This is a genomic window from Actinomadura chibensis NBRC 106107 (assembly GCF_001552135.1).
GTDB lineage: Bacteria > Actinomycetota > Actinomycetes > Streptosporangiales > Streptosporangiaceae > Spirillospora > Spirillospora chibensis.
The window spans coordinates 1-115,343 of record NZ_BCQP01000044.1; the positions used below are offsets into that span (position 1 = coordinate 1).

The window sequence follows — 115,343 nt, forward strand, 5'->3', positions numbered from 1 at the left end:
CGGCGCGCCGCGCCGCGACCGGCCGTGCGCGGCGGCCCCGCCGCCGCGCGGCCTGGCCGCGAGGACGGGCGCGTCCTCCGGCGACTGGCCCTCGCCCGTCCCGGTGACCGCGGCCCGCCGGTCGGTCGCGACCGCGGCGGCGGGCGAGGTGTCGCGCTGCGCGCCGGGCGCGACGGCCTCGGACGCCGCCTCCCGCTTCGCCCAGCGGACGAGCCCCGCCCCGGGCACCGCGGCGGCGACGCCCATCGTGCTCCGGCGCGTCTCGGTCACGGACCGGTTGAGCTGCGCCTCGCTCTTCTCCCGCGCGCCGATCGCGGAGTACCCGACGGCGGAGAACAGGTGCTGGAACGGCTTGCGGTAGATGAACGCCGCGAACGTCACCAGCGCGATGAGCAGGATCTGCAGCCCCCACGGCAGCGTCTCGCTGAGGATCAGCCCGTACGCCCACAGCAGCAGCGACAGCACGCCGATCAGCGCGGCCTGCTTGAGCAGCATCGACAGCAGCAGCTCCAGCCAGCGGACGGCGATCACCCGGCCGATGCCGGGATGGATGCCGATGCCGAGGAAGATCGGCCCCGCCACGAGCAGCAGCAGGAACGCGATCTTCACCACGATCAGCGCGATCGCGATGACCATGATCAGCAGGCCCGCGACCAGCGCGGCGAGCAGCCCGCCGAACGCGACGGCCAGCCGGTTCTCCCAGTTCTTGCCCTGGTAGAGCGGATACGTCCCGGGATGTTCTTCCTTGATGTTCTTGGAGACGTCCTTGTACGCGTCGGCCTTCTTGCCGAGGTCGGCCCGGTTCGCGCCGTAGGTCTCCGGCAGGTCGACGGCCTGCGCCCACAGCAGCTTGTCGGCGTTGTCCTTGACGACCTTGGCGTTCGGGTCGGTCGTCCCGAACTCGCCCTGCAGCCACGGCTTGCACACCAGCGCGACCCACAGCCGGTTCGCGTTGCGGGACGTCGCGTCCAGGTCCTGCGACGCCGCCGGATCGGGTCTGCCGCCGGGCGCCGGTATGCACACCCCGCCCGTGGTGTTGCTCTGCGGCAGGGCGGCGTTGAAGGCGGCGCTCGTCGCCTCCGACGTCTTCGTCCCGAGCGTGGTGAAGTCGGACGGGCGCGCGATCAGCCACACCAGCGCGACCATCGCGACGACCATCCAGATGACGCCCTCGGTGACCTTGCTCGCCCGCTTGCGGACGAGCCCCCACCACGCCAGCCACATCGCGCCGAGGATGACCACCCACGACCAGTAGCGGGCGTTGAACGTCTTGCCCATGTCGGTGATGACGCCGTCGACGGTGTCCTTCAGCCAGCCGAGCAGCGAGTCCGACGCGGCCGCCTGGTACACGCTGATCGTCGTCCGGTCGATGGCCCGGACGGCGGTGAACACCGTGTTGGCGAGGCCGTTGCCCATCAGCGCCATGGCGTCCGAGCAGCCCATGTCGACCGCGTACCAGGTCTGCCCGGCCGTCCCGTACCGGTCGTAGTAGGTGAGCCGCTCGACCGGCGTCCCGCGCAGTTCCCGGTTCGGGTAGTCGGGCGGCTTGATCAGGCCGTCCGTGCCCGACCCGTACTGCTCGGGGGCCGGGTTGTCGGCCGGTTTGCAGACGTCGGGGACCAGCGGGTTCGCGCTGGCCATCGGCGACAGCCCGACCATCAGCACGAGCGCCGCCAGCATCACCAGCACCGGCCGCCGCGCGCGGCGCAGCCTCCGCCGCCGCGGCGAGGCGAGCACGAAACGGTCGAGACCTTGGCCGGGCGAGCGCTGCAGGCGCGCCATCCGGTCGCGGGTTCTCATCTGCCGACCTCCTCGACCTCTGCCCCCGCGACGGTCAGTTCGGACGAGCCCGGTCTCGACCGGGTCGGGTTGGTGTCCAGCCAACGCTGCAGTTCCTCGGAGATCAGGTCGACGCCGATGCGCCCCGCTCGGCCGTCGAGGTCACGGAAGATGCACTCGCCGTTGCCGAGGTTGCGCAGCACGGCCTTGTGCTCGTCGGACGCCTCCACCCCGAGCAGCGACATCACGTTGCCGACCTCGACCCGCTCGGTGGAGCGGAAGGAGAACACCGACGACAGGCAGTTGGTGACCTGCTCGTTCAGCAGGTCACCGGCGTTCTGGGAGACGAGGATCAGCGCGGTGTTGCGGGACCGTCCCATCCGCGACACCTCGGGGATCAGCTTCGCGCCCTCCGGGGTGGAGGTGATGGCCCACGCCTCGTCCAGGAAGATGGCCTTCGGGAGCCGCCGGTCGAGCCCGTGCATGAGCCGCCGCGCGAACTGCGACACCAGGTACATCAGCGCGACCGACAGCCGCTGCTCGTAGGAGTAGTCCTCGCGGGAGATCGCGACGTCCGGGAGGGTGAGGCCGCCGAGGGTGAACACGGTCGTCCAGCCCGCGGTGTCGATGCGCTCACCGCCGGACGGGTCGAAGCACAGCCGCGCGAGCCGCATCTCCGACATCGACCGCAGCACCGCGCCGAGGTTCTTGGACGCCGGGTCGTCGGACGCCTCAAGGTGGTCGACGACCCGGCCGAGCGAGGGGCGCTCGGCGTTCGCGACCGCGCCGACCGCCTGGATCATCGCGGACTCGCGCTCCTCCGACATCCGCGGCAGCAGCAGCCGCAGCGTCTCGGTCGCCATCGTCTTCATCGTGGCGAGGTCGTCGCCGAACGAGAACGGGTCGAGCAGGCCGGGCGCCGCGGAGCCGAGCGGCAGGATGCGCGCCCGGCGCCCGCGCGCCTTCAGCAGCTCCACCAGCGACTCGGCGTCGCCCTTCGGGTCGATGGCCGCGACCGTCACGCCGCGCAGCGCCATCTGGTAGATCAGCAGCAGCGCGAGGGTCGTCTTGCCGCCGCCCGGCTCGCCGGTGATCGCGACCGCGGTCGGCCGGTTCCGGGCCGCCGCGACCAGCGGGTCGAAGTGCACGATCGAGCGGGCCCGGCCGAGCGTCTCGCCGACGTACGGGCCGATCCAGCCCTCGTCGTTCTCGTCCGGGCGGTCGCCGAGGTCGACGGTCGCGATCGGCATGCCGCCCGCGATCGTCCGCAGCGGCTGGCGCTGCGCGTAGGCGTTCAGCCTGATCTGGTCGCCCGGCAGCGACTCAAGGAACAGGGAGAACTGGTCGCCGGTCGAGTTGACGACGTCGATGCCGATGTCGCGGTAGTGCTCGACGACCGCGTCCACCCGCTGGGCGAGCAGCTCCTCCGTCGGCGCCGACACGATCAGCCGGTGCCACCCGTAGACGAACGGCAGGCGCTCCTTCGTGATGCCGTGCTCCAGCATCCGCGCCGCGTCGATCTGCTCCGCGAGCGCGATCGGCGCCTCCGCGCCCGCCTCCCGGATGTGCTGGTCCATGTCGCGGGCGTGCGCCAGCTTGCGCGAGACGTCCTTGGACGCCTTCGCGGGCGGGATCAGCTTCATCCGCGCGCTGATCTCCACCGGGAACGGCAGGGCGTCGGCGTAGTGGAACCAGGGCTCGCCGTCCGGGAACGGCATCATGTCGGGGAACCGGGCGAACGACAGGTACGCGACGTAGGACGCGGCGGTCGCGCCGCCGCCCGCGCCGGTGAAGTTCGGCTGCTCGATCCGCAGGTAGGAGCGGCCGTTGTGGATCGCTCCCTCGACCAGCGACTCGATCTCGCCCTTGCCCCACGTCCGGCGCGACACGGCGGACGGCGGCGGGTCGGCGAGCGACCCCGTGACCGCGTGCTGGAACAGCCACGCCACCTCGGTGGACGTCGCGTGCCGCGCGTAGAGGGCGGACCCGCCGAGGGCGCGGCCGATGCGCTCGGCCTGCTCCGTCCAGCGGGCGATCTCCTTCTTGTCGATCGCGTCGTCCTCGACGCCGAGGACCTTCTCGCTCCGCTTGTAGAACCCGAGGAGCTGCGACAGCACCCCGCCGGACAGGTGCGCGCCCATCCCGCGCGGCCCGAGCCGCACCCCGAGGTAGACCTCCTTGGTCCAGAAGTCCTTGGCCCACACGTGGGCGTAGGTCTCCTCCAGGTACTCGCGCCAGCCGGCGCCGCCGTCGGACGTCCGGTCGAGCGCCAGCGCCCAGTCGGCGGCCGGGTACGTCCGGTGCGCGATCCGCAGGTGGACCTCGGCGTCCTGCATCCGGATGCCCGCGAGCGCGATCGTGATGTTGGTGGCGAGCGCCTCGCGCTCCTCGCCCGTCGTGAACTCGTACGACACGGTCGGCAGGCGGAAGTACGCCCAGGCGGCGTTGTCGGTGAGGAGGACGCGGTCGTCGAAGTACCGCACCGCCAACCGGCTCGACTTGCTCACGCGCCCCTCCCAACCCCGGTCCATTGTCCCGACGCGCCGGGAGGCGTGCAGGGCCGCCGGGGAGAGTGTTCGCCGTCCGGACGGTCATCAAGATCAGGCGCGCCCGCCAGTCCGACGACGATGTCCGCTCGATGCCCGCGAGGGGCGCTCATCGGGTGGCCTCCTGCTCCTGCTGGAACTCCTGGTAACGCTCGGGCATGACGGTGAAGCCGCCGGCGACCACGCCGGCGAGGGCAAGATAGGCGCGGCGCGTCGGCGTCCGCAACGACTTCAGCTCGTTGCGCGGCGCGCGGTCCATGCTGAGGTGATCGTCCCACGGGATGCGCACCAGCGCCCGGCATCTGCCGCGCGCCACGGCCTCGGCCTGCTCGACGTCGTCCATGCTGCGGCGGCTCACCCCGTTGATCACCGTGACCGCGCGGGAGCGCAGCTCCTCGTAGCCGTGGCCGTCCAGCCACTCGAACGTCATCGACACCGCGCGCGGCGCGTCGGCGCTCGCCGGGGCGACGAGGACGAGCTGGTCGGCGTAGGGCAGGACGCGCGCGACCACGGCGGCGGCCGCGTCCAGCAGGGTCACCGAGTAGAACCGGTCGAGGGTGCGGATCGCGAGCGCGTAGTCGCGGTCGTCGAGCGCCTGCAGCGGGTTCTTGCCCGCCGCGATGACGTCCAGGCCGGACTTCGCCTGCGAGGTGTAGCGGCGCATCGCGGTGAGGCTGCCGACCTGGTCGGCGCGCGTGATGAGGCCGGTGAGCGTCTCGTTGGTGTCGCTGCGCGTCCGCCGGGCGAGCGCGCCGGGGCCGGGGTTCACGTCCACCGCGACGATCGGCTCGCCGTTGTGCTGGGCGAACGTGTGGCCGAGCATCAGCCCGGTCACCGTCTGCCCGGCGCCGCCGGTGCAGCCGAGGACGACGATGTGCCGCGTCCCGTGGAACGGCTGCTGGAGCCGCTGCTCGTAGTCGGCGTCGACGTCGCCGTGCCCGCCGCCGACCGCGTGGAACAGCCGCCGGAGCCCGCCCCCGGTGACCTCGTGCTCCGGGTCCGGCGGGGTGATCGCGGGCCCGGACTGCGGCGGCGCCGGGGGCGGCGGCAGCGGCCGCGGCCGGACGGGCGACGCGGGCTGCGACCTGACCTCCCGAGGCGGCGCCTGCTCGCCGACCGCCTCCGCGGCCCGGGGCTGCTCCTGCGGCTCCTGGACGGGCGGCGCGGACGGCGCGGGCGGGGCGGACGGCGGGGGCGCGGCGGGCGGCCACGCGGTGTGCTCGGCCGCCGCGGGACGCTGCGGCTTCGACAGCCCCTGCGACCACGGCCGCGGCTCCATCCGCGGCGGCTCCTGAGGAGTCCGGCCCTGTTGGGGAGTCTGGGGCTGTGGAGGACCCGCCTGTTGAGGAGTCTGCGGCAGTTGAGGGCTCTGCGGTAGCTGAGGAGTCTGCGGCAACTGGGGGCTCTGCGGCAGTTGAGGAGTCTGCGGCAACTGCTGCTCGGGTGGTCGCGCGCCCTCGCCGTTCTGCGGACGCGCCCCGAACGCGCCCGGCACGACGGGGATGTCGGGCCGCGTGGCGGGCGGCGCGGGCGGCGCCGGCCGCTTCGGCGGCGTGCGCTGCCCGGCGACCTTCTTGTCCCCGGCCTCGCCGTTGAACGCGCGCTTGGTGAGGTCCTGCCCGACCGGCCGCTCGCGCGGCTCCCCGGGCTCCTGCCGGACGTCCCGGCGGGTCTCCCCCGCCGACCAGACCTGCGGGCCGCGTCCGCCCACCCGCACGTCCCCCGGCTCTCCGGCCGGGCCCGTCCCACGCTCGCGGACGCGCTCCGGATCCTGGGGTCCGTCCGCCGCCCCGGCAACGCCCCTGACCCGCTCGCGCCCACCCTCCGAAGCCGCCACGTCGTCCTGACGACGCTCAACGTCCGACTCCTCCGGACCGGGAGCACCGGGCTGCCCAACAACGGCACCCCCATCACGCTGCCCCCGAGCACCCGCACCGTCGGGCCACCGCGACCTAGCCCCCTCGGCAGCGCTACCACGCGCACCCGCCGACCCGACGTCTTCCGAGGGCTCCTGCGAAACACCGGACTGCTGACCAGCGGCAGCCCCGTCACCCTCACCCGCCGCACCCGCGCCCTCCGGCTCGGCCCCCTCGACGGGCCGCTGCGGAACGCCAGGCTGCTCAGCACTGGCAGCGCCATCGCGCTCACCCGACGCGCTCGCCACCTCCGGCTCGGCACCCTCGACGGACCGCAGCGAAACGACCGGCTGCTGAACGGCGGCAGCGCCGTCAGGCTCACCCGGCGCATTCGCGCCCTCCGGCGTAGCGCCATCGGCACGCCGCTGCGCAACGACCGGCTGCCAAACGGCGGCGGCGCCGTCACGCTCGCCCGGCGCACCCGCGCCTTCGGGCTTGGCACCCTCGACGGGCCGCCGCGGAACGCCGGGCTGCTGAACAGCGGCAGCGCCATCGTGCTCGCCCGGCGCGCTCGCCACCTCCGGCTTGGCACCCTCGGCGCGCTGCTGCGGAACGTTCGGCTGCTGAACGGCGGTGGCGCCGTCGTGCTCGCTTGGGGCAGTTGCGGTTGTCGACTCTGCGGCTTCGGGCGTCGCGGCTGTGTTTTCGCGGTCGGTTGGCGTGTTCGCGCCTTCCGGGCGGCTTGGGTTGGGGCCTTCGGCGGGGTGCTGGGGGGCGGTCGGCTTCGCCGGGGCGGGGATCGCGGGGGGTGCGGCGGCCTCGTGGGGGGTCGCGTTGGCGATCTCTTCGGCGGCGCGGCGGACGTCGGGGCGCGGGGCGGGGGCCTGGCGCGGGACGTCGGGGGCCGTCGCGGGCGGGACGGCCGCCTGCCAGATCTCGGCCGGGGCGCCGGGGCGGCGGACGCCGGAGGCCAGGGCGCGCTTGCCGGAGCCCGAGGGGGCCTCCAGCTGGGGAGCCGCCTGGGGCTGCTCGTGCTCGGCGGGGGCGAACTGCACGTCGTCCTCGTGCGAGATGTCGCGGGTGGTGCGGCGCCACGGCTTGGGCACGGCGGGGGCCTCGGCCGGAGCGGGGACGTCGTGCTGGGCGGCGTAGTCGCCGAGGGACGGGGGCGCGGCGGCCACGGCGGGGCGCGGCACCAGGGCGGGCTCCGCGGCCGCGACCGGCTGGACGGCGGGGGCGGCGGGCTCGGCGAGCCGGGCGGCGGCCGGTGCGGCGGCGGCCTTGCGGCCCTTGCGGCGGGACTTGATCGCGGCGCGCTCCGCGGCGGCGACCGGGGCCGGGGCGCCCGCGCGGCGCCAGACGCGGGCCACGATGACGACCTCGCGCGGCTCCCGGATCGGGGTGAGGCGGCACCAGGTGCGCGGCTCGGTGAGGTAGCGCCCCTGGGAGAGCAGCAGCTCGGTGAGCCGCTTGCCCTCGATGACGGGACGCGTCGCCAGCCAGGTCAGCACGCCCGGCGGGACGATGTACAGCACGTGCCAGGGGGACTCGAACGGGATGCCGACGACCCGGAGGAACACGATCCAGGGCACGAACACCCCGAGGAACACGCCGATCTGGACGAGCGGCAGCGGCATGGGAAGCCGCAGGTCGTACAGCTTGTACAGCCGCTTCTCGATGCGCCAGATGTTCGTGTACGTGGGTAGATCCACGCCCCTACTCCCCTAACTGCGCGAGCACCGTGCCGTCCGCCGACCTCGCGGTCAGGTGACGTCCACGCCGAGGGCCTTGGCTATCGCCTTGGCCGTGGTCTCGATGATGTTGGGCACGTAGAAGATCACCCCGATCCCGATGGCCAGCACGATGAACTGGACGAAACGCGTGATCTCCCGGGTGAACAGGAAGAAGATCGCCACGATGGAGACGATCACCAGGAACAGCGGACCGAAAATCTGGCGCAGCCAGTCGGCGAGATCGTCTGTTTTCAGTTCGTCGTTCTCGGGCGCCGCCAGAATTTCATGGGGAATCGACGCCATGATGTGGTGCAGCATCGACTGGCTACCTTCCTCGGTCGGCGGATTCAGGGGTCGGCTTCTTCAAATCGCGGCCTTTCATGATGCGTTCGGTTGGGTGGTGCCGCGAATGTCGCGCACGAGCCACGTCGCGCCCTTCTTGACCATGGCGAGCTGGTACGCCTGTTCCAGCTCGCCCCCGCCGCCGCCCGCGGGCTGCCACACGACCGTCGCGGTGACGGTGCGCTCGCCCGCGGATCCCTTCGGCGCGACGACCTCCTTGACCTGCACGAACGCCACGGAGTTGGCGAGCCCCGGAATGGTCGCGCCGTCGGCGGAGAAGCGTGACAGCGCGGCCTGGTTGCCGGTCGCGTACTCCTGGAAGAAGGTGCTGAGGAACGGCTGGAGTTCGCCTTCGAGCGCGGTGTCGCGGTCTTGCACGCCGCCCTGGGGAAGCCTGGCCTTGGTGGGCGGGGGAAGCAGCGCGGGACGGGCCGACACGACCAGCGCGCCGCCGTTGTCGGCGTACACGGGAACGGCGAGCCGGAGCCACTTGTCGGCGGTGCGGGCGAGCAGCGTGACCGTCGCGTTGTTGGCGTCGCGGGCGTCCACTCCGGCGACCTGGACGGACTGCACCTGCATCCGGCCGACACCGTTCCAGCCGAATTGGGCGTCGGCGCCGTCGGGCAGGAACGTGCGCAATTGCGCCTCGCGGGCGGGCGCGCCCTTCTGGTCGTAGTTCAGGTAGACGTTCGCGAACTGGATGGCGAACGCGCCGGCGGCGCTCGTCGGGAACCCGGCGCCGCGGGCGGGCTTCGCGCCGGGCGTCGCCGTCCCGCCGGACCCGCCGGAGGAGTCGTCGGAGGTGAACCGTTCGAGCGGCGCGCGGATGCCGTTGACCAGGATGACGATGATCAGCGCCCAGAGGACGGCCCGGCCGAGCCAGACCCACCAGCGGCCGCCGGACCCGCCCCAGCGCCCGCCGCGCCGCCCGCCGCCGTCCGAGCCGCCGCGGCGCCGGTCGCCGCCCGGCAGGTCCCACGGGTCGGCGGAGGCGAGCGCCCGGCCGGGCGCCGCGGCCTCCTCGACAACGGCGGTGTCACGGCCGCGTCCCGCGGCCGACCTGCGAGCCATCCTGCCTCCGCTCGCGCCTCGCCCCCGGTCGGCGCGGTCCTGTGTGCCTGCTGGTGTATGCCTGGTCGTGTGTGCGTGGTCGTCCTGCCCGGTGGCCTTTCTGAACCCACCTCGGGCCCAGGGTAACCACGAGCGTCAATTGTTCCAGCGCATCGCAGCGAAGCACAGCCCCGGCACGCGGTTGTGGATAATGCAATCCACCTCAGCAGGAACGGGGAAGATTGCCAAACGGTGACGATCCCCTATCCGGGCCTCCGAACAGTGCGCAGGTCAAGGATCCGGACAAGCGGCACGAGTCGGCGGTCAGTTGCTCACCGGGTGTCGCCCCCGACCGCAATCTGTTTCCGACAGAAACCGGCATTATATCGGATTCAGGATGATTTCCGGCAGAAGTCCCAGCTCAGCGGCCCCTTGAGGCGCCACGACACGCCCGGCGCGGTCACCAGGCCCACGGGCACCACGAGAACCATCTGTAGCCAAAATCACAGAGGTCACGCGCCTGCCCAGAAACGGCACGACTCGGACGCGGAAGACCGTCAGACGTTGAACCGGAACTCGACGACGTCGCCGTCCTGCATGACGTAGTCCTTGCCCTCCATGCGGACCCGGCCCGCCGTGCGGGCGGCGGCCATCGACCCGGCCTTGGTGAGGTCGTCGAACGACACGACCTCCGCCTTGATGAAGCCGCGCTGGAAGTCGGTGTGGATGACGCCGGCCGCCTCGGGCGCGGTGGCGCCCTTGCGGATCGTCCAGGCCCGCGCCTCCTTGGGGCCCGCCGTCAGGTACGTCTGGAGGCCGAGCGTGTCGAACCCGATCCGGACGAGCTGCGACAGCCCCGACTCCTCCTGGCCCATGCCCTGCAGCAGTTCGAGGGCCTCGTCGTCCGGCAGCTCGATCAGCTCGGCCTCGATCTTGGCGTCCAGGAAGATGGCCTCGGCCGGGGCGACCAGGTCGCGCAGGCGCGCGCGCAGGGCCTCGTCGGTCAGCTCGCTCTCGTCGAGGTTGAAGACGTAGAGGAACGGCTTCGCCGTGAGCAGGTGCAGCTCGCGCAGCAGCGCCAGGTCGATCCCGGCGGACGCGGCGCCCGCGAACAGGGTGACGCCGTCGTCCAGCAGCTTCTGCGCGGCGGTGACGGCGTCGACGACGGCGAGCTTGTCCTTGTCCTTCTTCGTCCGGGCCTCCTTGTCGAGGCGCGGCAGGGCGCGCTCGATCGTCTGGAGGTCGGCGAGGATCAGCTCGGTGTTGATCGTCTCGATGTCGCGGGACGGGGCGACGTCGCCGTCCACATGGGTGACGTCCGGGTCCTCGAAGGCGCGGATGACCTGGCAGATCGCGTTCGTCTCGCGGATGTTGGCGAGGAACTTGTTGCCGAGCCCCTGCCCCTCGGACGCGCCCTTGACGATGCCCGCGATGTCCACGAACTCCATCGTCGCCGGGATGATCTTCTGCGAGCCGAACAGCTCCGCGAGGACGCCGAGCCGCGGGTCGGGCACCCCGACCACGCCGACGTTGGGCTCGATGGTCGCGAACGGGTAGTTCGCCGCCAGCGCGTCGTTCTTGGTCAGCGCGTTGAACAAGGTGGACTTGCCGACGTTGGGCAGCCCGGCGATTCCGATGGAGAGGCTCACGGCCGCAAGTTTATGGGCGTCGGCGAACCTCTCGGGCTGCCCGGAACCTCCGGCGGCCCGCGGCAGGGTGAAGGTTGGGCCAAATGTCCGGGGACGGGCGGCGACACGGCGCGTCGCGGACGCCGATCGGCGCGGCGCTGCCACGATGAGGCGATGGACGTCGCGCTGTTCGCCGGTCTCCTCATCGGCGCCGTGTTCGGCGTCGTCGCCGGGTACGCGCTCGCGACGAGCCGGCAGGGCGCGCTGATCGCGCGGGCGCGGGCGGCGGAGGAGAAGCTCGCCTACGCCGAGGGGCGGATGGCCGAGCACTTCGAGAACCTGTCCGCGAAGGCCCTGGACGCGAGCAACCAGCGCTTCCTCGAACTGGCCGACGCGCGCCTCAAGGCCGCCGGGGCCGAGGCGGCGGGCGAGCTGCAGCGCCGGCAGCAGGCCGTCGAGCACCTGGTGGCGCCGCTGAAGGAGACCCTCGCGAAGGTGGAGGAGCAGCTCCGCGAGGTCGAGACGGGCCGCCGCGAGTCGCACGCGATGCTGGCGAAGCAGGTCGACTTCGTCCGGCAGAGCTCCGACCAGCTCAGGCGCGAGACGCAGTCGCTGGTCCGGGCGCTGCAGCGGCCGGAGGCGCGCGGCCGGTGGGGCGAGCTCCAGCTCCGCCGCGTCGTCGAGCTGGCCGGGATGACGCACCACTGCGACTTCGACGAGCAGGCCAGCGCTGCGACGGTCGACGGGACCGTCCGTCCGGACATGGTGGTCCGGCTCGTCGGCGGCAAGAACATCGTGGTCGACTCCAAGGTGTCCCTCGCCGCCTACCTCCAGGCCGCCGAGAGCGGCGACCCGGTGCGGCTGGACGCGCACGCCCGCCACCTGCGCGACCACGTCGACCGGCTGGCGGCGAAGTCGTATTGGCAGGCGTTCTCCCCGGCGCCGGAGTTCGTCGTCCTGTTCATCCCCGGCGAGGCGTTCCTCGCGCCCGCGCTCGACCGCGACCCGGCCCTGCTGGAGTACGCGATGCGGCGGCGCGTCCACATCGCGACGCCGACGACGCTCATCACCATGCTCCGCACCGCCTCGTACGCGTGGCAGCAGGCCGCGCTCTCCCGCAACGCCCGCGCGGTCTTCGAGCTCGGCAAGGAGCTGTACGAGCGCCTCGGGACGATGGGCCAGCACGTCGACGACCTGGGCCGCGCCATCACCGGAGCCGTCAAGTCCTACAACCGGACGGTCGGGTCGCTCGAAACCCGCGTCCTGGTCAGTGCGCGCAAACTGAACGAACTGGGCGTCGTGGACGACGGCCTGCACGGCCCGTCCCCCGTCGAGGAGAGCCCCCGCGCGCTCTCGGCCGCCGAACTGACCGCCCCCGACGAGCCGTACACCGATGAGAGGGAGCCCGGCGAGACCCCTGACGAGAGCCGCGCCCAGCCTGCCCCCGCCGCGGAAACGATAGGTTTCGGCGGACGGGCCATCCCCGAGCAGACTGATCGGCGAACGACCCATGAGCGGAGCGAACCTGGGGGCACGCAGAGCCGTCCCCCCACCGGGAAGAGGTGGCCATGAGTTCGACCACGGTACGCGGGGCGCCCGGCGGCGCGTCGCCGGCTCCAGGGGGTTCAGTGGGACGTGAGCGCGGCGCCTCCGGATCGCCGCGGCGGGCCCGCGCCGCGGCGTCCTCGGCGGGCGGGCCGATCGCCCTCACCGGGCGCGGCGGGATCGTCGTCATGTTCGCCGCGGGCGTCCTGTGCGGGCTGCTGTCGCGCTGGCTCGGCGTTCCGCTGCTCGCCGGGGCCGGGTTCGCGATCGGCTGCGCGCTGGCCGCGTTCGCCACCCGTCCGGCCGACCTGCTCACGCTGGTGGTGAGCCCGCCGCTGGTGTTCTTCGGCGCCACGGTCCTCGTCGTCCTCGCCGACACCGTGGGCGACGGGTCGCTGCTGCGCGGCGTCACGGTCGGGGTGCTCACGGCGCTCGCGGCCACCGCGCCGTGGCTGTTCTTCGGGACGGTCCTCGTCGTCGTCATCTGCCTGGCCCGCGGGCTGCGGACGAACATCCGCGACCTGCGGGAGAAGCTCGCCGGGTTCCGCCTCTTCGAGAAGGAGGAGAACGAGAACCCCGTCCGCTGGGACGAGTCCCCCGGCACGGCGCGGGACCGCCGCCGCCTCCACCACGGCGACGTCGACTAGCCCGTCCGAGGTCAGACCGGCGTGATGCGCAGGTCCTTGCGGAGCTCCTTGGGCAGCGAGAAGCGCATGCTCTCCTGGACGGACTCGATCTCCTCCGCCTCGCCGAACCCGCGCTCGGCCAGCCACGCGAGGACGCCCTGGACCAGCTCGTCCGGGACGGACGCGCCGCTCGTGACGCCGACCGTCGTGACGCCGTCCAGCCAGGCCGGGTCGATCTGCTCGGCGTAGTCGACCAGGCGGGCGTCGTCGGCGCCGTGCTCCTTGGCCACCTCGACCAGCCGCACCGAGTTGGACGAGTTCGTCGACCCGACGACGATCACGAGCTGGGACCGCGCCGCCATCTCCTTCACCGCGGTCTGCCGGTTCTGCGTGGCGTAGCAGATGTCGTCGGACGGCGGGTCGGTCAGCTTGGGGAACCGCTCGCGCAGCTTCTCGACGGTGGCGATCGTCTCGTCGACCGACAGGGTGGTCTGCGACAGCCACGCCACCTTCTCGGGGTCGCGGACGTGCACGTTGGCGACGTCGTCCGGGCCGTCCACGAGGTGGATGTGGTCGGGGGCCTCGCCGGTGGTGCCGATGACCTCCTCGTGCCCCTCGTGCCCGATGAGCAGGATGTCGTAGCCCTGGGCGGCGAACCGGACCGCCTCCTTGTGGACCTTCGTCACCAGCGGGCAGGTCGCGTCGATCGTCCGCAGGTTGAGGCCCTGCGCCTCCTCGTGGACGACGGGCGCGACGCCGTGCGCGGAGAACACCACGATGGCGCCCTCGGGGACCTCCTCGGTCTCGTCCACGAAGATCGCGCCGCGCTCCTCCAGCGTCTTGACGACGTGGACGTTGTGCACGATCTGCTTGCGGACGTAGATCGGGGCCCCGTACTTCTCCAGGGCGATCTCGACCGCCTGCACGGCGCGGTCGACGCCCGCGCAGTAACCACGCGGCTTGGCGAGCAGGACACGGCGCTGGCTGTTCGCGGTCATGCCCCCATCGTACGAGTCGCCTCCCGGGCTCCGCGCGGCACGGGACGTAGGGTGGACACGGGCGTCCGGCGCCGTTGCCGCAGTATGGCGGGCGGTTCCAGCGGTTTTGTGGGGACGTGTCCCGGACCGGGGCGCCCGCCGGGCGGCCGGGACGTCCGCCGTGTGACTCACCGCACGCCGCTTTTGGACACAAATCCATTAACCCCGGGGTGACCGCCATCGCACCCATGGGGCAGAGTGAACGTCGACGAGAGATGCCGCGTGACCCGGCGCACGACCCGACCCGGTGCTCAGCACGGCAAGGAAGAGGAAAGACGATGACGAGATCGCCGCGCCGCCTCAAGGAGCAACTCCAGGACACGGTGGGCGAGCAGGTCCGCGACCTCCCGCTGCACGCCGTCCGGCTCGCGATGTTCGGGGTCGGCCGGGCGCTCCTGCTCGGCGACCGGGTCACCCGCGACTACAAGGAGATCACCGAGGGCGGCGGCGTCCGCCCGGTGCTCGGCCGGCTGCGGGACGACGTCCAGGGCACGGCCGAAAAGGTGGTCGGACGCGTGGTGGAGCGCGTCCGCGGCGACGAGCGCGAGCACGAGCCGGAGCCCGCGCCCGCGCCCCGCGCCAAGGTCGCGGAGCCGCCCGCGCGGCCGAAGCCGCGGCCCGCGGCGCGGCCGCCCGCGGACGAGATCTCGGTCGGCAAGCCCGGTACCGGGGCCAAGGCGGGCGAGACGGCCGGATCCGGCGCCACCGGGACGCGGCACACGCCGAAGCACGCCCGTCCCGGCCCGCCGCCGAAGCCCGCCCGGCCCGGCGCGCTGGGCAGGCGCCACGCGAAGCCCGCGCCGTCGCCGGAGCCCGCCGAGCCGAAGCCGGAGCCCGCACCGTCTCCGAAGCCCGCCGACGCCGCGGACAAGCCGAAGGCCGATGACAAGCCCAAGGCCGCCGAGCAGCCCAAGGCCGCCGACAAGGCCAAGGCCACCGAAAAGCCCAAGGCGGACAAGCCGAAGGCCGCGGAGCTGCCGGTGCCCGACTACGACAACGCCACGCTGCCGCAGCTCCGCGCGCGCCTGCGCGGCCTGTCCGCCGACCAGGTGAAGCTGCTGCGCGAGTACGAGCGCGAGCACGCCGCCCGCGAGGACGTCGTCCGCATGTACGAGCGCCGCATCGCGAAGCTGAACGGCCACGGCTGAGCGGCGCCGCCGGCGAGAAGCCCCGGGACGGAGCGTCCCGGGGCTTTCGCATGGGGACGCGGGTCAGGCCGTGGAGGGGGCGTCCTGGAAGGCGTGGTCGATGTCGACCCGCTCCAGGGCGTTCAGGTGGCGGCGGCGCACCGCGAGGATCCCGATCGCGACCGCGCAGCAGGCGGCGCCGACGAAGTACGGGACGTCCGCGTCGGCCTTCTCCGCGAGCTTCGTCGCGAAGTAGGGGGCGAGGGCGCCGCCCATCCAGCGGACGAAGTTGTACCCGGCGGACGCGACCGGCCGCGGGCTGTCGGAGACCTCCATGGCGGCCTCGGTGAACGCCGTGTTGTTCAGCCCGATCGGGATCCCCGACAGGATCGTGCAGACGATGATCCCGTCGTGCCCGAGCAGGGCGAGCCCGAGCTGGAACACGATCAGCAGCCCGAGGGCCAGGTACATGACCCGGACGGTCCCGAACCGCCGCTGCAGGAACGGCGCGCCGAACACCGACGCGAGCGCCACCATCACGCCCCAGCCGAAGAACACCAGCCCGATGCCGTGCGCGCCCATCCCGAGGACGAACGGCGTGAACGCCAGCACCGTGAAGAACGCGTAGTTGTAGAACAGCGCCGTGAACGCCGTCGTGGACAGCCCGCCGTGCGCGAGCGCCCTGATCGGCGCGCTCAGCCGCGTCTTCCGCGCGGGCCTGGGCGTGGGCTTGAGCAGCGTGGCGATCAGCAGGAAGCCGACGGCCATCAGGATCGCGGTGCCGAAGAACGGGAAGCGCCAGTTCATGTCGCCGAGCAGCGCCCCGGCGAGCGGCCCGAGCGAGATGCCGAGCCCGAGCGCCGCCTCGTACAGGATGATCGCCGACTCCGCCCCGCCCGAGGCCGCGCCGACGATGACGGCGAGCGCGGTCGCGACGAACAGGGCGTTGCCGAGGCCCCATCCGGCGCGGAAGCCGACGAGCTGCCCGACCGTGTCGGACGTCCCGGACAGCGTGGCGAACACGACGACGAGCGAGAGCCCGATCAGCAGCGTCCGCTTGCCGCCGATCCGGCTGGCCGCCCAGCCGGTGACCAGCATGGCCACGGCGGTGATCAGGAAGTAGCTGGTGAACAGCAGGGACACCTGGCTCGGCGAGGCGTCCAGGTTCGCGGCGATCGCGGGCAGGATGGGATCGACCAGCCCGATGCCCATGAAGGCGACGACCGCGGCGAACGCGGTCGCCCACACCGACATCGGCTGCCTGAGGATGCCGCCGCCCCTGGCCGTAGCGCTCCCAGCCGTGGCGTTCTCCGCCTTGGCGCTCTCCGCCTTGGCCGCGGGCCTCGCGTGCATGGACACCTCCGTCAAGAAGTTCAGGGTGGGCCGAGGAGCTTGCGCAGGGCGGGCAGCGCTTCGACGACCGCCGCGTGCTCGGCGTCCGTCAGGTTCGCGAACCGGTCCGCGAGGAAGCCGATCCGGCGTTCCCGGCCCTCGGCGAGCCGCTCGCGTCCCGCGCCGGTGAGCCGGACGGTGACGACGCGGGCGTCGGCCCCGTCCCGGCCGCGCGCGATCAGGCCGTCCCGTTCGAGCCGGTTGATCTGCGCGGTCATAGTCGGCAGCCGGACGCCGTGCTCGGCGGCCAGCTCGGTCATCCGGCGCGGTCCGTGCTCCAGGGAGCCGAGTACGGACAGCTGCTGGCTGGTGATCGGCTGGTCCGCGTTGGCCCGCCTGAGCATCAGCACGACGTCCCGGAGCAGCCGGTTGAGCTGTTCGGCGAGGTCGTGTTCGGATGCGGTCACGTGACCCTCTCCTCGAATTACTTAGCTAGTCTAAGTTAGCTTGTCTAAGCTTTGGAAGCCGGAGGCGTGTCTCCTCCGTCACACCGGATCATGGCGCGCCCGGTCACGGCGCGCACCGTAGGCTGCCCGCATGGCGATGGAGACCACGGCCGAATCCCCCGTCCCGGTGCGGACGGTCCTGCAGGCGGTGAGCGGCTGGATCGGCAGGCTCGGCCGCATCTGGGTCGAGGGCCAGATCACCGATCTCAACGCGCGCGGCGGCACGGTCTACGTCACGCTGCGCGACCCGGTGGCGAACATGTCGGTCCGGGTCGTCGGGCCGCGCGCCGTGTTCGAGGCGGCCGGGCCCGCCGTCGCCGACGGCGCCCGCGTGGTCGTGCACGCCAAGCCCGACTTCTGGATCAACAGGGGGACGTTCTCGCTCAGCGTCCTCGAAGTCCGCCCGGTCGGCGTCGGTGAGCTGCTGGCCCGGCTGGAGCGGCTCAAGGGCGTGCTGGCGGCGGAGGGCCTGTTCCGGCCGGAGCGCAAGCGGCCGCTCCCGTTCCTGCCCGGCAAGATCGGGCTGATCTGCGGGCGCGACTCCGACGCCGAGCACGACGTCCTGCAGAACGCGCGGCGGCGGTGGCCCGCCGTCGCGTTCCGGGTGGAGAACACCGCCGTGCAGGGCACCTACGCGGTCGGCGAGGTGATGGAGGCGCTGCGCGCGCTCGACGCCGACCCCGAGGTCGACGTGATCGTCATCGCCCGCGGCGGCGGCGCCATGGAGGACCTGCTGCCCTTCTCCGACGAGGCGCTCGTCCGCGCGGTCGCCGCCGCCCGCACCCCGGTGGTCAGCGCGATCGGCCACGAGCAGGACTCCCCCATCCTCGACCTCGTCGCGGACGTGCGGGCGTCCACCCCGACGGACGCGGCGAAGAAGACCGTCCCGGACGTGCGGGAGCAGCTCCAGCTCGTCCGGCAGCTGCGGGACCGGGGACGGCGCTGCCTGTCCGGGGCCGTCGAGCGGGAGCTGGCCTGGCTCGCGGCGGTCCGCTCGCGGCCCGCGCTGGCCGACCCGGTGCGCGAGGTCGAGCGGCAGTCCGAGCAGGTCGCGGCGCTGCGCGACCGCGCGCGGCGGTGCCTGTCCGGCGCCCTCGACCGGGCCGGGGACGAGCTGTCGCACACCCGCGCCCGGCTGCTCGCCCTGTCCCCCGCCGCGACGCTGGACCGCGGGTACGCGATCGTCCAGCGCGAGGACGCCTCGGTCGTGCGGGAGCCCGCGGAGGTCAAGGACGGCGAGCGGCTGCACGTCCGGCTCGCCGGAGGCCGCCTCGGGGTGACCGTGGCCGAGCGCGGGGAGCCATAGGGTGGGTCGGGTGGCCGAGGACAAGGAGACGGCGGACAAGCCGTCGTACGAGCAGGCGCGGGACGAGCTGGCGGACGTCGTCAGGCGGCTGGAGGCGGGCGGCCTGACGCTGGAGGAGTCCCTCGCGCTGTGGGAGCGGGGCGAGCGGCTCGCGGCCGTCTGCGAGGAGTGGCTGGAGGGCGCGCGGGCACGGCTCGCCGCGGCGCTGGACCGCCCGGAGAACGGCGACGCCCCGGCGCCCTTCTAAGAGCGCGGCGCCCTTCTAAGAGCCCGGTGTCGCGGTCGCCGACGGGGTGAGGCCGCCGCTCTTGGCCTGCGGCTTGAGCGCGGCGGCGAGGATCCCGAGCTCCGCGTAGGACGCGGTGCCGGTGACGACGAGGCTCGTCCCGTCCGGGAGGGTGCGGGCGAGGGTGTTGGCCTTCTTGCCCTTGTTGAGGTACGTCGTCCAGGCGACGCCGTTCACCGTCTGCGTCCCGGTCGGCTTGCTGCTGTTCGCCATGCGCGGGACGAACTCCGACGCCTTCTCGTTGCTCTGCTCCAGCGCCGCGTACTCGTCGCTCGGCGTCACGAACCCGAGGTGCCAGGCGACGGGCTCCTTCCCGCCGGAGCCGAGCCCGGTCAGCCGGGAGCTGGTCGGACGCCACGCCGACGGCAGCCCCTCCGGCGCGTGCACGGTGTAGGGCGCGTCGCTGCGCATCGCCCAGAGCTGCGAGCCGTAGTCGACGGACTGCTCGACCTCGCTCTCGCTGCGCGGCGTGATCAGGTAGATCGCGAGGACGAGCACCAGGCAGGCGCCCATCGCCATCGCGAAGCCGCCGAGCCCGGTGGTCAGCCGCTTGTGCACGGCCGGGCTCACCTCGACCACGGGCCGCCCGCCGGAGGCGCCCTCCGGCGGCGCGTCGCCCGCGCCCGCGGCGGCGTCGGCGGCCTCGGCGGCGGCGGGTTCGGCGTCCGGGACGGAGGACGGGGTCTTGTCGGTCACCCCTCCAGCATCCCGCACGGTCAGCCCCGTCCCGTACGGGGGTTCCTGATCGTGCCGACGATGGCCATGATCTCGCCCGCGAGGCGGCGCGCGGCGTCCTCGTCGTCCATCAGGGAGATCTCCGAGACCGCGCCCGCCATCGCGCCGGTCAGCACCATGACCAGGGCCTCGTCCACGCCGCCGTCGGCGGTGTGGAACAGGGCGGCGTTGCGGCGCGCCCACTTGCCGAGCCGCTGCCGCATGACCCGGTCGAAGCCGGGCGGGCCGTCGCCGGAGATGAACAGCCGGGACACGTGCCGCTGCTCCAGGCACCCGTCGAGGTAGGCGCCCGCGCCCGCGATGAACTGCCGCATCGGGTCGGTCTCGCCCGCCTCCCGGACGGCGTTGATCGCCTTGCGGGTGCGCTCCTGCTGCCCCGCCTGGAACTCCTCGAACAGCGTCAGGTACAGGTCGGCCTTGCCGTTGAAGTGGTGGTACAGGCTGCCGACGCTCGCGCCGGCCCTGGCGACGATGTCGGTCACCGCGGCCTGGGCGAAGCCCGACTCGCAGAAGACGTCCCGGGCCGCGGCCAGCAGGGCGCCGCGCGTGGCCGCCCCGCGATCGGAGGTGCGCGCGGGGGTGTCGGCGGTGGCCGCGTCCCCGTTCCGCGTCACCTCACCGGACGGCACGTCGATGTGGCTGCTCATGATGCCTGAGATTACGCCCTCTCCCAGGGGGAAACGATCCCTTGCCCGGGCGACCGTCAAATCCGTCTCGGGGCCGTACGTGGCCATCCGTGCCGGTACGCACCGCGGTGCGGCTGGTCTGGTCCAATTTGTTGCCGGACGTCCGGCCCACGGAGAATCCGACTGACCACCGACCGAAAGGGCCGCGCCGCCATGCACGATGCCGTGTCCAACCCCGCCTCCGCCGCCGCCTCCGCCGGCGCCGTCTCCGCCCCCGCCGAGGAGACCGGCGTCTCGTCCCCGCTCGCGACCGAGCCCGCGGCGCCGGACCGCAACCTCGCGATGGAGCTCGTCCGCGTCACCGAGGCCGCCGCGATGGCCGCCGCCCGCTGGGTCGGGCGGGGCGACAAGAACGGCGCGGACGGGGCCGCCGTGAACGCCATGCGGCAACTGATCAACACCGTGTCCATGCGGGGCGTGGTGGTGATCGGCGAGGGCGAGAAGGACAACGCGCCCATGCTCTACAACGGCGAGGAGGTCGGGGACGGCTCCGGCGCGGAGTGCGACGTCGCGGTCGACCCGGTCGACGGGACGCGGCTGACCGCGCTCGGCATGAGCAACGCGATCGCGGTGCTGTCGGTGGCGCCGCGCGGGTCGATGTTCGACCCGTCCGCCGTGTTCTACATGGAGAAGCTCGTGACCGGCCCGGAGGCGGCGGACGCCGTCGACATCGAGCGGCCGATCGCGGACAACATCCGCGCGATCGCCCGCGCCAAGGGCTCCTCGCCGAACGACGTGACCGTCTGCATCCTGGACCGCCCCCGGCACGAGGGCATCGTCAAGGAGGTCCGGGAGGCGGGCGCGCGGATCAAGTTCATCCTGGACGGCGACGTCGCCGGCGCGATCATGGCGTCCCGGCCCGGCACCGGCGTGGACCTGCTGCTCGGCATCGGCGGCACCCCGGAGGGCATCATCGCGGCGTGCGCGATCAAGGCGCTGGGCGGGGTGATCCAGGGCCGGTTGTGGCCGCAGGACGACGCCGAGCGGCGCAAGGCGACGGAGGCGGGACACGACCTCGGCCGCGTCCTGACCACCGACGACCTCGTGACCTCCGACGACGTGTTCTTCGCCGCGACCGGCATCACCGACGGGGAGCTGGTCGACGGCGTCCGGTACAGCAAGGGCACGGCCGTCACGCACTCGCTCGTGATGCGCTCCCGCAGCGGGACGATCCGGACGATCTCCAGCGAGCACCAGCTCAGCAAGCTGCGTGCCTACAGCGCGATCAACTTCGACACCGCCGTGTAGGCCCCGGGGCGCGCGGCGGCTAGCGGCCGCGGCCGAGGCGGCCCCGCACGCGCGAGCGCAGCGTCCGCTTCGGCGTCCGCACCCGCACCGACCCGAAGATCAGCGTGCCGCCGACCTCGATCGTCGGCCCCTCGGCCGCCGGGCGGGCGCGCAGGTCGCGGGTGCTGAGGATGGTGCGGCCGGTGACGTCGACGCGGACGCCGTCCGGCACGAGCAGCCTGATCCGCCCGCCGAGCACGAGGGAGTCGACGACGATGTGGCGCCGCTGCAGGACGGCCTCGCGCAGGTCGAGCTCGACCGTCCCGAACATGGCGAGCAGGGGGAGCTTCACGGGGACGACCCAGCGCCCGTCGCGGCGGGTGCGTCCGAAGAAGACCGAGACGGGGCGGTCGTCCACCAGGATGGGCTGGGCCTCCGCCGGGATGAGGTCGGCGGTGAGCCCGGTCAGCTCGCCGAGCGTGCGGGCGGCGAAGGCGCGTCCCGCGCGGTCGGCGTGCTCGTCGGCGGTGAGCCTGCCGTCCGCGAGGGCCTCGCCGAGGACGGCGGCGACCCGCTCGCGGTCGGCGTCGGACGCGCGCAGGTCGCGCACGGGCGTCGCCTTCCCGGCCGCGGGGCGGGGCCGGTCTTCGGGGTGGGGCACACCAGAAGGTTAGCCGCCGCGCCGGGCCGGGGCCCCACCGGAAAACGGTTGGGGTTATGTCAACGAATTTTCCTACTGTAAGGGCATGACCTTGCAACGTGCGCGGATCGCCGCCGCCCAGGCGAGCTCCGGCGCGGCGGCGATCAGCCTCCGCGGCGTGGTGAAACGGTTCGGCGACTTCACCGCCGTGGACGGGCTGGACCTGGAGGTCCCCACCGGCGTCTGCCTCGGCCTGCTCGGCCCGAACGGGGCCGGGAAGTCGACCACGATGAAGATGCTGACCGCGCAGGCGATCGCGGACGAGGGCGAGATCGAGGTGCTGGGGTTCGGCGTCCCGCGCGAGTCGAAGCGGGCGCGGGCGGCGATGGGCGTCGTCCCGCAGCAGGACAACCTGGACGAGGAGCTGACCGCCCGCGAGAACCTGGAGGTGTTCGCGCACCTGTACCGGGTGCCGCGGAAGGCGCGGCGGCAGGCCGTGGACGACGCGCTGGAGATCGCGCACCTGACCGGGCGGCAGTTCACGAAGGTGGACGACCTGTCCGGCGGCATGCGGCGGCGGCTGCTGATCGCGCGGGGGCTCGTGCACCGTCCCGCCCTGGTGCTGCTGGACGAGCCGACCGTCGGCCTCGACCCGCAGGTCAGGGCCGAGCTGTGGGGCCTGATCGACGGGCTGCGGGCGCGCGGGACGACCGTCCTCATGTCCACGCACTACATCGAGGAGGCGGAGCGGCTGGCGGACGAGTGCGCGCTGATGTCGCACGGCCGGGTGATCGCCCGGGGCTCGCCCGCCGACCTCGTCGCCGAGTACGCGGGCGACCGGGTCGTCGAGCACTACGGGCCGCCGGACCGGCTGACGGAGGTGGAGCGGCTGGCGCGGGCGTCCGGGCTGCCGACCCGCCGCACCGGCCCGTCGGTGTCGGTGCTGAAGGCCGAGTCGATCCCGCCGTCCCTGGAGGACGAGCTGGGCCCGGACGGCGTCCGCCGCGCCGCCAACCTGGAGGACGTGTTCGTGGTGCTGACTGGGGAGCGAGTGGAATGAGCGAAGCGAACCGGGGGTGCGGGGGGTCGTCCCCCCGCGGGGAGCGGGAATGAGCGTCCAGACTGAGCGGGCGCCGCGGTTGCGGCGGTTCGAGATGGCGCCGGTGCGGGGCATCTGGCGGCACGAGCTGGCCCTCTACAAGCGGTACTGGAAGTCGCAGTCGTTCGCCTCGATGGTGGAGCCGACGTTCTTCCTGCTCGCGTTCGGCTACGGGTTCGGCTCGATGGTCGCGGTGATCGGGAACTACCGGTACCTGGACTTCGTCGCGACCGGCGTGGTCGGGACGGCCGCGCTGTTCACGTCGGTGTTCCCGGGGATGTTCAACGGCTACATCAGGCGCGTGTTCCAGCACACCTACGACGGGATGCTGGCCGCGCCGGTGGACGTCCACGAGCTGGTCACGGGCGAGGCGCTGTGGATCGCGGCGAAGTCGGCGGTGTACTCGTGCACGCCGATCGTCGTCGGCATGTTCTTCGGCCTCGACCCGGCGCCGGGGATGCTGCTCGTCCCGTTCGTGACGTTCTTCACCGCGCTCGGGTTCGGGCTGTTCGGCATGTGGACGTCGTCGGTCGTCCCGTCGATCAACTCGTTCGACTACGTGATCACCGGGGTCGTGACGCCGCTGTTCCTGATCGCCGGGACGTTCTTCCCGATCGACTCGCTGCCGGAGTGGGCGCAGAAGGTCTCCTACCTCAACCCGCTCTACCACTGCGTGGAGCTGGTCCGGGACGCGGTCTTCGGCCTCGACCCGCTGGCCGACCTCGGGCATCTCGCCGGGCTGATCGCGTTCGCCGCGCTGATGTGGCTGATCGCCGTGCGCGGGATGCGCCGGCGGCTCATCGCCTGACGGTCCGGGACCGGTCCCGGACGGGGCGTTGACCTGTGCCGTAACCTGTCCCTACGCTGACGCGAATCTTATTCACGTTGCGCGGCGGAGAAGGGCGGGGCGGCATGGGCGAGGGCAGCCGCACGGGCCGGGCGGTCACCGGACGGGACCGCCGGGCCCGGTCCGCCGCGTACGCGGCGTTCGCGGTCCAGGGGCTCTGTTTCGCCTCGCTCGTCACGCAGGTCCCGCGGATCCAGGACTCGCACCGGCTCAGCGACGCGACGCTGTCGCTGGTGCTGCTGATGGTGCCGCTGATCGCCGGGGTGGGCAGCGTCGCGTCCGGGGCGCTGTTCGCGCGGTTCGGCAGCGGTCCGGTGCTGCGCGCGTCCCAGCCCGCCGTCGCCGTCACGATCGCGCTGATCGGCCTCACCGGCGACAACGACGCGGCCCTCTACGCGGCGGTCGCGGCGTTCGGGCTGTTCGTCGGGGCCGTGGACGCGTCCATGAACGCGCAGGCCGTCGCGGTCGAACGGCGGTACGGGGTCAGCCTGATCACCGGCTTCTACGCGGTGTGGAGCGTCGCCGGGATCCTCGGCGGGCTGTGGGCGTCCCTCACCAACAAGATCGATCTGCCGCTGTTCGCCGGTTTCGCGATCGCCGCCGGGGTGGGGGCCGTCGCGTCGCTCGCCACCGGGCGCGGGCTCTACCGGCGCGCCGAGGAGGGCGACGGGCCGACCGCCGCCGAGCTGAAGGCCGCCGGACGCCGGGTGCCGTGGCGGCCGATCCTCGTCGTCGGCGCCGCGATGGCCGTCGCCTACCTCGCCGACTCCGCGATCTCCAGCTATGGCGCCAAGTACCTGGACGACGAGCTGTCCGCGAGCGACTGGGTCGCGCCGCTCGGCTACGTCGCCTACCAGGTCACGATGGTGGTGAGCCGGGCGGTCGCGGACCTCGCCGTCCGGCGGTCGGGGGCGGTGCGGGTCGTCCGGCTCGGCGGGGCGGTGGGGCTCGCCGGGATGGCGGGCGTGGTGGCGGCGCCGAACGCCGCCGTCGCGATCGCCGCGTTCGCGGTCGCGGGGCTCGGGCTGAGCGTGATCGCCCCGGTGTCCTTCTCCGCCGCCGGACGCGTCGACCCGACCGGCCTCGGCGTGGCCGTCGCCCGCGTGAACGTCTTCAACTACGTCGGGTTCGTGCTGGGCGCGGCCGTGGTCGGGGCGATCGCGCCGCTCAGCGCCGACCACGGGCTGCGGATCGCGTTCGTCGTCCCGGCGGCGCTGGTCCTGGTCGTGTTCGCGACGGCGCGGGGCTTCGCCCCGGACCCGGTCGAGGGGGCGCGGCCCGACGCACCGGCGATGGAGCGTCCGATGGCGTGACGCGTGCGCGAGGGCCCTCGCCCGCGCCGGAGCGCGGGCGGGGGCCCTCGGGCGTGCGGGTCAGGCGTCTTCGAGGGCTTTGATCGCGCGCTCGCCCTCGGCCTGGGCCTGTTCCGGCGTCAGGTCGGTCAGGGCGCGGCTCAGCGCCACCTCGGCGGCGTCGGCCGCCGCCCGCAGCGTGACGGCGTGCTCCTGCGCCCTTTCGAGGTCGCCCAGGCCGACGCAGTCGAAGGCCACCTGCGCGTCGTGGCCCGCCATCTTGAGCTGCCGCGCGGCCTCTTCCAGACTCATGCATACCTCCTACACCGGGGATGCTGTTCCTACCCCCGAGCACCGCCCGCAACCGCTTGACCCAGCAGTTGCGCGGCCTTGACCAGGCGGCTCTCCGGCAGCCGCGCGTAGCCGAGCACGAGCGCGGGCGCCGCGCCGTCCGCCCGGCCGTGCGACCACGTCGAACGCGCGCCCGCGACCGACACCCCGGCGCGCAGCGCGGCCTCGACGACGGCCTCCTCGTCGCACCCGGCGGGCAGTTCCACGTAGAGGTGGATACCCGCCGACACGCCGCGAACCGCCGCGTCCGGCAGGTGGACGGCGAGCGCGTCCGCCAGCGCGTCCCGCCGCGCCCGGTAGCGGCGCCGCATGGTGCGCAGATGCCGGTCGTAGCCGCCCGACCTGAGGAACTCGGCGAGCGCGTGCTGCTCCAGGACGGGCGCGCCGAGGTCGGTCACGCCGCGGTGGGCGGTGAGCCGCTCGGCCACCCGCGGCGGCGCGACCGCCCAGCCGAGGCGCAGCGCCGGGGCCAGCGACTTGCTCACCGAGCCGAGCAGGACGACCCGGTCCGGGTCGACGCCCTGCAGGCAGCCGACCGGCTCGCGGTCGTAGCGGAACTCGGCGTCGTAGTCGTCTTCCAGGACGAGTCCGTCCACGTCGCGCGCCCAGGCGATGAGCTGCGCCCGCCGGGGCGCCGACAGCACGACCCCGGTCGGGAACTGGTGCGCGGGCGTGACGAGGACGGCCCGCGCCCCGGTCCGGGCGAGCGCGGCGACGTCCAGCCCGTCGCCGTCGACGGGGACGCGGACGATCCGTAGCCCGGACGCCTCCAGCATCGGGAGCTGCCGGTCGCTCGTCGGGTCCTCGACCGCGAGGACCGTGTGCCCGGTGGCGCGCAGCAGCCGCAGCAGCGCGGACAGCCCGTGCGCCACCCCGTTCATGATCACGACGCGGGACGGGTCGGCGTGCGCCGCGCGGACCCGGCCGAGGTACCCGGCGAGCTCGGCGCGCAGGACGCCGACGCCGCCCGGGTCCGGGTAGGCGAGCGCGTCGTGCGGCAGCGTGCGCAGCGCGGCGCGGGCGGCGGCGAGCCAGCGCTCCCGGGGGAACGCCGACAGGTCGGGCTTGCTCGGCCACAGGTCGTACTGGACCACGGGCTCCGGGGTGGCGTCGCACGACGGGTGCCGGACGCGCCGCGGCGCCGGGCCGGGTTCGTCCGGACGGGCCAGCGGCGCGACGCGGGTGCCGTCCCCGCGCCGCGCGACGAGGAACCCCTCGGCGGTGAGCTGCTCGTAGGCGGCGACGACGACGCCGCGCGAGACGTCCAGGTCGCGCGCCAGGTCGCGGCTCGACGGCAGCCGGGTCCCGGCGGTGAGCCGGCCGGACCGGACGGCGGCGCGGAAGCCGGCGGCGATCTGGGCCGCCAGCCGCCCGGCGGTCCGGTCGAGCGGGAGATGAAGGTCGGTCACATGACTCTCAGCGTCAGGACGGAGTGCGCGCGTCACCACACGGCGTTTGGTCCATGTCGGCACGCGCCGATTGGCCCTTCTGCATGGACCAACCGCCTTCTAGCGTTCCATTCCATGAACAGTGCGTACAAACGCGGCCTGGCGGGCGCCGGGACCGCGATGTTCCTCGTCGGGACGCTGACCGCCGTGTCGGCGACCATCTCGGACTACCCGGTCTTCGGCGGGCAGGCGGCCAGGTACGCGGTCGCGGCGCTGATCCTGCTGGCGGTGGCGCGGTTCGCGGGAGGGCGGCCCGAGCGCCCGGCGCTCCGCGACTGGCTGCTGCTCGCCGCGCTCGCCGGGACGGGCCTCGTCGCCTTCAACGTCTGCATCGTCGCCGCCACCAGGGACACGAGCCCGGCCACCATCGGCACCGTGATCGCGGCGGTGCCGATCGTCCTCGCGCTGGCCGGGCCGCTGCAGGAGGGACGGCGGCCGGCGCCCGGGCTCGTCCTGGCGGCGTGCGTGGTGGCGGCCGGGGCCGCGCTCGCCACCGGGTTCGGCGGCGGCAGCGCGCGGGGGCTGCTGCTGTCGCTCGGCGCGCTCGCGGGCGAGGTGTGCTTCTCGCTGCTGGCCGTCCCGCTGCTGCCGCGGCTCGGGCCGCTGCGGGTCTCGGCCTACTCCTCCGCGCTGGCCGCGCCGATGCTGCTCGCGGTCGGCCTCGCCGCGGACGGGACGTCCGCGCTCCGTACCCCGACCGCCGCCGAGCTGGCGGGCTTCGGCTACCTGTCGGTGATCGTCACGACCGTCGCGTTCCTGCTCTGGTACGGCTCGATCGGACGGCTCGGCGCCGACCGCGCCGGGCTGTTCGCGGGCCTGATCCCGGTCAGCGCGGTGGTCACGACGGTCGCGCTCGGGCTGGACCGGCCGGGCCCGGCGGACCTGGCGGGCGCCGCCCTGGTCGCGGCGGGCGTGGTCGTCGGCCTGCGCGCCCGCGGCGACCGGCACGGCCCCCGTGAGTCCGCGGCGCCCGAGCCCGTAACCTGTGAGCCCATACCCTCCTGACACGTCGATCGCGCGAGGAACTGTCTGAGATGCCTGAGTTCGCCCACACCGATCTGCTGCCGCTCGGCCCGGACGAGACCGACTACCGCCTGCTCACCTCCGACGGGGTGTCCACGTTCGACGCGGGCGGGCGGACGTTCCTCCAGGTCGAGCCGGAGGCCCTGCGGCTGCTGACGGAGACGGCGATGCGCGACATCGCGCACCTGCTGCGCCCCGCGCACCTGGCCCAGCTCCGCCGCATCCTGGACGACCCCGAGGCGTCCCCGAACGACCGGTTCGTCGCGCTGGACCTGCTGAAGAACGCGGGCATCGCGTCCGGCGGCGTCCTGCCCATGTGCCAGGACACCGGCACCGCGATCGTGATGGGCAAGCGCGGCCAGCACGTCCTGACGGACGGCGACGACGAGAAGCACCTCTCGCGCGGCGTGTACGACGCGTACACGAAGCTGAACCTGCGCTACTCGCAGATGGCGCCGCTGTCCATGTGGGACGAGAAGAACACCGGCAACAACCTCCCCGCGCAGATCGAGCTGTACGCGACCCCGGGCGACGCCTACAAGTTCCTGTTCATGGCCAAGGGCGGCGGCAGCGCGAACAAGTCGTTCCTGTACCAGGAGACGAAGGCCGTCCTGAACCCGAAGCGGATGCTGGCGTTCCTAGAGGAGAAGATCCGCTCCCTGGGCACGGCCGCGTGCCCGCCGTACCACCTGGCGATCGTGGTGGGCGGGACGTCCGCCGAGTACGCGCTGAAGACCGCCAAGTACGCCTCGGCCCACTACCTCGACACGCTGCCGACCGGCGGCTCCCCGCTCGGGCACGGCTTCCGCGACCTGGAGCTGGAGCTCCAGGTGTTCGAGCTGACGCAGAGGCTCGGGATCGGCGCGCAGTTCGGCGGCAAGTACTTCTGCCACGACGTCCGGGTGATCAGGCTGCCGCGGCACGGCGCGTCCTGCCCGGTGGCGATCGCGGTGTCGTGCAGCGCCGACCGGCAGGCCCTCGCCAAGATCACCGCCGAGGGCGTGTTCCTGGAGCGGCTGGAGACCGACCCGGCCCAGTACCTCCCGGACACCACCGACGAGCACCTGAACGACGAGGTCGTCCGGATCGACCTGAACCGCCCGATGGACGAGATCCGCGCCGAGCTGACCCGCTACCCGGTGAAGACCCGGCTGTCGCTGACCGGCCCGCTCGTCGTGGCCCGCGACATCGCGCACGCCAAGATCAAGGAGCGGCTGGACGCGGGCGAGCCCATGCCGCAGTACCTGCGCGACCACGCCGTCTACTACGCGGGACCGGCCAAGACGCCCGAGGGCTACGCGTCCGGCTCGTTCGGCCCCACGACGGCCGGGCGCATGGACTCCTACGTCGAGCAGTTCCAGGCCGCGGGCGGCTCGCTCGTCATGCTCGCCAAGGGCAACCGGTCCAAGCAGGTCACGGACGCGTGCAAGGAGCACGGCGGCTTCTACCTCGGCTCCATCGGCGGCCCGGCCGCCCGCCTCGCCCAGGACTGCATCAAGAAGGTGGACGTCCTGGAGTACCCGGAGCTCGGCATGGAGGCCGTCTGGAAGATCGAGGTCGAGGACTTCCCCGCCTTCATCGTCGTGGACGACAAGGGCGAGGACTTCTTCGCCGACACGAGCGGGCCCGTCCTCACCATCGGAAGGCGCTGAACTCCCTGGCGGGGAGGCCCGAAACCGGGGACGGCGAGTTCCGGCTTGACCACCGCTGACGGTTTCTTGCTGGTAGATCACTTTAACGGCCGGAAATCCAAGTTGGTCATGAGGTCTCGCGGATGACCGCCTGGCCACTCCGGTATCTTTTCCGCCATGTCACAGTCAGAGCGCCTCGTTCTAGCGACGCGCTACCGGCTGGTCTCGGAGATAGGTCAGGGTGCCAACGGCACCGTGTGGAGAGGGCACGACGAGCTCCTCGATCGCGCCGTGGCGATCAAGGAGCTGCGGCTCCCCGAGAACCTCTCCGAGAACGACCGGGTGGTCTTCTACCGCCGCACCCTCCGGGAGGCGCGCGCGCCCGCTCAGCTGCGCACGCACTCCATCGTCGAGGTGTACGACGTGGTCATCGAGCAGGGCCGGCCCTGGATCGTGATGGAGATGATCGAGGCGCCGAGCCTCGAACAGCTCATCGAGCGCTCGGGCCCGCTGCCGCCCGAGCGGGTCGCGCACATCGGCCGCGCCCTGCTGGACGCCCTCAGCACCGCGCACAAGGCCGGGATCGTCCACCGCGACCTCAAGCCCAGCAACGTCCTGCTGGACGGCGACCGCGTCGTCCTCACCGACTTCGGGCTCGCGTTCTCGTCCGGCTCGGCGAGCCTGACGAAGACGGGCCACTTCATGGGCTCGCCCGCGTACGTGGCGCCCGAGGTCGCCGCCGGGGAGAAGGCCACCCCGCGCTCGGACCTGTGGTCCCTCGGCGCGACGATGTACGCCGCGCTGGAGGGCCGCCCGCCGTTCGAGCGCGAGAACGTGATGGCGACGCTCAGCGCGCTCGCGAACGAGTCGACGCCGTCCCCGCAGAACGCGGGCGCGCTCACCTCGGTCGTGACCGGGCTGCTGGAGAAGAACCCGACGCGCAGGCTCAGCCACGCCCGCGCCGTCGACCGGCTGGAGCGTGCCCTGGCCGGGCCGCGGACCGGCCGCCGCCCGCCGACGCCCCGCTACCGGGTGATGGTCGTGATCGGGCTGATCGGCGCGACCGTCGCGTCCTGCGGGATCGGCGCCACCGCGCTGATCGTCGGGATGATGAGGGAGAGCCCCGGGCCGTCGCCGACCGAGGCGTCGACCCCGGCGGGCGGCGTGCAGGACGTCCCGGCAGGCGTCGCCACCAGCACGCTCGTCGTCCGCGCCCGCAACTCCGCCTGCAAGATCTTCGTGTCGGTCCCGGGCGGCGCCGTGCTCAGCGACGAGACCCTGCGCGAGAGCGAGGCCCGCCAGTACGACCAGCCCCGGATCAACGCGGTCATCTACGACGCGTCCGCCTGCGACGTCTGGGTCAACGGCCTGCGCAAGCCCCTCGGCACCCCCGGCGAGCGCCGCAGCTACGCCCTCAACAAGGAGTGACCCGCGAGGAGTGAGGAGCCTCACCCCGGGGAATGCGTGAGCCACCCGCCTGGCTGCCATGAAGGACGGCGGTGAACGCTAGGGGAGGCTTCCGATGGACGAGCAGGAGTTCCGGGTCGAGCACGACTCGATGGGCGAGGTCCGGGTCCCGGCGGCGGCGAAGTGGCGGGCGCAGACGCAGCGCGCGGTGGAGAACTTCCCGATCTCCGGGCGGACGCTGGAGGCGGCGCACATCGCCGCGCTCGGCCGGATCAAGGCCGCGGCGGCGGTCGTCAACGCCGAGCTCGGCGTGCTGGACGCGGACGTCGCGGCGGCGATCGCCGAGGCGGCCCGGGAGGTCGCCGACAACCGGTGGGACGACCAGTTCCCCGTCGACGTGTTCCAGACCGGGTCGGGGACGTCGTCCAACATGAACGCGAACGAGGTCGTCGCGACGCTGGCGGAGGAGCGGCTCGGCCGTCCGGTCCATCCGAACGACCACGTGAACGCCTCTCAGTCGTCGAACGACGTGTTCCCCTCGTCCATCCACATCGCGGCGACCTCGTCCGTCCTGAACGAGCTGACGCCCGCCCTGCGCCATCTGCACGCCGCGCTCGCCCGCAAGGCGGACGAGTTCGCGACCGTGGTGAAGTCCGGCCGCACCCACCTGATGGACGCGACGCCCGTCACGCTCGGCCAGGAGTTCGGCGGGTACGCGGCGCAGGTCGCGCGCGGCGTGGAGCGGCTGGAGGCCGTCCTGCCGCGGCTCGCGGAGCTGCCCCTCGGCGGGACGGCGGTCGGCACCGGGATCAACACCCCGCCGGGCTTCGCGGCGCGGGTGATCGCGGAGATCGTCCGGGAGACCGGGCTGCCGCTGACCGAGGCCCGCGACCACTTCGAGGCGCAGGGCGCCCGGGACGGCCTCGTCGAGACGAGCGGCGCGCTCCGCACCATCGCGGTGAGCCTCACCAAGATCGCCAACGATCTGCGCTGGATGGGGTCGGGCCCGCGGGCCGGGCTCGCCGAGGTCCGGCTGCCCGACCTGCAGCCCGGCTCGTCGATCATGCCGGGCAAGGTGAACCCGGTGATCCCGGAGGCGGTGGCGCAGGTCGCCGCGCAGGTCGTCGGGAACGACGCGGCGGTCGCGTTCGGCGGGGCCTCCGGCAGCTTCGAGCTGAACGTGATGCTGCCGATGCTGGCCCGCAACGTGCTGGAGTCGGTCGCGCTGCTGGCGAACGCGTCGCGGCTCCTCGCCGACCGCTGCGTGGACGGCATCGAGCCCGACGTCGAGCGGCTGCGCGAGTACGCCGAGTCGTCCCCGTCGATCGTGACGCCGCTCAACCGGTACATCGGGTACGAGGAGGCGGCCAAGGTCGCCAAGCAGGCGCTGCGGGAGCGCCGGACGATCCGCGAGGTCGTCCTCGAACGCGGCTACGTCGCGGACGGGAGGCTGACCGTCGAGCAGTTGGACGAGGCGCTCGACGTGCTCGGCATGACCCGCCCGCCGAGCGCCTAGCCCGCGTCTAGTACCAGCCCGCCGACTGGAAGTGCGACCAGCCGCCGCACGGCGTCTTGTAGCGGCTCTTGATGTAGCCGAGCCCCCACTTGATCTGCGTGGTGGCGTTGTTCTGCCAGTCGGGGCCGGCGCTCGCCATCTTCGAGCCGGGCAGCGCCTGCGGGATGCCGTACGCGCCGGACGGGTTCGCGGCGTGCGTGTTCCAGCCGCTCTCCCTGTTCCACAGGTTCACGAGGCAGCCGAACTGGCCGGAGCCGCCGAAGCCGTAGCTCGGCAGGAGGCCCTTCGCGATCCGCTGCGCCTCGCCCGCCGGGACGGGGTCGCCGGTCGGCCCGCCGCCGGTGCCGCCCCCGCCGCCCGGCTTCGGCGTCTTCGTGGGGAGCGGCTTGCCCTTCGGCAGCAGGGACGGGCCCTTGCCGCCGTCCTCGCGCGTCTCGCGGGAGGCGCGCTCCAGCGCGAGCTGCCGCCGCTGCTCCTCCAGCACCTTCGGGTCGACCTTCGGCGCCGCCGCGTCGGCGAGCTGCTTGGTCGGCCGGACGGTCTGCGTGCCGTCGTCGGAGCCGCCGCCGGTCAGCGCGAGCGCGCCGGCGGTCGCGCCGCCGAGCACGACCGCGGCGCCCGCCGCGATCGCGGCGATCCGCACCCCGTTGCGCCTGCCCGCGCCGCCGCCGGAGCGGCCCGCGCGGCGCGGCGCCGGGCCGCGCGAGGTGATCTCGTCGCGGTCCCCGGGTCCGGAGCCGCCGCCGAGCGGCTCGGCGGGCGGCGCCGCCTCGAAGCCGAACGTGTCGCCGGAGGGCGCGCTACCGGAGGGCGCGCCGCCGGTCCGGGGCCGCTCGCCCGCGACCTTGACGTCGTCCTCGTGCGGGGCGGCGGGCGCGGCGAGGGTGTCCTGGGCGGCGGGCTGCGCCTGGGTGACCAGGGGCACCTCGGCCGGGTGCCGCGCCTGGTCGGAGGTCGGGGAGGGAGCCGCCGCCCGCCACGGCTCCGCGGTGTCGAAGCTCTGTCGATCGTCTCGCCTAGGGGACCCTGGACGGTCTCCGTACAAGGCGGTCCTTCCGACGGTCGCACGCGCATGGACACGCGCACGAGGTGCCTCACCCCCGGTCCGCGTGCCGCCGGGCGGCTCCGGACCAGGGCCGGCGCCCGTCCGTCGCGCGCGTTCGTTCAGGGGGGCGCGCTCCGGCCCGGCACCGCTCGGGGGTGCTTACGGGGAGACACAATGCCCGAGGCCGTGGGAGGCTCCGCAACCGAAACGAGACAAATGCTTCCGCCGGGACGCTTGTCAACTCGCCCGGCCGGGCGCCGAAACCGCGACCAGACCAGGGGATCTCCCCGATCACCCCGCAACCTGTGACCTTCATCACAAGAGCACGAAATGCTCCAAGGTGATCACGATGAGTGGCGAAATAGGCGCATGTCCGGAAACGCGGACCCCGGCCGTCCATGGACGCGGACGGCCGGGGCGCGGCCGGCCGAGGGTCAGCCGACGTCGCCGAGCAGGTCGGTGACCAGCGCGGCGATCGGCGACCGCTCCGAGCGCGTCAGCGTCACGTGCGCGAACAGCGGATGGCCCTTCAGCTTCTCCACCACGGCGGCGACCCCGTCGTGCCGTCCGACCCGGAGGTTGTCGCGCTGCGCCACGTCGTGGGTCAGGACGACCCGCGACCCCGCCCCGATCCGGGACAGGACGGTCAGCAGCACGCCGCGCTCCAGCGACTGGGCCTCGTCCACGATCACGAACGCGTCGTGCAGCGACCGGCCGCGGATGTGGGTGAGCGGCAGGACCTCCAACATGTCACGGTCCACAACTTCCTCGATGACCTCGGGAGTGGTGACCGCCGACAGGGTGTCGTACACCGCCTGAGCCCAGGGCGACATCTTCTCGTTCTCGGTGCCCGGCAGGTAGCCGAGCTCCTGCCCGCCGACCGCGTACAGGGGGCGGAACACCACGACCTTGCGGTGCTTGCGGCGCTCCATCACGGCCTCCAGGCCCGCGCAGAGCGCGAGGGCGGACTTGCCGGTGCCGGCGCGGCCGCCGAGGGAGACGATGCCGACGTCGTCGTCCATCAGCAGGTCGAGCGCGATCCGCTGCTCGGCGGACCGGCCGCGCAGCCCGAACGTCTCCCGGTCGCCGCGCACCAGCCTCACGGACTTGTCGGGCATCGTCCGGGCGAGGGCGGAGCCGCGCTCGGACAGCAGCCGGAGCCCGGTGTGGCAGGGCAGGTCGCGGGCCTCCTCGATGTCGGTCGTCCCGGTCTCGTACAGCTCTTCGACGAGCGCGGCGGGGACCTCGATCTCCCGCATGCCCGTCCAGCCGGACTCGACGACGGCGAGCTCCGCCCGGTACTCCTCGGCCGCGAGGCCCACCGCGGACGCCTTCACCCGCATCGGCAGGTCCTTGGAGACGAGGACGACGTCGCGCCCCTCGCGCGCCAGCCACGCCGCGACCGACAGGATCCGCGTGTCGTTGTCGCCGAGCCGGAACCCGTCCGGCAGGACGGCCGGGTCGGAGTGGTTCAGCTCGACCCGGAGCGTTCCTCCCTGGTCGCCGACCGGTCCCTCCACGGAGACGGCCTCGTCCAGCCGGCCGTGCCGGACGCGCAGGTCGTCCAGCAGGCGGAGGGCCTGCCGGGCGAAGTACCCGAGCTCTGGGTGGTGCCGCTTGGCCTCCAGCTCGGAGATGACGACGATGGGGAGTACGACCTCGTGCTCGGCGAACCGGGTCACGGCCCCTGGGTCGGCGAGCAGGACGCTGGTGTCGAGGACGTACGTGCGCCGGTCCGGGACGTCCGTCCCGGAAGGGTTCCCAGGCAGGCTGGGACGGCGCGCGGAGGATGTGGCCACTCGATCTCCCTGGTCATGGGGGAACTGCCGGTGGCGCAGGTCCGCCGCGCGGGCGGTGCGGCCGCTTCGCGGCCGTCAGGAACCGTAGCGCCGGTGCCGCGCGGCGTACGAGCGCATCGCCCGGAGGAAGTCGACCTTGCGGAAGTCCGGCCAGTGGACCTCGCAGAAGTAGAACTCCGAGTGCGCGCTCTGCCAGAGCATGAAGCCGGAGAGGCGCTGCTCCCCCGAGGTGCGGATGACCAGGTCGGGGTCGGGCTGGCCGCGCGTGTAGAGATGCTCCGCGATGTGCTCCACGTCGAGGACCTCGGCGAGTTCCTCGATGCTGGTGCCCCGGCTCGCCTGCTCGATGAGCAGTGAGCGCACCGCATCAGCGATCTCACGCCTACCTCCATACCCAACGGCGACGTTCACAATCAGACCGGGTGCGTCAGATGTCGCCTCCCCGGCGTCCTTGAGGACGCGGGCGGTCTTGCCGGGCAGCAGGTCGAGGGCGCCGACGGGCTTCACGTGCCAGCCGTCGTCCGCGAGCTTGCGGACGGTGTTCTCGATGATGTCAAGCAGCGGGTCGAGCTCCGCCGCCGGACGGTTCAGGTTGTCGGTGGACAGCAGCCACAGTGTGACATGCTCGACCCCCGCCTCGGCGCTCCACTGGAGCAGCTCGGAGATCTTCTGGGCGCCGCGCTGGTGCCCGGAGTTGACGTCGGCGAGACCCATCGACCGAGCCCAGCGGCGGTTGCCGTCCAGGATCACGCCGACGTGCCGGGGCGTGATGTCGGTCGGCAGCGACTTCTCGACGCGCCGCTCGTACATCCGGTAGACGACGTCGCGGACGGCCGCGTACGGCCCGCTGCGGCGGATCGCGGCGACGAACGGGCCGCCGTCGTCGGACGGGCGGCGGCGCGCGCGCTCCCCCCGCGAGCCCCGTGCCATCCCGCTGCGCGGCCTTCCCGTACGCCGAACCCCCATGGGCTTCCCTTCGAGCGACCGTCCCTGGCGGGAGAACGCTCAATTATGGCCCGGCCGCGACAGTTTTCCTGCCGTTCCCGTCATGTCAGGCTAACGCGAGGGATGCCGCGGCCGAGGGCGGTGGCCTGCTCCGGCCTGTCCGCGCGGGGCGGGCGGACGCCCACGCCGCCGGGGACCTCGCGGTCCGCCTGGGCCAGCAGCTCGGCGAGGAACCGGGCGAGGTCGGCGGACGTGAGCACGGCGCGCACGCCCCGCCCGCCCGCGCCCCACGCCTCCAGGACGGCCCGCCGCGCGACCCGCCACCGGCCCGCGGCGGACTGCTGCCCGCCGAGCCACAGCGAGGACGTCCGCAGCGCGCAGCGCAGCTCGCCGGTGCTGATCACGTCGCCACGGTCGCGGTAGCGGAACGCGAACAGCTCGGGCTCGCGGGACGGGTCGCCCGGGGACGGGTCGGGGAACCGGTCGTCGGGGTCGGGCCAGCGGGCGGCCTGCGCGGAGCCGTCCGTCCTCGCCTCGGCGACCCGGCGGGCGAGGTCGGCGAGGAAGTACCCGCAGCGCTCCCCCACCGAGCCGAAGGAGTCGCCGTCCCGGCGCAGCTCCAGCGTCACCTCGAAGGGGTTGCCGCCGCGGTCGAGCGAGGCGACCGGGACGACGGCGAGGTCGGAGCCGTCCAGGCAGCGCAGCCCGCGCACCGTCCGACCACCTCCCGATCCCGTCCCGGCCACCGTTTCATGGCACATTAGGCGAGGTCAGGCCCATGATCACACCCAATGATCATCGAGATCGGGTAAGGATGGCGCGGGTCACGCCCGCGGCCCGGCGGCGCGGGCCCGCTCGACGTGCTCCAGCGCGCTGCGCAGCTCGGCGAGCCACGCGTCGGTGTTCTTGCCGACGAGCCGGACGCACCAGGCGAGCGCGTCGCTGCGGCTGCGCGCGACGCCCGCCTCCACGAGGGTGTCGAGGACGCGCCGCTCGGGCTGGCGGAGCCGCGTCATGACGGGCACCGACAGCGTGGTGAACATCTCCCGCTCGCCGCCGCACTCGACGCCCCAGGACACCTTGCGGCCGAAGCGCCGCTCGGCCTCGCGGGCGATGCCGATGCGCCGCTCGCGGGTCTCCTCGCGGAAGCGCTGGACGTGCCCGGCGATCACGCCCGCCCGCTCGGCCTCCGACACCTCGGCGGCCGCGTCCGGCACGGGCAGCCGCCCGACGACGCCGACCTCCTCGCGGTCGAGGACGACCTCCGGCGGGCCGTCGAACCAGTCGTCCGGGAGCCGTCCGGAGAACCAGCCGCGCACCTGCTCCGCCGCTTCACTCGTATTCATGTAATCAAAATTACAGCGCCATCCCGGCCGGCGCCAGCCTCGGCCCTGTTTGACATTCACCTTCTTTTGATAGTTACTCTCATTTGAGAGCTGAAACTATTTGGAGGTGGTCCTCATGGAGGTCGGCGGCATCCGGCGCTGGCTGGGACTCGCGGCGCTCGCGCTCAGCATGCTCGCGCTCGGATTCGACATGACGATCCTCAACGTCGCCCTGACCACGCTGTCCGAGGACCTGCACGCGGGCACCAGCGAGCTGCAGTGGATCGTCGACTCCTACCTGCTCGTGTTCGGCGCGCTGCTGCTCCCCGCCGGGCTGCTCGGCGACCGGTTCGGCCGCAAGTGGCTGCTGCTCGCCGGGCTCGGGATCTTCGGCGCCGCCTCGCTCGCCGGGGCGCTCGCGGACGGCACCGCCGGGCTCATCGCGGCCCGTGCGCTGATGGGGGTCGGCGCGGCGATCGTGACGCCGCTGTCCATGTCGATGCTCCCCGCGATCTTCCCGCCCGCCGAGCGGACGCGGGCCGTCGCGGTGTGGTCGGCGTCCACCGCGCTCGGGCTGCCGCTCGGGCCGCTGCTCGGCGGCTGGCTCCTCCAGCACTTCTGGTGGGGCTCGATCTTCCTGATCAACGTCCCGGTCGTCGTGGTCGGCGGGGTCGCGATCGCGCTGCTGCTGCCCGAGTCCAGGGACCCGGCGGCGCCGCGCGTCGACCTCGCGGGCGCGCTGCTGTCGATGTCCGGGATCGTCGCGCTGGTGTACGGGGTGATCGAGGCGCCGTCGCGCGGCTGGTCCGACCCGGTCGTGCTCGGCTCGTTCGTCCTGTCCGCGCTGCTGGTCGCCGGGTTCGCGGGCTGGGAGCGGCGGGCCGCCGAGCCGATGCTGAACCTCGCGCTGCTCCGGGACGCCCGGTTCGTGTCGGCGACCGTCGCCGCCGTCGCCGCCAACCTCATGCTCGGCGGGGTCCTGTTCGTCCTGCCGCAGTACCTGCAGGCCGTCCAGGGCGCGGACGTGTTCGGCACCGGCCTGCGGCTGACGCCGATGCTGCTCGGCCTCATCGCGGGCGCGGTCGCCACCGACCGGATCGCCGCCCGCGCCGGGCACAAGCCGATCATCGTGACCGGGCTGCTCGTGCTCGCGGCGGGCTTCGGCTGGGGCGCGCTGTCCGGCGCGGGCGACGGGTACGCCGCGACCGTCCCGTGGCTGGTCGTCATCGGCGCCGGCACCGGGCTCACCATGATCCCCGCGATGGACGCCGTGCTCGCCGCGCTCCCCGCCGACCAGGCCGGACGCGGGTCGGGACTCGTCCAGACGCTCCGCCAGACCGGCGCCACGCTCGGCGTCGCCGGGCTCGGCAGCCTGCTGTCGGCGACCTACCGGGACCGCGTGCCGACCGGGGGCCTGCCCGCGGACGCGGCGGCCGCGGCGCGCGACTCGATCGGCGGCGCCGTCGCGGTCGCCGGGCGGCTCCACGACGGCGGGCTGCTCGCGTCCGCCCGCGACGCCTACGCGCACGGCATGGACGCGGTGCTCGCCGCCTGCGGGGCGGGCGCGCTCGCCGTGGCCGTCCTGCTCTGGCTGCTCCAGCCGGGACGGGCGCGCGAGGATGCGGCGCCCGCCGCCGATGGACGAGAATCGGCGCATGAGCACGTCGTCCCCTGACCGCCTCGTCGACCGGCTGCAGGACCGGATCTCCCGCCTCCCGCTGCGGGAGCGCAAGAAGCTGCGGACCCGGGGAGCCATCCAGGACCACGCCCTCCGGCTCTTCACCGAGCAGGGGTACGACGAAACGACGGTGGAGCAGATCGCGGCGGCGGCGGAGATCTCGCCCAGCACGTTCTTCCGCTACTTCCCCACCAAGGAGGACGTCGTCGTCACCGACGAGTACGACCCGGTCATGGCGCAGTTGCTCCGCGAGCAGCCGCCGGAGGTGCCGCCGCTCGACGCGCTGCGCGCCGTGCTCCGCGACGTCCTGCCGCAGCTCTACACGTCCGAGATCGAGACGATCAAGACGCGGATGCGGCTGACCGCGACCGTCCCGGCGCTGCGCGCCCGCACGTTCGAGTCGATGCGCGAGGGCACCTTCAAGGTGATCAACGAGGTGGTCGCCGAGCGGACCGGGCGCCCCGCCGACGACCCGGAGGTCGAGGCGTTCGGGTGGGCCGTCCTCGGCGTCATGCAGGCCGCGATGTACCAGTTCATGGACGGCAAGGTCGAGCACGACGAGCTGCCCGGCCTGATCGACCGCAACCTGGAGTTCCTCGGCCGCGGCTGCCCGCTCTAGCTCAACCGGCGAGGGTGTTGGCCAGCTTGGGGCTGACCCGGACGGCGCCGCGCATGTTGCGCGTGTAGACGTTCTGGACCTGCACGACCGTCCCCCTGCGCGGCGCGGCGATCATCTTGCCGTTGCCGAGGTAGAGGGCGATGTGCGAGATGTAGCCGGGAGCGGTCGGGTCGTTCGCCCAGATCAGCATGTCGCCGGGCCGCGCCTTGGCGTAGGGGATGACCCAGCCGACGCGCGCCTGGTCGGCGGCGACGCGCGGGAGCCTGATGCCCGCCCGCGCGAACGCGAACTGCATGAGCCCCGAGCAGTCGTAGCCGCCTTCGGCCTCGGACTCGCCGCCCCACACGTACGGCCAGCCGAGCCGCGTGTAGGCGGCGCGGATCACCGTCTGGATCTGGTGCGCGGTCATCACCTGGCCGTTCGCCCGCGGCACGTCCCCGCTCTGCGGGACGTCGATCTCCGGGTTCACCTCGACGGCCTTCGCCTGCTTCGGCAGCGACTTGCGGAGCTTCTTGACGAACGCCTTCGGCTCGGTCTTCGGGACGCTGATCAGCATCGCGTTGCCGCTCGGCATCCCGAGGATCTGCGCGGTGGTGTGCGAGATGACGGCGTCGACGTCGCCGATGCCCATCGTCGCGTACGCGCCGACGCGCAGCCGCGACGGGCTGCGCTTGCCGCCGACCGGGACCTGGCTGCCGAGCTCTACGCCGCCGTCGTTGCCCATCGTGAACGAGATCGCGACGTCGCCGGACGCCACGTTGCGCCACAGCGCGTCCGACTTGGCGGTGGGCTTCGGCGTGTAGTTCCGGAACGTGGACGGGTTGACCCCCATCAGCCCGACCCGTTTACCGGCGACCATGCCCTGGACGGCGTCCACGACCTCGACGCCCTGCACGCCCTTGGCGGCGCGGACCTTCTCGACGAAGTCGGCCGGGAGGGTGGACGGCGCGGCGACGAGCACGTGCGGCGTGAGCCGCTTCCCGAGCGGTGCGACGACCCCGGTCGGCAATCCCGTGCTCCCGGACGCGGCCACGAACTGGGCGCGCCCGTCGGCCCGCGGCGACGTCGCCTGGCCGCCGCCCTCGCGCGCCACCAGCACGGCCACGTTCGCGGCGAGCGTGGTGAGCACCGAAACGCCGATGATCGTCGGCAGGGCCCGGCGGTTCGGCTTTCCCACTGCTGCACTCCCTCGAAGGTCGCCTGCCGCGGCGCGTCTTGACCGTCCTCGATACACGACTATGACTCACTTGGTCGGCCACCGTCCAGATACCCGGCGCACCACCGGCCACGCCCGTCCGCGACGCCCCGTTGGGTCAGCCCCGGGCCTGCTACTGGTCGGTAACACCAAGCCCGAACGAGATCAACATCACGGTGCCATAAAATGGATTCTCAGTCCAATTGCCCACGTAGTTCGCGGCTCAGCTCCCCCGGCGACGTCACCGGCCGGCGGCACACGAACCCCTGGCACACGTACGCCGCCGGGACGCCGTCGACGAGCCCGCGCCCCTCCAGCAGCGGGACGCCCTCCGCGTCCGGCGGGCCGACGCTCACCACCGCGCCGGGCGCCACCGACATCAGCGCCGTCTGGTGCAGCGCCCGCGTCCGCTCGTCGGCCGGGTCGCCGATCACCGCGACCTCCACCGGGCCCGTCGCCCGCGCCTCCGCCACCGCGAGCCCCCACCCGGCGAACCTGGCGTGCTTGTCGGCGAGCTTCGCGGCCGGGGCGAGCGCCGCCTCGGCCGCCTGCCGGTGCCAGTCCGACGCGGTCAGCGCGGCGAACGACAGCAGCGCCCCCGCGGCGGCGAACTGCCCGGACGGCGCCGCGTTGTCGGTCGGGTCCTGCGGGCGGCGGAACAGCCGCTCGGCGTCGTCGGCGGTGTCGTAGAAGCCGCCCTCGCCGTCCCCGAACCGCTCCAGGACGGTGTTCAGCAGCTCCCCCGCCAGCCGCAGGTGGTGCGGGTCGCCGGTGACGCCGTGCAGGGCGAGCAGGCCCTCGGCCACGTCGCCGTAGTCCTCCAGGACGCCCGCGTTCGCGCCCGCCGTCCCGGCCCGCGACGTCCGCGCGAGGCGCCCCTCGCTCAGGTGCACCTCGACCAGCAGCCGCGCGGCCTCCTCCGCCGCCCGGACGAGGTCCGGACGGTCGAACAGCGCCCCGCACTCGGCCAGCGCCGCGATGGCGAGCCCGTTCCAGGCCGCCACCACCTTGTCGTCCCGCGCGGGAGGAATCCTGTGCGCGCGCGCCGTGAGCAATGCCGTACGGATGCGCTCGTACCGCTCGACGTCGTCCGGGTCACGCAAGAGTTGGAGCACCGACGTGCCCCGCTCGAACGTCCCCGTCACCTCGAAAAGGGACTCCGCGTAGGCGCCGTCTTCGTCGCCCAGCACCTCGCGGAGCTGCTCGGGCGTCCAGACGTAGTACTTGCCCTCGACGCCCTCGCTGTCGGCGTCGAGGGCGGAGGCGAGGCCGCCCTCGTCCGTCCGGAGGTCGCGGAGCATCCAGTCGCACGTCTCCAGCGCGATCCGCCGCGCGAACGGCGTGCCGGTCACCCGCCACCAGTGCGCGTACACGCGCGCCAGCAGCGCGTTGTCGTACAGCATCTTCTCGAAGTGCGGGACGACCCACCCCGCGTCCACCGAGTACCGCGCGAACCCGCCGCCGAGCTGGTCGTAGATGCCGCCCCGCGCCATCGCCTCCAGGGTGTGCCCCGCCATGGCGAGCGCGTCGTCGTCGCCCGTCCGGGCGTGGTGGCGCAGCAGGAACTCCAGCGCCATCGACGGCGGGAACTTCGGCGCCCCGCCGAACCCGCCGCGCGCCGCGTCGTAGGAGGCCGCGAGCACCTGCACCGACTGCGCGAGCGACTGCTCGCCGGGCGCGCCCGCGCCCGCGAGCCCCGTCCCGCGCGACGTCAGCGCGGCCACGACCTGCTGCCCCTGCCCGACGACCTCGTCCCGCTGCTCCGTCCACGCCTTGTGGACGGCCTGCAACAGCGCCCTGAACTGCGCACGCGGAAAATACGTCCCGCAGTAGAACGGATGGCCCTCCGGCGTCATGAACACCGTCATGGGCCACCCGCCCTGACCTGTCATGGCCTGGGTCGCCTCCATGTAGACGGCGTCGATGTCCGGCCGCTCTTCCCGATCGACCTTGATGTTGACGAACCGCTCATTCATCACCCGCGCCGTCTCGCCGTCCTCAAACGACTCGTGCGCCATGACGTGACACCAGTGACATGCCGCATATCCGACAGAAAGGAGGACGGGGACGTCCCGGCGCCGCGCCTCGGCCAGCGCCTCGTCGCTCCACTCCCACCAGTCGACCGGGTTCCCGGCGTGCTGCAGCAGGTACGGGCTTGTCGCGTCCTTGAGCCGGTTCATGCCTCCGATCCTGCCCGATCCGGCCCGCCGCTCACGTCCCGGACGTCTTCGCCGCGAGGGCGGTGAGGGCGGGTTCTATGGCTCGGTGGAAGGTGGGGTAGGCGTAGATCATTTCGCGGAGGGAGGCGGTGGGGGTCTCGGTGTGGACGGCGACCGCGAGGAAGCCGAGGACCTCGCCGCCGGACGGGCCCGCGGCGGTGGCGCCGACCAGCGTCCCCCACTCGGTGTTCTCGACGAGCTTGATGAGGCCGTCGTTGCCGGTCTTGTGGATCCAGCCGCGCGTCGACTCGGGGATCGGGGAGACGGCCGTGCGGATGGGGAGGTTCTGCTCGCGCGCCTGCGCCTCGGTCAGGCCCACGGAGCCGATCTCGGGGTCGGTGAAGGTGACGCGCGGCACGGCGCGGTAGACGGCGGGCGGGCCCTCCTCGCCGAGGATGTCCCGGACGGCGATGGCCGCCTGGTACATCGACACGTGCGTGAACGCGCCCATCCCGGTGATGTCGCCGATCGCCCACACGCCGTCGGCGGCGCGCATGTGGCCGTCGACGGGGACGTCCCGCGCGTTCTCGTCCAGGCCGACCGCGTCGAGCCCGAGGCCCCTGAGGTTCGGACGGCGCCCGGTCGCGACCAGGAGCCGGTCGCCGACGATGGACTCCTCGCCTAGGCGGAGGGTGAACTCGCCGTTCTCGTAGGAGACGCCGGTCGCGCCCACCCCCGTGCGGACGCCGATGCCCTCGCGCTCGAACACGTCGCGGAGCAGCGCGCTGGACTCCGGTTCCTCGTTGGCGAGCAGCCGGTCGCCGGCCTCCACGATGGTGACGCGGCTGCCGAAGCGGGAGAACACCTGCGCCATCTCGGCGCCGACGACGCCCCCGCCGAGGACGAGCAGCGACGCGGGCGGCTCCGTCGCCTGGACGGCCTCCCGGTTCGTCCAGTACGGGGTGCCCGCGAGACCGTCGATGGGCGGGGCGGCGGGCGACGTGCCGGTGTTGAGGACGATCCCCCGCCGCGCCTGGAAGACCCGGCCGTCCACGGTGACCTCGCGCGGGCCGGTGATGCGGCCGTGCCCGCGGACGAGCCGGGCGCCCTTGCCGGTGAGCCGGTCGGCGGCGACCTTGTCGTCCCAGTCGTCGGTCGCCTCGTCGCGGATCCGGGCCGCGACCGGCGCCCAGTCCGCACGGACCGACGCCTCGCCCGCCATCCCGGGGACGCGGGCGCCCTCCGCGAGGAGCCCGGCGGCGCGCACCATCATCTTCGTCGGGACGCAGGCGTAGTACGGGCACTCGCCCCCGACCAGCCGCGACTCGACGGCGACGACGGACAGGCCCGCCTCGGCGAGCCGTCCCGCCGCGTCCTCGCCGCCCGGGCCCAGACCGATCACCACGACATCGACTTCTTCAGCCATGGTCATCATCCTGCCCTGCCCGGCGGCCGGTCAGTCGACGCGGCGGCATCGGGATCCGGTCGAGGTCGTGGACGAGCGTGACCTCGCCCCCGAAGACGGCGGACGCCTCGTCGGCGAACCGGGGCTCGTCGTCCGTCCGGTACCGCTCGGAGAAGTGCGTGAGGACCAGGTGCCGGACGCCCGCCCCCGCCGCGACCTTCGCCGCCTGGGACGCGGTGAGGTGCCCGTACTCGGCGGCGAGGGCGGCGTCGGAGTCGAGGAACGTCGACTCGATGACCAGCATGTCGACCCCGTCGGCCAGTTCCGCCACGGCGTCGCAGAGCCGGGTGTCCATGACGAACGCGAACTTCTGGCCGGGACGCCGCACGCTGCACTCGTCGAGCGTGACGGTGCGCCCGTCCGGGGTGACGACGCGGCCGTCCCGCTGGAGCCGCCGCACCATCGGCCCGCGCACGCCCCGCGCGGCGAGTTCGGCGGGCAGCATCGTGACGCCGTCCGGCTCCTCAAGCCGGTACCCGTACGCCTCCACCGGGTGGGACAGGCGCATCGCGACAAGGGAGAACGGCGCGTCCCCCGTGTCGAGCTCCGTCCGGTCCCCGGCGACGGGCCGCTCCCGGATCACGTCGGTGTCGTGGAAGGCGGCGGCGTGCCGCAGCCGCTCCCAGAACCGCGCGCCGCTCGCCGGGAACGCCGCGTCCACCGGGTGCGCGACGCCGTCGCGGGCGATGCGCTGGACGATCCCCGGCACCCCGAGGCAGTGGTCGCCGTGGAAGTGCGTCACGCAGATCCACGTCACGTCGGACGCCGACGCCCCGGCCAGCGTCATCTGCCGCTGCGTCCCCTCGCCGGGGTCGAAGAGGAGGCCGTGGCCGTCCCAGCGCAGCAGGTAGCCGTTGTGGTTGCGGGTCCTGGTCGGGACCGCGCTGGCGGAGCCGAGGACGGTCAGATCTCGCGCGGACATCCCCCCATGGTGCCGCCTCCCGGGCACGATCAAGCGCTTGGTTATGCTGTCCGCACCGAGCCCGGACGAGGAGGCCCCGTTGGCAGGCGGCAAGCGCGAGCAGATCAGGATGACGCCGGACGAGGTCGCGGCCTACCTCGCGGAGAGCTACAAGGTGCAGGTCGCGACCGTCGGCAAGGACGGCGCGCCGCACCTCGTCACGATGTTCTACGCGCTGCTCGACGGCAAGATCGCCTTCACCACCTACCGGGCGTCGCAGAAAGTGCTGAACCTGCGCCGGAATCCGACCATGACCTGCCTGGTGGAGGACGGCGTCGAGTACGACGAGCTGCGCGGGGTGGCCCTGTACGGGCGCGGCGTCGTCATCGACGACCCCGAGCCGCGCAACAAGGTCGGCATGGTGGTCGGCTCCCGGATGGCGGGGCTGCCCGTCCCGGAGATCGGCGAGCCCATCGACCCGGTGGTCGCCGAGGGCATCGAGCGGGCGGTGGCCAAGCGCGTCCTCATCGTGATGGAGCCCGACCGCGTCGTGAGCTGGGACCACCGCAAGGCCTGACCCGTCACGACCTCTGCGCGGCCACCCGTTCGTACAGTTCCGCCGCGCGGTCGAGTGCCGCGCCCTCGGCGGCGCGGTCGCCGCGCTGGCGGGCGGCCTCGGCCAGGTGGACGAACATCCCGGCCTGCTGGTCGACGGCGTCCTCCTTGCGCAGGATCTCCAGGGCCTGGCCGAAGAAGTTCGTCGCGGCGACGGGACGGCGCGCCCGCAGGTACGCCTCGCCCAGGCTGGCCAGCGCGCGGGCGCGGTTGTACTGGTCCGGTTCGGGGAGGGCGGCGAACTCGTCCGGGAGCAGGCCGAGCAGGCCGATGGCGCGGTCGAGGTCGCCGGTCCCGATCAGCGCGCGGGCGAGGTCGTGCCGGGCCGTCAGGACGGCGTGCGGGTCGCCGTCCTGCTCGGCCGCGTCGTGCTCGGCCTCCTCCAGCCGCCCCGCGAACTCCTCGGCGGCCTCGGCCCAGCGCTCCCGCTCCAGCAGCGCCAGCGCGTCCGCGTGGAGCCCGCCCTCGCCCGCCGACGCGGCGGCGAGGAGGTGGTCGAGGACGCGGCGCAGCGCCGCCTCCCGTCCGGCCTCGGTCTCCTCCTCCTCGGCGCGCTCGCGGGCGAAGGCGCGGAGCGGGCCGGGCAGGGAGTAGCGGCCGTCCGCGGACTCGGCCGCGAGCCCGCGCTCGGCGAGCGCGGCGAGCAGCGTCCGGGCCTCGTCCTCCGGCACGCCGGCGAGGGCGGCGGCCGCCGCGGGGCCGACGTCGTCGCCGGGCAGCACGCCCAGCAGCCGGAACAGCCGCGCCGCCGCCGGGGGCAGCGCCCGGTGGGCGTCCTCGAAGTTCGCGCGCACGCCGAAGATCCTCCCCGGCGGGGGCCGGGTCCAACCGGACGTCACCCGGCGGCGAACGGCCCCGGCAGCGCGTTCGTTCGGCGCAGCCGCCGGTAGGCGCGCACGTCCCAGAGCGCCAGCGCCACCACCACGGCGGACGCGCACACGTGCAGGGCGAGCGGTGTGAACGCGTCGGTGAGCAGGGCGGGCGCGGCCAGCCCGGCGAGGACGAGGATCGCGATCACCCGGGCGCGTGTGAACCCGCCGAACACGGCCCGCTTGAACAGCGCGTGCCCGGCGACGAACAGGGCGGGGCCGCCGAGTGCGACGACGGCGAACGCCGTGCCGAAGTGACCGCCGGGGTGGGCCACGACCTTCTCGTCCGCGACCGCGCCGACGATGACGCCCGCGACCATCACGATGTGGATGAAGGTGTAGGCGGAGCGTCCGAGCCGTCCCGGGTCGGGGGACGAGGCGATCCGCTCGGCGGCGGCCTCGGCGGTGTGGTCGAAGTAGATCCACCAGAGCGCGACGGTGCCGACGAACGCCGACACGAACCCGGCCGCGACCTTCGCCGACGGCGGGTTCCCGGCCAGCGTGGCGCCGGTGACCAGCACCGTCTCGCCGAGCGCGATGATCAGGAAGAGCTGGCAGCGCTCGGCCATGTGCGCGCCGTCGATCGTCCACTCGGCGGTGCTGGACCGGCCGAGAAGGGGCGTCGCGTAGCCGTGCCACGGCGCGAGGTACTCCAGCGCCACGGCCAGCGCCCACAGCCCCGCGCGGGCCTCGTGCCCGTCGGCGAGCGCGCCGCCGATCCACAGCACGCCGGCGGCCGCCTGCCAGAACAGGACCCGCTGGAAGTTCGGGCCGAGCCGGTGCCCCCAGGTGCACACGACGACGAACAGCGTCCTGCCGACCTGGATCGCGACGTAGGCGCCGGCGAACCACAGCGCCTCGCCCCCGAACGCGCCGGGCAGCATCGCCGCCATGAACAGCCCGGCGATCATCACCGCGACCAGCATCAGCCGGACGGCCGGGTGGTCGGGGCTGAACCAGTTCGTCGTCCAGCACGTGTACATCCACGCCCACCAGACGGCGAGCAGGAGTAGCAGCGTCTCGCCGGCGCCGCGCGGCGTGAGGTGCTCCAGCAGCAGGTGGGAGAGCTGAGTGACCGCGAAGACGAAGACGAGGTCGAAGAACAGCTCGAAGAACGTGACCCGCGCGCCCTGCTCGCCGCGCTCCCGCAGCATCGCTTCGGACCTGTGCGGACGGCCCGCGCCCGGGACCGCCGCGGCCTCCCGCCGGTGCGCCGCCGCCTCCGCCATGGGCGCCCCCGCTTCTTCAGATGTCGAGTCGTGCGCGCGTCAGGCGCCGTCCCCGTCGCCGGCGCCGCCGCCCTTCGCGGCGTCGTCGATCTTAGCCGCCCGCCCGGCGGCGGCCTTCGCGGCTTCGGCGCGCTCCCACTCCCGCTGCTTCAGATCGGCCTCGCGCGGCGCCTCGATCTTCTTGAGCTGCTTGCCCATCGAGCGGAACAGGAAGACCGTCGCGATGACGAGGACGACGAAGACGCCGAAGCCGAGCAGGCCGGGGCTGACCGTGTCGTCGTTCAGGGGAAGCCCCGCGAGGGGCGCGGCGAGGGGAGGCATCAGAGACACACCTTCTCCCGGACGCCGGCGAACAGGTCGTCCTCCGGCAGTTCGGTGTCGACCAGGGACCTGGCCAAATGGTAGTCCTCGGTGGGCCATGCCTCGCGCTGGACGTCCATCGGGACGACGAACCAGAACCCGTTCGGGTCGATCTGGGTGGCGTGGGCGAGCAGGGCGCGGTCGCGGGTCTCGAAGTGGTCGGCGCACGGGACGCGCGTGGTGATCTCCCACTTGGCGCGCTCGCCGGCGCCGTCCTCGTCGAACCGCTTCATCCAGTCGGTGTAGGGCGACTCCAGGCCCGCGTTCTCCATCGCGGTGTGCAGGGCGAGGACGCGCTCCTTGCTGAACGTCATGTGGTAGTAGAGCTTGAGAGGCTGCCAGGGCTCGCCTGTGCCGGGGTAGCGCTCCGGGTCGCCCGCCGCGTCGAACGCCTCGATCGAGATCTCGTGGCACTTCACGTGGTCGGGGTGCGGGTAGCCGCCCTTCTCGTCGTAGGTGAGCAGCACGTGCGGGCGGAACTCGCGGACGGCGCGCACCAGCGGCTCGGCGGCGGTCTCCAGCGGTTCGAGCGCGAAGCAGCCGTCCGGCAGCGGCGGCGGCGGGTCGCCCTCGGGGAAGCCGGAGTCGACGAAGCCGAGCCAGGTCTGCCGGACGCCGAGGATCTCGCGGGCGCGCGCCATCTCCGCCTCGCGCACCTTGCCGATGTCGGCCTTGACCTCGGGACGGTCCATCGCCGGGTTGAGGATGTCGCCGCGCTCGCCGCCGGTGCACGTCACGACGAGGACCTCGACGCCCTCCGCGACGTACCGCGCCATCGTCGCGGCGCCCTTGCTGGACTCGTCGTCGGGGTGGGCGTGCACCGCCATGAGGCGCAGCGGCTCGTCGCCCCCGGCCGGCCGCCTCGTCGTTTCCTCGATCGCCTCGGACACCTGGGGATCTCCCTCTCCGGACTCGATGAGCGGCCCCCGGTTCGAGGCACGCGACAGCACAGACGAGAATTGTCCCTGACAACGTCCGGACACCGCACGGAGATTCCCCGCCATGACGACGAGCGTGCCGCAGGAAGCCGCGTCCGACCCCGGCCGGCCCGAGCCGCGGCGGGGACGCCTCGGCCTGGTCGTCATCGGCGCGGTCGCCGCCCTCGCCGCGGGCGGGTTCGGCATCATCGCCGCCTACGCGGGGCAGACGCCCGGCATCGTCGCGCAGATGGTGAGTTACGACATCGCCGACTCCTCGGTGACGGTCAACTACACCGTGGCCAAGGGGAAGGACGACGCCGTCCGCTGCACCGTCGACGCCTACGACGAGAAGTTCACGGTGCTGGACGAGCGGGAGGTCACCGTCCCGGCGGGCCGGTCCGGCGCCAAGGGGACGGAGACGCTGCACACGTCACGCAGGGCGACCGGCGCGCGGATCCACGACTGCCGCGCGGTGTAGGCGCGGTATAGGCCGGGTGCGGCGGCCGGGTGTAACGGTCCGGCGCCCGATACGCCCGGTGAAGGCCGAAGTACGAATGGCGGATTGCAGACGCCGAGATCAGGGAACCTTTACCCGCAACCACCGGATAGGCTAGAGGTTTCACCCGGCCGCACTTCATGTCGATGTGACATCCGCCCAGGGAGCGGGCGGAGGATCGCTACATGTGGATGAGGAGTACCCGTGACCGAGACCCGCGCTGACAACGTCACCTGGCTGACCCAGGAGGCGTACGACCGGCTCAAGAACGAGCTGGAGCACCTGTCGGGCCCGGGCCGCATCGAGATCGCGCAGAAGATCGAGGCGGCGCGGGAGGAAGGCGACCTGCGCGAGAACGGCGGCTACCACGCGGCCAAGGAGGAACAGGGCAAGATCGAGGGCCGCATCCTGCAGCTCCAGGGCATCCTGGAGAACGCCCGCGTCGGCGAGGCGCCGCGCACCGAGGGCGTCGTCGGGCCGGGCATGACCGTCACGATCTCCTTCGAGGGCGACGACGAGGAGGTCACCTTCCTGCTCGCCTCCCGCGAGGAGGTCGGCGCCCCCATCGACGTCTACTCCCCCAACTCGCCGCTGGGCGCGGCGATCAACGGCAAGAAGGTCGGCGAGAAGGCCACCTACACCCTGCCGAACGGACGCGGCATGACGGTCGAGATCCTCGACGCCACCCCGTACGGGGCCGGCTGACCGTAATTCCTCGGGCCGGCGTCCTCCTGAGCCGGCCGCGCTGATCGCGGAACCGGGAACCGCCGGGCGGGCAGAGAACCCGCCCGGCGGCGCTGTGTCCGGGGCTAGCGGCCGCGCTCGGCGGCGACGGCGCGGACGAGCGGCAGCGTCCGGTACGGCACCTGGGTCGCGAGGGAGATCACCGACGACGCGCGCTCGACGCCCGCGACGTCCACGATGACGTCGATGACCCGCTGCAGGTCGGTGTTGCTGCGCGCCACGACGCGGCACAGCATGTCGCCGGGCCCGGTGATGGTGTGCGCCTCGATCACCTCGGGCACCTGGGCGAGCCGCGCCGCCACCGGGTCGTGCCCGCTGTGCCCCTGCCCCAGGCTCTGCCTGAGCTGGAGCGTCACGAACGCGGTGACGCCGTAGCCGAGCGCCGCCGGGTCGATCTCCGGGCCCATGCCCGCGATGACGCCGTCGCGGGCCAGCCGGTCGAGCCGCGCCTGGACGGTCCCGCGCGCGACCTTCAGCCGCCGGGACGCCTCCAGGACGCCGATCCGCGGCTCGGCGGTGAAGAGCTCGATCAGCCGTCCGTCCAGCGCGTCGATCGGCACGCCGCCCCCTTCTCCGCCGAGGCCGCCCGCATTCGTGGTCAGGATGTACAGAGCGACCGGTCGTTCTCGCTATCCACTGTACAGATTGACCAGTGATTCAGACGACTCTTGCGCACCTTGTAGGCGGTTGCGGAGATTGGGTGACATGGATGAGTTTCCGGTCAAGGGCATGGACGCCGTCGTCTTCGCCGTCGGCAACGCCAAGCAGGCGGCGCACTACTACTCGACCGCGTTCGGCATGCGCAGGGTCGCCTACCGCGGCCCGGAGAACGGCAGTCCCGAGGAGGCCGTGCACGTCCTGGAGTCCGGCGGCGCCAGGTTCGTGTTCCGCGGCCCGGTGAAGGCGGGCACGGAGATCGGGCGGCACATCGCCGAGCACGGCGACGGCGTCGTCGACCTCGCGATCGAGGTGCCGGACGTCGAGCACGCCTACCGGCACGCGCTCGCCAAGGGCGCGACGGGCCTTGAGGAGCCGCACGTCCTGGAGGACGACCACGGCAAGGTGACGGTCGCGGCCATCGCCACCTACGGCGAGACCCGGCACACCCTGGTCGACCGGTCGAACTACACCGGCCCGTACCTGCCCGGGTTCGAGGCCGCGGACCCGATCGTCGAACCCGTCGAGAAGCGCTACTTCCAGGCGATCGACCACTGCGTCGGCAACGTCGAGCGCATGGACGAGTGGGCCGAGTACTACCACCGCGTCATGGGCTTCACCGACATGGCCGAGTTCGTCGGGGACGACATCGCTACCGAGTACTCGGCGCTCATGTCGAAGGTCGTCGCGGACGGCACCCGCAAGGTGAAGTTCCCGCTGAACGAGCCCGCCGAGAGCAAGCGCAAGTCGCAGATCGACGAGTACCTGGAGTTCTACGGCGGCCCGGGCGTCCAGCACATCGCGCTCGCCACGAACGACATCCTGTCCTCGGTCGACCGGATGCGGGCCGCGGGCGTCGAGTTCCTGGAGAGCCCCGACTCCTACTACGAGGACCCGGAGCTGCGCGAGCGCATCGGGCAGGTGCGCGTCCCGATCGAGGAGCTGCAGAAGCGCCGGATCCTCGTCGACCGCGACGAGGACGGCTACCTGCTGCAGATCTTCACGAAGCCCGTCCAGGACAGGCCGACCGTCTTCTTCGAGCTCATCGAGCGGCACGGCTCGCTCGGCTTCGGCAAGGGCAACTTCAAGGCCCTGTTCGAGGCGATCGAGCGGGAGCAGGAGCGCCGCGGCAACCTCTGATCCGCCGCCCGCCCCCTCCGGACTCGGGGGGTCGCCCGGCCCTGGACGGCGCCATCGTCCAGGGCCGGACGTCCGTCCGACGGCACCCGTCCTGCCCGTTTGACGGCACACTGTGGCCCATGAGCGAACCGCCTGAGAACCCCCGGCCCGAGGGCGGCGGATGGGCGTCCCCCGACCCGCGGTCCCCGGAGGCCTCCGAGACCCCCTCCCCGGACGTCCCCGAGACCGCCTCCCCGGACGCGCCGACCGGCCCGCCCGCGACGCCGGAGCGCCCGCCGCCCTACCAGGGCACCTACGGCGCCCAGCCCGGCGCGGCCCCGCTGCCCGCCGCGCCGCCGATCGGCTACGGGCCGCCCGCCCCGGCGCCCGGCCACCCGCAGCAGCCCGGGTATCCGCCGCCCGGCTACGCCCACCCCGGCCACGTACCGCCCGGCTACGGACCGCCCGGTCACGGCGGCCCGCGGGACTTCATCGCCGGGCGCGCCCACCGCCTCGCCGCCGGGATCCTGGACAGCCTGCTCCTGAGCCTGTTCGCCACGCCCGTCGTCCTGCTCTCGATCCGCTGGGACAAGTGGCAGGACTCCGTCTCGTCCGGCGAGCCGATCACCGACCCCCTGGACCTGTACAACATCCCGCGCATGCTGGCCGGGTACGCGTTCGTGTTCCTGCTGGGCTTCGTGTACTTCACCGTCGCGCACGCGAAGTGGGGGCAGACGCTCGGGAAGAAGGCGCTGGGCATCCGGCTGGTGCGGGCGTCCGACCACTCCGCGGTGAGCCTCGGCCGGGCGGCCGGACGGCAGGCGGTCGTGTACGCCATCACGATGGGGACGTCGGCGGTCAGCCTGCTGTCGCCCGCCCTGGGGATCCTCAGCGTCGTGGGCCTGCTCGACAACGCCTGGATCCTGTGGGACCAGCGGCGCCAGGCCCTCCACGACAAGGCCGCCGGGACGGTGGTCGTGAAGGCCGCGCCGTGGATGCCGAACCCCTACGCCCGCTCCGCGCCGCCCCCACCGGCGCCGTCCGGCCCCGGCAATTCTTGATCTTCCGGGGGTAAACATTCCGATCCTCCCGGACGCGGCGATGTTTGGAAGCCTGCGCCACGGCCAATCCAACGGTCATGACGCAACCGCCGAACGACCCCGCGTCCGGGGGAGAGCCGGAAGACCGGCGGCCCGACGGGCAGCCGCCGCCCGACCGTCCGGGCCCGTACGGCGGACCGCCCTACGGCGGCCAGGGCCAACCGGGATACGGAGAACAACCGGGCTACGGAGAACAGCCCGGATACGGCGGCCAACCGGGTTACGGGGAGCAGCCGGGATACGGCGGCCAGCCCGGATACGGGGACCAGCCCGGATACGGGGGGCAGCCGGGGTACGGGCAGCAGCAGCCGCCACCGCAGTACCCGAGGTATCCCGACCAGTCCGGCTACGGGCCGTCCTACGGCGGCATGGGCGGGTACCCCGATCCGGCCGAGGGGCTGGCGAGCCGCTGGGCGCGGCTGGGCGCGGCGATCGTCGACCTGATCCTCGTCGGCATCGTGTCCGGGCTGGTGTCGATCCCCTTCATCGACTGGCACCGCGTCTTCGACACCGACTCCAACGACTCGTTCTTCAACGGCGCGCAGTCGGGCGCTAACGCGATCAGCGTCGTGCTGGGCTTCCTCTACTACTGGCTGATGCACGCGAGGTTCGGGCAGACGCTCGGCAAGATGCTGCTGCGCATCCGCGTCGTCCGGCAGGACGACCAGCAGGCGATCACCTCCGGCCAGGCCGCCGGACGCTCCGCCTTCTACAGCGTGCTCGGCGGGATCTGCGGCTGCATCGGCCTGATCGACGTCGCCTGGATCCTCTGGGACCGCCGCAAGCAGGCCCTGCACTGCAAGGTCGCGCGGACGGTCGTCGTCAAGGCCGACCCCGCCGCCCCGAACCCCTACGCGCACCGCCGCTGACCGCGAACGGACGCGTCCAGGTTGCCTGGGTGGTGGTGGCACGGCACGCTTGTCGGCGTGCATAAGGCCGGAAACTCCCCCAGCCCGTCCCGTCGTGGTGCGCGGCCCGTGTCCCGCGGCGCCGCGGGACTGGCCGCTCTCGCCGTCGCGGGGTCGCTGACCGCCGCCTGCCAGGTGACGCCGTTCGGCGACGACGACCCGGGGTCGTCCGGTCCGCCGCCCGAGGGGGCGGTGTCGGGTCCGGCGGGGCCGACCACGGCGGGCGACGACTACGTGCCCGGCGACGGGAACGGCGGGTACGACGTCCAGCACTACGCGCTGAAGCTGAAGATCACGCCGGACGGGCCGCGGCAGCTCGACGGCACCGCGACGATCACCGCGCTGGCGACCGAGCGGCTCGCCCGGTTCAACCTGGACCTGACCGGCCTGGACGTGTCGTCCATCACGGTGGACGGGGCGCCCGCGCGGCAGCAGCGCGGTGGCAGCGAGCTGGAGGTCACCCCGGCGAAGCCGCTGGAGAAGGGCGCGAAGTTCACGACGGTCGTCCAGTACGCGGGGACGCCGCGGCCGGTGACCGACTCGACGCTCGGCAAGTACGGCTGGATCCGCACCCCGGACGGCGTGTTCGTCGCATGCCAGCCGAGCGGGGCGCACACCTGGTTCCCGAGCAACGACCATCCGAGCGACAAGGCGACGTTCGACTTCGAGATCACGGTGCCGCCGGGGCTGACGGCGATCGCGAACGGGGAGCCGGAGACGCCCCCGGCCGACACCGGCGGCGGCGGGCTCCCGCCGAACCTGCCCGGCTCGCCGCCGAACCCGCCGGGGACGCCGCCGACCGAGTCGCCGGGGTCGGGCCTGCCGTCCGTCGAGCCGGTGTCGCTGACCGCGGACACGACGTCGAGGTGGCACGTGAAGGCGCCGATGGCGACGTACCTGGCGACGGTCGACGTCGGCCGGTTCGGCGTCCGGACGGGACGGACCCCGAGCGGCGTCCCGGTCATCACCGCCGTCGACCAGAGCCTCATGACGGTGAACATCGACCGGTTCCACAAGCTGAACTCCGACGTCACCGAGGAGTGGACGCGGCTGTTCGGCCCCTACCCGTTCTCCTCCACCGGCGGGCTGATCGACAACGCGGACGTGGGGTTCGCGCTGGAGGCGCAGACCAGGCCGGTGTACGGGGCGTTCGGGCTGCAGCCGACGATCGTCGCGCACGAGCTGGCGCACCAGTGGTTCGGCGACAGCGTCAGCGTCACGAAGTGGCAGGACATCTGGCTGAACGAGGGCTTCGCCACCTACGCCGAGTGGCTGTGGGAGGAGAAGAGCGGCGGGCGGACCGTCAAGGAGCAGTTCGACGAGCGGTACCGGAGCGCGGGGGCGCGGGAGCTGTGGGACGTCCCGCCCGGCAACCCGGGGCGCAAGCAGATGTTCGGCCGCTCGGTGTACGACCGGGGCGGCATGACGCTGGTCGCGCTCCGCGACAAGGTCGGCGAGGACGTCTTCTACAAGATCCTCCAGACGTGGACGAAGGAGCGCAGGCACGCGGGCGGGACGACGCCGCAGTTCATCGCGACCGCGAACAAGGTCTCCGGCAAAAGCCTGGACGGGTTCTTCAACGACTGGCTGTACGAGCAGGGCCGGCCGTCCCGGTGACGGCGCGGCGGGGATCGGCCAAGTCCGGGGAAAGAGCGGCGGGTCTCCTGGCGGACGCCCGTAAAGGCCCGCGACGCTGGGCCGGAACCGGGTCCACCGGACGGACCATCCGCGCGAACGGTCTCCGGATGCCGGATCCGGCCATGGATTCCGTCCTTTTTCAGCCGATTTGAGACCAAATCGCGCTTGCCGGGACGCGGATCACGAGCAAGTCTTGATCACGGTCATGACAGCTGACCACGGCCGGCCGGGCCGGAAACCGGGGGCCGGACCGCCAACCGAGGACGATCCGAGGACGAGGCCGATGAGCAGAACCCCGAGAGCCCTCGCCGCCGTGGCGCTGAGCACCGCCGCGGTGCTCGCCGCGCCCGCGGCGCCCGCCGTCGCCGCCGCGCGGTTCACGCCCGGGGCGCCGGGCGCGGGCGACCCCTACTTCCCCGACATGGGCAACGGCGGCTACGACGTCGCGCACTACGACATCGGGGTGAAGTACGACCCGGCCACGAAGGGCATCCAGGCCGTGACCCGGGTGAAGGCTCGGGCGACGCAGAACCTGTCCCGCTTCGACCTGGACTTCCTCGGCCCGCTGAAGATCTCGTCCCTGAAGGTGGACGGGCGCAAGGCGTCCTACCAGCGGACGGGCGCGCAGGAACTGGTCATCACCCCGCCGAGCGGGCTGCGCAAGAACCGGACGTTCACGGTGACGGTCGCGTACTCGGGCGTCCCGCAGACGGTGAACGACGACGCGCTCGGCACGTCCGGCTGGATCCCGACGGCGGACGGCGCCGTCATGCTCAACCAGCCGATCGGCGCCGCGACGGTCTTCCCGGTGAACGACCACCCGTCCGACAAGGCGACGTACACGTTCATCCTGTCGGCGCCGAGCGAGCTGACCACGCTCGCCAACGGCGACCTGCGCGGGAAGTCCACGAAGGGCGGCTGGACGACGACCCGCTGGGACGTCCGCAACCCGATGGCGAGCGAGCTGTCGATGTTCGCGATCGGCAAGTACGACACCATCTCCGGCCGGACGAAGGGCGGCGTGCCGAACCTCACCGCCACCGACCGCGTCCAGGGCGTGACGGCGGGCGACGCGCGGAAGTTCCACGACCAGACCGCGCAGGTGACGGACTTCGAGGCGTCCCTGTACGGGCGCTACCCGTTCAGCTCGACGGGCGGGATCGTGGTGAAGGCCGGCGTCGGGTACGCGCTGGAGACGCAGGGCCGTCCGGTGTACGACCTCGGGCGCAGGCCGGGCAGCATCCCGAGCGGCGGCCTGCTCGCGCACGAGCTCGGCCACCAGTGGTTCGGGGACGCGGTGTCCCCCGCCCGCTGGGCCGACATCTGGCTGAACGAGGGCTTCGCGACGTACTCCGAGTGGCTGTACGCGGAGAAGTTCGAGGGCACGCCCGTGCAGACCAGCTTCGACGAGACCTACAAGGCGCCCGCCGACAGCGCGCTCTGGAAGGGCAAGGTCGCCGACCCGGGCCGCGACCACATCTTCGACGGGCTCGTCTACGACCGGGGCGCGATGGCCATCCACGCCCTGCGCAAGAGGATCGGCGACCGGTCGTTCTACCGGCTGCTGGAGGCGTGGCCCACGGCGTACCGGTACGGGAACGCGTCGACCGCGGACTTCGTCCGCTTCGCCGCGCGGCTCTCGCACCGGAACCTGGACGCCTGGGCCAAGACTTGGCTGTACTCCGAGGGCAAGCCGAGCCTGTAGGTTCACCCGCCCTCACGCTGGGCGGGCCGCTCGGGCGGCGGCTAGCTCAGCGTGAGGGTGTAGCCCCGTTCGCGGAGGCGGCCGATGACGTCCTCGGAGTGGTCGGCGCCGCGCGTCTCCAGGTGCAGGAGCACCTCGGCCTCCTCGACGGGCAGCCGCGCCGCGACGCGCTCGTGCATCACGTCCAGGACGTTCACGCCCAGCTCGGCCAGCTCGCCGAGCAGCGTCATCAGCGCGCCCGGCCGGTCCTTCAACCGGCACCGGACGACCAGGTACCGGCCCGCGCCCGCGAGGCCGTGCCGCAGCACCCGCGACAGCAGCAGCGGGTCGATGTTGCCGCCCGACAGCAGCACCACGACCGGCGGTTCGACCGCGTAGGCGTGTTCCAGCAGGGCCGCCACCCCGGCCGCGCCCGCGGGCTCGACGACCTGCTTGGCGCGTTCTAGGCACAGCAGCAGCGCCTGCGAGATGGACTCCTCGGTGACGGTGACGACCGCGTCCACCAGCTCGGTGAACATGGCGTAGGTGAGGTCGCCGGGGCGGCCGACCGCGATCCCGTCCGCCATCGTCCGCTCGATCTCGATCTGCGTCGGGCGCCCGGCGGCGAGCGAGGGCGGGAACGCCGCCGCCCGCTTGGCCTGCGCTCCGACGATCTTGACGCCGGGGCCGCCCGCCGCGCGCGCGATCCCCTTGGCGGCCGCCGCGACGCCCGCGAGCAGCCCGCCGCCGCCGACCGGGGCGACGATCGTCCGGGCGTCCGGGCACTGCTCCATGATCTCCAGGCCGATGGTCGCCTGGCCGGTGACGACGTCCGGGTGGTCGAAGGGGTGGATGAACACCGCGCCCGACTCGTCCGCGTGCTTGCGGGCGGCGATGAGGCAGTCGTCCACGGTCGGGCCGGGGAACACGACCTCGGCGCCGTAGCCGCGGGTCGCGGCGATCTTGGGGAGCGGGGCGCCGACCGGCATGAACACGGTCGCCCGGCAGCCGAGCATGGACGCGGCGAGCGCGACGCCCTGGGCATGGTTGCCCGCGCTGGCCGCGACGACGCCGCGGGCCCGCTCGGCCGCGCTCAGCCGGGAGATCCGCAGGAACGCGCCGCGGATCTTGAACGAGCCGGTGCGCTGCAGGTTCTCGCACTTGAGCAGGACGGGCCCGCCGATCTGCTCCGACAGCACCCGGGACGGGATCATCGGGGTCGGCACGACCACCTCGCGGAGCACGTCCCGGGCGGCGCGGACGTCCTCGACGGTGAGGGAGAGCATGCCTACGATCCTCGCACCCGCCAAGCGATCTTGGGACCACGGCCGCGCGCGCGTGCGGTCAGCCCGCGCTCCAGTAGCGCTCCTGGGCGAAGACCAGCGCGGCCGCGCCGACGAGCCCGGCGGTCTGCCCGAGCGCCGCCGGGACGATCCGGACCCGCCGCGCGAACTCCATCCGCGCGTGCGTGGCGAACGCCTCGTCCAGCGGCTCGAACAGCAGCGACCCCGTCTGCGACAGGCCGCCGCCGATCGCGACGACCTGGAGGTCGCACAGGTGCGTCGCGGACGCGATCGCGATGCCGAGGGCGCGCCCGGCGCGGCGCAGCGCGGCGACCGCGACCGGGTCGCCGCCGCGCGCGTCGGCGGCCAGCTCCACCCCGGTCGCCGTGCCGTCGTCGCGCCGCCAGCCCTGCTCCCGCGCCCACGCCACGAGCCCCGGACCGCGCGCGACCGCCTCCAGGCAGCCGCGCCCGCCGCACGCGCACGGCGGCCCGCCCGGGTCGACGACGACGTGCCCGATGTGCCCGGCGTTGCCGCTCGCCCCGTTCACGAGCCGCCCGCCGAGGATCAGCCCGCCGCCGACGCCGGTGGACACGACCATCCCGAGGACGTCGTCGTGCCCGCGCCCCGCGCCCCGCCAGTGCTCGCCGACCGCGACGCAGATCGCGTCGTTGTGGATGCGGACCGGCAGGCCCGGGTACCGCGCGCGGAGCCGGGCGCGCAGCGGGAAGCCGCGCCAGGCCGGGATGTTCAGCGGCGACACCTCGGCGGCGGGCCAGGTCATCGGCCCGCCGCAGCCGACGCCGACGCCCGCGAGGGGCGGGTCGCCGGCGTCCGCGACGAGCTTGGCGAGCAGCGCCTCCAGCGTCCGCCACAGCTCCTCGCCGTCGACGCCGGGCTCGTTCGGGGTGGGGACGCGGTCGGTCGCCGCGACGCGCCCGTCCGGGCCGACGAGGGCGGCGGCGAGCTTCGTCCCGCCGACGTCCACCGCGAGGACGGGCGCTCCGGACGCCTCGGTCACGCGGGCTCCGCCGCCCGGCCGAACGCGAGGATGGACGCGGTGAACCCGTGCACGTGGTTGCGTCCGGCGACCGGGCCGATCTCGCCGGCGGCGAAGAACCCGCCGACCCCGGCCGGGCCGAACGCGCGGTCGAGCACCTTCGCGTCGTGGTCGGAGTCGGGGAACATCGCCTGCCCGCGCCCGTTGCACGAGAACAGCAGCGCGCCCTCGACCGGCGCCATGTCGAACCGGTCGAGCAGGGCGGCGAGGTCCTTCTCGGCGGCCCCGGCGTCGCGGACCTGGAACCGGACGGTGCGCCCGACGTCCACCACGTCGCCGATCGCGATCGCGCCGCTGTCGGTGTCGGCGCCGACGACGCCGCGGACGAGGAAGTCGCCGTGCTCGTGCTCGTCGGCGTACTCGTCCATCGCGACGCCGATCAGCAGGCCGTGCCCGGCGAGCTCCTGCTCCTCCTCCGGCAGCCCGACGACGATCTGCTCCAGCTTCTCCAGCGCGGGCACGCCCGCCAGCTCGTACAGGACGTTCTCCTCCGCCCGCGTCACCACCATGTCGGGCCCGATCGGGCGGGCGCCCTGGCTGACCACGGTCGCGGCGGTCACGGCGCCGCCGATGACGACGCCGACCGCGCCGTCGCGGTACACCTCGCCGCCGACGAACAGCCGCACGTCGCCGCGCTCGCTGCCCTCGGCGAGCCCGCCGACGAGCGGCAGGCCGGGGAGCGCGTCGTCGGAGCGCTCGACGAAGGCGTCCACCGGGAAGCTGTACGGGTCGGTCAGCAGGACGCCGACGACGTCGTCGTCCTGGCCCTCGGGCATGCCGACCACGATCAGCCGGTCGTCGGCCTTCAGCGTCTCCAGCCGGAACGGGTCGAGCCGCGCGCCGGGCAGCACCGCCGCCCACGCGCTGACCGCGCCCGCGTCCTCCACGCCGCGCCCGGCGCCGATCACCCCGGACGCGCTGCAGCCGAGCAGCACGGCCGGGCCCGCCGCCCGCGCCGCGGCGGCCGCCGCCTCCTCGATCGCCTCCGGATCGTCCCCGGTCATGAAGACGCAGACCAGGTCGGGCGCCGCGCTGAGCGGCGCGAGCGCCTGCTCGACCGCGGACGCGGCGGCCTTGGACAGGTCGGGTCCGAGGGCCAGGCCATCACCGAATCGCGCCATCGGCACCGCCTCCCTAGTCGAATGCCTTCATCTCGATCATCTCGGAGTCCGATGAAAGTATTCACTCCGTTCACCGGTTCGCTTCACACCTCCAGTGTCCCCCGCCACGCCATATCCACCCAAACAAGACGCGACTCCGCACGAACAAGGCCCCGCACCGCGAAACGCCGTCAAGGCAGGGCATAGCGGACGAATCCTAGGGTCAAGGGTGCGATTCCGCTGACCCGCGACGTAGTGTCGGTCGCGTGCGTTCTTCCAACCCGAGTGAATCCACACCATGTGAATCCGCACCCCGCCCGTCCACTCTGGGCGAGCTGCGCACCAGCGGTCACGTCCAGCGGTCGGTGAAGGCCGAGATCCGCGGCAACCTCCTGCACCGGCTGCGAACCGGTCAGCCGCGCTTCCCCGGCATCCTCGGGTTCGACGACACCGTCCTCCCGCACCTGGAGCGCGCCCTGCTCGCCGGGCACGACCTCGTCCTGCTGGGCGAGCGCGGGCAGGGCAAGACGCGGCTGATCCGCACCCTCGCCGGGCTCCTCGACGAGTGGACGCCCGTCGTCGCGGGCTGCGAGATCAACGACCACCCGTACGCGCCGGTGTGCGTGCGCTGCCGCCGCCTCGCCGCCGAGCTCGGCGACGAGCTGCCCGTCGACTGGAAGCACCGCGACGACCGCTACGGCGAGAAGCTCGCCACGCCCGACACCAGCGTCGGCGACCTCATCGGCGACGTCGACCCCATCAAGGTGGCCGAGGGCCGCACCCTCGGCGACCCCGAGACGGTGCACTTCGGGCTCGTCCCGCGCACCAACCGCGGCGTGTTCTCCATCAACGAGCTGCCCGACCTCGCCGAGCGCATCCAGGTCGCGCTGCTGAACGTGCTGGAGGAGCGCGACGTCCAGGTCCGCGGCTACGCGCTGCGGCTGCCGCTGGACGTGCTGCTCGTCGCGTCCGCCAACCCCGAGGACTACACCAACCGCGGCCGCATCATCACCCCGCTGAAGGACCGCTTCGGCGCCGAGATCCGCACCCACTACCCGCTCGCGCTGGAGGCCGAGCTCGCGCTGATCCGCCAGGAGTCCGACTTCGCCGACCTCGCGGGCCTGCCCGCCGAGGTGCCCGACCACCTGATCGAGGTGATCGGGCGGTTCACCCGGCTCGTCCGCGAGTCCACGGCGGTGGACGCCCGCTCCGGCGTGTCCGCGCGGTTCGCGCTCGCGGGCGCGGAGACCGTCGCGGCGGGCGCGGTGCGCCGCGCGGCCCTCACCGGCGAGGACCACGCCGTCGCCCGCGTCTGCGACCTGCCCGCGATCGTCCCGTCGCTGATGGGCAAGGTCGAGTTCGAGGTCAGCGAGGAGGGGCGCGAGCAGGAGGTCCTGGAGCACCTGCTGCGCCGCGCCGTCGCCGAGACCTACCGGCGGACGCTCGGCGCCGCCGACCTGACCGGCCTGCTCGACAAGTTCGACGCGGGCGAGACCGTCGAGTCCGGGGAGCTGGTGACGGCGACGGAGCTGCTGCGCCGCCTCGGGCCCGTGCCCGGCCTCGCGAAGATGATGGAGCGGCTCGGCATGAGCGGGGAGTCCCCCGGCCAGGCCGCGGCCGCGCTGGAGTTCGCCCTGGAGGGGCTGTTCCTGACCCGGCGGCTGTCCAAGGACGTCGGCGCGGGCGGCTCCGAGGGCACCGCCACCTACCGGACCTGACACCGACGCGCACAAGCACACGACACCGCCGCGTACGACACGCCGCACCTGACCCGGCCGCAGGCCGGGCCCCTGACCCTAGGTCTCCACCGCAAGGGGATTCGATGAGCCGATACCGCTACGGCGCATACGAGGACGGGCCCGACCCGCTCGCCCCGCCCTACGACGTCCGGGACGCCCTCGACGCGATGGGCGACTCGGTGCTCGACGGCACCCGCCCGGACGACGCGCTGCGCGAGCTGCTGCGCCGCGGCCTGCCCGGCGCGCGGAACCGCCGCGGGCTCGACGACATGCTCCGCCAGGTGCGGGAGCGGCGCCGCGCCCTGCGCGACCGGGGCCGCCTCGACGGGACGCTCGAAGAGGCGCGCGCCCTGCTCGACACGGCGATCGGGCAGGAGCGGGCCGAGCTGTTCCCCGACCCGAGCGACGACGCGCGGCTGCGGGAGGCCGAGCTCGACACGCTGCCGTCCGACACGTCCCAGGCGATCCGGCGGCTGTCCGGCTACGACTGGCGCTCGGACGCCGCCCGCGCCACCTTCGAGCGGCTGAAGGACCTGCTGCGCCGCGAGGTCCTCGACTCGCAGTTCCAGGGCATGAAGCAGGCGCTGGAGAACAGCGACCCGGCCGCCATGGAACGCGTCAAGGACATGATGGCCGCGCTCAACGAGATGCTCGACCGCGACGCGCGCGGCGAGCACACCCAAGAGGACTTCGACCGCTTCATGGACGAGTACGGGGACATGTTCCCCGACGCCCCGGCAAACCTCGAAGAGCTGGTCGACTCGCTCGCCCGCCGCGCCGCCGCGATGGACCGCCTGCTCGCCTCCCTCTCCCCCGAGCAGCGCGCCGAGCTGGCCGGGCTGATGGACCAGGTCATGCAGGACGCGGGCCTCGCCATGGAGATGTCCAGGCTCGGCGACGCGCTGCGGGCGCGGCGGCCCGACCTCGGCTGGGGGCAGCCGGAGCAGATGACCGGCGACGACCCGCTCGGCATGGGCGACGCGACGACCGCGCTGGCCGAGCTGGCCGACCTCAGCGAGCTGGAGGCCGCCCTCGGGCAGGACTACCCCGGCGCGCGGCTGGACGACATCGACGAGGAGGCCGTCCGGCGGGCGCTCGGCCGCCAGGCCGTGGACGACCTCGCCGAGCTGCGCCGCATCGAGGCGGAGCTGGAGCGGCAGGGCTACCTGCGCCGCAACCGCGGCAAGCTGGAGCTGACGCCGAAGGCCGTCCGGCGGCTCGGCGAGACGGCGCTGCGCCGCGTGTTCGCCCAGCTCACCACCGGGCGGCAGGGCGACCACGAGCAGCGCGACGCGGGCCAGGCGGGCGAGCTGACCGGTGCGAGCCGGGAGTGGCGGTTCGGCGACGAGCAGCCGCTCGACGTCGTCCGGACGGTCGGCAACGCCATCCGCCGCAGCGCGATGGAGGGCGCGGCGGGGCCCGCGTCCCCGGCGGTCGTGATCGAGCCCGGCGCCGACGAGCCGGGCGCGCCGTCCGGACGCGCGAACGGCGTCCGGCTCGGCGTGGACGACTTCGAGGTCCACGAGACGGAGCGGCGCACCGGCGCGGCCGTCTGCCTGCTGGTCGACCTGTCGTACTCGATGGTGCTGCGCGGCACCTGGGCGGTCGCCAAGCAGACGACGCTCGCCCTGCACACGCTCGTGACCAGCAAGTTCCCGCAGGACGCGATCCAGATCATCGGCTTTTCCAACTACGCCCGGGTGCTGCACCCGACGGAGATGGCGGGCCTCGACTGGGACATGGTGCAGGGCACGAACCTGCACCACGCCCTCATGATCGCGGGACGCCATCTGGACCGGCACCCCGACTTCGAGCCGATCGTCCTCGTCGTCACCGACGGGGAGCCGACCGCGCACCTGCGCCCGGACGGCCGCTCGCTGTTCGACTACCCGCCGTCCACGGACACGCTCGTCCTCACCCTCGCCGAGGTCGACAAGATGACCCGGCGCGGCGCCTGCATGAACTTCTTCATGCTCGCCGAGGACCGGCGGCTCGTCTCGTTCGTGGAGGAGGTCGCCCGCCGCAACGGCGGCCGGGTCTTCGCGCCGGACGCCGATCGCCTCGGCGAGTACGTCGTCAGCGACTACCTGCGGGTGCGGCGCGGACGCCGCTGAGCCGCCCCCGCGAACACCGCCGGGAGGGCTAGGGTCGGCGTCATGTCGACTTCCGACCGCCTGCTGCTCATCCTGCACATCGGCTTCGCGATCTTCACGCTGGGGCCGCTGACCGCCGCGACGATGTCCACGCCGCGCTACATCCGCAAGCGCAACGTGACCGTGGTCCGCTACCTGCACCGGACCACCCAGATCTACGGCGTCGGCACGCTGGCGATCTTCCTGTTCGGGATGGCGCTCGCCGGGGACGACCTGGCCGAGGCGTGGCTGTCGGTGTCGATGACGCTGTTCATCGTCGCGCTCGTCCTGCTGCTGATCGTCGAGCGGGACCAGCGCAAGGCCGCGCACCTGCTGGAGACGGCGGCGGCCGCCGCCGCGGCCCCGCCCGCCGCGAAGGACGCGGAGGACGCGGAGGCGGCCGGGGGCGGGGAGGAGCCCCGGGCGAAGCCGAGCGGGGACGTCGCCCAGGTGGAGCGCGGGCGGATCGCCGCGATCTCCGGCGTCGTCGCGCTGATCTGGCTGGTGATCCTCGTCCTGATGGTCTGGAACGCCTGACCGCGCCGCCGGGGGCGGCCCGGGGTCAGCGGCCCGGCCGCAGCCGGTTCTTCAGCCAGGCGAGGACCGTCGGGTAGGTGCGCCCGTCCTCGAACAGCTGCGACGCGTGCAGCTTGCCCTCGACGGTCTTCACCGTCACCGGCACGCCCGCCTCGCGCAGCGCCCCGGCCAGCCCGTTGCTCTGCGCGACCGGGACGAAGTCGCCCGTCGCGTGCATGAGCAGCATCGGCGCGTCGCCCGCCGACACGTGCGTGGTGGTGTTGGCGTCGTCGAGGCGCTGCCAGCAGTCGGGCGCGGCGAGCAGGCCGGTGACCGCGCCGGGCACGCAGTGGACGAGGTCGACCACGGCCCGGCGCAGCTTGCGCTGGCTGGGCGTCGCGGCGGACAGGGCGCCGTCCTGGTAGGCGAGGTAGGGGTCGTTCGGCGGGGACAGCGCGATCACGCCGCGGACCTGGGCGCCGCCCGTCCCGAACGTGCCGACCTGGGTGGCGAGGTGCCCGCCGGACGAGGCGCCGAGCACGACGACGCGGCTCGGGTCGGCGTTCCAGTGCCGGGCGTACTTCTTGACGAACGCGAGGGCCGACAGCGCGTCGTCGCGCTGCGCGGGCCACTGCGCCTTCGGCGCGAGCCGGTAGTTGGCGGACATGACGACGAAGCCGTCCTCGGTCAGCCGCCGCGCGAAGTACTTCCAGGAGCCCTTGTCGCCCTGCATCCAGTACCCGCCGTGCAGGATCAGGACGACCGGGCGCGGCTTCGCCCGCGGGCCCTCCTTGCGCCAGTAGGCGTCGATCCGCTGGTTCGGATCCTTGCCGTAGGCGTAGCTGCGGGCGCGCGGGAGCCGCGGCGTGACCATGACGGCCTCGGCCGAGACGGTGGCGTCCGGCTCCCCGTCGCGCGGCGCCCGGCCCTGCGGCGGGCTCTCCGTCCACGGCGCCGGGGACTCGGCGCCGGGCGGCGCCGGCGGGGACGTGGACGTCTCCTCGCTCGGCGCGACGGACGCGGCGGGCGGTGGAGGCGTCGGCGCCGGCGCCGCCGCCGCCCCGCCCGGGACGGCCACGGCGGAGACACACGTCGCGGCGAACGCCGCACCACAGACCAGTATCTTTCGCACCCCGGGCCCCTTCGTCACGAAACCTGGAGCGCCAATGATAGATGTTTGATCAAGTCCGTGACGGGAAGACTAGGCCGTTTGCCCCCGTTCGGCGTCCGCGGGGCAGGACGTTCGCGCTGGTCAGAGCGGGTCCAGCGCCATCTCTAGATCACGGATGAGATCATCGGCGTCCTCGATCCCGACCGACAGCCGGACGAGGTCGCCGGGCACCTCCAGCGGCGACCCGGCCGCCGACGCGTGCGTCATCCGCCCCGGGTGCTCGATCAGCGACTCGACGCCGCCGAGCGACTCGCCGAGCGTGAACAGCTTCGTCCGCTCGCACACCCCGACGGCGTCCTCCTCCGTCTCCATCCGGAACGAGACCATGCCGCCGAACGCCCGCATCTGCTTGGCCGCGATCTCGTGGCCCGGGTGGTCGGGCAGCCCCGGGTAGAGCACCTGCCGGACGGCGGGGTGCCGTCCCAGCATCTCCGCGACCTTCTCCGCGTTCGCGCAGTGCCGGTCCATCCGGACGCCGAGCGTCTTGATCCCGCGCAGGGTGAGCCAGGCGTCGAACGGGCCCGCGACGGCGCCCATGGCGTTCTGGTGGAAGGCCAGCCGGTCGCCGAGCCCGCCGTCCGCGACGACGAGCGCGCCGCCGACCACGTCGGAGTGCCCGCCGATGTACTTGGTCGTCGAGTGGACGACCACGTCCGCGCCGAGGTCGAGCGGCCGCTGCAGGTACGGCGAGGCGAACGTGTTGTCGACCACGAGCAACGCGCCCGCGTCGTGCGCGACCGCCGCGAGGGCCGCGATGTCGGCGATGCCGAGCAGCGGGTTGGTCGGCGTCTCCACCCAGACGATCCGCGTGTCCGGGCGCATCGCCGCCCGCACGGCCGCCACGTCCGCGAGCGGGACGGGGTCGAACGAGAGCCCCCACGGCTCGCCGACCTTCGCGAAGAGCCGGTAGGTGCCCCCGTAGGCGTCGTTCGGGATCACCACGTGGTCGCCGGGACGGCAGACCGTGCGCAGCAGCGCGTCCTCGGCGGCGAGGCCGGACGCGAACGCCAGCCCCCGCGCGCCCCCCTCCGTCTCGGCGAGGCATACCTCCAGAGAGGTACGCGTCGGATTGGCCGATCGCGAGTACTCGTAACCGCCGCGCAGCCCGCCGACGCCGTCCTGTTTGTAGGTCGAGACCTGGTAGATCGGCGGCACGACCGCGCCCGTCACGGGATCCGGCTCCTGCCCCGCGTGGATGGCCACGGTGTCGAAGCCGTGCCGGGAACCGGAAGCGCGGTGAACGTCGTTGTCCATGGGTACGAGGCTATCCAGCGCCCTCCCCTCCTAGAGGATGAGGGGCTCCCCCGCAGGTATCACACCTCAATTCGGCGTGCAGGTTGACCACAGCACCCCTTAACGTTCTCTACCGTTTTACGAGTATCCGAACGACCTTGCACCCATATCCATCACGAGTACGCATCCTGAGTGCTCGCTCTGACTCTGATATCCGAACACCCTGAGTTAAGGAAGACGCATGTTCGCTGGGCTCGCGCGCTTCGTCGTGAGACATCCATGGTGGACGATCGGGGCGTGGCTCGTCGCCGCGATCCTCATCATCGCCTTGTCCCCCAAGCTCACCACCGAGTCCGACCAGGGCGACTTCCTGCCCTCGAAGTACGAGTCGGTGCAGGCGCTCAACATCGCGGAGAAGGCGTTCCCGCAGCAGGAGGACACCTCCTCCCTGATCGTGGTGAAGCGGACCGACGGACAGCCGCTGACCGCGCAGGACACCGCCAAGGTCAACCAGGCCGCGGCCTCCTTGAACACGCACAAGCCGCCGACGGTGCAGAACTTCGCCACCGGCCCGGAGGCCGTCGCGCCGAACAAGGCCGTCCAGGTGATCATGGTGCCGATGAAGGGCACCAGCCAGGCCGAGAGCGAGAAGCAGGGCGACGCGGTCAAGCAGATCCGCAAGGACCTCCCCACCCTGTTGAAGGGCAGCGGGATGGAGGCGAAGGTCGGCGGTGACGTCGCCGGATTCGTCGACAACGAGGACTCCTTCAACAAGTCCTTCGAGATCGTCGGCATCGCCACCTTCGTGCTGATCATCGGACTGATCCTGCTGATCTTCCGGGCGCCGCTCGCCGCGGTGCTGCCGATCATCGTGATCATGGTGACCATGCAGGTCGCGATGGGACTGATCGGAGTCGCGTCGAAGATCTTCGACTTCTCCGGCGACGACAGTCTCAGTACGATCATCCTGATCGTGCTCTTCGGCATCGGGGCGGACTACTACCTGTTCCTGATGTTCCGGTTCCGCGAACGGCTGCGGGCCGGGGACGACAAGAAGACCGCGATGATCACCGCGGTGGAGCGGGTCGGCGAGGTCATCTCCTCGGCCGCCGCCGCGATCGCCGTGACGTTCCTCGTCCTGCTCCTCGCGACGTTCGGCGTGTTCAGCGCCTGGGGCCCGTCCCTCGCCATCGCGGTCGTCGTGATGGGCATCACGGCCCTGACGCTGTTCCCGGCGCTCGTGTCGCTGCTCGGCACGGCCGTGTTCTGGCCGTCCAAGGCGTGGAAGAAGGAGCCGAAGGGCTCGATCTCCAGCGCGATCGGGCGCGGCGTCGGCCGCCGCCCGGCGGTCGCCGCGGCCGCGGCCGGGCTCGTCATGGTCGTGCTCGCGCTCGGCTCCCTCGGGTTCAAGGCGGACTACGACTTCGCCGCCGGGTTCCCGCAGGACACCGAGTCCGCGCAGGCGACCAAGGACATGGAGAAGGGCTTCCCGCCCGGCCTGACCACGCCCGTCCAGGTGTTCATCAAGAACCAGAACGGGCAGCCGCTCACGCAGCAGCAGCTCGCGACGTTCAGCCAGACCGCGCGGACCGCGCCGGGCGTCGGCCGGGTGCAGCCCGCCGTCCCCGCGCAGGACAAGTCGGTCGCCCGGGTCGACCTCGTGCTGAAGACGAACCCGGCGTCCAACAAGTCGATCAGCCTGGTCAAGGACGAGCTGACGCCCGCCGTCCACAAGGCGGCGCCGGAGGGCACCCGCGCCTACGTCGGCGGCCAGACGGCGATCTTCGCCGACATCAACACGGTCAACAACCGCGACCTGTCGGTGATCCTGCCGGTGGCGGCGGTGCTGATCGCGCTGATCCTGGCGCTGCTGCTGAGGTCGGTGGTCGCGCCGATCTACCTGGTCATCGCGGTGCTGCTCGGCTTCGCCGCGACGCTCGGGTCCGCGGTGTACGTCTTCCAGGGCGCGCAGGGAGAAGCCGGGGTGACGTTCCAGCTGCCCATTGTGCTCTACCTGTTCGTGCTGGCCATCGGGACGGACTACAACATCCTGATGACCGCGCGGCTCCGCGAGGAGGCCAAGGAGGGCAACGAGCCCCGCAAGGCGGCGGCCCTCGCCGTCCAGCACGGCGGCCCGACGGTCGCCGCGGCGGGCCTCATCCTCGCCGGGACGTTCTCGGTGATGATGCTCGCGCCGGTGTCCATGCTCAAGCAGATGGGCTTCTCCGTCGCGATCGGCATCGCGCTGTCCGCGTTCGTCATGTCGACGTTCCTCGTGCCGGGCATCACCGCCCTGCTCGGGCACAAGGCGTGGTGGCCGGGGCACGGCGACGAGCCGAAGAAGCAGGTGCGGCCGGCCGACACGCGGGAGGACTACCTCCCGTCCGGGTACCGGTGACGGCCGCCCCCTAGACGTCGGGTTGCGGGGCCGGCCTGAAAACGCCGCCCACCGGCCGGGCCCGCAACCCGACACCTGCCGATGGTGGCAGAACGAAGCGCCGGAGACCGCGAAGGTCTCCGGCGCTTCGCCGTTTCCGCAGGTGAAAGCGTCGGCTCCCGGACGTCAGCTCCCGGACGTGGACCCGGCGAGGAACGCGATGAGGTCCTGCCGGGTGACGAGGCCCTTGGGCTTGCCGTCCACGAGGACGACCGCCGCGCCGGACTTCTCCAGCACGCCGACCGCCTTGCTCACCGGCTCCCCGGACCCGAGCGTCGGCAGCGGCTGCGACATGTGCAGCTCGACCGGCTCGGACAGCTTCGCGCGCTCCTTCACGAGGATGTCGAGCAGGTCGCCCTCCACCACGGAGCCGACCACCTCGGCCGCCATGACCGGCGGCTCCTCCTTCATGACGGGGAGCTGCGACACCTCGTACTCGCGCATGATCGCGATCGCGGTCTGCACGCTCTCGTGCGGGTGGACGTGCACGAACTCCGGCAGCGTCCGGCCCTTGCGGGTGAGCACCTCGCCGACCCGCGCCTCCTCGGTGGCGGGGATGAGGAAGCCGTAGTCCGCCATCCACTCGTCGTTGAAGATCTTGCTGAGGTAGCCGCGGCCGCCGTCCGGCAGCAGGACGACGATCACGTCGTCCGGGCCCGCGGCGGCGGCGACGCGCAGCGCGGCGACGACCGCCATCCCGCAGGACCCGCCGACGAGCAGCGCCTCCTCGCGGGCGAGCCGCCGCGTCATGTTGAACGAGTCCTTGTCGGAGACGGCGATGACGTCGTCGCAGATGCCGCGGTCGTAGGTCTCGGGCCAGATGTCCTCGCCGACGCCCTCGGTGAGGTAGGGGCGCCCGCTGCCGCCGGAGTACACCGAGCCCTCCGGGTCCGCGCCGATGATCTTCACCCGGCCGCCGGAGACCTCCTTCAGGTACTTGCCGGTGCCGCTGATCGTCCCGCCGGTGCCGATGCCCGCGACGAAGTGCGTGACGCGCCCCTCGGTCTGCTCCCAGATCTCGGGACCGGTCGTCTCGTAGTGCGAGACGGGGTTCTGCGGGTTGGTGTACTGGTCCGGCTTCCACGCGCCCGGGATCTCGGCCGCCAGCCGGTCGGAGACGGAGTAGTAGGAGTCGGGGTGCTCCGGCGACACCGCCGTCGGGCACACCACGACCTCCGCGCCGTACGCGCGCAGCACGTCGATCTTGTCCTTGGCGACCTTGTCGGGGCAGACGAAGACGCACCGGTAGCCGCGGTCCTGCGCGACGATGGCGAGCCCGACCCCGGTGTTCCCGGACGTGGGCTCGACGATCGTCCCGCCGGGGCGCAGCTCCCCGGAGCGCTCGGCGGCGTCGATCATGCGGACCGCGATGCGGTCCTTCACCGAGCCGCCCGGGTTGAAGTACTCCACCTTGGCGAGCACCTGCGCGCCCCGGCCGCCGTCCGCGCCGTCGCCGGTCACCTTGCGCAGCCGGACGAGCGGGGTGTTGCCCATCAGCTCGACGAGCGAGTCGTGTACCTGCACCGCGACATCCTTGTCGTTCAGTGTGTTGCGCAGTGTGTGTGCGCGCATCCGTGCGCCCCTGCTCAGCCCGCCCGCGGGGCGGGCCGCCTGGACGCGGGTCCGGAAAGGTCCCCTCTTCGACGGTAGCCGAGACCGGGAGCCCTGGGCATCAACAAGGAGGCCGAGGGTAGAACCTCATCACGGAGGGTCAACGGAGCATGTTGAGGGCATTCACCGCGCGCCGCATCGCGGCGGCCGCGGCCTACGGGGGCGGGGGAATCACCGCCCTCGGCGGTTTCACGTTCGGGCTCCTCGTGGTGGAGGCCAAGCTCGCCCGGAAGATCATCTCGGCGACGCCGAACGGCGACCCGCCGGTCGCGGACGGCCTCTACGGCGGCGGGCGGCGCGGCGCGGCGCTGTCGCTCGTCATGATCGGCGACTCGACGGCCGCCGGGCTCGGCGTCCACACCGCCGCGGAGACCCCGGCCGCGCTGCTCGCCACGGGGCTGTCGGCGATCGCGGACCGGCCCGTCCGGCTGACGAACGTCGCCCGCCCGGGCGCCCGCTCGGAGGCCCTGCCGGGCCAGGTCGACCGCGCGCTGGAGGTCGCGCCGGACGTCGCCGTCGTCATGATCGGCGCGAACGACGTGACCGGGCGGATCCCGCCCGCCGAGTCCGTCCGGCACCTCGCGGAGGCGGTGGAGCGGCTCCGCGCGGCGGGCGCGCACGTCGTCGTCGGCACCTGCCCCGACCTCGGCACCATCAAGCCGCTGATGCAGCCGCTCCGGTGGATCGCGCGGCGCGCCAGCCGCCAGCTCGCCGCCGCGCAGACGATCGCGGCGGTGGAGTGCGGCGCCCGCTCGGTGTCCCTCGGCGACCTGCTCGGACACGAGTTCGCCGCCGACCCGCTGTCGATGTTCAGCGAGGACCGGTACCACCCGTCCGCCCGCGGCTACGCCGCCGCCTGCGCGGCCGTGCTGCCGTCGGTCGCGTCCGCGCTCGGGCTGGAGCCCGACGTCGCCGACCGGCTCGGGGAGGGCACGCTGCCCGTGTACCTCGCGGCGGCGGAGGCGGCGGAGGTGTCCGGCACCGAGGTGCGCCGCGTCACCGGCCGCGGGCGCGGCCGCTGGGCCGCCCTGCTGCGCCGCCGCGCGCGGTCCGCGACCGGTCCGGGACCGTCCGCGGACGTCGCCGCGGACCCGGCCTGACAGGACCGGGGCCCGTCCGGTCACCATTGACGAGCCCCGGCCGGTCATCCGACTCCCCGGCGTCCGGCCGCCACCCGCGCTAGCGGCGGCGAGAACCGGCGTGTCGCGTAGTAGCGTCCGGCCGGCGCGGTCCCGCCCACACGGGACGTCAGTCATCACCCGTCCGGGAATTCATGTCCCGGTGGGCGCCACGGAGCTCGTTGGACTCACCGTCAACATATTGGGGAGCCCGCGTTGCGGCTGTCCAAGAGGCAACCGTTACATTGCTGGTGACCGTCCGGTAACACGCTCGCCACCACGATTCGCCACCACGATCGGCGCCGCCAGACAGGAGTTCCCGACATGCCCGAGGCAGTCATCGTCGCAACCGCCCGCTCCCCGATCGGCCGCGCGTTCAAGGGATCGCTCAAGGAGATCCGGCCGGACGACCTCACCGCGCAGATGGTCACCGCCGCGATGGCGAAGGTCCCGGAGCTGGACCCGGGCCAGGTCGACGACCTCCTCCTCGGCTGCGGGCTGCCCGGCGGCGAGCAGGGCTACAACATGGCGCGCGTGGTGTCGGTGCTGCTGGGCTGGGACGACGTCCCCGGCGCGACGATCACCCGGTACTGCTCGTCGTCCCTGCAGACGACCCGGATGGCGTTCCACGCGATCAAGGCGGGCGAGGCGGACGTGATCGTCTCCGCGGGCGTCGAGACGGTCAGCCGGTTCGCCAAGGGCAGCAGCGACGGCCTGCCCGACACGCAGAACCCGGTGTTCGCCGAGGCGCAGGCCCGCACCGTCAAGGCGGGCGAGGGCGGCGGCCCCGGCTGGCACGATCCGCGCGAGGACGGCGCCCTCCCCGACATTTACATCGCGATGGGCCAGACCGCCGAGAACGTGGCGGGCCTGCGCGGCGTGACCCGGCAGGAGCAGGACGAGTTCGGCGTCCGCTCGCAGAACCTCGCGGAGAAGGCCCTCGCCAACGGCTTTTGGGAGACCGACATCACCCCGGTGACGCTCCCGGACGGCACCGTCGTCGCCAAGGACGACGGGCCCCGTCCCGGCACCACCTACGAGAAGGTGTCGCAGCTCCAGCCGGTGTTCCGGCCGGACGGGACGGTCACCGCCGGGAACTGCTGCCCGCTGAACGACGGCGCCGCCGCCGTCGTCGTCATGAGCGACGTGAAGGCCGCCGAGCTCGGCATCACGCCGCTGGCGCGGATCGTGTCGACCGGCGTGACCGGGCTGTCCCCGGAGATCATGGGGCTCGGGCCGGTCGGGGCGTCCAGCGCGGCCCTCGCGCGGGCGGGCATGACGATCGACGACATCGACCTGGTCGAGATCAACGAGGCGTTCGCGGCGCAGGTGCTGCCGTCCGCCGCCGACCTCGGCATCGACCTCGACAAGCTGAACGTGAACGGCGGCGCGATCGCGGTCGGTCACCCGTTCGGGATGACCGGGGCGCGGATCACCTCCACGCTGCTGAACAGCCTGAAGTTCCACGACAAGCAGTTCGGGCTGGAGACGATGTGCGTCGGCGGCGGCCAGGGCATGGCGATGATCGTGGAGCGGCTCTCCTAGCCGCCGTCCGAGCCGCCTGGACCAGGGTGGCCCGTCCTGAGGCGCGTGCGGGCCTCATGGCGGGCCACCTGCGCGTTTCCGGAGGACATCCCCGTTACAAAAGATCAACGTAACGTCCCGGATAGGTCCGCGTTAGGGGGTTGTCACATCCGGGCTCCTGTTGCAGAGTCAGCAGGAAGAGCCCCGCGACCTGGAGGTGCCAATTGTCACTGAACCACTCGCCGGAGACGCACAGCAAGCTGATCGCCCGCATTCCGCAAGTCACTGGACGTGACATCCCCGAGTGGTTCTCCGCCATCGAGAACGGCCCGTCGTTCACCCGCTGCGAGGAACGCAGCTCCTGGCTGGCCGAAGAGCACAACCTCTCCCACGGCTACGCCGCGGCGCTGGTGCGCGAGCACGAGCGCGCCCGCCGTGCGAGGCACTACTGAGACTGGGCCGGGCGCGACGGTACTGAGCCGAGATCGCCGGTACCGCCCCGAGAGCGCAGCACCGCTACCTGAACTTCATCTGTGACCTGGTGGGATCCCCCCAGCGGATGCCCCCGCGGTCGTGCCGCCCGAGCCGCGCACGACACTGGCGCGGAGATCCCACGTTGATCAGCCCCACGCCGCGCGGCGTGGGGCTGATCAGCGTCCGGGCCCGGGGCGTCAGTCGCGCCCGCCGTAGAAGTAGCTGAGCAGGCGCAGCATCTCCAGGTAGATCCACACGAGGCTCAGCACGAGGCCGAACGCGCAGTACCAGGCGAACTTCTCCGGCGCCCCGCCGCGCACGCCCTGCTCGATCGAGTCGAAGTCGAGCAGCAGGAAGAAGCAGCCGACGAGGATCGCCGCGACGCTGAACACGTAGGCGAGCGGGCTGCCGGGGTCGCGGATGCCGATCCCGTCGTCCGCGCCGAACAGGTGCGCCAGCACGTTCACGAGCATCAGCCCGACCAGCGCCAGCCCCGCCGCGAGGACGAACTTGGCGAACTTCGGCGTCACCCGGACGATCCGCAGCGAGTACGCGGCGAGCGTCGCCGCGAAGGCCAGCGCGGTGCCGATCACCGCCTGGAACACCACGCCGTGGAACACGTCGTTGTAGGAATGGCTGACGATCCCCACGAGCACGCCGTATACCGCGGCGAACGCCAGCACCAATGGCGCGTTGGCCTTACGGCCGAACGTGATGAATGCCCAGATGCCGATCTCCAGGATCAGCGCGACGACCAGCACCGGAACGGCGAGCCGGGTCGGCACGACCGCCCAAGCCAGCGCCGCGGTGATCACCAGAGTGGCCAGCGTGAGGAATCCGCGGACGACGACGTCGTCCATGGTCATCGGACCCGCGGCGCCGGGCGGCGCATATCCGGGAGGGGCGCCCTGACCCTGATATTGGACGCCGTATCCGGGCGCCCCGTGCATGCCGTAACCCCCGGGGGCGTGGCCCGGAGCCCCGTAGCCGGGGGCGCCGGGGGCCGGTGCGCCGTACGCCGCGCCGCTGGTCCCCCGCCCGAAGGCATTCCCCCGGAACGCCGGGTTTCTGCTCTGCATCAGTGCCTCCATTCGACCGACCCGGACTTCCAGTGTAAGCGCCGGAATGTCAACGACGATCAGCCGATCACCACCGGATCGACACCCGGGGAGGCGTCGATCCGGCCATTGTGCCCCTGGTCGGACTCGAACCGACACAATGGCTCTTTTAGGGAGCCCGCCTCTGCCATTGGGCTACAGGGGCGGCGTAATCATATCGAGCCGGCGGCTCATCTCGATGCGTCCTTTTACCGCTTACGGGTGGGTACGGTCCTGGCGATCCAGGCGAATCGCACGGATCTCGTGACCGTCCAGCCGACCGCTTTCGCAGGCCAGGGCGGACGCGGCGAGGTGGAGCGGCCGGACGCGGGACCGTCCGGCTCCGGCCAGGGTCTCGCGCTCGTCCCGATGCTCCTGTAAGCCCGCCGCCCAGGCGCGCGGCGTCCGCGTGTAATCGGCGCACCGGCTGCCGCGGGACGAGCCGCCCGTCCGGCGCGAGCGGCTTCCGCGGCCGCGCCGTCCCGGGCGCCGGGGGGCGAACTCCTCGGGCGGCGGCTTCGGCTCGGGCCCGCCCGCGCCGAGCGTCACGGCGGCGGCGCGGACGATGTCGCGCCTGCCGTCGGCGCCGAGCGCGGCGACCACGTCGCCCCCGATGTCCGGCTCACGCACGAAACGTGCCCGTGGCCAGGCTCGTCGGTCTTGATGATCAGCGGTCTTCCTGGCGGCCCGCCGCGAGTTCGAATTCCTGGCGCGGCCATTCCATTTCGCCGAGGGAGACGATCTCGCGCCTGAAGAAGATCGCGAGCGTCCAGTCCATGGTGATCCGGAACTTGCGGTTGACGGTCGGCATCCGAGACAGGTGGTACGTGCGGTGCATGAACCAGGCCGGGAGGCCGCGCAGTTTCACCCCGTACACGTTCGCGACGCCTTTGTGCAGGCCGAGGCTCGCCACGGAGCCGACGTAGGCGTGCACGTACGGCTTTCTGGGACGCCCGCGCAGGTCCGCCACGATGTTGTCGCCCAAGCGCCTGGCCTGCCTGACCGCGTGCTGCGCGTTGGGGGCGGTGAACTCCCCCGTCCCGGACAGGTCGGGGACGGCCGCGTTGTCGCCCGCCGCGTAGACGCCGTCCAGCCCCTCGACGGTCAGCTCGGCGGTCGCCTTGATGCGGCCCTTGCCGTCCAGCGGGAGGTCGGTCTCCTTCAGGACGGGGTGCGGCTTCACCCCGGCCGTCCACACGAGCGTGCCCGCGTCGAACTCCTCGCCGTCGCTGAGCACGATGTGCCGCCCCTCGGCGGACTTCAGCAGCGTCTCCACCTTGACCTCGATGCCGCGGGCGCGCAGGGCCTCGGCCGTCCAGCGGCCCATCTCCGGCCCGACCTCGGGCAGGATCCGGTCCGTCGCCTCGACCATCACCCAGCGCATCTCGCGCTCGTCGATGGTCGGGTACCAGCGGCAGGCGTCGCGGGCCATGTCCTCCAGCTCCGCCATCGCCTCGATGCCCGCGAACCCGGCGCCGACGAACACGAACGTCAGCGCCCGCCCGCGCACCCGGTCGTCGCCCGCGTTGGACGCGGCGATGTCGAGCTGGTGCAGGACGTGGTTGCGCAGGAAGATCGCCTCCTCGACGGTCTTGAACCCGATCCCGCAGGAGGCGAGGCCGGGGATCGGCAGCGTCCGCGAGATGGACCCGAGCGCGACGACGAGGAGGTCGTAGGCGACGTCCCGCTCCGGCACCCCGACGCTCTGCGCCCCCGCCGGGCGGACCCTCACCCGCTTCGAGGCGTGGTCGATCCCCGTCACGTAGCCGTTCAGGATCCGGCACCGCCGCAGCACCCGCCGCAGCGGCGCCACGACGTGCCGGGGCTCCAGGTTCCCCGCCGCCGCCTCCGGCAGGAACGGCTGGTAGGTCATGTACGACTGGGGGTCGACGACGGTCACGACGACCTCGCCGCGCCGCAGCTCGCGGCGCAGCTTGCGCTGCAGGCGGAGCGCCGTGTACATGCCGACGTACCCGCCGCCGACGATCAGGATGTGCTTCGCTCGCGCGCGGTCGGAGGACGGCGTGTGATCGGAGGACGGCGTGTGATCGGGAGGCGGCGTGTGATCGGAAGGCATGTCCGGAGCGGTACCCGGATACCGGGCGCGTGCACCACTTCGGGCGCCTCCCCTAGCGGTGGTCGCGGGCGCGGACGAAGACCGCGTCGAGCATCTCCTCGGTGACGCGCCCGGTGAAGGTGTTCTGCTGGCTCGGGTGGTAGCAGCCGAGCAGCAGCACGGGTTCGGGGTGGGACGCCGCCGGCGGCGCGGTCAGCTCGACCTCGACCGCGTGGCCGAACTTCGGCCGGGGGCGCGGCAGCCCGTAGCCCGCCTGCCGGAGCGCGGGCCACACGCCCTGCCAGGCGAACCCGCCGAGGCACACGACGCAGCGGACGCTCGGCGCGACCATCTCCACCTCGCGCGCGAGCCACGGCAGGCAGGTCGTCCGCTCGACCGGGGTCGGCTTGTTGTCGGGCGGCGCGCAGCGGACGGTCGCCGCCATCCGCGCGCCGATCAGCCGCTGCCCGTCGCCCGCGTGGACGCTCGTCGGCAGCGCCGCGAGCCCCACCCGGTGCAGGGACGCGAACAGCCAGTCGCCCGACCGGTCGCCGGTGAAGATGCGCCCGGTGCGGTTGCCGCCGTGCGCGGCGGGCGCGAGTCCGACGATCAGGATGCGGGGCTCCGGGTCGCCCCAGCCGGCGATGGGACGTCCCCAGTACTCCTCGTCCGCGAAGGCGCGCCGGCGCTGCACGGCGACCTTCTCCCGCCATTCCACGAGCCTGTCGCAGGCCCGGCACACCGACTGGCGTGCGCAGAGCTCGCCGAGACCGGGGGCCTCGGCGGCCAGCTCGATCACGTCGGCGGGGCCGTGCGCGACGGGGGTTCCGGGGCTCGCGGGGTCTTCCGGCCACCCGGAACCGGGCGGCACGAAGGGGGCGTGGGCGGTCGGCATACCACCGATCGTCGCACGCCACAGGCGGTGGCCGGGTTCCGCCCATCTCCCAACGGAGCGGTGTGCGGTCGGTACGATGCGTTCGCCGGTCGGGGAGGCGGGTGTCCGGCACGCCATGGGCGAAGCGGGAGGCAGGAAGTGTCGCAACCGGGCTGGTATCCAGACCCCTACGGCACTGGAAGCCTGCGCTGGTGGGACGGCCAGACCTGGACCGAGCGCCTCAACCCCGAGCCGGACCGCCCGCCGCGCCTGCGCCTTCCGCCCGCGCGGGAGCGCCCGCCGGAGGACGAGCAGCCCGACGAGGAACCCGCGTACGGGACGCACTACGCGGCGCCGCACTTCCAGCAGCCGACCTGGGACGCGCGTCCCGCCGTCCGGCCGCTCGACCAGAACGTCCGCGGGCTGCCCCTGTACGCCGACGACCGGTTCGTCGCCTACGGGACCGCGTCGCTCGCGTGGCCGCACGTCGAATGGGTGGCGTACTGGGCGGCGGAGCGGCCGGCCGCGTACGGGCGGCCCGGCTGCACCCAGTGGATCTTCCAGGCGGGCCGGTACCCGTTCCGCGGCGGGCCCCGCGTCGAGGTCGTCATCGAGCAGGACGCGCTGGCCGCCGGGCCGGACGGCGAGCCCGAGCACGTCTGGGGGCGCCTCATCCAGCTCTGCCAGGAGTACGCCGAGCAGCGGCTCGTCGCCGAGCTGGCGCGGCGCGTCCGCGCGGGCGAGTCGATCGACGTGGCGCAGGGGCTGACCGTCCACCCGGGCGGCGTCCGGGGGAACCGGGTGTCGCTGAGCTGGTCGTCGATCTCCGGCGCGACCGTGGACGGCGGCCGGGTGTGGATCCAGCAGACCAGCAGCGCGGCGCCGGTGCTGTACGTCCCGCAGCAGAACCCGAACGCGGTGCTGATCCCGGCCCTGCTCACCCAGCTCAGGCTCTGAGCGGCGGCCGCGGGTCAGACGAGCGACCAGGCGATGCCGTCGAGGATGTCGTGCTCGCTGACCACGACGGCGCCGAACCCGTACTCCCGCATGATCCGGTCGAGGATCAGCGCGCCCGCGCCGATCACGTCGACGCGGCCCGGGTGCATGACGCCGAACTCGGCGCGCTCGGCGCGGGTGGCGTGCAGCAGCCGCCGCGTCACGTCGTGCACCTGCAGCGCGGTGATGCGGGACAGGTGGATCCGGGCCGGGTCGTACTCCGGCAGGTCGAGCGCGATCCCGGCGACCGTGGTGACGGACCCGGCGAGGCCGACGAGGGTGCGGGCGTCGTCCACCGGGACCGTCTCGCGGACGGTGGCGAGCGCCGCGTCGATGTCGGCCGCCGCGCCGGAGATCTGCAGCGGGGTCGGCGGGTCGTCGCGCAGGTGCCGCTCGGTCATCCGCACGCAGCCGATGTCGATCGAGCGCGCGACGTCGGCGGTCGAGCTGCCGATGACGAACTCGGTCGAACCGCCGCCGATGTCGACGACCAGGTACGGGCGGGCCGGGCGCAGCTCCGCCAGCTCGCGGGTCGCGCCGGTGAACGAGAGCCCGGCCTCCTCGTCCCCGCTGATCACCTCGGGGACGACACCGAAGATGTCCACGACGCCCTTGACGAACTCGGCCCGGTTCTCGGCGTCCCGGGTGGCGCTCGTCGCGACCACCCGCGTCTTGATCGGGCCGCGCCGCGCCCGCGCGCCGTGCCGCTCGATGAGGTCGGCGTAGCCGCGCATGGCGGTGAAGGTGCGGTCCAGCGCGGCGGGCGACAGCCGCCCGGTCCGGTCGACGCCCTCCCCCAGCCGGACGATCTCCATCCGGCGCTCGACGTCGGTCAGCGTCCCGCCGCCCTCGCCCGGCACGATGTCGGCGATCAGGAGGCGGACGGAGTTCGTCCCGCAGTCGACGGCCGCGACCCGCGTCACCGGTCCCCCTCGCGGTCCCGGTCGGCCTCGCGGTCCCGGTCGGCCTCGACGCAGGGGCCCGAGCGCCACCAGTCGGGCAGGGCGTCGAGCGCCTCGCGCCCGAACGGGTTGGCGCCGGGGACGGCCAGCTCGTGCGCGACGAGCGCGTGCAGGCACTTGACGCGCTCCGGCATGCCGCCCGCGCTCTGGGTGCCCGGCGGGAGCGGCTCGACGCCGTCCGCGCGGGCGGCCTCGGCGCGGCGGCGCAGATAGTCGTCGTGGGCGGCGGTGTAGGCGGCCTTCAGCTCCGGGTCGGCGGCGAGCCGCGCCTGCATCTCGCGCATCACCCCGCCGCCCTCCAGCGTGCCGATGGCGGACGCGGCCTTCGGGCACGTCAGGTAGAAGAGCGTGGGGAACGGCGTCCCGTCGGGGAGGCGCGGGGCCGTCTCGATCACCGCCGGGTTGCCGCACGGGCAGCGGCTCGCCACCCGGCGGACGCCGCGCGGCTCCCGGCCGAGCTGCGCCGCCACCGCGGCCCGGTCGCGCTCGGCGAGCCCCGGCCCGGCCCCTTCGGGCTCTGCCGTGCCACGTTCTGGTCTGCCACGTGCGGCCGTGTCTCGTCCGGCTCCGTCACGCGCGTCGATCATGTGCGTCCCCACCCGCGGATCTCGCGATCCGTCCTCGACATCGCCCCTCCGACAGCCCCTCCGACAGCCCCTCCGACAGCTCCGCCCCACGGTCGGCGCGGCTCCCCGCCGTCGCCGCCGCCCCGTCCGCCCGGCGTGTCCGGCGCCGTCCCGCCGGCGCGCGGGTCAGCGGGGACGGTCGGCGGCCTCGACCGATCGCCACAGCGTCTCGTACCACGGCGGCGTGCGCGTCGGCCCGTCCTTGCGGGCCTGCCGCCCGTCGTCCCCGCGGCCGCGCAGGACGATGTAGCACTTTACGTCAGGGCGGCAGTAATGGAGCCTTCGCGTCGCCTCACGCTCAATGTACGACTTATCCCCTAGTTGTTGCTTGCGTTGGGCGAGGATCTCCACCTGCCGCCGGGACGCCGCCTCCTGGCGCTGGAGGTCGGCGATCTCCTTGCGCTGCGCGATGTACTCCCGGACGGGGTAGGCGAGGCTCAGCGCGATCGCGCACATGACCACCGCCAGGATGGCGGCGCGGCTGGTCAGCGCCGGATTGGCGCGGCGCTGACCCGCCTCGGGCTCGGGCTCGTCGCCGAACCCGTCGCCGTCGTCGTCCCGCTCGTCGCCGCGGCCCCGCGCGGAGCCCGTCCGGTCGTCGGCCATCGTGTCCCCTGCCTGTGGCTCGCCCCTGCCCGTCCTGCCCCTGCCCGTGCCCGCTCGTCCCGGCCGGTCAGGCCTGCGGGTCGAAGCGCGGGAACGCGGCGGCTCCGGCGTAGCGGGCGGCGTCGTCCAGCAGCTCCTCGATGCGGAGGAGCTGGTTGTACTTGGCGACGCGGTCGCTGCGCGCGGGGGCGCCGGTCTTGATCTGCCCGCAGTTCGTCGCGACCGCGAGGTCGGCGATCGTCGTGTCCTCGGTTTCGCCGGACCGGTGGCTCATCATGCAGCGGTAGCCGCTGGACTGGGCGAGGGCCACGGCGTCGAGCGTCTCGCTGAGCGTCCCGATCTGGTTGACCTTGACCAGCAGCGCGTTCCCGGCGCGGGCCTTGATGCCGCGTTCGAGACGCTCGGGGTTGGTGACGAAGAGGTCGTCCCCGACGATCTGGACGCGGTCCCCCACGGCGGCGGTGAGGCCCTCCCAGCCCGCCCAGTCCTCCTCGTCGAGCGGGTCCTCGATGGAGACGAGCGGGTACTCGCTGATCAGCTCGCCGTAGTAGGCGGCCATGTCGTCCGCGGACCGCTTGACGCCCTCGAAGGTGTACTGCCCGTCGGCGTGGAACTCGGTGGCGGCGACGTCGAGGGCGAGCGCGATGTCGCGGCCGGGCGCGAAGCCCGCCTTGCGGATCGCCTCCAGGATGAGGTCGAGCGCGTCCCGGTTGCTCGGCAGGTCGGGCGCGAAGCCGCCCTCGTCGCCGAGCCCGGTGTTGAAGCCCTTGGACTTCAGCACCGACTTCAGCGCGTGGTAGGTCTCGGCGCCCCAGCGCAGCGCCTCGGCGAAGGTCGCCGCGCCGATCGGCGCGATCATGAACTCCTGGACGTCGACGTTGGTGTCGGCGTGCGCGCCGCCGTTCAGGATGTTCAGCATCGGCACGGGCAGCAGGTGCGCGTTCGACCCGCCGACGTAGCGGAACAGCGGCAGGTCGGCGGAGTCGGCGGCGGCCTTGGCGACCGCGAGGCTGACGCCGAGGATCGCGTTGGCGCCGAGCGCGGACTTCGCCGGGGTGCCGTCGAGGTCGGTCAGCAACTGGTCGATCAGGCGCTGGTCGGACGCCGGGTACCCGACGAGCTTCTCGTCGATGGTCTCGTTGACGGCCTTCACGGCGTTGCGGACGCCCTTGCCCCCATACCGCTCTCCGCCGTCGCGCAGTTCCACGGCCTCGAACTGGCCGGTTGAGGCCCCGCTCGGCACGGCCGCGCGCGCCTCGGTCCCATCGGCGAGCAGCACCTCGACCTCGACGGTGGGGTTGCCGCGGGAGTCCAGGATCTCCCGGGCGAGTACGGCCTCGATCGACGACACGGGGAACCCCCTGCTGGTAGAGCGGCTGATCGCGCTGCGGCGGCGACCGGCGCAGCGCACTCGGGTGCGGCCACGAGCCTAGCCGCGCCGCCCGGCCGCCGCCCAACTGGCTCGCCGTTCACACCCGGATGACTCACAAAGCGGGGCGAGCACCTACGAAACCGTGTGTAGCAGGTCACTTGACGTGGGCATTACCTACCTTATCTACTGTTCAAGCCAATCCGACCTGCTTAGTAGGGAAAATGACCATGCTTCGTGGACTTCGCGGGCGGTTCGCCGCCGTGTCACTGACCGTCCTGGTCGCGGCGGGGACGCTCGGCGCCTGTGGAGGCGACGACGACGGAAAGTCCGCCGCGGACGCTCCCCTCCGCCTCGGCTACTTCCCGAATATCACGCACGCGACCGCGCTCGTCGGAGTGGAAAAGGGAATCTTCGCCAAACACCTCGGCACCGCGCCGAAGACGGCGACGTTCAACGCGGGCCCGGCCGCCGTCGAGGCCCTCTTCTCCGGGGCGATCGACGCGACGTTCGTCGGGCCGAACCCGTCCATCAACGCCTGGTCGAAGTCGCACGGCAAGGCGGTCCACATCATCTCCGGCGCGGCCTCGGGCGGCGTCTCGCTCGTCGTCAAGCCCGGGATCAAGGGCCCGAAGGACCTGCGCGGCAAGAAGATCGCGACGCCGCAGCTCGGCAACACCCAGGACGTCGCCGTCCGCTACTGGCTCAAGCAGAACGGGCTGACCGCGAACAAGGACGGCAGCGGCGACGTCAAGATCGTCCCGCAGGAGAACGCGCAGACGCTCCAGACGTACGCGCAGGGCGAGATCGACGGCGCCTGGGTGCCGGAGCCGTACGCGTCCCGGCTGATCCTGGAGAACAAGGCCGTGAAGCTCGTCGACGAGAAGAGCCTCTGGCCCAACGGCAAGTTCGTGATCACCAACCTGATCGTCAGCCAGTCGTATGAGAAGAAGCACCCGGACCAGGTGAAGAAGCTGATCCAGGGCGTGGTCGAGGCGACCGACTACATCAACCAGAACAAGGCCGACGCGGAGAAGGTCTCGAACGACGCGCTGGCGAAGCTGAGCGGCAAGCCGCTGAAGCAGAACGTCCTCGACGCCGCCTTCAAGGAGATCGACTTCACCACGGACCCGGTCGCCTCCTCGCTGGTCACCGGGGCGCAGCACGCCGAGGAGATCGGCCTGCTCGAAAAGACCGACCTCGCCGGCATCTACAACCTGAAGACCCTCAACGACGTGCTCAAGGCGAGCGGGAAGGCACAGGTCAGCGACAAATGACCGCGGACGTTCAGGTGAGCGCCGAGCCGGCCGTACGGCTCAGCGAGGTATCGAAGGCGTTCGGGACCGGGCGGTCCGCGCTCCTCGCGCTGGACCGGGTCTCCCTGGACGTCGCGCCCGGCGAGTTCGTCTGCCTGGTCGGAGCGTCCGGCTGCGGGAAGAGCACCCTGCTCAACCTCGTGGCCGGACTGGACCGGCCGAGCGCCGGAACGATCCAGCAGAACGGCGCCGGGGGTAAGGACGGCAAGGGCGGCAGGGACGGGAAGGGCGGGCCCGGCTCCAGGGTCGCGCTGATGTTCCAGGAGCCCGCCCTGTTCCCGTGGCTGACCGTGACGGGCAACCTCGAACTCGCCCTGAAGATGCGCGGCGTCCCCCGCGCCGAGCGGCGGGACCGGGCCGGGGCGCTGCTCGACACGGTGCACCTGCGCGGCTTCGCGAAGAAGCGCCCGCACCAGTTGTCCGGCGGGATGCGGCAGCGCATCGCGCTCGCCCGCGCCCTCGCGCTGACCGAGCAGGAGCACGCGGCGTCCGCGGTCGACGCGGCGGAGGCGGCGGCGCGCAGCACCGTCCTGCTGATGGACGAGCCGTTCGGCGCGCTCGACGCCATGACCCGCGACCTGCTGCACGACGAGATCGAGCGGATCTGGCGGGAGCGCCGCCTGACCGTGCTGTTCGTCACGCACAACGTGCGGGAGGCGGTGCGGCTCGGCGACCGGGTCGTGCTGCTCAGCAGCCGTCCCGGCCGGGTCGTGGAGGAGTTCCCCGTCCCGCTGGAGCGGCCGCGCCGCATCGACGCCCCCGAGGTCGCCGCGCTCGCGGCGACCATCACCGACAGGCTGCGCGAGGAGGTAGGCCGCCATGGCGCATGACACGACGACCCGCGACCAGCGGCGCGACGACGTCGCCGACGAGACCGACGACGTCCCCGAGACCGACGTCGCCGACGAGACCGGCGAGGCCGCCGCCGGGACGGCCGCGGGACGGCTCGACCGGGAGATCGCGGGCCTCGACGCCCTGGAGCTCGGCGGCGGCATCCGCGTCCAGTTCCTCCAGCGGACGTGGTCGGCGGTCTGGCCGATGCTCACGGCCGTCCTGATCGCGGTCGCCGCCTGGCAGGCGGTGGTGTGGAGCGGGTGGAAGGACCCGTGGGTCCTGCCGGGCCCGCGCGACACGTTCCCGGTGTTCTGGGACCAGATCACCTCGTCCCGGTTCTGGGACTCGGTCGCGCTCACCATGCAGCGCGCCGTCATCGGGTTCGCGTTCGCCGTCGTCGTCGGCGTGGCGATCGGCGCGCTGGTGTCGCAGTTCCGGGTGCTGCGCCGCGCGTTCGGGTCGCTGATCACCGGGCTGCAGACGATGCCGTCGATCGCGTGGTTCCCGCTCGCGATCCTGCTGTTCAAGCTGAGCGAGAGCGCGATCCTGTTCGTCGTGATCCTCGGCGCGGCGCCGTCCATCGCGAACGGGCTGATCGCGGGCGTCGACTACACGCCGCCGATCCTGCTCCGCGCGGGCAAGGTGATGGGGCTGCGCGGCATCGGGCTGTACCGGCACCTGATCATGCCCGCGTCGCTGCCGTCGTTCGTCGCGGGCCTGAAGCAGGGCTGGGCGTTCGCGTGGCGCAGCCTGATGGCGGGCGAGCTGCTCGTCGTCATCGGCGACACGACCTCGCTCGGCGTGCTGCTGTCGCAGGCCAGGGAGCTGAACAACACCGCCGACATGATCTCCTACATGCTGGTGATCCTCGTCATCGGCATCGTGATCGACCGGCTGTTCGGCCTGGCGGACGCCTCCATCCGGCGCCGCTGGGGCGTGGACGAGAACTGACGATCTCTTACCCGGCGAACGCGGTCGAGTTTGCCCTGGTCCGGTAAGTAACCTCGGGTACTGGCAGGAACGCACCCGGGAGGTCGCCATCCGAGTCAGGCCGCTCGGTCCGGAGATCCGGGCGCGGGTGACGCTGACATCGACGCTGGTCGCGTTCGTCCTGTCCACGGCGATGTCCGGGCTGGTGCTGGCGGGCAGCAGGCAGCAGACGATCGTCGACACCACCCGGACCGTCGCGCGGGACGGCGGCCGGGTGGTCGCCGAGATCAACGCCGGGACGCTGCGCCCGGAGATCCGCGGCACCGGCCACGAGCTGCTCCAGGTGGTGGACGCGCGGGGCCGGGTCGTCGCGGCGTCCGCGCGGATGCGCGGCCGCCCGCCGGTCCGGTTCCCGCCGCCCGCCGCGCCGGAGGGCCGCCGGGACGGCCGCAGCTGCGACGTCGACGCCCCCGGCGACGGCTGCTTCATCATCGTCGAGTACAGCGTCGGGACGGGGCCGTCCACCCTGTACGTCTTCGCGCTGGCGCCCGCGCCCGGCCTCGTGCCGCAGCCGAAGCTGTTCCTGCTGCTGCTGATCGGCGTCCTGACCGCCACCACCGTCGTCGGCTACGGGACGTGGCGGTCGGTGGGCCGCACCCTGCGCCCGGTGGACGAGATCCGCCGCGAGCTGGATGAGATCACCGCCACCGACCTCGCCCGCCGGGTGCCCGAGCCGTCCCGTCGGGACGAGGTCGGCAAGCTCGCGACCAGCGTCAACGCGACCCTCGACCGGCTGGAGCAGGCGGTGGCGCGGCAGCGCGCGTTCGTCGTGGACGTCTCGCACGAGCTGCGCAGCCCGCTCACCGCCGTCCGGATGGAGCTGGAGCTCGCGCTGTCCAGCCCGCAGGACGCCGACGTCACCGAGACGCTCCGGGCCGTCCTGATCAACACCGACCGGCTGGCCGCGGTGGTGGACGACCTGCTCGCCCTGTCCCGGCTGGAGGCCGACCGGAACTTCCGCCGCGAGCCGGTGGACCTCACCGCGCTGACCGACGAGGAGGTGCTGCGCCGCCCCCGCCGCACCCAGGTGACGGTGCTGTCGGAGGGCCCGGTGACGGTGCACGGCGGACGCGGCGAGCTGGCGCGGCTGCTCACCAACCTGATCGACAACGCCGACCGGCACGCGGCGGCCGAGGTGACGGTGATCTTGCGCACCGAGCCGCCGGGCACCGCCGTCGTCGAGATCGTCGACGACGGCGTCGGCATCGCGCCGGAGGACCGCGAGCGGGTGTTCGAGCGGTTCGCGCGGCTCGCCGAGGGACGGCACCGCGACGCGGGCGGCACCGGCCTCGGGCTCGCGATCGCCCGCGACATCGCCGTCGCGCACCAGGGGACGCTGGTCCTCACCGACCGCGCGGACGGCCGGCCGGGGGCCCGGTTCGTGCTGCGGCTGCCGCGCTGACCCGCCGCCCCTTCGCCCGGCCCGGTCAGGTCAGGCCGAGCGCCGTGCGGAGCCGGTCGCGCTCGTACTCCAGCAGCTCGATCTGCCCGGCGATCTCCTCGCGGGCGGTGAGGTTCTGCGCGGAGTCGATGTTGTCCCCGGCGTCCTCGCGCGGCGGGACGAGGTCCGCGCGGAGCCGGTCGAGGGACTGCTCGATCTCGCGGAGGCGGTCGCGCCGGTCGTCGTCGTCCTCGGTCATGCTTCCTCCCTGCATCACGGGGGTCAGATGCGGATCACGGTCTTGCCGCGGGCGCCGCCCGCCCGGTTGTCGGCGAGCGCGGCGGCGGCGTCCTCAAGAGGCACCTCGCGCTCGACCCGGACGCGCAGCTCGCTCGCGTCGATGAGGTCGGACAGCCGGTCGAGCAGCGCCGCCGACGGCCGTCCCTGGAAGTTGATGCCCCGCACCTCGCGGGCGGCCATGGCGTCCGGGTTGACCGACCAGGTGGTGCTGATGAACGTCCCGCCGGGGCGCAGGAGCTGGGCGAGGTTCTCGGCGCCCGCGGTGTCGGCGGCGGTGTCCATGATGACGTCGATCCCGTCGCTGTGGACGGCGAGCACCTGCCGGTTGAGGTCGCCCTTGGTGTGGTCGACGGTCTCGGCCGCGCCGAGCCGCCGGATCGTCCCCGCCATGTCGGCGCGGGCGGTCGCGATGACCTTCGCGCCGGTGCGGGCGGCGAGCTGCACAAGGCTCTGCCCGACGCCGCCGGTCGCGCCGACGACGAGGACGGTCTGCCCCTCGTCCACGCGGGCGTCCTCGACCATGCACAGCGCGGTCATGCTCGCGGTCGGCACCGCCGCGGCCTGCGTGTAGATCATGCCCTCGGGCATCCGGGCGACCGGGCCGTCGTCGCGGGCGAGCGCGTACTCGCAGTAGCTGCCGAGGCCGCGGGCCACCGAGCCGAACGACCCGTAGACCTGCTCGCCGGGCCGCAGCCGGGTCACGCCCTCCCCGGCCTCCTCCACGACGCCCGCGCCGTCCTGGCCGAGGATCAGCGGGAACGTCGCGTCGACGGAGTCCTTCAGCATCCCGTCCGCGATCTTCCAGTCGACCGGGTTCAGCCCGGCCGCGATCATCCGGACCAGGATCTCCCCCGGCCCGGGCTCCGGGCGCGGCAGCTGCATGGGCGCCGGCGTGGCGCCGTACTCGGACACGGCGATGGCTCGCATGACGAATCGTCCCCCCGAACGGAATCACTGCGCTGGTGATCTACCCGCCGACGGGACGATCACACGGCAGGGTCACCCGGCACGGTCGCGCCGCCGGACCGGCCGGTCAGGCGGGCGCCTGCTGCGCCGGGTCGCCCGGCGGCGGGAACGTCGGCGGGAACGTGGGCGGAACCGGCTGCCCGTCGCCGCCCGGGCCCGGCCCCTTGCTGACGCGCAGCTCGACGCTCTCCTCCGGCTCGACCGAGCCCGGGGAGGGCGACATCTCGGCGACCGTCCCCTTCGGGTACTCGCGGGACGCCACCGGCCGCTCGACGCGCACCTTGAACCCGGCCTCGCGCAGCTTCGCGACCGCCTCGCGAAGCTTCATGCCGCGCACGTCGGGCAGCTTCACCTTGTCCTCGCCGGACCCCTTGCTGAAGTAGTCCGAGGGCGGACGGTGGAAGGAGCCCGCGTCCGTCCCGGACAGCGCGCCGAGCATGCTCTGCTGCCAGATCGGCGCGGGGATCGTCGCCCCGAACACCGAGCCGTAGCAGCGGCCGTCCATGCACAGGCCGTCCATCGGGTACCGGTAGCCGCCGCGCGGGTCGCCGACCCACACCGCGGAGGCGAGGTCCGGGGTGTAGCCCGCGAACCAGGCGGCGGAGAAGTCGTCGACGGTGCCGGTCTTGCCCGCGGCGTCGCGGCCGATGCCCATGCCCTGCGCCGTGCCCTTGGTGAGGACGCCGCTCAGCACGTAGTTCACGGCGTCGGCGACGCCCCGGTCCACGGCCTGGCGGCACTTGCGCGGCGGGACCCTCAGCTTGCGGCCGGACGCGTCCCGCACCTCCCGGATCGCGACCGGCTCGCAGTAGCGGCCGCGCGCGCCGAACGCCGCGTACGCCGCCGCGAGCCGCACCGGGGACACGGGGTTGAACCCGAGCGTGAACGACGGGTACTGCTCCAGCGGCTTGCCGCTCGCCTGCCGCATCCCGAGCTTCTCGGCCATCCTCACCGTCTCGCAGAGGCCGACCTCCTTCTCCAGCGCGAGGAAGAAGGTGTTCACGGAGTGGTGGGTGCCGGTGACGAGGCTGAACCGCTTGCCGCCCTCGCCGTCCGCCGAGTTGCGCAGCGGCTTGGACGGGTCGCCGACCCGCTGGCCCTTGCAGTTGCGGTAGCCGACGGCGGTGAACTCGCGGGGCGCCATCAGCCGCGTCCCGAACGGCATGCCCTGGTCGAGCGCGGCGGCGAGGGTGAACACCTTGAACGTGGACCCGGCCTGCATGCCGATGCTGGAGCCGTGGCTCGCGTCCGCGGCGAAGTTGATCCAGGTCTTGCCGCGCTCCTTGTCCGGGCCGAGCGCGCGGTCGACGACCATGGCCTTGATCTCGCCGGTGCCCGGCTGGACCATCGCCTCCGCGGCGGCCTTGTGCGCCGAGTTCTTCGGCGGGACGTGCTCGTCCACGGCGCGCTGCGCGGCCCGCTGCGCCACCGGGTCCATCGTGGTGCGGATCGTGAGCCCGCCCCGCTTGAGCAGCTTCTCCCGCGCGGCGGGCGTCGCCCCGAACACCGGGTTCGTCTGGATCTCCCGCTGGACGTAGTCGCAGAAGAACGGCGCCGAGCTGGTCACGCAGCCGCTCTTGACGTCGTCCACCTTCAGCCGGATCGGGAGCCGCGCGGTCGCGTCCGCCGCCGCGTGGTCGATCCAGCCGAGCTCCGCCATCCGGTGCAGGACGACGTTGCGCCGCTCGCGGGCCGCGCCCGGATGCCGCGTCGGGTCGTAGGCGTAGGGGTAGCGGATGACGCCCGCGAGCAGCGCCGCCTCGGACAGGTTCAGCTCGGAGGCGTGCTTGGAGAAGTAGTGCCTGGACGCCGCCTCGATGCCGTACGCGCCGTCGCCGTAGTAGGCGATGTTGAGGTAGCGGCGCAGGATCTCGTCCTTGGTGTACCGCTTCTCGATCGCGACCGCGTACCGCAGTTCGCGGATCTTGCGCGCGGCGGAGATCTCCTTGGCCGCCGCCCGCTCGGCCGCCGTGTCGGCCTGGGTCAGCAGCAGGTTCTTCACGTACTGCTGGGTGATGCCGGACCCGCCCTGCGTCACCTGGCCGCTGCCGAGGTTGCTCGCGAGCGCCCGCAGCGTGCCCTGCGCGTCGATGGCGCCGTGGTTGTAGAAGCGGCTGTCCTCGATGGCCAGCACGGCGATCCGGAGAACGGGCGCGATCTGCGACATCGGGACGTCGACGCGGTTCTGGTAGAAGAACGTCGCGATCGTCCGGCCGTCGGCGGCGAGGATCCGGGAGCGCTGCGGGACGCCGGAGGTCGTGAGCCCGTCCGGCTCGGTGCGGAACCAGTCGGAGGCGTCGCGGGCGCCGACCCCGGCCGCGCACGCGGTGGGCAGCACCAGCAGCGCGACGAGGAGCCCGGCGAGACCGCCTAACGCGCCGAGGCCGCGCAGCGCGCGGGCCTTCTCGGCGCGGGACGTCGACGGGGTCAGCCACCGCCGGGACCGCCGCCCGCGCCGCCCGCCGCGGCCCGTGTCACGGCGTGCCGACACGAGAGTCCTGACTACGTCAGGATCTCCGGTATCACCCTCAGCCTCAGCCGGCACGCGATCAGAGTAGACGGGTGTCCCCGGCCGGACTACCCCATCCGCGATGTTCGGGGCGAAACCCGACGATTCACTCCGGTCCCCGGTTTCGTTCCCACTCTCGGACACGGTCCCGGAATACCCGCGATACCGTGCGCAACTCCGACTCCGCGTCCACCCCGCGCGCCGCCGCGTCCCGGACGAGCGCGAACAGCCGCACGCCCACCTCGTTCCGGACGTCCGGAGAGTCGGTTTCCTTCCCGTCCGGAAGGGCGTCGAGGAGGTCGTCGGCGAGGTCGTCGGCGAGGTCGTCGGGGGCGCCGAGGCGGGCGGCGCGCCGCTGGAGCTGCGCGGCGAGCGACAGCGCGGGCTGGCCCATCGGGACGCCGTCCAGCGCCGAGGCGTCCGCGCCGCTCTTCTCCGCCCGCTCCGCCGCCTTGATCTGCTCCCAGTTCGCGTTGACCTCGTCGGCGCCGGAGACGGTCACGTCCCCGAACACGTGCGGGTGCCGGCGGACGAGCTTGTCGACGATGGCGGCCGCCACGTCGTCGATGGTGAACGCGGTCTCGTCCGCGCGCTCGGCGGCCACCACCGAGTGGAAGGCGACCTGCATCAGCACGTCGCCGAGCTCCTCGCGCAGCGCGCCGTAGTCGCCGGACTCGATCGTGTCGAGGACCTCGTAGGACTCCTCCAGCAGGTACGGGACGAGCGTCGCGTGCGTCTGCTTGCGGTCCCACGGGCATTCGCGGCGCAGCGTGTCCATCACCGAGACGAGGTCGAGCAGCCGCGCGCCCGGCAGGTCGTAGGAGCCGTGCAGCACCTCGACGTCCAGGGGGTCGTCGACGACGAGCGTCCCGACCTCGCGCATCAGCGCCTCGTCGCCCTCGGGCGCGGCCACCCACAGCACGTCGCCCTCGCGGGCGTCCGCGACCAGGCGGGCGGCGTCCGGCTCGGGCACCTCCTCGGCGGCGACCCCGGCGTCGCGCAGGGACGGCAGCAGCGGATGCCCCGGCCGCGTCCGGACCGCGGACGCGGAGCGCAGCGCGTCCCACGCGCGCCAGGTCAGCAGGCCGGGCGCCACCCGGTGCGTGGTCGCGAGGAGTGTCAGGCCCATGCGCCTCAGATACCCGAATCGGGGGTGGACAGCCGGTACTGCACCGGGCCGATCGCGAACTCGCCCGGGTCGTAGCCGCCGTAGCGCGGGCTGACCTCGATGTCCATGCCGTCGGCGGTGCTGCGGAACAGCTCGTTCCAGCGCTGCCCCGCCTGCTGCGTCTGCGGGGTCGGCAGGTTGCCCGGGCTCGCGCCGAACCGCTGCATCACCGCGAACTGCGTGGCGACCAGCCGCGCGAGGTCGCGGGTGTAGGCGCGGGGCAGGCCGCTCGCCAGCGTGACCGACTCGGCCCCGCCCTTGTTGTTCAGGCCCTCGACGGCGGCGTCCACCTCGCCGCCGGTGACGGTCACGCCCGCCTTGTCCGCGACCTTCCGGGCGACCCGGAAGTTGATCAGCAGGGTGAGCGCGCCGCGCAGGTCGGAGTCGGACTCGCCGCCGAGCTGCGCGCCCGGGTTCGCCGAGTTGGACCGCAGGTCGTTGGCCGCCGGGTCGGCGCGGAACTCCCGCCGCCAGTCGCGGACGGTCTGGTCGAGCTTCGTGACGGTGATGCGGTCGCCGCCGACGAGCGCCGCGGTGCCCGCCTTCTGGGTGCTGCCGCAGCCGGCCAGCGCGCCGGCCGCCAGCACGGCGGCCGCGGCGGCCGTGACGGCCCTCGCGGACACGGACCTACCAGGCACGGTTTCCTCGTCTCGTCGTGGTCATGGGGAGCGTTGATCGCCGGGATCGGCGCCAGACTACCGGGTGCCGGAGGCGGGCGGACCGTCCAGGAACAGCGCCTCCACCAGGTCCGTCGCCCAGGCGAGAAGCTCCTGGTCGCGCAGCGGGCGACCGCCGATCTGCGCCGTCTTCGGCGCGGGCACGAGCAGCGTGTCGGTCGACGGCTTCAGGATGCTCTTCGGGTACAGCCGCTGGAGCCTGACCTGCTTGGAGTCGGGCAGCCGCGCGGGCGTGAACTTGATGAAGTTGCCCTGGACGGTGACGTCGGCGAGCCCCGCCCGCCGCGCCTTCGTCCGGAACCGGGCGACCTCCAGGAGGTTCAGCACCGGGACGGGCAGCGGCCCGAACCGGTCCTTCAGCTCGTCGTGGACGGCGCCGATCTCGTCCTCGGACGTGATCGCGGCGATGCGCCGGTAGGCGTCCAGCCGGAGCCGCTCGCCCGGCACGTACTCGTGCGGCAGGTGCGCGTCGACCGGCAGCTCGACCTTGGTCTCGACGGCCTCCGGCTCCCGGCCGCCCTCCTTCAGGTCGCGGACGGCCTCCCCGACCATCCGCACGTACAGGTCGAACCCGACGCCCGCCACGTGCCCGGACTGCTCCGCGCCGAGGATGTTGCCCGCGCCGCGGATCTCCAGGTCCTTCATGGCGACGTACATCCCCGCGCCGACCTCGGTGTGCTGCGCGAGCGTCGCGAGCCGCTCGTGCGCGGTCTCGGTCAGCGGCTGCTCCGGCTGGTAGAGGAAGTAGGCGTAGGCGCGTTCGCGGCCGCGCCCGACGCGGCCGCGCAACTGGTGGAGCTGCGACAGCCCGTACATGTCGGCGCGGTCGACGATCAGGGTGTTGGCGTTCGGCACGTCGAGCCCGGACTCCACGATCGTCGTCGCGACGAGGACGTCGTAGTTCTTCTCCCAGAAGTCGACCATGACCTTTTCGAGCTCGTGCTCGTTCATCTGGCCGTGCGCGATCCCGACCCGCGCCTCCGGGACGAGGTTCGCGAGGTTCGCCGCCACCTTGTTGATCGACCGGACCCGGTTGTGCACGAAGAACACCTGGCCCTCGCGCAGCAGCTCGCGGCGGATCGCGGCGGCGATCTGCTTCTCCTCGTACGGCCCGACGAACGTCAGGACGGGGTGCCGCTCCTCCGGCGGCGTCAGGATCGTGGACATCTCGCGGATGCCGGTGAGGCCCATCTCCAGCGTCCGCGGGATCGGCGTCGCGGACATGGCGAGCACGTCCACCTGCGTGCGGAGCCGCTTCAGCTCCTCCTTGTGCTCGACGCCGAACCGCTGCTCCTCGTCGATGATCACCAGGCCGAGGTTCTTGAACCGCGTCTGCGACGACAGGATCCGGTGCGTGCCGACGACCACGTCGACGGTGCCGTTCGCGAGCCCGTTCAGCGTCTCCTCGATCTCCTTGTCGGACTGGAACCGGGAGATCGGCTTCACCACCACCGGGAACGCCGCGAACCGCTCGGAGAACGTCGACAGGTGCTGCTGCACGAGCAGCGTCGTCGGGACGAGCACCGCGACCTGGCGGCCGTCCTGGACGGCCTTGAACGCCGCCCGCACCGCGATCTCGGTCTTGCCGTAGCCGACGTCGCCGCAGATCAGCCGGTCCATCGGGACGGGCTTCTCCATGTCGCCCTTCACCTCGTCGATCGCCGCGAGCTGGTCGGGCGTCTCGACGTAGGGGAACGCGTCCTCAAGCTCGCGCTGCCACGGGGTGTCGGGCGCGAACGGGTGGCCGGGGCTCGCCATCCGCGCCGAGTACAGCCGGATCAGCTCCCCGGCGATCTGCTTGACCGCCTTGCGGGCGCGGGACTTCGCCTTCTGCCAGTCGGCGCCGCCGAGCCGGTGCAGGCTCGGCGCCTCCCCGCCGACGTAGCGGGTCAGCTCTTCGAGCTGGTCGGTCGGGACGAACAGCCGGTCGCTCTTGGCGTACTCCAGGATCAGGTACTCGCGGGTGGCGCCCTGGACCGTCCGGCTGACCATCTCGACGTACCGGCCGACGCCGTGCTGCTCGTGGACGACGTAGTCGCCCGGCTTGAGCTGCAGCGGGTCGATGCCGCCGCGCCGCCGGGACGGCATGCGCCGCGCGTCCCTGGTGGACGACTTCTGCCCCGACAGGTCCGTCTCGGTCAGCACGGCGAGCTTGACCGACTCCCAGGTGAACCCGTTGTCGAGCAGCCCGGTCGTCACGGTGACGAGCGCCGGGTCGGGCGGCCCGGCGAGGTCGGCGAGCCGCGCGCCGAGGCCCTCCTCCCCGACGAGTTGGACGAACCGCTCCGCGGGCCCGTGCCCGGCGGTGACCATCACCACGCGCCAGCCCGCGTCCGTCCAGCCCTTGAGGTCGGCGACGACCCGCGAGGTGTCGCCCCGGTACGCCTCCGCGGGCTGGACGCCGAGGTTGAGCGCGTCGCCCTCGGGGTTAAGGGCTGTCACGCTCCAGCGCGGCAGGCCCAGCTCGGTGCTGTGCGCGCGGACGTCGTCGAGCGAGCGGAACGCGGCGGCGCCGAGGTCGATCGGCGCCTCTCCCCCGGCGGCGGCGTTGACCCAGCTCGCCTCCAGGAACTCCTGGCTGGTCCGGACGAGCTCGGCGGACCGGGTGCGGATCCGCTCCGGCTCGCACACGAGCAGCGCGGAGCCGTCCGGGAGCAGGTCGGTGAGCAGCTCCATCCCGTCGGCGAGGACGGGCGAGAACGCCTCCATGCCCTCGACGGTGTCGCCGTCGGCGATCCGGCCGAGGATGTCCGCCAGCGCCGGGTGCTCCTCGGCGAGCCGCTTCGCGCGCTCGCGGACCGTCTCCGTCAGCGGCAGCTCGCGGCACGGCGGCGCCCACAGCCCGCCCCGCGCGACTTCGAGCGAGCGCTGGTCGGCGGCCTTGAAGTAGCGGATCTCCTCGACGGTGTCGCCCCAGAACTCCACCCGGAGCGGGTGCTCCTCGGTGGGCGGGAACACGTCCAGGATGCCGCCGCGCACCGCGATCTCGCCGCGCTTCTCCACGAGGTCGACGCGGTGGTACCCGGCCTCGACGAGGCGGCGGACGGCGTCGTCCATGTCCGCGTCGTCGCCCGTCCCGAGGCGCACCGGCTCCAGGCCGGCGAGGCCGGACACGATCGGCTGGAGCACCGCGCGGATCGGCGTGACGACCACGTCCAGCGCGCCGCCCTTGCCCGTTTCCGCCTCCTCGGCGGCGTCCTCCATGGCCGGCGGGCCGCCCGCGTCCGGGTGGACGAGCCTGCGCAGCACCGCGAGCCGCTGCCCGACGGTGTCCGAGCGCGGCGACAGCTTCTCGTGCGGCAGCGTCTCCCACGCCGGGAAGTGCGCCACCCGGCCCGGGTCGAGCAGGCTGGTCAGCGCGGCGGTGAGGTCCTCGGCCTCGCGGCCGGTCGCGGTCACCGCGAGGACCACGCCCGTCCCGCCGTCCCGCTCGTCCAGGGCGCGGCTCAGCGCGGCGGCGAGGATCGGCCACAGCGCGGCGGGCGCGACCACCTCCTGGTCGGCCCGCGCCGCGCGCAGGGCGCGTTCCAAGCCGGGGTCGGTGCGTGCAAGGTCAACAAGTCCAGAAAGCGTCATCTTCGCCCGTTCGCCCGCGAATCAGCGATGCACCCCGTGCCAGGGCAGCCCGAAAACCCGGAATCCCAGCGGACCCCGGTGTGGCTACCAGGGTACGCGCCCGCGCCCACCGCCCGTCCGCCCGCGCGGGAGCCCAGGTGGGGGCGCCGGTGGGGCACGGGGAAGGGCCGGAACGGAGCGGCTGGAACGGAGCGCGACACGACCGTTACCAAGAAAGGGCAAATAGCGGACGGAGCGCAGTCGGGCGATTACGCTGCGAGACTGTGACCGATCTGCGTACGCCGCCGACCAGCGACGGCGATCTCTTCTCAGAACGCGCCCGCCAGTACGCCCTAGAGAAGCCCCTGCAGCGGATCCACGTCCTGGAAGCGGGCTGCGGCTGGGGGACGGGCCTCGACCTCGGCGACCGCGACCACCACGTCACGGGCGTCGACCAGGACTCCCCCGAGCTGCGCGCCCACACCGTCGAGCGGCCCGACCTCGACACCTGGCACCTCGGCGACCTGCGCACCGTGCCGCTGCCGCCGCGCGCGTTCGACGTCGTCCACGCGACGTACCTGATCGAGCGGGTGCCGCACGCCGAGCTGGTGCTCGACCGGTTCGTCGCGGCGCTGAAGCCGGGCGGGCTGCTGCTCGTCCACCTGCGCGACCGCAACACCGCGTACGCGTTCCTCGACCGGACGCTGCCGCACTGGCTGCACGCGTCCGGCCGCCGCCGGCGGCGCCGGGCGCGCCAGGGGCGCGGCGCGCACGCCCGCGTCCCGCAGCCCGCGGGCGAGTCCGCGGCCGTCGAGGGCGGCGAGGAGCGGGCCCCCGAGCGGGCGGCGCGGCCCGGGGGCCGGACGGCCCCGCCCCCCGCGATCTACGACCGGGTCGCGTCCCGGTCGGGCATGCAGTGGTACTGCGTGATGCGCGGGCTCGTGGTGTGCGAGGAGTACGCGTCCCGGCGGTCGATCGAGGCGCTCGGGGCCGGAACCGGCCCCGCCGACCTGCTGTGCCGGCTGGTCTCGCTGCTGAGCAGGGGACGCCTCACCGCGGAGCACAGCGAGGTCACGTTCGTCATCCGCAAGCCCGAGAACCGTTTCGCCCGGGTCATCTGAGGCTGTCCGGGGGTGCGTGCGTCCGCCCCGGCGCAGTATTTTTCCTGCGGAAACTCCCATTCGCACGCACCCGCCCGGCCGCGCGCCGGGCCAGATCGGAGACCGCGGTGACCGACGGCGTACCCGACACGCTGCGCGACCTGCCCGCCTGGACCCCCGGTCCGGTGGAGCTCGCCGACCTCGAGCTGATCCTGGCCAGGGCGTACCGCCCGCTGACCGGGTTCCTCGGCTCGTTCGACGCGGCCATGGTGATCGCGGGCGGCCGGCTCGCCGACGGCACGCCGTGGCCGGTGCCGGTCACGCTGTCCGTGCCGAAGGAGCTGACCGAGCACGAGCGGATCGTCCTGCAGGACCCGGAGGGCGTGCCGGTCGCGCTGCTGGACGTCACCGAGGCGTGGCGGGACCCGACCGGCCACGGCTGGCGGCTCGCCGGTCCGCTGGAGGCGCTGCGCGCCCCGGCGCACGGGGCGTTCCACCGGCTGCGCCGCCGTCCCGACGAGCTCGACCCGGTGGAGGGCCCGCTCCTCGCGGTGGCCACCCGCGAGCCGCTGCACCGCAAGCAGCTCGGCCAGCTCAGGCAGGTCGCCGAGCGGCTCGGCGCGCAGGTGCTGGTGCTGCCGCTGCTCGGCGGCGAGCACGACGAGTCGCTCGTCCGGGCGCTGCTCGGCGTGCGCCGCGAACTGCCGGACGGCGCGCGGATCGTCCCCGTCCCGCTGCCCGAGCGCGACGGCGTGGAGCCCGGCCGCGACCTCCTGCTGCGCGCGCGGGTCGCCGCCGCCTACGGCGCGACGCACCTGCTCGGCGACGCGGAGGTCGAGGGCACCGCGATCCCGGTCGTCGTGCCCGAGCCGTGGGCCTACGACGCCGACGTCGAGGTGTGGCGGCCGGTCGCGCGGATCGAGCCGGACCACGTCCAGGCCGAGCTGACCGCCGAGCGGCTCGGCGAGCTGCTCGACGCGGGCGAGCCCGTCCCCGACTGGTTCACCCCGCCCGCGGTGGCGGCCGAGCTGGCGATCGCCCGCCCGCCGAAGGTGCGGCGCGGCATCACGGTGTTCTTCACCGGCCTGTCCGGGTCGGGGAAGTCGACGGTGGCGCGGGGCCTCGCCGACGCGCTGGTCGAGCGCGGCGGCCGGACGGTCACGCTGCTGGACGGCGACGTCGTCCGGACGATGCTGTCGTCCGGCCTGACGTTCTCGCGCGCCGACCGCGACCTGAACATCCGCCGGATCGGGTTCGTCGCCGCCGAGATCACCCGGCACGGCGGCACCGCGATCTGCGCGCCGATCGCGCCGTACGCGGCGACCCGCGCCGAGGTGCGCCGGATGGTGTCCGCCGTGGGCGACTTCATCCTCGTGCACGTCGCGACGCCGCTGGAGGAGTGCGAGCGCCGCGACCGCAAGGGCCTGTACGCCAAGGCGCGGGCTGGTCTCATCCCCGAGTTCACCGGGATCTCCGACCCCTACGAGGAGCCGGTGGACGCCGATCTCACGCTCGACACGTCGGCGATGACGCCGGACGAGGCGGTCGGCCGCGTCCTCGCTCTCCTCGTGGATGGCGGCTGGGTGCGACCCGCCTAACCCTTGGTGCCTGATTCGTCACTGATCGTCGACCGTAACCCGGGTTAACAGGCGTGCCCCGCATGTCCTAGTCTGACTGACGAGTTTTCCTATATGCCTGGTAGGTCATGCCAATGGACTTCGATTGGACGATGGCGTTCGGCTCGTTCCTGGTCGCCATCATCGTCGGGCTGACCGGCATGGGCGGCGGCGCCCTGATGACGCCGATGCTGGTGACGTTCTTCGGCGTCAGCCCGCTCGCCGCCGTGTCCAGCGACCTCGTCGCCGCCGCGGTGATGAAGCCCGTCGGCAGCGCGGTCCACTACCGGCAGGGGACGATCGACCTGCGGCTCGTCGGCTGGCTGTGCGCGGGCTCGGTGCCCGCCGCGTTCTCCGGCGTGCTGCTGGCGAAGGCGCTCGGCGGCGGCGCGTCCGTCGAGGACCTGATCGGCAAGGCGATGGGCGTCGCGCTGATGATCGCGGCGGCCGGGCTCGTCGCGCGCGGGCTGCTCGGCCGCCGGTTCCGCGGGGAACCCGCCGAACGGTCCGAGGGCGAGTCCCGGGTGAAGGTGCGGCCGGTGCCGACCGTGCTGGTCGGCGTGGTCGGCGGGCTCATCGTCGGGATCACGTCCGTCGGCTCCGGCTCGCTGATCATCGTGGCGCTGCTGGCGCTCTACCCGTCCCTCAAGGCGAACCAGCTCGTCGGCACCGACCTGCTCCAGGCCGTCCCGCTGGTGTTCGCGGCCGCCATCGGCCACATCCTGTTCGGCGACTTCCGGATGGAGGTCACCGCCGCGCTGCTCGTCGGGTCGATCCCCGGCGTGTACCTCGGCTCGAAGATCTCCTCGCGGGCGCCGGGCGGGCTGATCCGGCGCGTGCTGGCGCTCGTGCTGGTCGCGTCCTCGCTGAAGATGTTCGGCGTCGGGGCCGTCCCGCTCGCCTGGACGATGGTCGTGCTGGCCTCCGGCACCGTCGCCGTGGCGCTCGTGCTGCGTAACCGCGCCGCCCGGAACCGGGATACGCTGCACTCTCCCGTCGTATCGCCCGGCCTCGCGGGCACGTCAGGAGAGCAGGGCGAGCGTGGACCAACGATGGCCGCATGACACCGTCGACGTCCTCGGCGTCCGGGTCAGCCGCACCGATGTCGCGCAGTTCCGGACGTTCGTGGAAACGGCGGTCAAGGAGCGGACGAAGCTGACCGTCACCTTCGCCAATCCGGACTACGTGCTCAAAGCGCAGAAGGACCACGGGCTGCGCGATCTGATGAACGGCTTCGACCTCAACCTCCCGGACGGCTGGGGCGTGGTCCTCGCCGCCCGGATCTTCGGCCGCCCGGTGCCGGGACGAATGGCCAACGACGACCTCACCGACCATCTGTTCGGCCAGCCCGCCGAACACGGCTGGCGCGTCTTCCTGTTCGGGAACGCTCCGGGCGTCGCTGAGGCGGCGGCGGAGAACGTCCGGAACTGGTATCCGGGCCTGGAGATCGCCGGGACGCAGCACGGCCACTGGGCGGCCGAGAACGGCCGCATCCCGGAGGCGACGGCGGCGCGGCTCGTCGCCGAGATCAACGAGTCGGCCCCGGACATCCTGCACGTCGGGCTGGGCACGCCGCTGCAGCAGCGGTTCGTCACCGAATACCGGGACGAGCTCGCCGCGCCCGTCGTGATCACCTGCGGCGCCTACTTCGAGCACCTCGCGGAACGGCGCGACTACTATCCGGCCTGGGTGCTGAAATTGCGGATCGGCTTCCTGTACCGACTCGCCCGGGAACCGCGCCGACTGTGGCGCCGTTACACGATCGAACTGGGCGCATATCTGACCCGGGTTCTGGTCCACCGAATCCGGAACGGCAAGAGCCGGGACGCGTGATCGCGGTCTCCTTCCCGCCGCGCTTTCCCGGAACGGCTGCCTGCTTTCCCGCTTTGTGGTAGTACAAGATGCCATCACTATTCCCGGCCGCACCCCGGAGCACATTCATGCGCCGTTCAATCGCCTGCATCACGGCCACCGCTCTCGCCGCGTCCGCCCTGACCGCCGCCGCGGCGGGCCCGGCGTCCGCCGACCTCGCCCAGGGGTCCGTGGTCTCGGCGAACCCGGTTGACAACACCCCGCACGTGCTGGACGGCACCGTCCGCGCCATCGCCGTCGTCGGGAACCTCGTCGTCGTCGGCGGCAACTTCGAGGAGGTGCGCGAGGCGGGCAGCGGCAAGCCCACGCTGAAGCGCCACAACCTCTTCGCCTACGACAAGGGCACCGGGAAGATCAGCACCGCCTTCGTCCCGAAGGTGAACGGCACCGTCCACGCCTTGCAGGCGGGCACGAGCGGCTGGGTCTACCTCGCCGGGACGTTCACGACCGTCAACGGCGCCGCGACCGGCACGGTCGCCTCCCTCAACACCGCCACCAACAAGGTGCACACCGGCTTCAAGCCGAACGTGAACTACCGGGTCACCACCATGGTGCGGCGCGGCGCCCGGCTCTACATCGGCGGGACGTTCACCAAGGCGGGCGGCAAGGCCCGCACCGCCGTGGCCCGGATCGACGCCCTGACCGGCGCCGCCGACGCCGGCTTCAACTTCAGCGTCACCACGCCGCGGTCGGGCGCGCTCAAGGTGTACAAGCTGGCGGTCGACCCGGCCGACACCCGGCTGGTCATCAACGGGACGTTCACCAAGGTCAACGGCCAGAGCCGGCCGCAGATCGCGATGATCAACACGGGCAACGGCACGGCGACGCTGTCGTCGTGGGCGACCACCGAGTACGCCGACGCGTGCAACCTCGGCGCGTTCGACACCTACATGCGCGGGATGGACTTCTCCCCCGACGGCAAGTACTTCGTCGTCGTCACCACCGGCGGCCCCTACGGCACCAGCACGCTGTGCGACTCGGCCGCGCGCTGGGAGTCCTCCGCCACCGGCTCCGGCAAGAAGCCGACCTGGGTGAACTGGACGGGCGGCGACACGCTGCTGTCCACGTCCATCACCGGCGCGGCCGTGTACGTCGGCGGGCACCAGCGCTGGCTCGACAACCCGCAGGGGCACGACTCGGCGGGTCCCGGCGCGGTGTCGCGCCCCGGCATCGGCGCGCTGAACCCGTCGACCGGCAAGGCGCTCTCCTGGAACCCGACCCGGACGCTCGGGCACGGCGTCGAGACGCTCGTCGCCGACCCGAAGGGCCTCCTCGTCGGCAGCGACACCGACCAGCTCGGCCACGAGTACCACGGCCGCCTCGGCATGTTCCCGCTGGGCTGAGCCCGGCCGCCTCCGGACGTGACGGATGTGAAAAAAGCGGCCTTGTGAGATAAAGGGCGGTAACAAAACGGGCCCTATGCGGTGAACAGAGGGCAACAACCATTGAAACGAAGGGGGCGGCAGTGCACGAACACGACCCGTTCCCCGGTGGACATCACCGGCCCGACCCGCGCCGCTCGCAGCCCGTCCCGCCCACCCGGGCGCGGCGTGCCCGGCGGCGCGGGCCGCGGCCCGCGTTCTACTTCACGACCGCGGGCACCCTCATCGTCGTCGGCTGCTCCGCCGGCGCGATCGCGCTCGGCGGCGGCGCGCTGGACCGCGACGCCCGCACCACGTCCGCCGGGTCCGGCACCGTCGTGCCCGCCGCCGCGGACACCTACGTCGTCCGCGAGATGCCCGGCAAGGGGTTCGGCGACGCGAAGAAGATCACCGCGTCGCTGTGGCCCTCCTGGCACACCGAGGCCTACGTCGCGTTCGACGTCCCCGCCGGGACGCCCCGCGTCACCAAGGCCCGCGTCGAGGTCGTCTTCGACCGTCCCGAGAACCGGCCGCGCGACGTGGAGCTGCGCGCCCTGCCCGGCTCCTGGACGGAGAACGACACCTCCTGGGCGAACCGCCCCGTCGCGGGCCCGGTCGTCGCCACCGCCGTCACCCGCGGCGACAAGATCCTGTTCGACGTCGGCTCCGTCGTGACCGGCCCCGGCCGGTACGCGTTCGCGATCACCAACCGCAGCCCCGGGTCGGCGGCGTCGCTGCACTCGCGGGAGACCGGCGAGGGCCCGCGCCTCGTGCTGAAGACCCGGCGCGGCGACCGGCCGTCGCCGAGCCCGTCGGCCTCCGGCGGGAACCCCGAGCAGACCGCGACGTCGCTCCCGACGCCCGGCCCCGAACCCACCTGGGAGGTGCCCGAGCCGACCACGCCGCCGTCCGGCGGCGGCACCCCCGGCGGCGGCCGGACGCTCTGCGGCGTCTCCCTCAACCTCAAGTCGGGCGAGACGTTCCAGCGCGCCCTGACCCGCATGGACACCGAGTACGGCGGGCTTGAGACCGTCCGGCTGTTCTACCGCGGCGTCCCGCCCGCGTGGCCCGGCAACCCGAACACCGGGCACCGGCCGCCGATCATCTCGTTCAAGCTCGCGCCGAAGGACGTCCTGTCCGGCAAGTACGACAAGGCGTTCACCAACTGGTTCGCCACCGCGCCCAGCGACCGCGACGTCTACTGGGTCTACTACCACGAGCCCGAGGACAACATCGCCTCCGGCGAGTTCACCGCCGCCGACTACCGCGCCGCCTGGCGCCGGCTGCGGACCCTCGCCGACAAGGCCGGGAACCCGAAGCTGCACGCCACGCTCGTCCTCATGGGCTGGAGCCTCGACCCGCTGTCCAAGCGCGACTGGCACGACTACTACCCGGGCCGCGACGTCATCCAGGTCCTCGGCTGGGACGTGTACAACCTCGGCTGGAAGAAGGGCCGGTACGACGACCCGTCCACCATGTACGACCGGGTCATCGCCACCAGCAGGGCCGAGAACCTGCCGTTCGGCGTGGCCGAGACGGGCAGCTTCCTCGTCAAGGGCGACAACGGCGACCGCCGCGCCGCCTGGCTCCGCGCCACCAACGCCTACCTGGCCAAGAACAAGGCCCTGTGGGTCGCCTACTTCGACCTCGACTGGAGCACCGGCGACTTCCGCCTCCTGGACCCACAGAGCAAGTCGGCCTGGCGAGAATTCTGTTAGTTGTGTCTACCCAGGGGGCGACCCCCTGGAACCCCCGTTGGTCGCGAGGGGCCGTTTCCCGAGTCGCGTTCGCTCTCGGGAAACGGCCCCTCGCTCCTCGGTTCGTGCGGCCGGAGGGCGTGGCCGCCCTCCGGCCGCACGAACCGTGACCCCGGCCTAGGCTCACTCCAAGAAGGTGGGCTCGTCGGTCACTCTGTCTTGGCGGCTGTGAGGACGGGGACGTTCGCTGCGTGGCGGGCGGGGAGGGTCGAGGTCGCCAGGGTCGCCGTCGCCGCTGCCGCCGTCACCAGGGGGAACAGCCACCAGGGCGGGGCCGGGCGCAGGAACGAGCTGCCGGTCGCCACGTGCAGCAGCGTCAGCGTCCCCGTCGCGACCGCGAAGCCGAGGACCGTGCCGAGGACGACCACGGTCGCCGCCTCCCAGCGGACGATCGAGCGGATCTGCCGCGCGGTCGCGCCCACGGCGCCGAGCAGCCCGAACTCCCTCATCCGCTCGGCGATGCTCATCGACACCGTGGTCGCCATCCCGAACAGGGCCAGCAGGAGGGCCATGCCGACGAAGCCGTACGTCGCGCGCAGCGCCCGGGTGAGCGACGCCGACGCCTCCGCCACGTAGGCGTCGCGGTCGAGGACCCGGACGCCGGGCGCTCCGGCCAGCGCCCGCGCCAGGGCGTCCGGGGAGCCGCCCCGCACGAGGACGACCTGGGTCGCCGCGTTGGCGTCGAGCGCGTCCATCGTCGCGGGCGCCACGAGCGCCTGCTCGGCGAACAGGTGGGACGGGTCGTGGAAGGCGTCCGCGACGGTGAGCGCGGCCCGGCCCTGCGCGCCCCGCACGACGATCCGCTCGCCGCGCCGGAGCCCGCGCTCCTTCATGACGTTCGACGACAGCGCGATCTGACCGGGACGGAGCGCGCGCGGTCGGCCGCCCAGCCGCAGGACGTCGCGCAGCCCGGCCTGCTCGGCGCCCGTCACCGCGAAGCGGAACGGCTCGTCCTCAGCGGACCGGTCGGGCGACACGAGCCTGACCTCCGTCCGGGTCAGCGCCGCCGACCGCGAGACGCCCGGTGCGGCCGCGACCCGGGCCGCCACGTCCCGCGACAGCGGCGCGGGGGCGCCCTCGGCGGTCCTGGCGGTCGCCGCGACGGCGTGCTCGGCCGCCATGACCTCCCGTCCCGCCTCCGCGAAGCGGTCGTGGACGGACACCGTCACGAGCGCGACGGACGACACCAGCGCGACGCCCAGCATCAGCGACGAGGCGGCGGCGGAGACGCGGCGCGGGCTGCGGGTGATGGTGGCGCGCGCCAGCCATCCGGTCTCGGCGCTGACGAGCGTCCCGACGCGGCCCACCAGCCCGCCCAGCGGCCGGACGAACAGCGGGGTGAGGACGGCCAGCGCGGCCATGGCCGCCAGCGAGCCGAACAGGACCATCAGGGAGACGGCGAACGTGCGGTCCGGGCCCGGCGGGTCGCTGGCGCGGACGGCGGCGCCGACCGCGAACCAGAACCCCGCGCCGAGGAGGATCGCGGCGGCGGCCAGCACCCGGGGCAGGCGGCGCTCACGCGGCTCGGCGGCGGTGCCGCGCAGCGCCTGGACGGGCGGGACGCCAGCGGCGCGGCGGGCCGCCCGCCAGGCGGCGGCCTGGGTGACCGCTATCCCGGCGGCGGCCGGGACGCCGAGCGCGACCCAGCCGAACTGCGCCCCGGCGGCGGAGACGTCGAAGCCGTCCCGCGCGAACAGCCGGGTGAGCAGCGCGGACATCGGGAAGCCCGCGGCGACGCCGCCCGCCGACGCGATCGCGCCGAGCACCAGCGCCTCCAGCCGGATCAGCCGCTTCACCTGCCTCGGCGTGGCGCCGATCGCGGCGAGCAGGGCCAGCCGCCGGGTCCGCTGCCGCACCAGCGTGCCGAAGGTGTTGGCCACGACGAACAGCCCGACGAAGATCGCCACGGCGGCCAGCATGCCGATCACCCCGGCGACCGACGCGCCCTCGCTCGCCGCGGCGTCGGCCTGCGCGCGCCGCACCGACGCGGCGGTGCTCACGGTCGCCGCACCGCCGAGGCGCGCGGCGAGCTCCCCGCGCAGCCGGTCGGCGGACGTGCCCGGGGCGGCCTTCAACCAGACGCTTTGCCAGCTCCCCGCGGGCAGCAGGGCGGCGCGCCGGACGGTCTCGGGCGGGGCCAGCACCAGGTCACCGGCGGCCACCGCGTCGCGCCCCTGGACGGTGACGATCCCGGCGACCCGCACCCGGCGCGTCTCGCGGGGCAGCGTCAGCGTCAGGGTGTCTCCGGCGCGCAGCCTCCCGGCCCGCGCCATGTGCCGGACGACCGCCACCTCGCCGGCGGCGGGGGCGCGGCCGTCCGCCAGCCGGTAGGGATTCAGCCTCGGGTCGGCCACCCAGGGACGCAGCAGCGTGCGGCCCTCGGCCGCCGCCGTGATCGGCTTCCCGTCCGGGCGGGCGGCCGTCACGGGCACGGCGGCGTCCCCGGCGGCCGCCGCCACCCCCGGCAGCGACGCGATCGCGTCCGCGCGGATCCGGCCGCCGGACGGCGCGTACGGGTCGTCGGGGTCCACGGTCCCGCCGCGCACGAGCACGTCCGCGCGGAAGTATTCGCTGGCGTCGCTGCCCGCTACCGCGTCCTGCGTGCGCAGCGCGAACTGAAGCGAGCCCGCGATGAGCGCGACCGACCCGAGCGCGGCCAGCAACGTGGCGACCAACCGCCCCCAGCCCTCGACGACCGAGCGACGCGCAATGAGCCACACAACGCTCACCGGCCCCTCCCACCCACACGCACGTGCCCGACGACCAGCGCACCCAACTCCCCCAAGACCGCCCCACCGACGAGAAACAGACCCCGCTCACCCACCACGAACACCCCGCAAGGAACTAAGGCCACCAAAGATAGTCTCAACTAAGACTATATCGAGCGCTTCTAGTCCCCCCTCCTCCCAAAGAAGGAAGGATCGTCAACGCCCGAGCACGATTAGCCCCTCTCGGACCGAACCTGAGCCGGGAAACGTGTGGGGCGGCCTTCGGCGCCCCAGCGCCGAAGGCCGCCCCACACGCCGAACGGCGGGGCGTTTTCCGAGCCGCGAACGCGGCCTCGGGAAACACCCCGCCGTTCGTAACGGGGGTTCCAGGGGGTCGCCCCCCTGGGCTTACTTACGCGCCAGGATGATCGTCCACATCGCGGCGCGGCTGGCGGCGTCGGTGGTCGCCGTCTTGCCTCCGTAGCCGCCGGTGGCGACGGTGCCGTTGCTGTCGACGACCAGCGAGGTGATGCGGCCGCCGCCGGAGCCGATGCCGGTGCCGCGGGACGTGACGCCGGCCGGGGCCGTCCACGACGTGGTCGAGGACGACTTGTCACCCCAGTACGTCACCGCCCAGGCGCCGAACTCGCCGACGGTGGCGGTCGGGCTGGTGTGGTCGGTGACGGTGCCGCCGTCGACGCCCTTGGCCACGGCCGCGACCGGGTCGGTGGCGTTGGTGTTCTCGTACGCCAGCAGCCGGATGTCGGCCTTGGTGTAGTCGCTCAGGCCGACGTTGACCTGGGTTCCGGCGTCACCGGCCTGCGCGACCCGCTTCCAGAGGACGGACGTGGCGCCGCCCACCGACTGCGTGTCGACCTGCGTCCACCCGGACGGCGGGGTCGCCAGCGTCGCGGTGCTGCTGTTGAAGGTCAGCACCATGATCAGGCCGTCGCCGGGCTGGACGGTCGGCGGGACCTGCGCGTACGCGGTCTTGACGTTGGCGTTGCCGCCCGACCCGCCGCGGAACCCGATGTTCGCCTGGTTCGGCGCCACCGTGACGTCCTGCGTCTTCGTGCCCGTGCCGCCGCGGTTGTCGGTCACCGTCAGCTTGACGGTGTAGGTGCCGGCCTGCTCGTAGGCGTGCTGCGGCGTCGCGCCGGTGCCGTCCTTGCCGTCGCCGAAGTCCCACGCGTAGGACGCGATGGTGCCGTCCTCGTCGGAGGACCCGGCGGCGTTGAACGAGCAGTCGAGCGCGTCGCAGTTGGCCGTGAACGCGGCGGTCGGCGCCTGGTTCGGCGTGCCCGCGTAGACGAACACGGTGCGTCCGCGCCAGTCGGCGGTGCTCACCTGGGTGCTGTTGCCGGAGGGCACGCCCGCCTCGGAGAACGCGACGCGGTACAGCCTGCCGCTGCTGTTGCTGACGTAGTAGAGGTTGCCCCCGTCGACGAACATGCCGCCGACCGACGACCAGTTCATGCCCGGGAGGTTGCCGACGGCGGTGGACTCAAGGGCGCCGACGACGTTGCTCTCGGGGTTGAAGGTCCGGTAGTACAGCGCGGACGTCCCGCGCGTGTAGTAGATCCGGCCCTTGTAGTAGAACATGCCGGTGATGTTCGGCACCTGGCTGTGCCAGGTCGTCATCGAGGCGAGCTGGTCGGCGGTGTTGATGGTGGTGGGGGTGCCGAGCGCCGTCCCGTCGAAGGTGCGGCGGCGGAACGTGCCGTCGGACCCGCCGTAGAACAGCTCGCCGTTGAGCATGAACGCGCCGCGGGCCTGCCGCCAGTCGACGCCGCCCGTGTTGTCGTTCACCTCGGCGCCGGCGGTCGTCCCGTCGAACGAGCGGTGCTTGAGGTAGTTCTGCGCGCCGAAGCCGGTGCCGCCCGCGTAGTAGACGTTCCCGGGAAGCTTGCCGGGGACGAGGTTCGGGACGGTCTTCCCGCCGGTGATGGGCATCAGGGCGAGCTTCTGGTGGTACTCGCCGCCGATGTTGTCGGTGTCGCTGCCGACCCACAGGCCCTCGTCGGTGGCGAGCATGTCGAACACGCCGACGCCCTTGTCGCGGCCGGGGTTCCAGCTGAACGGAAGCCCGCTGACGGGGTCGAGCGCGACGATGCCCTCACGGCCGACGGCGCCCTGGCCGGGACGGTCGCCCGCGAACGGGTTGTTGGCCCAGCGGAAGTGGCCGCCCGTGTAGACCGCGGTGTCGGTGATCTCGACGGCGTAGGTGGTGTCGCCGCCGGTGAAGTTCACCCAGGTGGGCTGCTGGCCGCCGCCGGTCGCGCCGCTCTCCCAGCGCGCCTGGGTGTCGCACAGCTTCGCGGAGCCGCCGTAGGCGCCGGTGGTCGTCACGACGAAGTACTTGCCGTCCGGCGAGAACTCGACGTCGCGCATGTAAGTGTCGAACGACTGGGAGCACTGGTCGGCGTAGCGGACGGTGTCCCAGTTCGCGAGCTGCGCGGACTGGCCGGTGAGGTCCAGCATGACGATCTGCCGGCGGGTGCTGCCGGCGACCGAGCTGAAGTTGCCGACGCCGACGAGCTTGGACCCGTCGGGGCTGATGTCGAACTTGTACATCGTGGTGACGCCGTCGCCGGTCTGCGTCCCGGCGAAGGACAGGTCGACGAAGTCGTCGCGGGCGCCGGTCTGCGGGTCGAGCGTGGCGAGCGCGACGCGGGCGGCGCCGCCCGCCGTGGTGAAGGTGCCGCCGACGTAGAGCCGGCCGCCGGCGAACCGGAGGTCGCGGACGCGGGCGTCGAGCTGCGGGTTGAACGCGGCGATCGGGGCGCCGGTCTGCGCGCTGATCCGGGCGAGCACGAAGTGCCGGACGCCGTTGATCTCGCTGAAGCTGCCGCCGACGTAGATCGACTGGCCGTCCGGGGCGGGCAGCAGGACGCTGGCCTCGCCCTTGTTGAGGCTGGGCGTGAAGTTCTGGTCGATCGCACCGGTGCCGGCGTCGAAGGCGAACAGCCGGTTGCGGGTCAGCACCGGCTTGTTCGAGCCCGCCTCCTTCACCTGGGTGAAGGAACCCCCCACGTAGATCTTGGAGCCGATCTTGATGATCGACCGCACGTCCCCGTCGACGACGTGCGGGGTGTGATCCGCCGGGTCGGCGCTGACGACGCGCCCGTGCCCGGGTTCGGATCCCCGCTGGTCGGCCTGCGCCGGGACGGCGACGGCGAGGCCCGTCAGCGTTCCCAGCGCCAGCACCGCCCCGGCGGCGAAGGCCCCCCACCTGCGTCTGCCCATCAAGCCCTCCGTGCAAAGTCGAGGCAAAGCTGCCCTGTGATGTGTCGTATTGTGCGCGTGAAGGTGACCGGCGCCGTGCCGCGGGTCCGCGAGAACGGCCAGCGTGCCCCGCAGGGTACGCTGCGCACCTCGGGAGGACGCCTCTCACCCCCCTTCGGACGACCGGAAATAGTGGCCGAAAACGGCCACGCTCCGCTGTCGTCCCTGGCAGTGGGGCGGACGTCCACCAGTCGCGGCGGTGCGCCCGCGGGCGGGCGGGCGGTCCGGGCACCCGGCGGCGTCCGCGCACCCGATGGTGCGGCCAGGGGAACGGAGCGTTGATTGACCGGGATGCGAGGGATCGCGGGGAGCACGCCCCTCGCGCCGCCGCGGCTGCTGCCGTGGCGGCTGCGGCCGGGCTGGCCGCTCAGCGTCGCGTTCCTCGGCTTCCCGCTGTGGTGGATCCTCGGCCTCGCCAACGTGGTGCTGCTCGTGATGACGGTGCCGATGGCGATGACGCTGTGGCGGCGGCGCGGCACGCTGGTCGCGCCCTTCGGGTTCGCGGCGTGGCTGTTCTTCCTGGTGTGGGTCGTGCTCGGCCTGCTCGTGCTGTGGGCGGACGCCCCGCTCGCCGAGCCGGGCGGCGGGTTCAGCAGGCTGCTGGTCTACGGGTGGCGGCTCGCCTGGTACATCTCGTTCACGGTCGTCCTGCTGTACATCGGCAACCTGAGCGAGCGCGACCTGCCGTCCGGGCGGATCGGCAAGCTGCTCGGCTACATGTTCATCGTGACGACGGTGGGCGGCCTGATCGGCTCGTTCTTCCCGTCCATCCAGCTGACGTCGCCGATGGAGATGGTGCTGCCGCACGGGCTGACGAGCAACTCCTTCGTGCGCGACATCGTCCATCCGAAGGTCGCCGACATCGAGTCGATCCTCGGCTTCGAGCAGTCGCGGCCGATGGCGCCGTTCGCCTACGCCAACACCTGGGGCGCCGCGTACGCGTTCTTCCTGCCGTACTTCCTGCTGACCTGGATCCTGCGCGCGAAGCCGCGGCGCCGGATCGCCGGGTTCGCGATCCTCGCCGCGTCGCTGTGGCCGGTCGTGTACTCGCTGAACCGGGGCCTGTGGGGCGCGCTCGGCGCGATCGGGCTGTTCGGGGTGGTCAAGCTCATCCAGGTGGGCGGCCCGCGGGTGATCGCCTGGACGGCCGGGATGGCCGCCGCCGGGGCGATCGTCGTCGCGCTGTCGCCGCTGCCGGGGCTCGTCCAGGACCGGCTGGACAACCCGCACAGCAACAACCGCCGCACCATGCTCGCCGAGGAGACGACGCGCAGCGCGCTGGCCGGGTCGCCGATCGTCGGGTTCGGCTCGACCCGCAACGTGCAGGGCGACCTCGGCCAGGTCTCCGGCGGCGACAAGGAGGGCTGCAAGGCGTGCGGCTCCCCGCCGCTCGGCACGCAGGGCCACCTGTGGCTGCTGCTGTTCGCCAACGGCCTGGTCGGGACGGTCGCGTTCTCCGCGTTCTTCCTCATCCGCTTCTTCCGGCACTGGCGGGATCGCGGCGCCTACTCGCTCGCGGGGTGCTCCGTGCTGATCGCCCTCGCCCTTTTCATGATCACTTACGACATGGTGGAGGTACCGCTGTACACGGTGATGATCGCGGTGGCGCTGATGTGGCGGGCCAGGCGGGACGCCGTCGGCGGCCAGGTGCACCCGTTCGCGCGGGCGCTGACGGCCGGGACGTCCCGATGAGCGCCCAGGCCGGTGAGCAGGCGGGCGAGCGGGCGGGCGAGCGGGTCCGGGACGCCTGGATCGACGCCGCCCGGGAGCTGTGGCCGGACGCCGACGTCACCGCCGTCGGGCCGGGCCGGTCCGGCGGCGCCCGCCGCGAGCTGGCGTTCCTGCCGGACGCCGAGCACCCGCGGCTGCTCGTCCCGGCCGGGCTGCCGGGCGCGGCGGCGAGCGCGCTGCGCCGCTACAGCCACGACCTCGGCGTCAGGCAGCGCGTGTCGCGCGGCCTCACCGCGACCGCGGTCCGCACCGGCCTCCCGGAGCGGACGCTGAAGGACCGCCTGCGCATCACCGGCGGCGGGCCGTCCATCGAGGACCGGCTCGCCGAGCTGCTCGGCCGCCCGGTCGTGGTCAGCATCGGGCTCGGCAGCGCCCGCGCGAACCGCAAGCCGATCCTGCACGTGCTGTCGCCCGGCGGGGAGCCGGTCGCCTTCGTCAAGGTCGGCGACACGGGCACGGCGCGCGGCCTGCTCGCCGGGGAGGCCGAGGCGCTCGCCTACCTGGACGGGCGGCTGGACGGCCGGATCCACGTCCCCCGGCTGCTGCACCACGGCACGTGGCGGGCGCTCGACCTGCTCGTCCTGGAGCCGCTGCCGACGAGCGCGCGCGGCTGGCGCCCGCGCGGCCGGGCCCCGGTCGCGGAGATGCGGGCGCTGTTCGAGGTCGGCGGCGTCGAGCGGGCGCCGCTGCGCGACAGCCCCTTCTGGGCCGCGACCGCCGCGAGCGTCGACGAGGTCCTGGACGACGGGCGGCGCGCCCGGTTCGGCGAGGTCGTGGAACGTACCGGCGAGGCGCACGGCGACGTCCCCCTCGACTTCGGCGCCTGGCACGGCGACTGGACGCCCTGGAACATGGCCTGGCACCGCGGCGTCCTGCGCCTGTGGGACTGGGAGCGCTTCGGGCGCGGCGTCCCGAACGGCTTCGACCTGCTGCACTACCGCCTCCAGGAGGCCATGCGCACCGCGGCGGGCCCGCCCTACGCGACGTGGCCGGACGGCGCCGCCGCCGTCCTGGAGCCGCTCGGGCTGACCGGCGCGGCGGCGGACGCGACCGTCCGGCTGTACCTGCTGGAGCTGTGCCGCCGCTACCTGCTGGCCGCCCAGGAGCCGATCGGCGAGCCGCTGCGCGCCGACGCCGAGCGCCTGCTCGCCCTGCTCCACTCCACCGCGACCGACCCCGGGAGGAACCCGTGATCTCACGCCGTGACGCCCCGCAGTGGGTCAAGGAGGCCGGACGCGCCGCCACCCGGGCGGGCGGCCGCCTCACCTCCGCAAGCCGGATCCTGCCCGCCTTCCTCATGGTCGGGACGCAGCGCGGCGGGACCACGTCGCTGTTCCGGGCGCTCGCCGCGCACCCGGCGGTCGTCCAGCCGAACTTCCACAAGGGCGTCCACTACTTCGACGTGAACTACCCGCGCGGCCTCGGCTGGTACCAGGGGCACTTCCCGGTGCGGGCGCTCGCCGAGCGGCGCGTCGCCGCGGCGATGCCGGACGCGCGGCCGCTGGCGTTCGAGTCGGCCGGGTACTACATGCACCACCCGCTGGCCCCCGAGCGCATCGCCCGCGACCTGCCGGGCGTGAGGCTGGTCGCGCTGCTCCGCGACCCGGTGATCCGCGCGTACTCGGCGCACAAGCACGAGCTGGCCCGCGGCTTCGAGACCGAGCCGTTCGAGCGGGCGCTCGACCTGGAGGCCGAGCGGCTCGCGGGCGAGGTCGAGAAGATCAAGGCCGACCCGGCGTACGTCAGCCACGCCCACCGGCACCACTCCTACGTAGACCGGGGCCAGTACGCCGACCAGATCGGACGGCTGTTCGAGCTGTTCGGCCGCGACCGCGTCCACGTCGCCTACGCCGAGGACTTCTTCGCCGAGCCCGAACCCTGCTACGACGCGATCCTCGAATTCCTCGGCCTGCCCCCGTGGCGGCCCGAGTCGTTCGAGCGGCACAACGCGCGTCCCGGCTCGCCGCTGCCCGACCACCTGCACCGCCGGCTGGCCGACCACTACGCCCCCTGGGACGACAAGCTCGCCGCCCTGCTCGGCGCTGAGCCCGCCTGGCGGCGGAGGGCACGGTGACCCGGCGGCGATGAGCAAGCGCACCCTCGGCCCGTCCAGCGTGCAGGCGGAACCCCCGCTCGCGCCGGACTCGATCCCCGTGACCCGG

The 115,343-nt window shown here is 73.1% G+C and carries 95 protein-coding genes and 1 tRNA gene (1 of these 96 running past the window's edge); 45 read left to right on the forward strand and 51 right to left on the reverse strand.

Annotated elements, in window-relative coordinates; all coding sequences use genetic code 11:
* From ACH01S_RS25220 to ychF, 6 genes are all read right to left on the reverse strand, one after another.
* Nucleotides 1-1,800 (reverse strand): type IV secretion system protein (locus tag ACH01S_RS25220; protein WP_067896321.1); only part of this gene is annotated, 1,800 nt, incomplete at its 3' end.
* A complete protein-coding gene (locus tag ACH01S_RS25225; RefSeq protein ID WP_246236624.1) occupies nt 1,797-4,286 on the reverse strand; it encodes an ATP-binding protein in 2,490 nt (829 codons plus the stop codon). The genes ACH01S_RS25225 and ACH01S_RS25220, both read right to left, overlap by 4 nt.
* Nucleotides 4,287-4,434: 148 nt before the next feature.
* Nucleotides 4,435-7,893, reverse strand: coding sequence for a TcpE family conjugal transfer membrane protein (locus tag ACH01S_RS25230; RefSeq protein ID WP_067896327.1), 3,459 nt, complete (start codon nt 7,891-7,893; stop codon nt 4,435-4,437).
* 51 nt (nt 7,894-7,944) lie between these two features.
* The gene (locus tag ACH01S_RS25235) at nt 7,945-8,232 is read right to left on the reverse strand and encodes a hypothetical protein (RefSeq protein ID WP_067896330.1); all 288 of its coding nucleotides are present in this window, start codon (nt 8,230-8,232) and stop codon (nt 7,945-7,947) included.
* Between the two features lie 60 nt (nt 8,233-8,292).
* Nucleotides 8,293-9,327, reverse strand: a complete 1,035-nt coding sequence (locus tag ACH01S_RS25240; protein ID WP_067896333.1) for a conjugal transfer protein — start codon at nt 9,325-9,327, stop codon at nt 8,293-8,295.
* Between the two features lie 536 nt (nt 9,328-9,863).
* The gene (gene ychF, locus ACH01S_RS25245) at nt 9,864-10,955 is read right to left on the reverse strand and encodes a redox-regulated ATPase YchF (RefSeq protein ID WP_067896335.1); all 1,092 of its coding nucleotides are present in this window, start codon (nt 10,953-10,955) and stop codon (nt 9,864-9,866) included.
* A gap of 153 nt (nt 10,956-11,108) precedes the next feature.
* Between ychF and ACH01S_RS25250 the strand changes: the two genes are divergently transcribed.
* Nucleotides 11,109-12,506 carry a DNA recombination protein RmuC gene (locus tag ACH01S_RS25250; protein WP_083981116.1) on the forward strand — a complete coding sequence of 466 codons (1,398 nt, stop codon included), beginning with the start codon at nt 11,109-11,111 and terminating at the stop codon, nt 12,504-12,506.
* 56 nt (nt 12,507-12,562) lie between these two features.
* Nucleotides 12,563-13,126: a DUF6542 domain-containing protein gene (locus ACH01S_RS25255; protein WP_246236623.1), complete on the forward strand. Its 564-nt coding sequence runs from the start codon at nt 12,563-12,565 to the stop codon at nt 13,124-13,126.
* Nucleotides 13,127-13,137: 11 nt separating this feature from the next.
* Here the strand turns inward: ACH01S_RS25255 and ACH01S_RS25260 are convergent, their stop codons facing one another.
* Entirely contained in the window at nt 13,138-14,103 is a 966-nt protein-coding gene (locus tag ACH01S_RS25260; RefSeq protein WP_067896341.1) for a 4-hydroxy-3-methylbut-2-enyl diphosphate reductase, read from the reverse strand.
* A gap of 317 nt (nt 14,104-14,420) precedes the next feature.
* Here ACH01S_RS25260 and ACH01S_RS46565 point away from each other — a divergent pair, with 317 nt between their 5' ends.
* Nucleotides 14,421-15,290 carry a DUF8129 domain-containing protein gene (locus tag ACH01S_RS46565; protein WP_067896344.1) on the forward strand — a complete coding sequence of 290 codons (870 nt, stop codon included), beginning with the start codon at nt 14,421-14,423 and terminating at the stop codon, nt 15,288-15,290.
* 63 nt (nt 15,291-15,353) lie between these two features.
* Here the strand turns inward: ACH01S_RS46565 and ACH01S_RS25270 are convergent, their stop codons facing one another.
* Both ACH01S_RS25270 and ACH01S_RS25275 read right to left on the reverse strand, forming a co-directional pair.
* Nucleotides 15,354-16,622: an MFS transporter gene (locus ACH01S_RS25270; protein WP_148344316.1), complete on the reverse strand. Its 1,269-nt coding sequence runs from the start codon at nt 16,620-16,622 to the stop codon at nt 15,354-15,356.
* A 20-nt stretch (nt 16,623-16,642) separates the two neighbouring features.
* Nucleotides 16,643-17,068: a MarR family winged helix-turn-helix transcriptional regulator gene (locus ACH01S_RS25275; protein ID WP_306303260.1), complete on the reverse strand. Its 426-nt coding sequence runs from the start codon at nt 17,066-17,068 to the stop codon at nt 16,643-16,645.
* A 130-nt stretch (nt 17,069-17,198) separates the two neighbouring features.
* Between ACH01S_RS25275 and xseA the strand changes: the two genes are divergently transcribed.
* Entirely contained in the window at nt 17,199-18,413 is a 1,215-nt protein-coding gene (gene xseA, locus ACH01S_RS25280) for an exodeoxyribonuclease VII large subunit (protein WP_067896347.1), read from the forward strand.
* 10 nt (nt 18,414-18,423) lie between these two features.
* Nucleotides 18,424-18,660: an exodeoxyribonuclease VII small subunit gene (locus tag ACH01S_RS25285; RefSeq protein WP_067896350.1), complete on the forward strand. Its 237-nt coding sequence runs from the start codon at nt 18,424-18,426 to the stop codon at nt 18,658-18,660.
* Nucleotides 18,661-18,675: 15 nt separating this feature from the next.
* Here ACH01S_RS25285 and ACH01S_RS25290 read toward each other — a convergent pair whose 3' ends face one another.
* Both ACH01S_RS25290 and ACH01S_RS25295 read right to left on the reverse strand, forming a co-directional pair.
* Complete coding sequence (locus tag ACH01S_RS25290; RefSeq protein WP_083981118.1) at nt 18,676-19,395, reverse strand: DUF4245 domain-containing protein; 720 nt, start codon at nt 19,393-19,395, stop codon at nt 18,676-18,678.
* Between the two features lie 20 nt (nt 19,396-19,415).
* A complete protein-coding gene (locus tag ACH01S_RS25295) occupies nt 19,416-20,081 on the reverse strand; it encodes a TetR/AcrR family transcriptional regulator (RefSeq protein ID WP_083981119.1) in 666 nt (221 codons plus the stop codon).
* Nucleotides 20,082-20,402: 321 nt separating this feature from the next.
* Between ACH01S_RS25295 and glpX the strand changes: the two genes are divergently transcribed.
* Nucleotides 20,403-21,368, forward strand: coding sequence for a class II fructose-bisphosphatase (gene glpX / locus ACH01S_RS25300; RefSeq protein ID WP_246236678.1), 966 nt, complete (start codon nt 20,403-20,405; stop codon nt 21,366-21,368).
* Between the two features lie 19 nt (nt 21,369-21,387).
* Here glpX and ACH01S_RS25305 read toward each other — a convergent pair whose 3' ends face one another.
* Nucleotides 21,388-22,008, reverse strand: a complete 621-nt coding sequence (locus tag ACH01S_RS25305) for a DUF1707 SHOCT-like domain-containing protein (RefSeq protein ID WP_067896356.1) — start codon at nt 22,006-22,008, stop codon at nt 21,388-21,390.
* Between the two features lie 85 nt (nt 22,009-22,093).
* On the opposite strand from ACH01S_RS25305, the gene ACH01S_RS25310 reads away from it, so the two are divergent.
* The 3 genes from ACH01S_RS25310 to ACH01S_RS25320 all read left to right on the forward strand — a co-directional run bounded on the left by ACH01S_RS25310 (nt 22,094) and on the right by ACH01S_RS25320 (nt 25,246).
* Complete coding sequence (locus ACH01S_RS25310; RefSeq protein ID WP_174564911.1) at nt 22,094-23,047, forward strand: ABC transporter ATP-binding protein; 954 nt, start codon at nt 22,094-22,096, stop codon at nt 23,045-23,047.
* Between the two features lie 49 nt (nt 23,048-23,096).
* Nucleotides 23,097-23,894, forward strand: a complete 798-nt coding sequence (locus ACH01S_RS25315) for an ABC transporter permease (protein ID WP_067896359.1) — start codon at nt 23,097-23,099, stop codon at nt 23,892-23,894.
* 104 nt (nt 23,895-23,998) lie between these two features.
* On the forward strand, nt 23,999-25,246 hold the full coding sequence (locus ACH01S_RS25320; RefSeq protein WP_067896362.1) for an MFS transporter: 1,248 nt from the start codon (nt 23,999-24,001) through the stop codon (nt 25,244-25,246).
* A gap of 60 nt (nt 25,247-25,306) precedes the next feature.
* Here the strand turns inward: ACH01S_RS25320 and ACH01S_RS25325 are convergent, their stop codons facing one another.
* Together ACH01S_RS25325 and pdxR are read right to left on the reverse strand one after the other, a co-directional pair.
* On the reverse strand, nt 25,307-25,537 hold the full coding sequence (locus ACH01S_RS25325) for a hypothetical protein (protein ID WP_067896365.1): 231 nt from the start codon (nt 25,535-25,537) through the stop codon (nt 25,307-25,309).
* A gap of 29 nt (nt 25,538-25,566) precedes the next feature.
* Nucleotides 25,567-26,985, reverse strand: coding sequence for a MocR-like pyridoxine biosynthesis transcription factor PdxR (gene pdxR / locus ACH01S_RS25330; protein ID WP_067896367.1), 1,419 nt, complete (start codon nt 26,983-26,985; stop codon nt 25,567-25,569).
* Between the two features lie 114 nt (nt 26,986-27,099).
* On the opposite strand from pdxR, the gene ACH01S_RS25335 reads away from it, so the two are divergent.
* From ACH01S_RS25335 to ACH01S_RS25350, 4 genes are all read left to right on the forward strand, one after another.
* The gene (locus ACH01S_RS25335; protein ID WP_067896370.1) at nt 27,100-28,029 is read left to right on the forward strand and encodes a DMT family transporter; all 930 of its coding nucleotides are present in this window, start codon (nt 27,100-27,102) and stop codon (nt 28,027-28,029) included.
* Between the two features lie 29 nt (nt 28,030-28,058).
* Nucleotides 28,059-29,699 carry a fumarate hydratase gene (locus tag ACH01S_RS25340; protein ID WP_067896374.1) on the forward strand — a complete coding sequence of 547 codons (1,641 nt, stop codon included), beginning with the start codon at nt 28,059-28,061 and terminating at the stop codon, nt 29,697-29,699.
* A 156-nt stretch (nt 29,700-29,855) separates the two neighbouring features.
* Nucleotides 29,856-31,106 carry a serine/threonine-protein kinase gene (locus ACH01S_RS25345; protein WP_083981121.1) on the forward strand — a complete coding sequence of 417 codons (1,251 nt, stop codon included), beginning with the start codon at nt 29,856-29,858 and terminating at the stop codon, nt 31,104-31,106.
* Between the two features lie 94 nt (nt 31,107-31,200).
* The gene (locus ACH01S_RS25350; RefSeq protein ID WP_067896379.1) at nt 31,201-32,601 is read left to right on the forward strand and encodes a class II fumarate hydratase; all 1,401 of its coding nucleotides are present in this window, start codon (nt 31,201-31,203) and stop codon (nt 32,599-32,601) included.
* Nucleotides 32,602-32,608: 7 nt separating this feature from the next.
* Here the strand turns inward: ACH01S_RS25350 and ACH01S_RS42600 are convergent, their stop codons facing one another.
* The 5 genes from ACH01S_RS42600 to abmR all read right to left on the reverse strand — a co-directional run bounded on the left by ACH01S_RS42600 (nt 32,609) and on the right by abmR (nt 37,736).
* On the reverse strand, nt 32,609-33,526 hold the full coding sequence (locus ACH01S_RS42600) for an aggregation-promoting factor C-terminal-like domain-containing protein (protein WP_246236621.1): 918 nt from the start codon (nt 33,524-33,526) through the stop codon (nt 32,609-32,611).
* Between the two features lie 554 nt (nt 33,527-34,080).
* Nucleotides 34,081-35,445 (reverse strand): RNA 5'-3' helicase PhoH2, encoded by a 1,365-nt coding sequence (phoH2, locus tag ACH01S_RS25360; protein WP_067896382.1) that lies wholly within the window; start codon nt 35,443-35,445, stop codon nt 34,081-34,083.
* Nucleotides 35,446-35,520: 75 nt separating this feature from the next.
* Nucleotides 35,521-36,375 carry an isoprenyl transferase gene (locus tag ACH01S_RS25365; RefSeq protein WP_148344314.1) on the reverse strand — a complete coding sequence of 285 codons (855 nt, stop codon included), beginning with the start codon at nt 36,373-36,375 and terminating at the stop codon, nt 35,521-35,523.
* A gap of 116 nt (nt 36,376-36,491) precedes the next feature.
* Entirely contained in the window at nt 36,492-37,103 is a 612-nt protein-coding gene (locus tag ACH01S_RS25370) for a hypothetical protein (protein WP_067896386.1), read from the reverse strand.
* 111 nt (nt 37,104-37,214) lie between these two features.
* A complete protein-coding gene (gene abmR / locus ACH01S_RS25375) occupies nt 37,215-37,736 on the reverse strand; it encodes an ATP-binding transcription factor AbmR (RefSeq protein WP_067896389.1) in 522 nt (173 codons plus the stop codon).
* A 115-nt stretch (nt 37,737-37,851) separates the two neighbouring features.
* Between abmR and ACH01S_RS25380 the strand changes: the two genes are divergently transcribed.
* Both ACH01S_RS25380 and ACH01S_RS25385 read left to right on the forward strand, forming a co-directional pair.
* Nucleotides 37,852-39,390, forward strand: coding sequence for an MFS transporter (locus ACH01S_RS25380; protein WP_067896392.1), 1,539 nt, complete (start codon nt 37,852-37,854; stop codon nt 39,388-39,390).
* Nucleotides 39,371-40,012: an acyl-CoA-like ligand-binding transcription factor gene (locus tag ACH01S_RS25385; protein WP_067896396.1), complete on the forward strand. Its 642-nt coding sequence runs from the start codon at nt 39,371-39,373 to the stop codon at nt 40,010-40,012. Before ACH01S_RS25380 ends, ACH01S_RS25385 begins: the two co-directional genes overlap by 20 nt.
* A gap of 1 nt (nt 40,013) precedes the next feature.
* Here ACH01S_RS25385 and ACH01S_RS25390 read toward each other — a convergent pair whose 3' ends face one another.
* The 4 genes from ACH01S_RS25390 to ACH01S_RS25405 form a co-directional block, all read right to left on the reverse strand.
* Entirely contained in the window at nt 40,014-41,189 is a 1,176-nt protein-coding gene (locus tag ACH01S_RS25390) for a C40 family peptidase (RefSeq protein ID WP_067896399.1), read from the reverse strand.
* 212 nt (nt 41,190-41,401) lie between these two features.
* Complete coding sequence (locus tag ACH01S_RS25395; RefSeq protein WP_067896401.1) at nt 41,402-43,387, reverse strand: thioredoxin domain-containing protein; 1,986 nt, start codon at nt 43,385-43,387, stop codon at nt 41,402-41,404.
* Nucleotides 43,388-43,418: 31 nt separating this feature from the next.
* A complete protein-coding gene (locus tag ACH01S_RS25400; RefSeq protein WP_067896404.1) occupies nt 43,419-44,792 on the reverse strand; it encodes a dihydrolipoyl dehydrogenase family protein in 1,374 nt (457 codons plus the stop codon).
* Nucleotides 44,785-45,753, reverse strand: a complete 969-nt coding sequence (locus tag ACH01S_RS25405; RefSeq protein ID WP_067896407.1) for a ribonuclease Z — start codon at nt 45,751-45,753, stop codon at nt 44,785-44,787. Before ACH01S_RS25405 ends, ACH01S_RS25400 begins: the two co-directional genes overlap by 8 nt.
* A 79-nt stretch (nt 45,754-45,832) precedes the next feature.
* Between ACH01S_RS25405 and ACH01S_RS25410 the strand changes: the two genes are divergently transcribed.
* Complete coding sequence (locus tag ACH01S_RS25410; RefSeq protein WP_148344313.1) at nt 45,833-46,309, forward strand: pyridoxamine 5'-phosphate oxidase family protein; 477 nt, start codon at nt 45,833-45,835, stop codon at nt 46,307-46,309.
* A 4-nt stretch (nt 46,310-46,313) separates the two neighbouring features.
* On the opposite strand, the gene ACH01S_RS25415 is transcribed toward ACH01S_RS25410, so the two are convergent.
* The 4 genes from ACH01S_RS25415 to mca are packed head-to-tail and all read right to left on the reverse strand — an operon-like array spanning nt 46,314 to nt 49,632.
* A complete protein-coding gene (locus ACH01S_RS25415) occupies nt 46,314-47,141 on the reverse strand; it encodes a tetratricopeptide repeat protein (RefSeq protein WP_067896411.1) in 828 nt (275 codons plus the stop codon).
* Nucleotides 47,142-47,182: 41 nt separating this feature from the next.
* Nucleotides 47,183-48,445, reverse strand: coding sequence for a low temperature requirement protein A (locus ACH01S_RS25420; protein ID WP_169809353.1), 1,263 nt, complete (start codon nt 48,443-48,445; stop codon nt 47,183-47,185).
* A 39-nt stretch (nt 48,446-48,484) separates the two neighbouring features.
* A complete protein-coding gene (locus ACH01S_RS25425; protein WP_067896414.1) occupies nt 48,485-48,766 on the reverse strand; it encodes a hypothetical protein in 282 nt (93 codons plus the stop codon).
* Nucleotides 48,766-49,632, reverse strand: a complete 867-nt coding sequence (mca, locus tag ACH01S_RS25430; protein WP_067896574.1) for a mycothiol conjugate amidase Mca — start codon at nt 49,630-49,632, stop codon at nt 48,766-48,768. Before mca ends, ACH01S_RS25425 begins: the two co-directional genes overlap by 1 nt.
* Before the next feature lie 175 nt (nt 49,633-49,807).
* On the opposite strand from mca, the gene ACH01S_RS25435 reads away from it, so the two are divergent.
* Both ACH01S_RS25435 and greA read left to right on the forward strand, forming a co-directional pair.
* On the forward strand, nt 49,808-50,203 hold the full coding sequence (locus tag ACH01S_RS25435) for a DUF4307 domain-containing protein (protein WP_067896417.1): 396 nt from the start codon (nt 49,808-49,810) through the stop codon (nt 50,201-50,203).
* Between the two features lie 222 nt (nt 50,204-50,425).
* On the forward strand, nt 50,426-50,926 hold the full coding sequence (greA, locus tag ACH01S_RS25440) for a transcription elongation factor GreA (protein ID WP_067896420.1): 501 nt from the start codon (nt 50,426-50,428) through the stop codon (nt 50,924-50,926).
* A gap of 104 nt (nt 50,927-51,030) precedes the next feature.
* Here the strand turns inward: greA and ACH01S_RS25445 are convergent, their stop codons facing one another.
* Complete coding sequence (locus ACH01S_RS25445; RefSeq protein ID WP_067896423.1) at nt 51,031-51,525, reverse strand: Lrp/AsnC family transcriptional regulator; 495 nt, start codon at nt 51,523-51,525, stop codon at nt 51,031-51,033.
* Between the two features lie 145 nt (nt 51,526-51,670).
* On the opposite strand from ACH01S_RS25445, the gene hppD reads away from it, so the two are divergent.
* From hppD to ACH01S_RS25470, 5 genes are all read left to right on the forward strand, one after another.
* Nucleotides 51,671-52,762 carry a 4-hydroxyphenylpyruvate dioxygenase gene (gene hppD / locus ACH01S_RS25450; RefSeq protein ID WP_067896425.1) on the forward strand — a complete coding sequence of 364 codons (1,092 nt, stop codon included), beginning with the start codon at nt 51,671-51,673 and terminating at the stop codon, nt 52,760-52,762.
* A 119-nt stretch (nt 52,763-52,881) separates the two neighbouring features.
* Nucleotides 52,882-53,802 carry an RDD family protein gene (locus tag ACH01S_RS25455; protein WP_067896428.1) on the forward strand — a complete coding sequence of 307 codons (921 nt, stop codon included), beginning with the start codon at nt 52,882-52,884 and terminating at the stop codon, nt 53,800-53,802.
* Between the two features lie 77 nt (nt 53,803-53,879).
* On the forward strand, nt 53,880-54,710 hold the full coding sequence (locus ACH01S_RS43840; RefSeq protein WP_148344312.1) for an RDD family protein: 831 nt from the start codon (nt 53,880-53,882) through the stop codon (nt 54,708-54,710).
* A 108-nt stretch (nt 54,711-54,818) separates the two neighbouring features.
* Nucleotides 54,819-56,366, forward strand: a complete 1,548-nt coding sequence (locus tag ACH01S_RS25465; RefSeq protein ID WP_067896435.1) for a M1 family metallopeptidase — start codon at nt 54,819-54,821, stop codon at nt 56,364-56,366.
* Between the two features lie 304 nt (nt 56,367-56,670).
* Complete coding sequence (locus tag ACH01S_RS25470) at nt 56,671-58,092, forward strand: M1 family metallopeptidase (protein WP_067896439.1); 1,422 nt, start codon at nt 56,671-56,673, stop codon at nt 58,090-58,092.
* 41 nt (nt 58,093-58,133) lie between these two features.
* Here ACH01S_RS25470 and ilvA read toward each other — a convergent pair whose 3' ends face one another.
* From ilvA to ACH01S_RS25485, 3 genes are read right to left on the reverse strand one after another with little or no spacing between them, the layout of a single operon-like run.
* Nucleotides 58,134-59,357, reverse strand: coding sequence for a threonine ammonia-lyase (gene ilvA, locus ACH01S_RS25475; protein ID WP_067896442.1), 1,224 nt, complete (start codon nt 59,355-59,357; stop codon nt 58,134-58,136).
* Nucleotides 59,358-59,415: 58 nt separating this feature from the next.
* A complete protein-coding gene (locus tag ACH01S_RS25480; RefSeq protein ID WP_067896445.1) occupies nt 59,416-60,375 on the reverse strand; it encodes an ROK family protein in 960 nt (319 codons plus the stop codon).
* Complete coding sequence (locus ACH01S_RS25485) at nt 60,372-61,535, reverse strand: FIST signal transduction protein (protein WP_067896448.1); 1,164 nt, start codon at nt 61,533-61,535, stop codon at nt 60,372-60,374. The genes ACH01S_RS25480 and ACH01S_RS25485 overlap by 4 nt, the downstream gene beginning before the upstream one ends.
* Nucleotides 61,536-61,780: 245 nt before the next feature.
* On the opposite strand from ACH01S_RS25485, the gene ACH01S_RS25490 reads away from it, so the two are divergent.
* From ACH01S_RS25490 to ACH01S_RS25500, 3 genes are all read left to right on the forward strand, one after another.
* Nucleotides 61,781-63,232, forward strand: a complete 1,452-nt coding sequence (locus ACH01S_RS25490; protein WP_148344311.1) for a sigma 54-interacting transcriptional regulator — start codon at nt 61,781-61,783, stop codon at nt 63,230-63,232.
* A gap of 104 nt (nt 63,233-63,336) precedes the next feature.
* Complete coding sequence (locus tag ACH01S_RS25495) at nt 63,337-65,367, forward strand: vWA domain-containing protein (RefSeq protein WP_067896451.1); 2,031 nt, start codon at nt 63,337-63,339, stop codon at nt 65,365-65,367.
* Nucleotides 65,368-65,409: 42 nt separating this feature from the next.
* Nucleotides 65,410-65,922 (forward strand): DUF2269 family protein, encoded by a 513-nt coding sequence (locus ACH01S_RS25500; RefSeq protein WP_067896453.1) that lies wholly within the window; start codon nt 65,410-65,412, stop codon nt 65,920-65,922.
* A 25-nt stretch (nt 65,923-65,947) separates the two neighbouring features.
* Here the strand turns inward: ACH01S_RS25500 and ACH01S_RS25505 are convergent, their stop codons facing one another.
* Together ACH01S_RS25505 and ACH01S_RS25510 are read right to left on the reverse strand one after the other, a co-directional pair.
* The gene (locus ACH01S_RS25505) at nt 65,948-66,979 is read right to left on the reverse strand and encodes an alpha/beta hydrolase (RefSeq protein WP_246236620.1); all 1,032 of its coding nucleotides are present in this window, start codon (nt 66,977-66,979) and stop codon (nt 65,948-65,950) included.
* A 174-nt stretch (nt 66,980-67,153) separates the two neighbouring features.
* Nucleotides 67,154-68,326, reverse strand: coding sequence for a cystathionine gamma-synthase (locus ACH01S_RS25510; RefSeq protein ID WP_067896456.1), 1,173 nt, complete (start codon nt 68,324-68,326; stop codon nt 67,154-67,156).
* 220 nt (nt 68,327-68,546) lie between these two features.
* Between ACH01S_RS25510 and ACH01S_RS25515 the strand changes: the two genes are divergently transcribed.
* Nucleotides 68,547-70,703 (forward strand): MMPL family transporter, encoded by a 2,157-nt coding sequence (locus tag ACH01S_RS25515; RefSeq protein WP_067896458.1) that lies wholly within the window; start codon nt 68,547-68,549, stop codon nt 70,701-70,703.
* Between the two features lie 165 nt (nt 70,704-70,868).
* On the opposite strand, the gene ACH01S_RS25520 is transcribed toward ACH01S_RS25515, so the two are convergent.
* Nucleotides 70,869-72,266, reverse strand: coding sequence for a cystathionine beta-synthase (locus ACH01S_RS25520; protein WP_067896461.1), 1,398 nt, complete (start codon nt 72,264-72,266; stop codon nt 70,869-70,871).
* A 197-nt stretch (nt 72,267-72,463) separates the two neighbouring features.
* On the opposite strand from ACH01S_RS25520, the gene ACH01S_RS25525 reads away from it, so the two are divergent.
* From ACH01S_RS25525 to ACH01S_RS25535, 3 genes are all read left to right on the forward strand, one after another.
* A complete protein-coding gene (locus ACH01S_RS25525) occupies nt 72,464-73,453 on the forward strand; it encodes an SGNH/GDSL hydrolase family protein (protein WP_067896464.1) in 990 nt (329 codons plus the stop codon).
* Nucleotides 73,454-73,795: 342 nt separating this feature from the next.
* Nucleotides 73,796-75,016 (forward strand): acetyl-CoA C-acetyltransferase, encoded by a 1,221-nt coding sequence (locus ACH01S_RS25530; RefSeq protein ID WP_067896467.1) that lies wholly within the window; start codon nt 73,796-73,798, stop codon nt 75,014-75,016.
* A 203-nt stretch (nt 75,017-75,219) separates the two neighbouring features.
* The gene (locus tag ACH01S_RS25535; protein ID WP_067896470.1) at nt 75,220-75,447 is read left to right on the forward strand and encodes a DUF4287 domain-containing protein; all 228 of its coding nucleotides are present in this window, start codon (nt 75,220-75,222) and stop codon (nt 75,445-75,447) included.
* Nucleotides 75,448-75,666: 219 nt separating this feature from the next.
* On the opposite strand, the gene ACH01S_RS25540 is transcribed toward ACH01S_RS25535, so the two are convergent.
* The 5 genes from ACH01S_RS25540 to ACH01S_RS25560 form a co-directional block, all read right to left on the reverse strand.
* Nucleotides 75,667-76,548, reverse strand: coding sequence for a Bax inhibitor-1/YccA family protein (locus tag ACH01S_RS25540; protein WP_083981133.1), 882 nt, complete (start codon nt 76,546-76,548; stop codon nt 75,667-75,669).
* 111 nt (nt 76,549-76,659) lie between these two features.
* Nucleotides 76,660-76,732 (reverse strand) — tRNA-Leu (locus tag ACH01S_RS25545).
* Nucleotides 76,733-76,782: 50 nt separating this feature from the next.
* The gene (locus ACH01S_RS25550; protein WP_067896475.1) at nt 76,783-77,196 is read right to left on the reverse strand and encodes a hypothetical protein; all 414 of its coding nucleotides are present in this window, start codon (nt 77,194-77,196) and stop codon (nt 76,783-76,785) included.
* Between the two features lie 37 nt (nt 77,197-77,233).
* Nucleotides 77,234-78,529: an NAD(P)/FAD-dependent oxidoreductase gene (locus tag ACH01S_RS25555; RefSeq protein ID WP_067896582.1), complete on the reverse strand. Its 1,296-nt coding sequence runs from the start codon at nt 78,527-78,529 to the stop codon at nt 77,234-77,236.
* Nucleotides 78,530-78,695: 166 nt separating this feature from the next.
* Nucleotides 78,696-79,517 carry a uracil-DNA glycosylase gene (locus tag ACH01S_RS25560; RefSeq protein WP_067896478.1) on the reverse strand — a complete coding sequence of 274 codons (822 nt, stop codon included), beginning with the start codon at nt 79,515-79,517 and terminating at the stop codon, nt 78,696-78,698.
* 138 nt (nt 79,518-79,655) lie between these two features.
* Here ACH01S_RS25560 and ACH01S_RS43845 point away from each other — a divergent pair, with 138 nt between their 5' ends.
* Entirely contained in the window at nt 79,656-80,453 is a 798-nt protein-coding gene (locus tag ACH01S_RS43845; RefSeq protein WP_067896481.1) for a DUF2510 domain-containing protein, read from the forward strand.
* Nucleotides 80,454-80,467: 14 nt separating this feature from the next.
* Here the strand turns inward: ACH01S_RS43845 and ACH01S_RS25570 are convergent, their stop codons facing one another.
* From ACH01S_RS25570 to eno, 4 genes are all read right to left on the reverse strand, one after another.
* The gene (locus tag ACH01S_RS25570) at nt 80,468-81,415 is read right to left on the reverse strand and encodes a Ppx/GppA phosphatase family protein (RefSeq protein WP_067896484.1); all 948 of its coding nucleotides are present in this window, start codon (nt 81,413-81,415) and stop codon (nt 80,468-80,470) included.
* Entirely contained in the window at nt 81,412-82,041 is a 630-nt protein-coding gene (locus ACH01S_RS25575; RefSeq protein WP_083981124.1) for a DUF501 domain-containing protein, read from the reverse strand. The genes ACH01S_RS25570 and ACH01S_RS25575 overlap by 4 nt, the downstream gene beginning before the upstream one ends.
* A gap of 165 nt (nt 82,042-82,206) precedes the next feature.
* Complete coding sequence (locus ACH01S_RS25580) at nt 82,207-82,686, reverse strand: septum formation initiator family protein (protein ID WP_083981125.1); 480 nt, start codon at nt 82,684-82,686, stop codon at nt 82,207-82,209.
* A 67-nt stretch (nt 82,687-82,753) separates the two neighbouring features.
* On the reverse strand, nt 82,754-84,037 hold the full coding sequence (gene eno, locus ACH01S_RS25585; protein ID WP_067896491.1) for a phosphopyruvate hydratase: 1,284 nt from the start codon (nt 84,035-84,037) through the stop codon (nt 82,754-82,756).
* Between the two features lie 248 nt (nt 84,038-84,285).
* Between eno and ACH01S_RS25590 the strand changes: the two genes are divergently transcribed.
* From ACH01S_RS25590 to ACH01S_RS25605, 4 genes are all read left to right on the forward strand, one after another.
* Nucleotides 84,286-85,332 carry an ABC transporter substrate-binding protein gene (locus tag ACH01S_RS25590; protein WP_067896494.1) on the forward strand — a complete coding sequence of 349 codons (1,047 nt, stop codon included), beginning with the start codon at nt 84,286-84,288 and terminating at the stop codon, nt 85,330-85,332.
* Nucleotides 85,329-86,201, forward strand: coding sequence for an ABC transporter ATP-binding protein (locus ACH01S_RS25595; protein ID WP_067896497.1), 873 nt, complete (start codon nt 85,329-85,331; stop codon nt 86,199-86,201). The genes ACH01S_RS25590 and ACH01S_RS25595 overlap by 4 nt, the downstream gene beginning before the upstream one ends.
* Nucleotides 86,191-87,156 (forward strand): ABC transporter permease, encoded by a 966-nt coding sequence (locus ACH01S_RS25600; RefSeq protein WP_083981126.1) that lies wholly within the window; start codon nt 86,191-86,193, stop codon nt 87,154-87,156. Before ACH01S_RS25595 ends, ACH01S_RS25600 begins: the two co-directional genes overlap by 11 nt.
* 127 nt (nt 87,157-87,283) lie before the next feature.
* The gene (locus ACH01S_RS25605) at nt 87,284-88,597 is read left to right on the forward strand and encodes a sensor histidine kinase (protein WP_246236619.1); all 1,314 of its coding nucleotides are present in this window, start codon (nt 87,284-87,286) and stop codon (nt 88,595-88,597) included.
* A 25-nt stretch (nt 88,598-88,622) separates the two neighbouring features.
* Here ACH01S_RS25605 and ACH01S_RS25610 read toward each other — a convergent pair whose 3' ends face one another.
* From ACH01S_RS25610 to mfd, 6 genes are all read right to left on the reverse strand, one after another.
* Nucleotides 88,623-88,835, reverse strand: a complete 213-nt coding sequence (locus tag ACH01S_RS25610; RefSeq protein WP_067896504.1) for a hypothetical protein — start codon at nt 88,833-88,835, stop codon at nt 88,623-88,625.
* 23 nt (nt 88,836-88,858) lie between these two features.
* The gene (locus ACH01S_RS25615; protein ID WP_067896507.1) at nt 88,859-89,803 is read right to left on the reverse strand and encodes an NADP-dependent oxidoreductase; all 945 of its coding nucleotides are present in this window, start codon (nt 89,801-89,803) and stop codon (nt 88,859-88,861) included.
* 106 nt (nt 89,804-89,909) lie between these two features.
* Nucleotides 89,910-92,333: a penicillin-binding protein gene (locus ACH01S_RS25620; protein WP_157406309.1), complete on the reverse strand. Its 2,424-nt coding sequence runs from the start codon at nt 92,331-92,333 to the stop codon at nt 89,910-89,912.
* A 124-nt stretch (nt 92,334-92,457) separates the two neighbouring features.
* The gene (locus ACH01S_RS25625; protein ID WP_067896510.1) at nt 92,458-93,480 is read right to left on the reverse strand and encodes a nucleoside triphosphate pyrophosphohydrolase; all 1,023 of its coding nucleotides are present in this window, start codon (nt 93,478-93,480) and stop codon (nt 92,458-92,460) included.
* A gap of 5 nt (nt 93,481-93,485) precedes the next feature.
* Nucleotides 93,486-94,157 carry a SurA N-terminal domain-containing protein gene (locus ACH01S_RS25630; protein WP_148344310.1) on the reverse strand — a complete coding sequence of 224 codons (672 nt, stop codon included), beginning with the start codon at nt 94,155-94,157 and terminating at the stop codon, nt 93,486-93,488.
* 57 nt (nt 94,158-94,214) lie between these two features.
* Entirely contained in the window at nt 94,215-97,772 is a 3,558-nt protein-coding gene (gene mfd, locus ACH01S_RS25635) for a transcription-repair coupling factor (RefSeq protein WP_067896516.1), read from the reverse strand.
* A gap of 263 nt (nt 97,773-98,035) precedes the next feature.
* On the opposite strand from mfd, the gene ACH01S_RS46170 reads away from it, so the two are divergent.
* The 6 genes from ACH01S_RS46170 (at nt 98,036) to ACH01S_RS25665 (ending at nt 105,418) form a co-directional block, all read left to right on the forward strand.
* Complete coding sequence (locus ACH01S_RS46170) at nt 98,036-98,872, forward strand: class I SAM-dependent methyltransferase (RefSeq protein ID WP_246236618.1); 837 nt, start codon at nt 98,036-98,038, stop codon at nt 98,870-98,872.
* Between the two features lie 107 nt (nt 98,873-98,979).
* A complete protein-coding gene (gene cysC / locus ACH01S_RS25645) occupies nt 98,980-100,449 on the forward strand; it encodes an adenylyl-sulfate kinase (RefSeq protein ID WP_067896519.1) in 1,470 nt (489 codons plus the stop codon).
* A 113-nt stretch (nt 100,450-100,562) separates the two neighbouring features.
* Nucleotides 100,563-101,531: a sulfite exporter TauE/SafE family protein gene (locus ACH01S_RS25650; protein WP_169809354.1), complete on the forward strand. Its 969-nt coding sequence runs from the start codon at nt 100,563-100,565 to the stop codon at nt 101,529-101,531.
* A complete protein-coding gene (locus ACH01S_RS25655) occupies nt 101,509-102,300 on the forward strand; it encodes a WecB/TagA/CpsF family glycosyltransferase (RefSeq protein WP_067896522.1) in 792 nt (263 codons plus the stop codon). Before ACH01S_RS25650 ends, ACH01S_RS25655 begins: the two co-directional genes overlap by 23 nt.
* Before the next feature lie 107 nt (nt 102,301-102,407).
* Entirely contained in the window at nt 102,408-103,682 is a 1,275-nt protein-coding gene (locus ACH01S_RS25660; protein ID WP_067896525.1) for a hypothetical protein, read from the forward strand.
* Nucleotides 103,683-103,804: 122 nt separating this feature from the next.
* On the forward strand, nt 103,805-105,418 hold the full coding sequence (locus ACH01S_RS25665; protein WP_067896529.1) for a CBM96 family carbohydrate-binding protein: 1,614 nt from the start codon (nt 103,805-103,807) through the stop codon (nt 105,416-105,418).
* 188 nt (nt 105,419-105,606) lie between these two features.
* Here the strand turns inward: ACH01S_RS25665 and ACH01S_RS25670 are convergent, their stop codons facing one another.
* Both ACH01S_RS25670 and ACH01S_RS25675 read right to left on the reverse strand, forming a co-directional pair.
* On the reverse strand, nt 105,607-108,186 hold the full coding sequence (locus tag ACH01S_RS25670) for an FtsX-like permease family protein (protein ID WP_067896532.1): 2,580 nt from the start codon (nt 108,184-108,186) through the stop codon (nt 105,607-105,609).
* A gap of 387 nt (nt 108,187-108,573) precedes the next feature.
* Nucleotides 108,574-111,411 carry a PKD domain-containing protein gene (locus ACH01S_RS25675; RefSeq protein WP_067896534.1) on the reverse strand — a complete coding sequence of 946 codons (2,838 nt, stop codon included), beginning with the start codon at nt 111,409-111,411 and terminating at the stop codon, nt 108,574-108,576.
* A gap of 330 nt (nt 111,412-111,741) precedes the next feature.
* Here ACH01S_RS25675 and ACH01S_RS25680 point away from each other — a divergent pair, with 330 nt between their 5' ends.
* The 4 genes in view from ACH01S_RS25680 to ACH01S_RS25695 are tightly spaced (at most 10 nt apart) and all read left to right on the forward strand, a layout consistent with a single transcriptional unit that may run on beyond the window.
* Nucleotides 111,742-113,142: an O-antigen ligase family protein gene (locus tag ACH01S_RS25680; RefSeq protein WP_083981128.1), complete on the forward strand. Its 1,401-nt coding sequence runs from the start codon at nt 111,742-111,744 to the stop codon at nt 113,140-113,142.
* Nucleotides 113,139-114,374, forward strand: coding sequence for a hypothetical protein (locus tag ACH01S_RS25685; protein ID WP_067896537.1), 1,236 nt, complete (start codon nt 113,139-113,141; stop codon nt 114,372-114,374). Before ACH01S_RS25680 ends, ACH01S_RS25685 begins: the two co-directional genes overlap by 4 nt.
* On the forward strand, nt 114,371-115,255 hold the full coding sequence (locus tag ACH01S_RS25690; RefSeq protein WP_067896540.1) for a sulfotransferase domain-containing protein: 885 nt from the start codon (nt 114,371-114,373) through the stop codon (nt 115,253-115,255). Before ACH01S_RS25685 ends, ACH01S_RS25690 begins: the two co-directional genes overlap by 4 nt.
* Before the next feature lie 10 nt (nt 115,256-115,265).
* Nucleotides 115,266-115,343: the start of a GumC domain-containing protein gene (locus tag ACH01S_RS25695; protein ID WP_067896543.1), read on the forward strand. Its footprint extends 1,416 nt past the window's final position; the window shows 78 of its 1,494 coding nt (coding positions 1-78); it begins with the start codon at nt 115,266-115,268; its stop codon lies beyond the right edge, outside the window.

Coding starts and splice junctions, on each gene's coding strand:
- ACH01S_RS25235 (WP_067896330.1), bottom strand. CDS start 8,232: ATGCTGCACCACATCATGGCGTCGATTCCCCATGAAATTCTGGCGGCG.
- ACH01S_RS25240 (WP_067896333.1), bottom strand. CDS start 9,327: ATGGCTCGCAGGTCGGCCGCGGGACGCGGCCGTGACACCGCCGTTGTC.
- ACH01S_RS25250 (WP_083981116.1), top strand. CDS start 11,109: ATGGACGTCGCGCTGTTCGCCGGTCTCCTCATCGGCGCCGTGTTCGGC.
- ACH01S_RS25260 (WP_067896341.1), bottom strand. CDS start 14,103: ATGACCGCGAACAGCCAGCGCCGTGTCCTGCTCGCCAAGCCGCGTGGT.
- ACH01S_RS46565 (WP_067896344.1), top strand. CDS start 14,421: ATGACGAGATCGCCGCGCCGCCTCAAGGAGCAACTCCAGGACACGGTG.
- ACH01S_RS25270 (WP_148344316.1), bottom strand. CDS start 16,622: ATGCACGCGAGGCCCGCGGCCAAGGCGGAGAGCGCCAAGGCGGAGAAC.
- xseA (WP_067896347.1), top strand. CDS start 17,199: ATGGCGATGGAGACCACGGCCGAATCCCCCGTCCCGGTGCGGACGGTC.
- ACH01S_RS25295 (WP_083981119.1), bottom strand. CDS start 20,081: ATGAGCAGCCACATCGACGTGCCGTCCGGTGAGGTGACGCGGAACGGG.
- glpX (WP_246236678.1), top strand. CDS start 20,403: ATGGAGCTCGTCCGCGTCACCGAGGCCGCCGCGATGGCCGCCGCCCGC.
- ACH01S_RS25310 (WP_174564911.1), top strand. CDS start 22,094: ATGACCTTGCAACGTGCGCGGATCGCCGCCGCCCAGGCGAGCTCCGGC.
- ACH01S_RS25315 (WP_067896359.1), top strand. CDS start 23,097: ATGAGCGTCCAGACTGAGCGGGCGCCGCGGTTGCGGCGGTTCGAGATG.
- ACH01S_RS25320 (WP_067896362.1), top strand. CDS start 23,999: ATGGGCGAGGGCAGCCGCACGGGCCGGGCGGTCACCGGACGGGACCGC.
- ACH01S_RS25325 (WP_067896365.1), bottom strand. CDS start 25,537: ATGAGTCTGGAAGAGGCCGCGCGGCAGCTCAAGATGGCGGGCCACGAC.
- ACH01S_RS25335 (WP_067896370.1), top strand. CDS start 27,100: ATGAACAGTGCGTACAAACGCGGCCTGGCGGGCGCCGGGACCGCGATG.
- ACH01S_RS25340 (WP_067896374.1), top strand. CDS start 28,059: ATGCCTGAGTTCGCCCACACCGATCTGCTGCCGCTCGGCCCGGACGAG.
- ACH01S_RS25345 (WP_083981121.1), top strand. CDS start 29,856: ATGTCACAGTCAGAGCGCCTCGTTCTAGCGACGCGCTACCGGCTGGTC.
- ACH01S_RS25350 (WP_067896379.1), top strand. CDS start 31,201: ATGGACGAGCAGGAGTTCCGGGTCGAGCACGACTCGATGGGCGAGGTC.
- ACH01S_RS25365 (WP_148344314.1), bottom strand. CDS start 36,375: ATGGCACGGGGCTCGCGGGGGGAGCGCGCGCGCCGCCGCCCGTCCGAC.
- abmR (WP_067896389.1), bottom strand. CDS start 37,736: ATGAATACGAGTGAAGCGGCGGAGCAGGTGCGCGGCTGGTTCTCCGGA.
- ACH01S_RS25380 (WP_067896392.1), top strand. CDS start 37,852: ATGGAGGTCGGCGGCATCCGGCGCTGGCTGGGACTCGCGGCGCTCGCG.
- ACH01S_RS25385 (WP_067896396.1), top strand. CDS start 39,371: ATGAGCACGTCGTCCCCTGACCGCCTCGTCGACCGGCTGCAGGACCGG.
- ACH01S_RS25395 (WP_067896401.1), bottom strand. CDS start 43,387: ATGAACCGGCTCAAGGACGCGACAAGCCCGTACCTGCTGCAGCACGCC.
- ACH01S_RS25400 (WP_067896404.1), bottom strand. CDS start 44,792: ATGGCTGAAGAAGTCGATGTCGTGGTGATCGGTCTGGGCCCGGGCGGC.
- ACH01S_RS25405 (WP_067896407.1), bottom strand. CDS start 45,753: ATGTCCGCGCGAGATCTGACCGTCCTCGGCTCCGCCAGCGCGGTCCCG.
- ACH01S_RS25420 (WP_169809353.1), bottom strand. CDS start 48,445: ATGGCGGAGGCGGCGGCGCACCGGCGGGAGGCCGCGGCGGTCCCGGGC.
- ACH01S_RS25425 (WP_067896414.1), bottom strand. CDS start 48,766: ATGCCTCCCCTCGCCGCGCCCCTCGCGGGGCTTCCCCTGAACGACGAC.
- mca (WP_067896574.1), bottom strand. CDS start 49,632: ATGGCGGTGCACGCCCACCCCGACGACGAGTCCAGCAAGGGCGCCGCG.
- ACH01S_RS25435 (WP_067896417.1), top strand. CDS start 49,808: ATGACGACGAGCGTGCCGCAGGAAGCCGCGTCCGACCCCGGCCGGCCC.
- hppD (WP_067896425.1), top strand. CDS start 51,671: ATGGATGAGTTTCCGGTCAAGGGCATGGACGCCGTCGTCTTCGCCGTC.
- ACH01S_RS25455 (WP_067896428.1), top strand. CDS start 52,882: ATGAGCGAACCGCCTGAGAACCCCCGGCCCGAGGGCGGCGGATGGGCG.
- ACH01S_RS43840 (WP_148344312.1), top strand. CDS start 53,880: ATGACGCAACCGCCGAACGACCCCGCGTCCGGGGGAGAGCCGGAAGAC.
- ACH01S_RS25470 (WP_067896439.1), top strand. CDS start 56,671: ATGAGCAGAACCCCGAGAGCCCTCGCCGCCGTGGCGCTGAGCACCGCC.
- ilvA (WP_067896442.1), bottom strand. CDS start 59,357: ATGCTCTCCCTCACCGTCGAGGACGTCCGCGCCGCCCGGGACGTGCTC.
- ACH01S_RS25485 (WP_067896448.1), bottom strand. CDS start 61,535: ATGGCGCGATTCGGTGATGGCCTGGCCCTCGGACCCGACCTGTCCAAG.
- ACH01S_RS25495 (WP_067896451.1), top strand. CDS start 63,337: ATGAGCCGATACCGCTACGGCGCATACGAGGACGGGCCCGACCCGCTC.
- ACH01S_RS25500 (WP_067896453.1), top strand. CDS start 65,410: ATGTCGACTTCCGACCGCCTGCTGCTCATCCTGCACATCGGCTTCGCG.
- ACH01S_RS25510 (WP_067896456.1), bottom strand. CDS start 68,326: ATGGACAACGACGTTCACCGCGCTTCCGGTTCCCGGCACGGCTTCGAC.
- ACH01S_RS25515 (WP_067896458.1), top strand. CDS start 68,547: ATGTTCGCTGGGCTCGCGCGCTTCGTCGTGAGACATCCATGGTGGACG.
- ACH01S_RS25525 (WP_067896464.1), top strand. CDS start 72,464: ATGTTGAGGGCATTCACCGCGCGCCGCATCGCGGCGGCCGCGGCCTAC.
- ACH01S_RS25530 (WP_067896467.1), top strand. CDS start 73,796: ATGCCCGAGGCAGTCATCGTCGCAACCGCCCGCTCCCCGATCGGCCGC.
- ACH01S_RS25540 (WP_083981133.1), bottom strand. CDS start 76,548: ATGCAGAGCAGAAACCCGGCGTTCCGGGGGAATGCCTTCGGGCGGGGG.
- ACH01S_RS25555 (WP_067896582.1), bottom strand. CDS start 78,529: ATGTACACGGCGCTCCGCCTGCAGCGCAAGCTGCGCCGCGAGCTGCGG.
- ACH01S_RS25560 (WP_067896478.1), bottom strand. CDS start 79,517: ATGCCGACCGCCCACGCCCCCTTCGTGCCGCCCGGTTCCGGGTGGCCG.
- ACH01S_RS25575 (WP_083981124.1), bottom strand. CDS start 82,041: ATGATCGACGCGCGTGACGGAGCCGGACGAGACACGGCCGCACGTGGC.
- ACH01S_RS25580 (WP_083981125.1), bottom strand. CDS start 82,686: ATGGCCGACGACCGGACGGGCTCCGCGCGGGGCCGCGGCGACGAGCGG.
- ACH01S_RS25590 (WP_067896494.1), top strand. CDS start 84,286: ATGCTTCGTGGACTTCGCGGGCGGTTCGCCGCCGTGTCACTGACCGTC.
- ACH01S_RS25595 (WP_067896497.1), top strand. CDS start 85,329: ATGACCGCGGACGTTCAGGTGAGCGCCGAGCCGGCCGTACGGCTCAGC.
- ACH01S_RS25600 (WP_083981126.1), top strand. CDS start 86,191: ATGGCGCATGACACGACGACCCGCGACCAGCGGCGCGACGACGTCGCC.
- ACH01S_RS25610 (WP_067896504.1), bottom strand. CDS start 88,835: ATGACCGAGGACGACGACGACCGGCGCGACCGCCTCCGCGAGATCGAG.
- ACH01S_RS25615 (WP_067896507.1), bottom strand. CDS start 89,803: ATGCGAGCCATCGCCGTGTCCGAGTACGGCGCCACGCCGGCGCCCATG.
- ACH01S_RS25625 (WP_067896510.1), bottom strand. CDS start 93,480: ATGGGCCTGACACTCCTCGCGACCACGCACCGGGTGGCGCCCGGCCTG.
- mfd (WP_067896516.1), bottom strand. CDS start 97,772: ATGACGCTTTCTGGACTTGTTGACCTTGCACGCACCGACCCCGGCTTG.
- ACH01S_RS25650 (WP_169809354.1), top strand. CDS start 100,563: ATGGACTTCGATTGGACGATGGCGTTCGGCTCGTTCCTGGTCGCCATC.
- ACH01S_RS25660 (WP_067896525.1), top strand. CDS start 102,408: ATGCGCCGTTCAATCGCCTGCATCACGGCCACCGCTCTCGCCGCGTCC.
- ACH01S_RS25675 (WP_067896534.1), bottom strand. CDS start 111,411: ATGGGCAGACGCAGGTGGGGGGCCTTCGCCGCCGGGGCGGTGCTGGCG.
- ACH01S_RS25680 (WP_083981128.1), top strand. CDS start 111,742: ATGCGAGGGATCGCGGGGAGCACGCCCCTCGCGCCGCCGCGGCTGCTG.
- ACH01S_RS25685 (WP_067896537.1), top strand. CDS start 113,139: ATGAGCGCCCAGGCCGGTGAGCAGGCGGGCGAGCGGGCGGGCGAGCGG.